Annotated in this window: 99 protein-coding genes, 2 tRNA genes and 2 pseudogenes (1 of these 103 running past the window's edge); 42 read left to right on the plus strand and 61 right to left on the minus strand. The window is 53.2% G+C overall.

The genetic code is table 11. The features are described from left to right. Positions 1–423 precede the first annotated feature (423 nt). Positions 424–582: a hypothetical protein gene (locus tag ACI43T_RS01970; RefSeq protein ID WP_405385392.1), complete on the plus strand. Its 159-nt coding sequence runs from the start codon at positions 424–426 to the stop codon at positions 580–582. Positions 583–1,037: 455 nt separating this feature from the next. Here ACI43T_RS01970 and ACI43T_RS01975 read toward each other — a convergent pair whose 3' ends face one another. The 4 genes from ACI43T_RS01975 to ACI43T_RS01990 form a co-directional block, all read right to left on the minus strand. Beyond that, positions 1,038–1,412: a hypothetical protein gene (locus ACI43T_RS01975; RefSeq protein ID WP_405385393.1), complete on the minus strand. Its 375-nt coding sequence runs from the start codon at positions 1,410–1,412 to the stop codon at positions 1,038–1,040. Positions 1,413–2,813: 1,401 nt separating this feature from the next. Further along, positions 2,814–4,799, minus strand: coding sequence for a slipin family protein (locus tag ACI43T_RS01980; RefSeq protein ID WP_405385394.1), 1,986 nt, complete (start codon positions 4,797–4,799; stop codon positions 2,814–2,816). Between the two features lie 468 nt (positions 4,800–5,267). Beyond that, positions 5,268–5,343, minus strand: a tRNA-Met gene (locus tag ACI43T_RS01985). A gap of 2 nt (positions 5,344–5,345) precedes the next feature. Then, positions 5,346–5,417: transfer RNA gene (locus ACI43T_RS01990), tRNA-Ile, on the minus strand. A 622-nt stretch (positions 5,418–6,039) separates the two neighbouring features. Here ACI43T_RS01990 and ACI43T_RS01995 point away from each other — a divergent pair. Next, positions 6,040–6,522 (plus strand): hypothetical protein, encoded by a 483-nt coding sequence (locus ACI43T_RS01995; protein WP_377080079.1) that lies wholly within the window; start codon positions 6,040–6,042, stop codon positions 6,520–6,522. A 244-nt stretch (positions 6,523–6,766) separates the two neighbouring features. On the opposite strand, the gene ACI43T_RS02000 is transcribed toward ACI43T_RS01995, so the two are convergent. The 16 genes from ACI43T_RS02000 to ACI43T_RS02075 all read right to left on the minus strand — a co-directional run bounded on the left by ACI43T_RS02000 (position 6,767) and on the right by ACI43T_RS02075 (position 24,610). Further along, a complete protein-coding gene (locus tag ACI43T_RS02000; protein WP_377080077.1) occupies positions 6,767–8,086 on the minus strand; it encodes an MFS transporter in 1,320 nt (439 codons plus the stop codon). A 203-nt stretch (positions 8,087–8,289) separates the two neighbouring features. Further along, on the minus strand, positions 8,290–9,147 hold the full coding sequence (locus tag ACI43T_RS02005; protein ID WP_405385395.1) for an ABC transporter ATP-binding protein: 858 nt from the start codon (positions 9,145–9,147) through the stop codon (positions 8,290–8,292). Positions 9,148–9,150: 3 nt separating this feature from the next. Beyond that, complete coding sequence (locus ACI43T_RS02010; RefSeq protein ID WP_405385396.1) at positions 9,151–10,125, minus strand: serine hydrolase domain-containing protein; 975 nt, start codon at positions 10,123–10,125, stop codon at positions 9,151–9,153. A gap of 114 nt (positions 10,126–10,239) precedes the next feature. Beyond that, a complete protein-coding gene (locus ACI43T_RS02015; RefSeq protein WP_405385397.1) occupies positions 10,240–11,115 on the minus strand; it encodes an SDR family oxidoreductase in 876 nt (291 codons plus the stop codon). A 96-nt stretch (positions 11,116–11,211) separates the two neighbouring features. Beyond that, positions 11,212–12,165 carry a zinc-binding alcohol dehydrogenase family protein gene (locus tag ACI43T_RS02020; RefSeq protein ID WP_405385398.1) on the minus strand — a complete coding sequence of 318 codons (954 nt, stop codon included), beginning with the start codon at positions 12,163–12,165 and terminating at the stop codon, positions 11,212–11,214. Positions 12,166–12,597: 432 nt separating this feature from the next. Further along, positions 12,598–14,010 (minus strand): Fic family protein, encoded by a 1,413-nt coding sequence (locus ACI43T_RS02025; RefSeq protein WP_377080067.1) that lies wholly within the window; start codon positions 14,008–14,010, stop codon positions 12,598–12,600. Positions 14,011–14,328: 318 nt separating this feature from the next. Beyond that, complete coding sequence (locus ACI43T_RS02030; protein ID WP_377080065.1) at positions 14,329–15,618, minus strand: ferredoxin reductase family protein; 1,290 nt, start codon at positions 15,616–15,618, stop codon at positions 14,329–14,331. Between the two features lie 154 nt (positions 15,619–15,772). Next, positions 15,773–16,852 (minus strand): hypothetical protein, encoded by a 1,080-nt coding sequence (locus tag ACI43T_RS02035; protein WP_377080063.1) that lies wholly within the window; start codon positions 16,850–16,852, stop codon positions 15,773–15,775. 21 nt (positions 16,853–16,873) lie between these two features. Beyond that, the gene (locus ACI43T_RS02040; protein WP_377080061.1) at positions 16,874–17,320 is read right to left on the minus strand and encodes a hypothetical protein; all 447 of its coding nucleotides are present in this window, start codon (positions 17,318–17,320) and stop codon (positions 16,874–16,876) included. A gap of 79 nt (positions 17,321–17,399) precedes the next feature. Beyond that, complete coding sequence (gene tehA, locus ACI43T_RS02045) at positions 17,400–18,341, minus strand: dicarboxylate transporter/tellurite-resistance protein TehA (RefSeq protein ID WP_405385399.1); 942 nt, start codon at positions 18,339–18,341, stop codon at positions 17,400–17,402. A gap of 185 nt (positions 18,342–18,526) precedes the next feature. Beyond that, positions 18,527–19,075, minus strand: a complete 549-nt coding sequence (locus ACI43T_RS02050; RefSeq protein ID WP_405385400.1) for a MepB family protein — start codon at positions 19,073–19,075, stop codon at positions 18,527–18,529. 36 nt (positions 19,076–19,111) lie between these two features. After that, positions 19,112–19,780: a DNA alkylation repair protein gene (locus ACI43T_RS02055; protein ID WP_405385401.1), complete on the minus strand. Its 669-nt coding sequence runs from the start codon at positions 19,778–19,780 to the stop codon at positions 19,112–19,114. A gap of 245 nt (positions 19,781–20,025) precedes the next feature. After that, positions 20,026–21,573, minus strand: a complete 1,548-nt coding sequence (locus ACI43T_RS02060) for an ABC transporter permease/substrate-binding protein (protein ID WP_405385402.1) — start codon at positions 21,571–21,573, stop codon at positions 20,026–20,028. A gap of 515 nt (positions 21,574–22,088) precedes the next feature. Further along, positions 22,089–23,339, minus strand: a complete 1,251-nt coding sequence (gene glyA / locus ACI43T_RS02065) for a serine hydroxymethyltransferase (protein WP_405385403.1) — start codon at positions 23,337–23,339, stop codon at positions 22,089–22,091. Positions 23,340–23,517: 178 nt separating this feature from the next. Then, on the minus strand, positions 23,518–23,874 hold the full coding sequence (locus ACI43T_RS02070) for a hypothetical protein (protein WP_405385404.1): 357 nt from the start codon (positions 23,872–23,874) through the stop codon (positions 23,518–23,520). Next, positions 23,861–24,610 (minus strand): NADPH-dependent oxidoreductase, encoded by a 750-nt coding sequence (locus ACI43T_RS02075; RefSeq protein ID WP_405385405.1) that lies wholly within the window; start codon positions 24,608–24,610, stop codon positions 23,861–23,863. Before ACI43T_RS02075 ends, ACI43T_RS02070 begins: the two co-directional genes overlap by 14 nt. Before the next feature lie 195 nt (positions 24,611–24,805). Here ACI43T_RS02075 and ACI43T_RS02080 point away from each other — a divergent pair, with 195 nt between their 5' ends. Then, positions 24,806–25,024 carry a YdcH family protein gene (locus ACI43T_RS02080; protein WP_009173620.1) on the plus strand — a complete coding sequence of 73 codons (219 nt, stop codon included), beginning with the start codon at positions 24,806–24,808 and terminating at the stop codon, positions 25,022–25,024. A gap of 127 nt (positions 25,025–25,151) precedes the next feature. Here ACI43T_RS02080 and ACI43T_RS02085 read toward each other — a convergent pair whose 3' ends face one another. The 4 genes from ACI43T_RS02085 to gshA form a co-directional block, all read right to left on the minus strand. After that, positions 25,152–26,597, minus strand: a complete 1,446-nt coding sequence (locus tag ACI43T_RS02085; protein WP_405385406.1) for a LutB/LldF family L-lactate oxidation iron-sulfur protein — start codon at positions 26,595–26,597, stop codon at positions 25,152–25,154. Continuing rightward, positions 26,594–27,295: a LutC/YkgG family protein gene (locus ACI43T_RS02090; protein ID WP_405385407.1), complete on the minus strand. Its 702-nt coding sequence runs from the start codon at positions 27,293–27,295 to the stop codon at positions 26,594–26,596. Before ACI43T_RS02090 ends, ACI43T_RS02085 begins: the two co-directional genes overlap by 4 nt. Next, positions 27,292–28,071: a (Fe-S)-binding protein gene (locus ACI43T_RS02095; protein ID WP_314105754.1), complete on the minus strand. Its 780-nt coding sequence runs from the start codon at positions 28,069–28,071 to the stop codon at positions 27,292–27,294. The genes ACI43T_RS02090 and ACI43T_RS02095 overlap by 4 nt, the downstream gene beginning before the upstream one ends. A 673-nt stretch (positions 28,072–28,744) precedes the next feature. Continuing rightward, on the minus strand, positions 28,745–30,100 hold the full coding sequence (gene gshA / locus ACI43T_RS02100; protein WP_405385408.1) for a glutamate--cysteine ligase: 1,356 nt from the start codon (positions 30,098–30,100) through the stop codon (positions 28,745–28,747). 267 nt (positions 30,101–30,367) lie between these two features. Between gshA and leuC the strand changes: the two genes are divergently transcribed. From leuC to ACI43T_RS02125, 5 genes are all read left to right on the plus strand, one after another. Beyond that, positions 30,368–31,777: a 3-isopropylmalate dehydratase large subunit gene (gene leuC, locus ACI43T_RS02105; protein ID WP_405385409.1), complete on the plus strand. Its 1,410-nt coding sequence runs from the start codon at positions 30,368–30,370 to the stop codon at positions 31,775–31,777. A gap of 101 nt (positions 31,778–31,878) precedes the next feature. Next, complete coding sequence (locus ACI43T_RS02110; RefSeq protein WP_293277865.1) at positions 31,879–32,100, plus strand: membrane lipoprotein lipid attachment site-containing protein; 222 nt, start codon at positions 31,879–31,881, stop codon at positions 32,098–32,100. Positions 32,101–32,179: 79 nt separating this feature from the next. Continuing rightward, complete coding sequence (leuD, locus tag ACI43T_RS02115; RefSeq protein WP_405385410.1) at positions 32,180–32,821, plus strand: 3-isopropylmalate dehydratase small subunit; 642 nt, start codon at positions 32,180–32,182, stop codon at positions 32,819–32,821. 376 nt (positions 32,822–33,197) lie between these two features. Further along, complete coding sequence (locus ACI43T_RS02120) at positions 33,198–34,163, plus strand: Acg family FMN-binding oxidoreductase (protein ID WP_405385411.1); 966 nt, start codon at positions 33,198–33,200, stop codon at positions 34,161–34,163. 124 nt (positions 34,164–34,287) lie between these two features. After that, positions 34,288–34,752, plus strand: a complete 465-nt coding sequence (locus ACI43T_RS02125; protein WP_377081951.1) for a YhcH/YjgK/YiaL family protein — start codon at positions 34,288–34,290, stop codon at positions 34,750–34,752. 90 nt (positions 34,753–34,842) lie between these two features. On the opposite strand, the gene ACI43T_RS02130 is transcribed toward ACI43T_RS02125, so the two are convergent. Further along, positions 34,843–35,016, minus strand: coding sequence for a hypothetical protein (locus ACI43T_RS02130; RefSeq protein ID WP_175271536.1), 174 nt, complete (start codon positions 35,014–35,016; stop codon positions 34,843–34,845). 335 nt (positions 35,017–35,351) lie between these two features. On the opposite strand from ACI43T_RS02130, the gene leuB reads away from it, so the two are divergent. Continuing rightward, positions 35,352–36,422, plus strand: coding sequence for a 3-isopropylmalate dehydrogenase (gene leuB, locus ACI43T_RS02135; protein ID WP_405385412.1), 1,071 nt, complete (start codon positions 35,352–35,354; stop codon positions 36,420–36,422). A 135-nt stretch (positions 36,423–36,557) separates the two neighbouring features. Here leuB and ACI43T_RS02140 read toward each other — a convergent pair whose 3' ends face one another. The 3 genes from ACI43T_RS02140 to gyrA all read right to left on the minus strand — a co-directional run bounded on the left by ACI43T_RS02140 (position 36,558) and on the right by gyrA (position 41,417). Beyond that, the gene (locus ACI43T_RS02140; protein ID WP_405385413.1) at positions 36,558–36,797 is read right to left on the minus strand and encodes an IS110 family transposase; all 240 of its coding nucleotides are present in this window, start codon (positions 36,795–36,797) and stop codon (positions 36,558–36,560) included. Between the two features lie 346 nt (positions 36,798–37,143). Next, the gene (gene mpl, locus ACI43T_RS02145; protein ID WP_405385414.1) at positions 37,144–38,520 is read right to left on the minus strand and encodes a UDP-N-acetylmuramate:L-alanyl-gamma-D-glutamyl-meso-diaminopimelate ligase; all 1,377 of its coding nucleotides are present in this window, start codon (positions 38,518–38,520) and stop codon (positions 37,144–37,146) included. Between the two features lie 134 nt (positions 38,521–38,654). After that, on the minus strand, positions 38,655–41,417 hold the full coding sequence (gyrA, locus tag ACI43T_RS02150; RefSeq protein ID WP_377081695.1) for a DNA gyrase subunit A: 2,763 nt from the start codon (positions 41,415–41,417) through the stop codon (positions 38,655–38,657). 238 nt (positions 41,418–41,655) lie between these two features. On the opposite strand from gyrA, the gene ACI43T_RS02155 reads away from it, so the two are divergent. Continuing rightward, on the plus strand, positions 41,656–42,153 hold the full coding sequence (locus tag ACI43T_RS02155; RefSeq protein ID WP_293277869.1) for a YbhB/YbcL family Raf kinase inhibitor-like protein: 498 nt from the start codon (positions 41,656–41,658) through the stop codon (positions 42,151–42,153). 133 nt (positions 42,154–42,286) lie between these two features. On the opposite strand, the gene xseA is transcribed toward ACI43T_RS02155, so the two are convergent. Beyond that, entirely contained in the window at positions 42,287–43,642 is a 1,356-nt protein-coding gene (gene xseA / locus ACI43T_RS02160; RefSeq protein ID WP_405385415.1) for an exodeoxyribonuclease VII large subunit, read from the minus strand. Between the two features lie 149 nt (positions 43,643–43,791). Here xseA and ACI43T_RS02165 point away from each other — a divergent pair, with 149 nt between their 5' ends. The 10 genes from ACI43T_RS02165 to rfaD all read left to right on the plus strand — a co-directional run bounded on the left by ACI43T_RS02165 (position 43,792) and on the right by rfaD (position 52,240). Then, entirely contained in the window at positions 43,792–44,991 is a 1,200-nt protein-coding gene (locus ACI43T_RS02165) for a PIN domain-containing protein (RefSeq protein ID WP_405385416.1), read from the plus strand. A 52-nt stretch (positions 44,992–45,043) separates the two neighbouring features. Next, positions 45,044–46,075 carry a tetraacyldisaccharide 4'-kinase gene (gene lpxK, locus ACI43T_RS02170; RefSeq protein WP_405385417.1) on the plus strand — a complete coding sequence of 344 codons (1,032 nt, stop codon included), beginning with the start codon at positions 45,044–45,046 and terminating at the stop codon, positions 46,073–46,075. Between the two features lie 97 nt (positions 46,076–46,172). After that, positions 46,173–46,748, plus strand: a complete 576-nt coding sequence (locus ACI43T_RS02175; RefSeq protein ID WP_377082325.1) for a DUF2059 domain-containing protein — start codon at positions 46,173–46,175, stop codon at positions 46,746–46,748. Positions 46,749–46,841: 93 nt separating this feature from the next. Beyond that, entirely contained in the window at positions 46,842–47,024 is a 183-nt protein-coding gene (locus ACI43T_RS02180) for a Trm112 family protein (RefSeq protein WP_002221286.1), read from the plus strand. Next, positions 47,021–47,782 carry a 3-deoxy-manno-octulosonate cytidylyltransferase gene (gene kdsB / locus ACI43T_RS02185; protein WP_405385418.1) on the plus strand — a complete coding sequence of 254 codons (762 nt, stop codon included), beginning with the start codon at positions 47,021–47,023 and terminating at the stop codon, positions 47,780–47,782. Before ACI43T_RS02180 ends, kdsB begins: the two co-directional genes overlap by 4 nt. Positions 47,783–47,792: 10 nt before the next feature. Then, on the plus strand, positions 47,793–48,311 hold the full coding sequence (locus ACI43T_RS02190) for a hypothetical protein (RefSeq protein WP_039407195.1): 519 nt from the start codon (positions 47,793–47,795) through the stop codon (positions 48,309–48,311). Positions 48,312–48,393: 82 nt separating this feature from the next. Then, positions 48,394–49,041, plus strand: coding sequence for an adenylate kinase (adk, locus tag ACI43T_RS02195; RefSeq protein WP_002232195.1), 648 nt, complete (start codon positions 48,394–48,396; stop codon positions 49,039–49,041). A 348-nt stretch (positions 49,042–49,389) separates the two neighbouring features. Further along, positions 49,390–50,130, plus strand: a complete 741-nt coding sequence (gene pyrF / locus ACI43T_RS02200; protein WP_405385537.1) for an orotidine-5'-phosphate decarboxylase — start codon at positions 49,390–49,392, stop codon at positions 50,128–50,130. A gap of 54 nt (positions 50,131–50,184) precedes the next feature. Then, positions 50,185–51,147: an ADP-heptose synthase gene (gene hldA / locus ACI43T_RS02205; protein WP_101809647.1), complete on the plus strand. Its 963-nt coding sequence runs from the start codon at positions 50,185–50,187 to the stop codon at positions 51,145–51,147. Between the two features lie 88 nt (positions 51,148–51,235). Continuing rightward, positions 51,236–52,240, plus strand: coding sequence for an ADP-glyceromanno-heptose 6-epimerase (gene rfaD / locus ACI43T_RS02210; protein WP_405385419.1), 1,005 nt, complete (start codon positions 51,236–51,238; stop codon positions 52,238–52,240). A 60-nt stretch (positions 52,241–52,300) separates the two neighbouring features. On the opposite strand, the gene ACI43T_RS02215 is transcribed toward rfaD, so the two are convergent. Both ACI43T_RS02215 and tkt read right to left on the minus strand, forming a co-directional pair. Then, positions 52,301–54,310, minus strand: a complete 2,010-nt coding sequence (locus ACI43T_RS02215; RefSeq protein WP_405385420.1) for an LTA synthase family protein — start codon at positions 54,308–54,310, stop codon at positions 52,301–52,303. A 671-nt stretch (positions 54,311–54,981) separates the two neighbouring features. Continuing rightward, positions 54,982–56,961 carry a transketolase gene (gene tkt / locus ACI43T_RS02220; RefSeq protein WP_405385421.1) on the minus strand — a complete coding sequence of 660 codons (1,980 nt, stop codon included), beginning with the start codon at positions 56,959–56,961 and terminating at the stop codon, positions 54,982–54,984. A 453-nt stretch (positions 56,962–57,414) separates the two neighbouring features. Here tkt and ccoG point away from each other — a divergent pair, with 453 nt between their 5' ends. Next, the gene (gene ccoG / locus ACI43T_RS02225) at positions 57,415–58,866 is read left to right on the plus strand and encodes a cytochrome c oxidase accessory protein CcoG (protein WP_405385422.1); all 1,452 of its coding nucleotides are present in this window, start codon (positions 57,415–57,417) and stop codon (positions 58,864–58,866) included. Positions 58,867–58,871: 5 nt separating this feature from the next. After that, complete coding sequence (locus ACI43T_RS02230) at positions 58,872–59,444, plus strand: FixH family protein (RefSeq protein ID WP_377080848.1); 573 nt, start codon at positions 58,872–58,874, stop codon at positions 59,442–59,444. A 360-nt stretch (positions 59,445–59,804) separates the two neighbouring features. Here the strand turns inward: ACI43T_RS02230 and uvrC are convergent, their stop codons facing one another. The 5 genes from uvrC to ACI43T_RS02255 form a co-directional block, all read right to left on the minus strand. Next, complete coding sequence (gene uvrC / locus ACI43T_RS02235) at positions 59,805–61,646, minus strand: excinuclease ABC subunit UvrC (RefSeq protein WP_377080850.1); 1,842 nt, start codon at positions 61,644–61,646, stop codon at positions 59,805–59,807. A 109-nt stretch (positions 61,647–61,755) separates the two neighbouring features. Beyond that, positions 61,756–62,718, minus strand: a complete 963-nt coding sequence (gene trxB, locus ACI43T_RS02240) for a thioredoxin-disulfide reductase (RefSeq protein ID WP_377080853.1) — start codon at positions 62,716–62,718, stop codon at positions 61,756–61,758. Positions 62,719–62,889: 171 nt separating this feature from the next. After that, on the minus strand, positions 62,890–63,459 hold the full coding sequence (locus tag ACI43T_RS02245; RefSeq protein ID WP_405385423.1) for a hypothetical protein: 570 nt from the start codon (positions 63,457–63,459) through the stop codon (positions 62,890–62,892). Between the two features lie 110 nt (positions 63,460–63,569). Beyond that, positions 63,570–64,073 carry a hypothetical protein gene (locus tag ACI43T_RS02250; RefSeq protein ID WP_314105876.1) on the minus strand — a complete coding sequence of 168 codons (504 nt, stop codon included), beginning with the start codon at positions 64,071–64,073 and terminating at the stop codon, positions 63,570–63,572. Positions 64,074–64,479: 406 nt separating this feature from the next. Next, entirely contained in the window at positions 64,480–66,267 is a 1,788-nt protein-coding gene (locus tag ACI43T_RS02255; protein WP_405385424.1) for an assimilatory sulfite reductase (NADPH) flavoprotein subunit, read from the minus strand. 314 nt (positions 66,268–66,581) lie between these two features. On the opposite strand from ACI43T_RS02255, the gene ACI43T_RS02260 reads away from it, so the two are divergent. Next, on the plus strand, positions 66,582–68,678 hold the full coding sequence (locus ACI43T_RS02260) for a TonB-dependent receptor domain-containing protein (protein WP_405385425.1): 2,097 nt from the start codon (positions 66,582–66,584) through the stop codon (positions 68,676–68,678). 87 nt (positions 68,679–68,765) lie between these two features. On the opposite strand, the gene ACI43T_RS02265 is transcribed toward ACI43T_RS02260, so the two are convergent. The 6 genes and pseudogenes from ACI43T_RS02265 to ACI43T_RS02290 all read right to left on the minus strand — a co-directional run bounded on the left by ACI43T_RS02265 (position 68,766) and on the right by ACI43T_RS02290 (position 75,347). Further along, positions 68,766–69,062, minus strand: a complete 297-nt coding sequence (locus tag ACI43T_RS02265) for a DUF3325 family protein (protein ID WP_405385426.1) — start codon at positions 69,060–69,062, stop codon at positions 68,766–68,768. A 2-nt stretch (positions 69,063–69,064) separates the two neighbouring features. Then, on the minus strand, positions 69,065–70,570 hold the full coding sequence (locus ACI43T_RS02270; protein ID WP_405385427.1) for a PepSY-associated TM helix domain-containing protein: 1,506 nt from the start codon (positions 70,568–70,570) through the stop codon (positions 69,065–69,067). Further along, positions 70,563–70,838, minus strand: coding sequence for a transporter (locus tag ACI43T_RS02275; protein WP_405385428.1), 276 nt, complete (start codon positions 70,836–70,838; stop codon positions 70,563–70,565). The genes ACI43T_RS02270 and ACI43T_RS02275 overlap by 8 nt, the downstream gene beginning before the upstream one ends. 219 nt (positions 70,839–71,057) lie before the next feature. Then, positions 71,058–71,177: pseudogene (locus ACI43T_RS02280) on the minus strand (IS5/IS1182 family transposase); the annotation flags it as partial. Positions 71,178–71,208: 31 nt separating this feature from the next. Beyond that, positions 71,209–73,389, minus strand: a complete 2,181-nt coding sequence (locus tag ACI43T_RS02285; RefSeq protein ID WP_405385429.1) for a TonB-dependent siderophore receptor — start codon at positions 73,387–73,389, stop codon at positions 71,209–71,211. A 650-nt stretch (positions 73,390–74,039) separates the two neighbouring features. Further along, positions 74,040–75,347, minus strand: a complete 1,308-nt coding sequence (locus ACI43T_RS02290) for a replication-associated recombination protein A (RefSeq protein ID WP_297955062.1) — start codon at positions 75,345–75,347, stop codon at positions 74,040–74,042. A gap of 192 nt (positions 75,348–75,539) precedes the next feature. Here ACI43T_RS02290 and thrC point away from each other — a divergent pair, with 192 nt between their 5' ends. From thrC to ACI43T_RS02310, 4 genes are all read left to right on the plus strand, one after another. Next, on the plus strand, positions 75,540–76,952 hold the full coding sequence (gene thrC / locus ACI43T_RS02295; RefSeq protein WP_377079936.1) for a threonine synthase: 1,413 nt from the start codon (positions 75,540–75,542) through the stop codon (positions 76,950–76,952). A 92-nt stretch (positions 76,953–77,044) separates the two neighbouring features. Continuing rightward, positions 77,045–77,848: a BUD32 family EKC/KEOPS complex subunit gene (locus ACI43T_RS02300; RefSeq protein ID WP_405385430.1), complete on the plus strand. Its 804-nt coding sequence runs from the start codon at positions 77,045–77,047 to the stop codon at positions 77,846–77,848. Between the two features lie 150 nt (positions 77,849–77,998). Continuing rightward, positions 77,999–79,762, plus strand: a complete 1,764-nt coding sequence (msbA, locus tag ACI43T_RS02305; protein ID WP_377079932.1) for a lipid A export permease/ATP-binding protein MsbA — start codon at positions 77,999–78,001, stop codon at positions 79,760–79,762. A 96-nt stretch (positions 79,763–79,858) separates the two neighbouring features. Next, on the plus strand, positions 79,859–80,635 hold the full coding sequence (locus ACI43T_RS02310) for a ferredoxin--NADP reductase (RefSeq protein WP_377079930.1): 777 nt from the start codon (positions 79,859–79,861) through the stop codon (positions 80,633–80,635). Positions 80,636–80,949: 314 nt separating this feature from the next. On the opposite strand, the gene ACI43T_RS02315 is transcribed toward ACI43T_RS02310, so the two are convergent. Together ACI43T_RS02315 and fdhD are read right to left on the minus strand one after the other, a co-directional pair. Beyond that, positions 80,950–81,897, minus strand: a complete 948-nt coding sequence (locus tag ACI43T_RS02315) for a formate dehydrogenase accessory protein FdhE (protein ID WP_377079928.1) — start codon at positions 81,895–81,897, stop codon at positions 80,950–80,952. 87 nt (positions 81,898–81,984) lie between these two features. After that, a complete protein-coding gene (gene fdhD / locus ACI43T_RS02320) occupies positions 81,985–82,857 on the minus strand; it encodes a formate dehydrogenase accessory sulfurtransferase FdhD (protein ID WP_377079926.1) in 873 nt (290 codons plus the stop codon). 140 nt (positions 82,858–82,997) lie between these two features. Here fdhD and ACI43T_RS02325 point away from each other — a divergent pair, with 140 nt between their 5' ends. The 5 genes and pseudogenes from ACI43T_RS02325 (at position 82,998) to hemE (ending at position 89,315) form a co-directional block, all read left to right on the plus strand. After that, positions 82,998–84,482: a subtype B tannase gene (locus ACI43T_RS02325; RefSeq protein WP_377079924.1), complete on the plus strand. Its 1,485-nt coding sequence runs from the start codon at positions 82,998–83,000 to the stop codon at positions 84,480–84,482. Positions 84,483–84,593: 111 nt separating this feature from the next. Then, positions 84,594–85,310 (plus strand): annotated as a pseudogene (locus ACI43T_RS02330) (uroporphyrinogen-III synthase); the annotation flags it as partial. Positions 85,311–85,526: 216 nt separating this feature from the next. Then, on the plus strand, positions 85,527–86,954 hold the full coding sequence (locus ACI43T_RS02335) for a uroporphyrinogen-III C-methyltransferase (protein ID WP_293278596.1): 1,428 nt from the start codon (positions 85,527–85,529) through the stop codon (positions 86,952–86,954). Further along, positions 86,951–88,171: a heme biosynthesis HemY N-terminal domain-containing protein gene (locus ACI43T_RS02340; RefSeq protein WP_377079922.1), complete on the plus strand. Its 1,221-nt coding sequence runs from the start codon at positions 86,951–86,953 to the stop codon at positions 88,169–88,171. Before ACI43T_RS02335 ends, ACI43T_RS02340 begins: the two co-directional genes overlap by 4 nt. 82 nt (positions 88,172–88,253) lie before the next feature. Further along, positions 88,254–89,315: a uroporphyrinogen decarboxylase gene (gene hemE, locus ACI43T_RS02345; RefSeq protein ID WP_405385431.1), complete on the plus strand. Its 1,062-nt coding sequence runs from the start codon at positions 88,254–88,256 to the stop codon at positions 89,313–89,315. A gap of 104 nt (positions 89,316–89,419) precedes the next feature. Here hemE and ACI43T_RS02350 read toward each other — a convergent pair whose 3' ends face one another. The 5 genes from ACI43T_RS02350 to ACI43T_RS02370 form a co-directional block, all read right to left on the minus strand. Further along, on the minus strand, positions 89,420–90,073 hold the full coding sequence (locus ACI43T_RS02350; protein WP_377079918.1) for a glutathione S-transferase family protein: 654 nt from the start codon (positions 90,071–90,073) through the stop codon (positions 89,420–89,422). A gap of 49 nt (positions 90,074–90,122) precedes the next feature. After that, positions 90,123–90,290, minus strand: coding sequence for a hypothetical protein (locus ACI43T_RS02355; RefSeq protein WP_405385432.1), 168 nt, complete (start codon positions 90,288–90,290; stop codon positions 90,123–90,125). Between the two features lie 132 nt (positions 90,291–90,422). Further along, the gene (locus ACI43T_RS02360; RefSeq protein WP_405385433.1) at positions 90,423–91,130 is read right to left on the minus strand and encodes a helix-turn-helix transcriptional regulator; all 708 of its coding nucleotides are present in this window, start codon (positions 91,128–91,130) and stop codon (positions 90,423–90,425) included. Between the two features lie 151 nt (positions 91,131–91,281). Then, on the minus strand, positions 91,282–91,692 hold the full coding sequence (locus tag ACI43T_RS02365; protein ID WP_009173567.1) for an META domain-containing protein: 411 nt from the start codon (positions 91,690–91,692) through the stop codon (positions 91,282–91,284). Between the two features lie 79 nt (positions 91,693–91,771). Further along, positions 91,772–94,855, minus strand: coding sequence for a DNA translocase FtsK (locus ACI43T_RS02370; RefSeq protein ID WP_405385434.1), 3,084 nt, complete (start codon positions 94,853–94,855; stop codon positions 91,772–91,774). Between the two features lie 178 nt (positions 94,856–95,033). On the opposite strand from ACI43T_RS02370, the gene ACI43T_RS02375 reads away from it, so the two are divergent. Both ACI43T_RS02375 and crcB read left to right on the plus strand, forming a co-directional pair. Then, positions 95,034–95,711: an energy-coupling factor ABC transporter permease gene (locus ACI43T_RS02375; protein WP_405385435.1), complete on the plus strand. Its 678-nt coding sequence runs from the start codon at positions 95,034–95,036 to the stop codon at positions 95,709–95,711. Positions 95,712–95,747: 36 nt separating this feature from the next. Next, positions 95,748–96,110: a fluoride efflux transporter CrcB gene (gene crcB, locus ACI43T_RS02380; RefSeq protein WP_405385436.1), complete on the plus strand. Its 363-nt coding sequence runs from the start codon at positions 95,748–95,750 to the stop codon at positions 96,108–96,110. A gap of 67 nt (positions 96,111–96,177) precedes the next feature. Here the strand turns inward: crcB and ACI43T_RS02385 are convergent, their stop codons facing one another. Next, on the minus strand, positions 96,178–97,065 hold the full coding sequence (locus ACI43T_RS02385; RefSeq protein ID WP_405385538.1) for an NAD(P)H-hydrate dehydratase: 888 nt from the start codon (positions 97,063–97,065) through the stop codon (positions 96,178–96,180). 102 nt (positions 97,066–97,167) lie between these two features. Here ACI43T_RS02385 and ACI43T_RS02390 point away from each other — a divergent pair, with 102 nt between their 5' ends. After that, a complete protein-coding gene (locus ACI43T_RS02390) occupies positions 97,168–97,830 on the plus strand; it encodes a cytochrome b/b6 domain-containing protein (protein WP_314105917.1) in 663 nt (220 codons plus the stop codon). 203 nt (positions 97,831–98,033) lie between these two features. On the opposite strand, the gene ACI43T_RS02395 is transcribed toward ACI43T_RS02390, so the two are convergent. The 6 genes from ACI43T_RS02395 to ACI43T_RS02420 all read right to left on the minus strand — a co-directional run bounded on the left by ACI43T_RS02395 (position 98,034) and on the right by ACI43T_RS02420 (position 102,219). Next, the gene (locus tag ACI43T_RS02395) at positions 98,034–98,765 is read right to left on the minus strand and encodes a phosphoadenylyl-sulfate reductase (RefSeq protein ID WP_405385437.1); all 732 of its coding nucleotides are present in this window, start codon (positions 98,763–98,765) and stop codon (positions 98,034–98,036) included. 151 nt (positions 98,766–98,916) lie between these two features. Beyond that, positions 98,917–99,975, minus strand: a complete 1,059-nt coding sequence (gene dinB / locus ACI43T_RS02400; protein ID WP_405385438.1) for a DNA polymerase IV — start codon at positions 99,973–99,975, stop codon at positions 98,917–98,919. 114 nt (positions 99,976–100,089) lie between these two features. After that, positions 100,090–100,575, minus strand: a complete 486-nt coding sequence (gene purE, locus ACI43T_RS02405) for a 5-(carboxyamino)imidazole ribonucleotide mutase (RefSeq protein WP_377082129.1) — start codon at positions 100,573–100,575, stop codon at positions 100,090–100,092. A gap of 75 nt (positions 100,576–100,650) precedes the next feature. After that, positions 100,651–101,328 (minus strand): tetratricopeptide repeat protein, encoded by a 678-nt coding sequence (locus tag ACI43T_RS02410; protein WP_405385439.1) that lies wholly within the window; start codon positions 101,326–101,328, stop codon positions 100,651–100,653. A gap of 15 nt (positions 101,329–101,343) precedes the next feature. Further along, positions 101,344–102,012: an O-methyltransferase gene (locus tag ACI43T_RS02415; RefSeq protein ID WP_405385440.1), complete on the minus strand. Its 669-nt coding sequence runs from the start codon at positions 102,010–102,012 to the stop codon at positions 101,344–101,346. 21 nt (positions 102,013–102,033) lie between these two features. Then, complete coding sequence (locus ACI43T_RS02420) at positions 102,034–102,219, minus strand: DUF3460 family protein (protein WP_009173556.1); 186 nt, start codon at positions 102,217–102,219, stop codon at positions 102,034–102,036. 258 nt (positions 102,220–102,477) lie between these two features. Here ACI43T_RS02420 and ACI43T_RS02425 point away from each other — a divergent pair, with 258 nt between their 5' ends. After that, positions 102,478–103,839: a polynucleotide adenylyltransferase PcnB gene (locus ACI43T_RS02425; RefSeq protein WP_405385441.1), complete on the plus strand. Its 1,362-nt coding sequence runs from the start codon at positions 102,478–102,480 to the stop codon at positions 103,837–103,839. An 80-nt stretch (positions 103,840–103,919) separates the two neighbouring features. Here the strand turns inward: ACI43T_RS02425 and radC are convergent, their stop codons facing one another. Further along, the gene (radC, locus tag ACI43T_RS02430) at positions 103,920–104,597 is read right to left on the minus strand and encodes a RadC family protein (protein ID WP_405385442.1); all 678 of its coding nucleotides are present in this window, start codon (positions 104,595–104,597) and stop codon (positions 103,920–103,922) included. Positions 104,598–104,968: 371 nt separating this feature from the next. On the opposite strand from radC, the gene ACI43T_RS02435 reads away from it, so the two are divergent. Genes ACI43T_RS02435 through ACI43T_RS02445 form a run of 3 tightly spaced genes read left to right on the plus strand, consistent with a single transcriptional unit; the run spans position 104,969 to position 107,971 of the window. Then, positions 104,969–106,093 carry an ABC transporter ATP-binding protein gene (locus ACI43T_RS02435; protein WP_009173553.1) on the plus strand — a complete coding sequence of 375 codons (1,125 nt, stop codon included), beginning with the start codon at positions 104,969–104,971 and terminating at the stop codon, positions 106,091–106,093. Positions 106,094–106,112: 19 nt separating this feature from the next. Then, entirely contained in the window at positions 106,113–107,090 is a 978-nt protein-coding gene (locus ACI43T_RS02440) for an ABC transporter permease subunit (RefSeq protein WP_405385443.1), read from the plus strand. Further along, on the plus strand, positions 107,090–107,971 hold the full coding sequence (locus tag ACI43T_RS02445) for an ABC transporter permease subunit (protein WP_009173551.1): 882 nt from the start codon (positions 107,090–107,092) through the stop codon (positions 107,969–107,971). Before ACI43T_RS02440 ends, ACI43T_RS02445 begins: the two co-directional genes overlap by 1 nt. A gap of 288 nt (positions 107,972–108,259) precedes the next feature. On the opposite strand, the gene dsbD is transcribed toward ACI43T_RS02445, so the two are convergent. After that, positions 108,260–110,071, minus strand: a complete 1,812-nt coding sequence (gene dsbD, locus ACI43T_RS02450; RefSeq protein ID WP_405385444.1) for a protein-disulfide reductase DsbD — start codon at positions 110,069–110,071, stop codon at positions 108,260–108,262. 272 nt (positions 110,072–110,343) lie between these two features. On the opposite strand from dsbD, the gene hpnC reads away from it, so the two are divergent. From hpnC to fabB, 3 genes are all read left to right on the plus strand, one after another. Further along, a complete protein-coding gene (hpnC, locus tag ACI43T_RS02455) occupies positions 110,344–111,159 on the plus strand; it encodes a squalene synthase HpnC (RefSeq protein WP_405385445.1) in 816 nt (271 codons plus the stop codon). Positions 111,160–111,405: 246 nt separating this feature from the next. Then, positions 111,406–111,933 (plus strand): 3-hydroxyacyl-[acyl-carrier-protein] dehydratase FabA, encoded by a 528-nt coding sequence (gene fabA / locus ACI43T_RS02460; RefSeq protein WP_009173548.1) that lies wholly within the window; start codon positions 111,406–111,408, stop codon positions 111,931–111,933. Between the two features lie 63 nt (positions 111,934–111,996). Further along, on the plus strand, positions 111,997–113,211 hold the full coding sequence (fabB, locus tag ACI43T_RS02465) for a beta-ketoacyl-ACP synthase I (protein WP_405385446.1): 1,215 nt from the start codon (positions 111,997–111,999) through the stop codon (positions 113,209–113,211). A 127-nt stretch (positions 113,212–113,338) separates the two neighbouring features. Here fabB and lipA read toward each other — a convergent pair whose 3' ends face one another. The 3 genes from lipA to ACI43T_RS02480 form a co-directional block, all read right to left on the minus strand. Further along, entirely contained in the window at positions 113,339–114,337 is a 999-nt protein-coding gene (gene lipA / locus ACI43T_RS02470) for a lipoyl synthase (RefSeq protein WP_314105940.1), read from the minus strand. Between the two features lie 113 nt (positions 114,338–114,450). Beyond that, positions 114,451–115,095: a lipoyl(octanoyl) transferase LipB gene (gene lipB, locus ACI43T_RS02475; protein WP_314105941.1), complete on the minus strand. Its 645-nt coding sequence runs from the start codon at positions 115,093–115,095 to the stop codon at positions 114,451–114,453. A 3-nt stretch (positions 115,096–115,098) separates the two neighbouring features. Then, a protein-coding gene (locus ACI43T_RS02480; RefSeq protein ID WP_293278577.1) for an HP0495 family protein crosses the window boundary here: on the minus strand, positions 115,099–115,343 show its 3' portion. Its footprint extends 25 nt past the window's final position; 245 of the gene's 270 nt are visible here — the last part of the coding sequence; the start codon falls outside the window, past its right edge; the stop codon is at positions 115,099–115,101.

Raw genomic sequence — 115,343 nt, forward strand, 5'->3', positions numbered from 1 at the left:
TAATCCGTCATTCCCGCGCAGGCGGGAATCTAGGCCTGTCGGCATGGGAATCTGCTGGGGAACAGGCGGGAATCTAGGCCTGTCGGCATGGGAATCTGCTGGGGAAAAGTTTCCCAAGTTTCACATTCTGGATTCCCGCCTGCGTGCGAATGATGCGGCAGGTGTAGATTGGTTTAACCCCCCGACAAAACCGCCGAACCTCTCGAAACATTGAATTTACCAACCCAACCTATGCGTTGCCTATGATAGGGACGTTAAAGTCGGCATTGGTTTTTAAAATTCATATGTATATGTTTTATTTTATAAAATTTTACTTTTTGCGTGCATCGTTTAAAAAAAAGATGGAAATTTTAATATGCGGCGGGATTCTATCAGTATGAGTCCGTTTGGTTCGGATTCGTTTTTTAATGTGTAAAGGAGTTTATGATGAAAGTATTGGATAATGCGAAATTGTCTTCTGTTGCGGGCGGGGGGTTGTTTCAACTTGGTCCCGGTAATATTCTGATGCCAATCAGATTTTGGTTTAAAACCGAAGAGGATTGGCAACGTTTTTTGAATTTGGGCAATACTATAAAACGGTAGGCTGCGTTTTTGAAAAGAGCAAGCTGTGTAGCTTGCATCTTTGCTAACCGCGTGCGTGGTTCGCCATACATCTACCTGCGAGCGGCACAAACCTTAAAATCAACGTGTAGTGTATGCGGTACGCACGCGGTATTTGATTTAACCGAAACAATCTGCACAGCTTTTCCAAACAACAAAAGCCCATAGGTATGGTTCACTGCCTCAGGAAGCGTTTTATCAAGTACCTTTTTTAATTTATTGACGCTTTTATTTTGAAAACTGAGCAAGAAAAAACAGTAAACCTTTGTGATTTACTGTTTCAAAAATTGTTCTATTCAATTAGACAAACTGTTATTTTTCATCGTCTTTTCTTCTCATATATTCGTCATGCCACAATAATCTCATTAACAATCATGTAGGAAATGTCATTCCCAAATTCCAATTTGACGCACTGTAGATTATCCTCATTTTACATACTACATCTGAAAAGCCGTTATCCAAAAACATATTCCGGCTATAAGTGAAAGCGGAGTCATAACATATTTTTCTTTCCTACTTTTTGAAATCATGTTCATAACAGTATTCAAAGATAGGTAAGCGGCAAAGAAGAAACAAATATATTTAGTAACTTTAAAAGACAACCACAAGGAGATAAAACCTCCGGCTTGCAAAATAATTATCATTGCAAAAATTTGGATAGCCACCGAAATGACTGCCACAACTCTAAGTTTTTTAGGTAAGATTTTATGTTGTCCACCCATTGTAAATTCGCCCAAAGGCAAACCGCAAGCAACAAGCACTGTCATAGTTGCTATAACTCCAAATAATACTGCCCCTAATATTGAAAACATAAATCAATATTCTCCCCTCGCAAAATACAAAAAATTTCAGCAACTGTAGGTCGGATACTTGTATCCGACAAAACCTCTAACACTCCTGTTATTGTAATCCATTGCCGCAATACCCAAAATGTCGGATTCAAGAATCCGACCCACGCCCTAAAACCGATTTTCAGTTTGACTTAACCGGTAATCTATATATACATAAACAAATCTGTACAGCCCACCAAAACAACAAAATCCCATAGGTACGGCTCACCGCCTCAAGCGGCGTAATCGTAGTATGCGTGTTAAAGGCCGTCTGAAAGCATAGCTTCAACGAAGCTAAACCGCTTTTCAGACGGCCTTGTTTCTTTCATTTTCTCAAATCTCCTCAATCCGTCATTTGCGCGCAGGCGGAAATCCGGGCCTGTCGGCATGGGAATCTGCTGGGGAAAAGTTTCCCAAGTTTCACATTCTGGATTCCCGCCTGCGTGGGAATGATGCGGCAGGTGTAGATTGGTTTAAACCCCGACAAAACCGCCTAACCTTCTGAAACATTGAATTTACCAACCCAACCTATGCGTTGCCTATGATAGGGACGTTAAAGTCGGCGTTGGTTTTCAAAATTCATATGTATATGTTTTATTTTATAAAATTTTACTTTTTGCGTGCGTCGTTTAAAAAAAAGATGGAAATTTTAATATGCGGCGGGATTCTATCAGTATGAGTCCGTTTGGTTCGGATTCGTTTTTTAATGTGTAAAGGAGTTTATGATGAAAGTATTGGATACTGCGAAATTGTCTTCTGTTTCGGGCGGGAGGTTTCTGGTTATGCCTAGAGTTTTTTATAAACCCGAATGGCAGAAATGGCTGGATATTTTGATAGGGTAGGCTGCATTTTTGAAAAGAGGCCGTCTGAAAGTGGGTTTTAACTTCGTTGAAACTGTGCTTTCAGACGGCCTTTGTTTGATTTCGGACGGGAAGGGTGGCGACTGTTTATGGGCTAATGTTTTTCAGCTTTCTGCCTTTTGTTTCTTTGCTTGGAAACCAAAAGCATCTGCACAATCGGCATTATCATACCTGCGACATCATGAAGATGTTGCTTGTCGCCAACCCATTTCGGCAACTACTATAGGCTAGGCATTCTGCCGATGCGTCCGCACAGCCGAAGGGAAAGCCAGCGTAGCCTGCGTGAGTAGGGGGTGTGCCTTTGGCAAGCGCGCGTTGTTTGAAATTTTGTACCCGTGTGCGTGGCTACGCGACACACTCTGCCTATGACTATACGAACTTTGAAACCGATGCGGAGGGGACTGCGGTATGCACGCGGCAGCTTGTCTATTTTCCCAAAACTCAAAAAAGCAGCCTGCACTTTCCAATCCCCAAAGTGCAGGCTGCTTTTGTACCGTGCGGCGTGTTCAGGCGGCCAAAAATCCTATTTCGGCTGCTGAATATTAATCAAGCCTTTCAACACGCCGTCCAATCCGCCGTATACTGAAATCTTGTCGATTTTTTCGGTAACTTTTTCCAATGTTTCCAATTCTTTCAGACGCAGGGCGGTCGGGTTTTCCTCCATCACGCGCGCGGTGTTCAGCAGCGAGCGTGTGGCGGCAGTTTCCTCGCGGCGGCGGATGTTGTTGGCTTGGGCGGATTTTTCAGCTTCCACTACGCGCGTTAAGATGCTGCGGATTTCGCCCGGCAGGATAATGTCTTTCACGCCTGCGCTGTCGATTTCCGCGCCCTGCGGTACTTTGGCGCGGATGAGCGCGGTCAGCTCCGTATCCAAGCCCTGTTTGTCCGCCAACAGCGTGTCCATACTTTTACTGCCGATGAGCGCGCGGATGGCAAACTGCAATTCGCGGTAGAGATATTCTTCGGGCGATTGATGCTGGGCAAACCATTTGGGCGCGTCCGTAATCCGGTAGTTGCACACCACATTGGCGCGCACGGTAACCTTGTCTTCAGTCAGCAGCTCCTGTCCCGATACTTCGCAAGTCTGCAAACGCAAATCCGCCACTTGGCTGCCGACCGTCTGGTTTACCAGCCAATAGTGGTAACGCCCCTGCGTCAGAGGCGGTTGCTGCACGTTGTCGATATAGACCAAGCCCTGATGGTGTTCGGGTACGTTTACCGTGTGCACTGCATTTTTAAACACAGGATGGCCGCCGAAATTGATGTTCTGCAACTGCTTCACTGTATCCGCATCGATTGCCAAACCTTGGGATAAATCAATACGTTGGATTTCATACGGCTGAGCCGCTTCGCGCCAGAACCACGCTGCTTCTTTGGGGCGGATCAGGTTTTGCAGCTTGCCGTTTTGCGACCACAGCAGCAATTCGTTTTCGCCGGCTTCCACGCGCTGCCAATGCGCCGCTGCGAGTTCGGGATTTTGCGCCGCCCATTGCGCCAGTTGCGCCGTATTTTCATACACGGGTATGCCTGTATCGGCAAACAGGGCTTTATGTTCCTCGCCCAACAGCAGCACATAATCGCCTTCACCCAGCACGCGCATCAGGCGGTTGCGCTCGGTAATCAGCAGGCTTTCGTTGGCTTTAACGGTATATTTTTGCAGGGGTTTGTCCAACGTGGCGTGTGCCAGCAAAGCAGCCTGCACATTTTCGGGCAGCCAGTATTCGGTTTTCGGCTGCATGTGCGTTTCGATTTCGCCATTTTCAGGCAGCCAAAACGCTGCGTGTTCGCCGCTTGCCACGACCTTTGCGCCGAAATCCTGATGCCACGCCAACGTGTTTTGCCCCACAGGGGTTTCCAGCACCAGCCATTGCGGATTTTCAGGCTGCTCTTTCGCCCATTTCTGCGCGTCTTCCCATTGATGATACATTGCGTTGGCAGTGTGTTGCCGTTCGATTTCGATTTCGTTATTTTTCGCTCTCGCCTTGCTTTGCAGCAGATACCGCCCTTCGCCCAGCACGCGCTGCAAACGCCCGTTGATGCGGATAAGCAGGCGTTCGTGTTGCTCCACGACAAATTTCTCGCAGTTTGACGGCACTTGATTACGCAACAGCAGCGTTTCCTGCACGTTTTCAGGCAGCCAGTATTCGTTGTGCGCCAGCGTGAGCGTGTTCAATTCGCCCTTTTCAGGACGGAAAAACGCCCAATAGTCCGTATTGTCGGTCATGGTGAATACGGGCATTTCATCGTGCCATACCAGTGTATTGTGTCCGGCAGGGTTATGGACAATTTGCAGGAATTTTTCCGCCTTTTTGCGTTCCGAAGCGATTTTCAACAAACTGCCGATACCGTTCCACTGCACATGCAGCACGGTCGCGTCCTGTTTGTGTGTTTCAATTTCCTTGCCCCAATGCCAAATAGTGTGTTTCCCCGCATTGAGAACGGTGTACAGGCTGCCATCCAGCAGAACGATAAGGCGTTCGGTGGGTTTGACGACGAAATTTTTGAACATGACGTTTCCTTTTTAAAATGGATTGGGCTTGGGCATTTCCGTTGCCCCAAACCCCGTTTCAGGCCGCCTGAAAACGGCAACCCGAAGAAATAGGGGCAACCTGCCGCTGCCGCTTGTGCAACAGCCAGAGGCGGCGGGCCCGTGTGTGCATCGGGGAGCATGAAAGCAGCGCAGGGCTTAAGTTTCACATCTTGCCTAAACCGTTTTGCCGTGCGCCGGTAACATGCCCGCCTTTGCGTCAGCCGGGCCGCAAGCCTTGCCCGTTGTCCTTGCGGTGTGGCGGCGGATAGGTTTCAGACGACCCTAATGGTGCAGGCTGCCTGAAACGCCGTCCGACACCGCGCCGCTCAGAAAGCGGCAGCAGCAGGTTGCGGTACTGCGTTTTTGGTTTTTGAGACCAATAAATGTCGGTTTTACAAACCATTTTCTATCGTGACAGGATAGTGTCGGATAAAGCCCCGACAGGCTTGGTTTTGAATACAGGAATCGAACCTGTTACACAAAGATTATGAGTCCTTTGCTCTACCCAATGAGCTAATTCAAATGCTTGTGTTGCGGGAATCGAACCCGCGTTTGCAGAACATCGTTCTGCCGCTTTAACCGCTTAGCTAAACACAATTCCATCAGCTTTGTGTTATGGGATTCGAACCCATGTTTGCGGACCCTATGCCCGCCGTCTTTTCCAGCTAGACGAAACACGCTTTTGCCTTTGGTTTTCTGCTTTCCGCCACTTTCGTAGCGCAGGATACGGAATCGGCACGCCGCCCGCACAGTTCTGCCTGCCGTTAAACATGCAGAGCCGCCGCTAATCGCTTTGAAAAGCATGGACGGATTGTATTAAAAAGGCAGCCTGAAAACAAATATTGATTTTGCAGCAAGTCGTAGCCTGTATCTCCATCAGCCGCGTGCGTGGCTACGCCACATAAGCTACCTGCGGGAGGCATAAATTTAAAACCAACGTGTAGGGTGTGTGCGGTACGCACGCACGCGTATTTGCCGTTCAAACCATTGTTTCAAACTTTCAGACGACCTCAAACATCGTCTGAAAACCTCTTAGCGTAAAGGTCGTTTGAAAACCGTGAATCTGTTTTCAGACGACCTTGTGTTTGAATAGCAACCGTAGCAAACTGTAGCCGGCATCTCCACCTGTGTGGAGGGATAGGGTACGGGGATTAAGGTGGGCTGCTGTTTGGGGCGGAGTGATGATTTTAATATTTGAAATTTTAGAAGGGATTATGCAATGGAAAATCTAGAAAAACGGACTCAAGAAGTTGTCTTTCAAACTTGTTTGTTATTGATTAAACATTTCCGAAACTTAATTGAATTCCAAAACGAAACCAATCAAAGCCGTCTTGGGTACAACTCAAGAATTTTTGAACATATGTTGCACAAAGAGGATTCTTTTGTGTTTTTAGGAAAGTCAGAAAAAGCTGCTACTGCTACATCTCGATGTCGTCTCGAGCATGTAGTTCCCTGCTCTTATATGATTGATGAGTTGGATAAATTGATTAAACGAAATGAGTATTCTGATGAAGAATTAGCTACAGCACTTCAAAAAAATTGGAAAGTGGCTCGTATTACTTTGGAAGAGGCCAAATATTTAGATGCTAAATTGGGAGCAGGATTGAAAAATAAAATGCCAGATGGTTGGGATTTTATGGTAGGACGGCCGGAGGAAAGATTGGAAGTAGCTGGTATTAAGTTGCTACCTGAGCAAGCGTAGCCTGCATCCACCCCAACCGCGTGCGTGGCTACGCCACACACCCTACCTGCGGGCAGCACAGACTTTAAAACCGACGTGCAGGGTGTGTGCGGTACGCACGCGTTCTTTGCCGTTTAAACCGTTGTTTCAAAATTTCAGACGATCTTAAACGTCGTCTGAAAATCTTTAGCATAAAGGCCGTCTGAAGACCAATTTTGAGTTTTCAGACGGCCTTTTGCTGATTTTGGGTAGCGGATACGGTTGTTTAAGAGCTGATTTCCTCCAGCGTCCTGCCTTTTGTTTCTTCGCCCAATGCCAAAATCACCAATACAATCAGCATCATTACGCCGGCGAACATCATGAATATATTGCCGAATCCGCCGCTGCCGCCGACCATTTTGGCGACCACCATAGGCGCAAGAATGCCGCCCGCGCGTCCGATTGCGCCCGCCCAGCCGGAAGCGAAGGCACGGAAGCGGAGGGGGTAGAGTTCGGGCGTGTAGGTGTATAAAACGCCCCATGCGCCGAGGTTGAAGAAAGACATCAGGCTGCCCCATGCCATGACTTCGGCGGCGCTGTTGCTTTGCCCGAAAAACCACGCGCAGACGGCACAGGCGGCGAGAAAACCCGCCAAAGTCGCTTTGCGCCCGATTTTTTCCACCAATGCCGCCGCCGCGATGTAGCCGGGCAGTTGCGCGACAATCATCACCAGCACATATTCAAAGGTTTTGACCACCGTATTGCCTTGTTCGACCAAGAGTTTCGGCAGCCAAGTAAAAATGCCGTAATAGGAAAAGACAATGCCGAACCAAACCAGCCACAGCATCAGCGTGCGCCGTGCGAAAGGCTGTTGCCATAGTTGCATAAAACGGATGCGCTGTTTTTCCTGTTGCGGCGGTGCTACGGCTGTTGCGGCGGGCGTAATTCCCGCTTCCTCTTCCAAGCGGCTGACCAGCCGATGTGCTTCGTCCGTTTTGCCTTGCGAGAGCAGGTAGGGTACGGATTCGGGTATGAATTTCAACACCAGCGGGATATACAAAATCGGCAGCGCGCCGATTAAAAACGCGCTGTGCCAGCCGAATTTTGGGATAAAGAAATAGGAAGCGAGTGCGGCGGCAAGCCAGCCTAAGCCCCAAAAACTTTCCAGCAACACGATAAAGCGTCCGCGTACTTTCGGCGGGGCGTATTCGCTGACCAATGACACCGCGACGGGAAGCTGTCCGCCCAGTCCTACGCCGACAAAGAAGCGGCAGGTAAGCAGTGTTGCGATGTCGGGGGCGAAGGCGCATAGGCCCGTCGCCGTGCTGTACACCGCCATGGTCGCGGCAAATACGGTTTTCCTTCCGAAGCGGTCTGCCAGCCAGCCGCTCGATACTGCCCCCAGTGCCATGCCGATAAAGGCAATGCTGACTATCCAACCCAGTTGCGCCGGCTGCAAACCCCATTCTTTGCCTAATTCGGGCAATATAAACGACACGATGCCGGTATCCATTGCGTCAAACAACCAGCCTATACCGACCAATACCAGTAATTTGTAGTGAAACCTGCCCGGCGGTAATGCTTGCAGGCGGGAAAGAATGTCCATCTTGATTCTCCTTTGGGGTTTTGAGGAAACATATATAGCAGATTCGCTTGGTTTTTGATACGGTACCTGACGGCATGGATGCTTTTGATTTGGACTTACAGTAGAGTTTTTGCGAAATTGGGTGTTACCGGAAAGCAGACCCGGTGCTTGAGCGTGTACTGAAAACGTTTGAGGCCGTCTGAAAATTTTCAGACGGCCTTTTTCTAAACATCCATCCCGTTTTGTGCACAATGTTCCCTTACCCGCGCTTTGCCGTCCGCATCCAAACGCTGGTAAAGGTCGATAACTTCGTCGGCGGAGGCGGTGTTTTCCGGCTGCGCCGTGCCGAACAGGGAGCGTACATAATCATCCGCCGGATGGTTTTGAATATCCTGAGGCGTATCGACCTGCACCAGCCTGCCTTGGTGCATCACGCCGATACGGCAGGCGAGCTTGGCGGCTTCGTTCATGTCGTGGGTAACGAAAACGATGGTAGTGCCGAGTTTTTTATGAATCAGCGACACGGTTTCCTGAAGGGAAGCGCGGGCGAGCGGGTCGAGGGCGGAAAAGGGTTCGTCCATCAACAAGATGTCGGGTTTGGCGGCGATGGCGCGCAGGATGCCGATGCGCTGCTGTTCGCCGCCGGAGAGTTCGTGCGGATAGCGGTTTAGGTAGGTTTCGGGCGGCATACCGACCAGCTCGAGCAGTTCGTTCACACGCGATGTGCGCTTCGGTTTGTCCCAGCCCAAAATGTCGGGCATCAGTTCGATGTTCTGCCGCACGGTCATGGTGGGGAACAGGGCGATTTGTTGCAGCACATAACCGATGCGGTGGCGCAGCCCGCGGATGTCGTAATCTTTGATACGTCTGCCGTTGAAATAAACATCGCCGTCGGTCGGCTCGGTCAGCGCGTTAATCATGCGTAGCGTGGTGGATTTGCCGCTGCCTGAACCGCCCACTAACACGAAAAACTCACCTTGATAAATGGTGAGGTTCAGTTCGTTCACAGCGGTGTGGTTGTCGTAGTGTTTGTTGACGTTTTTGAATTCGATCAGCGGGGTGGATGCGGATGGCGGAATCATTGGCTAAACCTTATTGATAACACGATAAATGGCGGCAAAGGGGCGGTGTTGAAGCTGATTAATGGTGCCCGTAATGAAGATGTCTTTCGACGGGCAATAAAAGGCGAAGCTGCCGCTGCTGCCGCTATGACCGATAATTTCCGGAGCCGGAAAAAATGGCGACAATATGCGCGGAATTTTGAGTTGCATCATACCGCTGCCGTATTTCAGCGGTATGAATTGTATGCGGCGAAAGTCTGGATGGGTAAGGTGATTTTTAGAAAACAGCTGCCCCCTCATGAACGCCTGCAAAAATCGCATCAATTCATAATTGGTCGCCACAATACCGCCTTGCGCCATTTGTGCCGATAGATATTTGAGCCAAAAGGCAGCGTGGGAACCGTTATAAATGGGCGTAATATTATTTTCGTCAGCTGTGCAGTAATGCGTGTTTTTAAGTCCGAGCGGTTGGCAAATGGTTTCTGTCAATAAGGCAGGCAAGGTTTTGCCGGTGAGGGTTTCGCAGATTTCGCCTAGTAACAACGCATTGATGTCGGCATAGTAAGCACGGCTGCCCGGTTTGCCTTTGGGCGGCAATGCAGCCACCAGCCGCAGCGACTCCGCAACGTCTACCGCGCGGTCGTGGCGCAGGACTTCCTCAAACAATACGGTACCGTCGGGCAATTTATCCAATTCGTGATTGGCAAAACCGGAAGTTTGATCAATCAAGTGTTGCACGGTGACTTCTTTGGCATTGGGTAAACAGCCGACTTTATCCGCCGGCAGTAAATCAACAAGCCGTGATGTATAGGCGAGCAGCTGTTTATCTATTAGCGCAAAGGTCATCGCATGGGTATAGAGCTTCGAGATGCTGGCAATGGCAAAAGGGGAATCGCAGCTCATCCCGCCCTTTGATAGCTCCGCAACTTTTTGTTTGCCGCGATAGGCCAGCACCGTCGCTTGGTGAATTTTTTTGTTGCTGAGAATGGTGTTTTCCATAAAACCCCCTTTGCTGGAGTGGCTGCAGCCGAGCGGATGTACCGATAGTTTTGAAAGTCATGTAACAGCCTGACACGACTAAAAGCTAAACATGGCAAACAAGCTCGCTACGCTTTAGTCGTTTGCATTTCCTTTAGTAAATATACTTTCAACCACTTCGACAAAGCGGCGCGGCTCATGTTCCAATAATTTCGGCAGGTCGTCTGAAACGGCGGCAAGTTCGCCTTTGGCAATGGCGGTGTAGGTGGAAACCCACGCTTCAATCTGCCAATCGGGCGTGTCAGGGTACGCGGCTTTGCGGCTGGCAAAGGCTTCTTCCACGGTTTCATTATGGTAGCGGTGCGGTTTGCCGGTGATTTCGGTTAAAACGGCGGCTATTTCAGCAAAACTCAATGATTGAGAGCCGGTCAGCGTGTAGGTCTGATTATCGTGGCGGTGGTTGCCGCATGCGATGTCGGCGATGACGTTTGCCGCCGCTTGGGCGACATCGCGCTGCGAAACGCAGGCAACGCGCCCGTCGTCGGCAGGGCCTGCGATGATGCCGTCTGCGTTGGCAATCGTTGCCATCATCTCACTGTAAAAATTGTCGCGCAGAAAGGTGTAGCGCATATTCGTTTGCAGGATTGCATTTTCAGTAACCGCATGGGTACGCGCCAGCGTGAAGGTGCTGTCCAACGCCGCCTGTGCAAAAGAGAGATAGACAATGTGTTTTACGCCCGCTTCCGAAGCAGTCTGCACCAAAGTCAAATGCTCCTGTTCGCGCGTCGGGCTTTCGGCGGCGGACACCATAAACAGCACGTCCACCCCGTTTAACGCCTGCTTGGCAAGCTCCAAATCGCCATAGGCAAACCGCCGCGCTTCGCAGTTCGGCAGGTCGGGCGCTTTGGCGGGGTTGCGCAGCGGCAGGATAAGCGGCAAGCCGCGTGTGTTTAGATGACGGGCGACCATGCCGCCGATGTTGCCGCTGGAACCGGTGATGGCGATGTTCATGTTGTTTTCCTTATGCGTTTTCAAAAGGGATAGCTTTGCCGTTTGCAGGATTTCTGTCAAACCATGTGCAGGCTGCTTTTTGGGTTTCAGGTAGCCTTATTCGTTCACCACCACCACTTTCCCAAATCCGTCCGCGCTTTGTAAAAAGCGGTGGGCTTCGGGAACTTGTTCCAATGCAAACACGCGTTCAATTAAGATTTTCACATCAAACTGCCGGATATAGTCAAACATCGCATCCAGCTTGGCTTGCGACACATTGCCCGAATAAAAGGCGGTGAGATAGCTGTTGTTTTTGAGTTCGATAATCGGATCAAAATCGTTCACGTACCATATGTTACCAAGCTGCCCTGTGTTGCAGACGATGCCGTGTTCGTTGATGTGGGAGAAAGAATCACGCAAAGTTGCCGGCCCGACCAATTCCAGAATTTTGTCGTAGCTTTGGTCGGTTTGTATTTTGCCATCGGCTTCAGTAATCACTTCGTCAAATCCGACCGCCTGCAAACGGGCAGCTTTGGCAGGATTACGCGTTGAACCGTGCAGTACGATATGCGGAAACTGCGCTTTGAGCAACTGTGCAAAGGCTACGCCCACGCCGCTGCCTGCACCACGCACCAGCACACGATCTTGCGGCGCGATACGAAGCTGCTGCAATGAGCCGAATGCGGTGTAGTAGGTTTCGGGAATTGCGGCAAGGGTTGTCCAATCCAAATCGGTATGAACAGGGTAGATTTGCTCGTTGGGCAGCAACACATATTCGGCGTAGCTGCCGTCAAAGGCGCGCCCCATTTCGCCCATAATAGAGACGACCTTTTGTCCGACCGCCAGCGCGGGCGTGGAACTTTGCGCCACTTCGCCTACACATTCAATGCCCAAAATGCGCGGAAATTGGACAGACGGCGATTTGCCTTCACGCGTGAAAATCTCGGAATGGTTGATGCCGAAGCCTTTGATTTTTACCAGTGACCAATCCTCTTTGATATCAGGTGTTGGCACGTCTTGATAAATCAGTTGTTCCGGACCGCCGGCTTGGTAGATTTTTACGGCTTTCATCTTATCTCTTTCCTTTCTCCAAATAATCCTAGGCCACGTTTTCCGTGCTTTCGCCTCGCACTTTCACGCGGTAGTTTATTTCATTTCGCTCATTCGAAAAGCAGGGCGGTAGCGGCAAGCGCGGATAGTTTGGATTTCATGGACGTTTTTTAAAGTGAGGGAAAGGGGTATTTTAGGAATATCATGCGGTTGCGGCAAGCGGAGGGGTGTGGCAAGCGTAGGTTGAGTCGAGACCCAACAAACCGTTTAATCTATCTAAAACGTTGGATTTATCAACCTAATCTACCTACTTAGACAATAAAATTACCCAAGTCGTCAGGTTGATTGTAAGGGTCGTCTGAAAAATAAAAAGCAGTCCGCAACTTCATTTTGAAGATGCGGACTGCTTTTGTTTGGACTCGGCTAAGGCCGCCCCTTTAGGCGGCTGCCAAACTATTTTCTCTCCAATCTTTCCAATAAGTCCTGCGGGGCAACATATTCTAAAGCATTCCCTGATTTGAATGGTACTAGGAATCTATATTCTCCAAGTTTGCTTAAATCGCTGCGGGCAGTATTTAAAGAAATACCGTATTGGTTTGCAATTTCTTGTGCAGTAAAGATTTTTCCGCTTTCTTCCACCGCTTTTTGCAGGATGCCGATTTGCCGCTGGTTCAACTTTCCTATCTTTTCGGTATACTGGGCAATCGCTGCTTTGAATTCCTGCTGGTGTTTTTGTTTGTCGGAAATATAGTTTTCCAAATCGGTAACTGCCCGCTTGATAATGTCGCATTGGTAATAGATGAAATAGGTTAAATCCAAATCGTCGGTTTCTGCATGCAGATAGGATTTGGCGTATTGGGCAGGGGCGTTTTTCAGCAGACGGCTGATGGATATGTATTCAAACAGCCAGTAGCCGTTTTTGAGCATAAACCAATAGAACAAAGCCCGCGCCGTCCGCCCATTGCCGTCGCCGAACGGGTGGATATAGCCGATGAGGAAATGCAGAATAATTGCTTGGACAACCGGATGAATAAACGGATTTTCTGAGCCGTCATAAGTGTTGTTGGCAAACGTGCATACCGCTTCCATCAGCGTATGAACCTGCCCGTGCGGCGGCGGTTGGTACAGGCTATTGCCGTCGTTATCGGCGATAAAGATTTCGTTGTCCCGCCTGAATTGCCCGGGCTCGGCCTTGTTTTCAATGGCGTTACTGGTGGCAATGCGGTGTAAATCCAAAATCATTTCAACGCTCAACGACGTATTTTTCAATTCCACCGCTTTTTTCATCAGGTGATAGTTGTTCACTATCATGATTTCGTCTTTGGTTTTGGGCTTGCGCTGCGATTTGAGCATATCCTTGGCCACTTTGCGCGTGGTGGCCGCGCCTTCCAGTTGGGCGGATGTAATCGCTTCTTCCATAATCAGGGATTTGAGCAGAAACCTATTTTGCTCGCTTCTGCCGAAGCCGCCCAGACTGGACGTGCCGATAGTGCTGCCGCAGCTTTTGTCAATCAAATGAAGCCGTGCCTGCAAGGAGTCGGGAATGCAGAACCAAAACCGATGCCTGAACGGAAAATCAATCGGTTTTTGGATTTTCATGCGGCTCTCCTTGACGGCGCGCCATTTCATTCGTGTGTCCTCCGTATGAATTCGGCGGAATTTGTCCCAATGCAGGTAGGTTCCGTTTTCATCGGTTACGGAGAATTCAGAATAATCTTTGATTTCAGTAAGAAAATTTGAAATATCCATGTCGGGATTGTCAGTGGCGGAGTGAAACAGCTCGGCGGTTTGCACCATCTTTTCGGTAAGATGCTGTACATATTCCTGCTGCAACAGGGCAAATTCCGGAGGCCTGGAGATTTTCATGATAAATACCAAAATCGCGCAATTTTTTATAATTGAGTTATTTTAGTCAAATTTTAGAGAGGTGAAAAGTATTAAAATGAAAATTGGTAAGTAAGCATAGTCTTCATAAATAGAGGAGGGTGGTATCTACCATCTTGAAAAAAATAACTGGTTCAGGCAGTATTTATTGTTTTCAGACGGCCTTTTTTAGATTAGCTGTAAAGGTCGTCTGAAAAGCAAAAAAAGCAGTCCGCAACTTCATTTTGAAGGTGCGGACTGCTTTTGTTTGGACTCAGTTAAGGTTGTACTTTGAGGATACCTTGCACCACCTACAACCGTTTAGCGGAATTCAAAGAACTCTAAATGTTGCGACCGCGTTTTCAGGCTGCCTGAGATGCTGCGTGTGAAACTGCGGCTGCCGCAGAGCCATAGGCTGCGGTTTGTGCTGTCGCGGACGGTTTGGCCGATATGTTCGGCGGTGAGCCTTTGGGTTTCGGAGGGGATATAGTGGAAATTGACATTGGCTTGCTGCGCTAAATTTTGCCAGTGGGCGAGCGTTTCGGCAGGCAGGTTTCTATCGGCATGAAACCAGTCTATTGGCTGGGTGGCGGGCTGTTTGGCGAGTTCGTTGAGTCGTGCGAGAAAAGGGGTAAAGCCGATGCCGTTGCTGACCCAGATTTGCGCTTGCTTGTCGGAAAAGTCGAAACGTCCGTATGCGCCGTCGATTTGAACGGTGTCGCCGATGTTCAGGCGTTGCGGCAGGCGGTGGGTGTAGTCGCCCAAGTCTTTGATCACGAGCGTGAGTTGTTGGTTATCAGGCTGCCAGTCGGAGGCGATGGTGAAGGGGTGGCTTTCTCCGTGTGCGCGTAAAAAGAGGAATTGACCTGCGCGGTGTCCCTGCCATTTCGGGGCGTTCAGGGTCAGGGAGAGCAGATTGCCGTTTTGATTTAGGGAGGATACGGTGGCGTTTTGCGGTTTGCCGATGCGTTTGAATAGGGCAATCAGCGAGCAGGCGATGCCTGCAAGCAAGGCGGCGATGAGCAGCCAGCCCAGCGGTTGCGACCAGTAGGCAAAATTTGCCAGTACGATGGTGTGCCACACGAGCGCGAGATAAACGGGGACGATAAGTATGTGGAGTTTGGCAAACCAGCGGTAGGGTATGCGTTTGATGAGGGCGGCGACAAGCAGGACGAGGGCAACATAAAAAGCGATTTCGCCAACTTCTTCGGCAAAGTGGCGTTGGGTAGCCAGCCAATCTTTTAATGTCAATATTTCCTGCATCGGCGGACGCGGCGGCTTTTTGCCGTCAAACAGACCGAGCTTTACCAGCCATTTGGGGAATTGCTTACTGGTCCAGTGCAGGATGCTGCCTGAAAGGGCAATGATGCCGAACCATTTGTGCAGGCGGTACATTTTGTCCAGCCCGCCGAGCGGGGTCTCCAGTATTTTGGGGCGCACGGCAAGTATCAGGCAGGCACTCATGGCCAGTATGCTGATGGTGCCTGTGAGTTGCAGCAATAGGTTGCGTACGGGAAATACGCCCCACTGATCTGGAAATGATGTAGCAAGCAGCCATAAAGCGAAGATGCCGCCAAAGAATATGGCTAAGGTAAATTTAATGTTTTTCATGGTAGTGGTCCTTACGGATAGGAATATGAAGCGGTCTGCGCCGTTTGTGGGGATTGTATGTGGGGAAAATTAGGTGGAAATTATTGGTGTGGGTCAGGGTGGGAAGGGTTTACCTGTTGAGGTCGTCTGAAAAGTTTAAAACAACCTGACCTTTTCAGACGACCTGAAAAGCAGCAACCCGTTTCATCGGCCATGATTCCGTTGTCCAAACGCGTTCAAATTCTTCGGCGAAACCGTGTTGTGCGGCGTAGGTTTGCAATTGTTGCAGCCAGGTTTTCGGGGCGATGTCGGCGGCGGCGCGGGTGGTGTGCAGCAGGTAGGGGCGGGTATCGTAGGCGCGGATGATGTGTTGGCTGACGGCGTTTAGGGCTTGGGGATTGTGGTCGGTTTGTCGGGCGATTTTTTCGTATTGCGACAGGGCGGCGGTTTTTGCGGTTTCGTGTTCGGCGGCGGTTTGCGGGCTGTTTCGGGCGGTGGTGGCCTGGATGGTAATCAGGGGCGGCAGTTGCCCTTCGGTAAGCGCGGCGGCGAGGCGCAGGTGTCCGTCTAAAATCAGCCAGCGGTCAGACTGGGCGGAGAGTTCGTACACCAAGACGGGCGGCAGTTGGTTTTGCTGTGCGCGTTTGCGCCAATATTTCAGACGACCGTCTTCGGCGTAGTGGGTTTTCAGGGCGATGAAGCGTTCGGTCTGGGTATAAAAATTGTTGTCCAGCGCGTCGAAACGGCTGCCTGAAAACAGCCATTTATGGTAGTTTTCGTCGGTTTCAGGCTGCCCTACGGCGGTGTCGTGCCAGCATTCACCCCATTGCGGGGGCAGGGTTTGGGCGGGGCGGTAGTCGAAGTGCCATTCGCCGATGCCAAACAGTCCTGCGTTGTGGGTGGCGAGTTGTTCGATGAAATATTTGTTCCAAAACAGGCCTTGCTTTGCGGCGGGTTGGCGGGCGATATGTTCGTTTACGCGGCTGCCGATGTGCCCGACGGGTTGGTATGTCTGCCAGCTTTCGGCGTAGCTGCGGACGAGGTAAACGTCGTATAAATCGTGGCTGTGGAACGACCAGAGCACGGGTTCATCTTGGCAAGTCAGGCTGAGGCTGATGCCGTCGGGTGTGTGGAGTTTCAGACGACCTTGCGTTTGACGGTCGATATGCAGGGCAAGGCTGTTTGGGGAGGCGGGATAGTGGGTAAGGCTGCCGCTGTATTGTTCCAGCGCGGCGGTTAGCGATTGGTAGTGCATGGGGTGTCCTTTGTAAGGCGTTCAGCGATAACTGATGACAATCATCGTACTGCCGTCTTTATTGTGGTAATACGCGCCCGCATTGCCCCAGGCGAATTGACGGCATTTGCCGGATGACGATGCTTTAATGGAACAAGGGGCATCACCCAGTTGTTTATCTAGCCATCGATCAAACTGTTTTCTACGTTGCAATTCGCGCTCCTCCGACCATGCTGCCCAGCTATTGTCTTCGCCTATCGGGCAGAAGAATATGGATAAGCGCTCTAGCCGCTGCTGCTCGAACTGGGCGGTAAGGGTGTATTGTTCGGACTGTTTGGTAAATGACAAACTGAAAAATGTTATTCCCGCTTGCAGATGATTCGGGCTGGATTTTGGGAAGGATGCAATCCAGTCATCAAGCGTGGTGTGTGCGCCAATAATGTTGCCGTCCGGCAGGATGATGCTGCCGTTTTCAGGGTTTATTTTCATCGGTTTGAATTTCCAAATGTAGTTTTCAGACGGCCTGAAACCATGTCCGTTTTATCACGCCTTTAAGCCGCACGATTTTTCATTTCACCAACAACCGTCCTTGTCTCGCCAAATTTAAAGTCGCCAGCAACAGCAGCATCACCAAGCCGGAGCCTGCGGTGGCGAGGAAATAGCCTAAAAACAGTAAACGCTGTTCGGCGATCAAATGGAAACCGCAGCCCGTCATTGCAGCCAAACCGAACGAGAAACCCCAAAAGCTGGGGCTGAATCCTTTCTCCAGCATCCAGGGCAGAAGGCGCAGCAGTAGCAGGAATTGCAGGCAGCCGTAGCCGATTAGAAGCAACGAGAAGGTATCGATGTGTCCGCCTGATGCAGCAAAATAGGCGCCGCAGCCGACAAAAGCGGGCGCAAGCTGAATGCCGACAATACCGCGCACAGGGGCATTGACGGGTGTGCCGGTGCGCAAACGGCTCAATATGGCGGCTTCCAAGCTAAGCCATGAAAACATCCCCGCGCCCAAAAACAGCCAGGCGTAATCGGACAAACCCAATGCTGCCATTGCGGTCGCGCTGACAAAATTGGTGGCAACGGTGGGCAGGTAAACAATCGGCGTGGTGGCGTCAAGGGTATGGACGCCGCGCCACAAGCCGCCTGCGCGGTACATGGCAAATGCCAACTGCCCCGCCGTTCCCAGCAAAATCAACCCTTTTGCCAGTAGCGTTTGGTAGGGCAGTGCCGCCAAACCTGCCAGCATAGCGGTAATCGGAATCGCGCTGATGAAACAGCATTGCACCAAATCCTGCAAATCCTGCAAAAATTCGGGGCGGAAAAAACGGATTTTGATGATGTAGGCAATGACCAGCATCAGCCAAAGCACAAAGGCGGCGGCTAACAGCGTTTCCGCAGCCCAAGTCAGCAAAAGCCCGATACGCGCGCCGTAACGCCAAGACAAACCGAGCGCGAAAAGCCCCAACGGCATGCTGAAATAGCTGAGGGGGATGGGAAATTTTTTGGTACTCATATTGTGATGTGTGTTTTAAGGAAAAATTTATAGTATAGCGGATTTGAATTGGTAAACGTAGATTCCGGCAGGTCCAACAAAACTGTTAAGTGATTAAGAATGTTGGGTTTGGTCAGTCTAGCTTGCCTATTGAGGCCGTCTGAAAAGTGTAAGGCTGCTTTGGGGCGTTCAAACGGCCTTTCGGCTTAAAGCACCTTGGCTAATTGCACCAGCCCTTGGGTCGTATCCGTAAGTTCCACAAAGTGATCGCATTGCCAAATTTTAGCTAGCTTGGCCTGTGCCGCCGACGGCATCACCCAAGGCGCGTAAACCCGAAACGCACGTTTTCCTCCTATTGATTTTTCAGAAAAAATATCTTTTTCGACCAGCAGCCGACATGGGAAAACGAACACTCCGAAACGCGGATGTTCCTCTGCCAAGATAATCACCTTATCAATGCCGTCGTCGTAGTCAAACGGCGCGATTTCGCCGGACATTGCCGGGCGTTTCCAAAGCGCGACAAATTGGCCGACTTTTTTTGGCGTATGTTTGGCCTGACGATACAAACAGGTTTGTCCGTCCATTTCAAAACGAACCGCGCCGTATTCGGCACTTTCTTTTTCCCGTTCGATGTTCACAGCGGTTTTGCCCAAAGGCTTTAAGAATTGTTCCTGAAAAAGGTTAAACGAATCGGGTATGCTGCCCTGCGATGGGTCCGCATACCAAGATGCACCCGTTTGGTTGTTCGGTGTCATCCCAATCTCCTTAAATTTAAAGACTTAGGCAGCTTTTCAGACGGCCTTCGGCGGCAGGTATTTACCTGCTTCGCGCAGGCTCAGTTTGGCCATTTCATGCCGGTGGTGGTCGATAAAGCCTTGTACCCATTCGGGGTTGGTTTTGCTGTAATCGCGCAATGCCCAGCCGATGGCTTTATTGATGAAAAATTCTTTTTGCCCCAGATTGTTGCAGATGATTTTTTCCAGCAGCGCGGTGTCGGTGTGTTGTTTGCGGAGCAGTTGGTGGTCGATGGCGACGCGGCGCAGCCAGATGTTGTCGTCCGTGCTCCATGCCAATAGGACGGTGTTGACTTCGGGGTGGCGCAGGGCAATGTCGCCGACAATGCGATCGAGGACGTCCGAACTGTCCCACCATGATTTTTCGGTAATCAGCGTTTGCAAACGCGGGATGTCCTGCGGGGTCAGGTGCAGCTGCATTTTTTTCAGGTATTCGAGCGCGGCGTATTGTAATTCGCGGTGCGGGTCGTCCCAGCAGCGGCGCACGAAATCCCAATCGACCGGCTGTTTGGCGGCCTCTTTGAAAAACGGGCGGCACAGGCGGGCAAGCTCCGGTTTGCCGATGCCCAAATAGGCAAAGCGGTGTTTCATGTATGCCTGCATTGGCATGGCGCGTTCAGGGTTGGCGTGTTGTTGCAGGACGGCGAGCAGGGCGGGGTAGTCCATATGGTTTTCCTTGTCTTGGGAACGGGCGGGGTTCAGGCCGTCTGAAAGGGTTTTGAATTAAGGTGCAGGCTGCTTTTTCAGGCAGCATTTAAGTGGCGCAAGGCAGCTGAAAATGTCGGGGCTAGGTATCCGGCCTACGACTGCTGAAATTCCTTGCGGAATTCCAACGGTGTTTTTTCCATTTCTTTGTCGTCTGAAAACTTGCTTTGATAGCGTGAAAACCACTTTTCAGACGACCTCAAACGTTATTTCCCCGCTCCGTTTATCAAACCGTTTTTCTGCAAATAATCCCGCGCCACGTCCGCTGGTTTTTCTCCGCCCACCTTCACGCGGTAGTTCATTTCGGTCATTTCGGCTTCGCTGATTTTACCTGCCAGTTTGTTCAATGCGTTCACGATGTCGGGATGCTGTTCGGCAAACTCGGTTTTCATCAGCGGCGCGCCTTGGTAGGAGGGGAAAAGGGCGATGTCGTCTGAAAGGACGGCGAGGCGGTATTGTTTGAGGTCGCTGTCGGTGGAATAGGCTTCGACAAGGTCGATTTTGCCGTTTAGGAGGGCGGTGTAGCGCAGGGCGGGTTCGAGCGTCGAGAGGTGTCTAAACTGTATGCCGTGTTGTTGCAGACCCTTGTAGCCGTCGGCGCGGTCGGTAAATTCGAGGGTAAAGCCGGCACGGATTTGGTTTTGCACGCGTTTGAGGTCGGATATTTTGTGCAGATTGTGCGAAGCGGCGTAGTCTTGGCTGACGGCGAGGGCGTAGGTGTTTTGGTATGCCATCGGCGGCAAAAAGGTCAGCCGGTGCTGTCGGGCGAGCAGGTCTTTGGCAGTTTGATAGGTTTGTTCGGGGGAAAGGCGGCGGTTTTGCTGTTCGGCAGGGACTTTGACCAGACTTTCGAGGACGGTACCGGTAAATTCGGGATAAATATCAATTTCGCCGCTGTTTAAGGCATTAAACAGAAATGAAGTTTTGCCGAAATTGGGTTTGAGCATCACTTGCGCGCGCGGATTATTTTCTTCAATCAACTGTTTGTACATATTGATGAGGATGTCGGGTTCGCTGCCGAGTTTGCCTGCGATGGTGATTTTGCTTTGGGAGACCGTACCGCGGGCAGGTTCCGTATTCTGAAAAACGTGTGAGAAGCTGATTGTGCTGAGTACGATAAGCAGAGCGGCGGTAATCGACAGTTTGTGTTTGGACTTTTGTAGTAGAACGATGCCGCCGCTGACCAATACGGCGAGCAGGGCGGACAGCAACGCGCCGGTAAACGTCATCGCCATGTTGTTGCGGTCGATGCCGAGCAAAATCAGGTTGCCCAAACCGCCCGCACCGATGAGCGCGGCGAGTGTCGCCGTGCCGATAATCAATACGGACGCGGTGCGGATGCCGGAAATCATGGCGGGCAGCGCCATCGGCAATTCGATGCGCCACAACGCCTGCCAACGGGACAAACCAAACGCGGTGTGCGCTTCTTTGATGGCGGGATCGATTTGGCTCAAACCGAGATAGGTATTCTGAAAAATCGGCAACAGGGCGTAGAGCGTCAGCGCAATCAAAACCGGCGGCGAACCGATGCCGACAAAGGGAATCAGCAAACCAAGCAACGCGAGGGACGGAATGGTTTGCAGGATATTGGTTACTTGCAAAACACCTTCCGCCCAACGCCGTTTGTCCGCCAGCCACACGGCCAGCGGTACGGCAAGTGCGACTGCGCAAAGTAGGGCAATCAGGGAGAGGCGGAGGTGTTCAAGCGTCGCCTGCCACAGTTCGGCTGGCGGGACGGGAAGGAAATCGGACATAAGGGATTGTCATAATTGAAAATATTGTCGACAGTATAACGTAAGCGGCCGAGTGTGGACAGTTTGCGGACTGGGGTTAGGACTATATGGCGTGATGAAGAAAGGCCGTCTGAAAATCCATTGCGACAGGATTTCAGACGGCCTTTCTGCCTTTCACTCATGCGTCCGAAACACCAGGCTTCCCCGTTCTTCCATAATTCTGCTGCTTTTTATCACGGTGTGCTGACAATGGATCCATAAGGTTTAGGATGTATTTAACGCTGTTTGAGGGAGAATTTGTGGAAAAAAAGAAATAAATATTTTATCCCAAAGTGGGACGCATGTTGGTGTAGTACATTGGGGTTGTCATGCTGACATGGTATTTGTTGCCTGTGATGCGTTGTCGAAACTGGGGGGGGATTGAACCGTAGCCAGCTGGCGGGTTCGAACGGAATCGGCTTTGCGGCTTCGGACAGACTGGAAGGCCGTCTGAAAAATCGTTTCAGACGGCCTTTGCGTATGATTGCCGGTTTGGCTTATGCGCCGTAAACGGGGTGTCTGTCGCACAAGGCGGTAACGGCTGCGCGAACTTTAGCCAGGTTGGCTTCGTCATCGGGATTGGCCAATACGTCGGCCACCAGGTTGGCCAGTTCGCGCGCGTCGGCTTCTGTAAAGCCGCGGGTGGTCATAGCAGCGGAACCGATGCGGATGCCGGAAGTAACGAACGGTTTTTCCGGATCGTTGGGAATGGCGTTTTTGTTGACGGTGATATGCGCTTTGCCCAATGCGGCCTCGGCGGCTTTGCCGGTGATTTTCATCGGTTGGAGGTCAACGAGGAAAACATGGCTTTCGGTGCGGCCGGAGACGATGCGCAGGCCGCGTTTGATGAGTTCTTCCGCCATTGCCGCGGCATTGGTTTTGACCTGTTTGGCGTATTCTTTAAACTCGGGTTGCAGAGCTTCTTTAAAGGCTACGGCTTTGGCGGCGATAACGTGCATCAGCGGGCCGCCTTGCAGGCTGGGGAAGATGGCGGAGTTGAGGGCTTTTTCATGAGTGGTGTCGCGGCACAGAATCACGCCGCCGCGCGGGCCGCGCAGGGTTTTGTGGGTGGTGGTGGTTACGAAATCGGCAAAGGGGACGGGGTTGGGATATTCTCCGGCGGCAATCAGGCCGGCATAGTGCGCCATATCGACAAAGAGATACGCGCCGACTTTGTCGGCAATCTCGCGCAGGCGCGCCCAGTTGATAACCAAAGCGTAGGCCGATGCGCCGGCGACAATCATTTTCGGTTTGTGTTCCAAGGCCAGGCGTTCGACTTCGGCGTAGTCCAATACTTCGTTTTCGTCCAAACCGTAAGTAACGGCATTGTAGAGTTTGCCGGAAATATTGACGCTGGCACCGTGGGTCAGGTGGCCGCCGTGGGCGAGGCTCATGCCCAAAATGGTGTCGCCGGGCTGCAATACGGAAGTGTAAACCGCTTGATTGGCCTGCGAGCCGGAATGCGGCTGAACATTGGCGTATTCGGCACCGAACAGTTTTTTCACGCGGTCGATGGCAAGCTGTTCTGCAATATCGACGTATTCGCAGCCGCCGTAGTAGCGTTTGCCGGGGTAGCCTTCAGCGTATTTGTTGGTCAGTTGCGATCCTTGTGCTTCCATAACGGCGCAACTGACATAGTTTTCAGAAGCAATCAGCTCGACGTGGTCTTGCTGGCGTTGGTTTTCGGCGGAGATCGCAGCCGCCAGTTCGGGATCGTATTGTTGGATGGTTACGCTTTTAGAAAACATTTTTTGAGTCCTTTGGGGATGGATAACTAACGGAATCGGCTTGCAGAATCAGGCTGTCAATGTATCAAAATAAGAAGAATTGTCAACAAAATTTATCGGCAAGGCCGTCTGAAAACCGCTGTTTCAGACGGCCTCGTTGTGTTTTAACGTATGCGGCGGTAAAAAGCGGCGGCGGATTTTATTGAAATATATCATCTTGTTTTAAATGGAAATCTATTTTTTCAATCAGTTTTTCCAAATCATATTCCGCCTGCGCCGCTTTCAGATTTTTTGCCAGCTCCATTAAAGCGAGCGCTTCCAGCCGCTTGCGGTCCAACGTGCGCGCTTCTTCGCTGAAGACCTTGATGTTGTCGGGCAATTCCAGCTGTGGCATTTGTGCATCGGGCGAGTAAACCGGTTCGGTGTTCAGGAAAAAATCTTCGTCCAATATCGGTGTATTGTCCCAGTCCGCATCGTTTACCGGCATCCAGTAGGAACTGTCCTCAAGCAGGACGAATTGTCCGTTCAGTCCGTAGACATGTTTAAATTTTTTCATCTCGATGCGGCACCAGCCAGCCTTGGCGGTAAATCAGCGGCTCGTTTTTGGGTTCGGCGCTGCTGTAATAACGGGCGAATTTTTCGCGGTACGGCAGTGTTTCGCGTGCTTCGCCGAATTCGGTCATGGTTTGCTCGTATTGCTTCAGGCCGTCTGAAAGTATGGCGTCGTCGGGATAACGGTTTTCCGCATAAACCGTGTTTTCAGGCAGACGCGGTTTGACGCGCATCTCTATGTCGGGTACGCCGATGCAGAGGCCGAACAGGGGAAAAGTATGTTCGGGCAGTTGCAACAAGCCGATAATGTCGTCGGCAATAAAACGGATGCCGCCGATAAAGCATGTACCGTATCCCAAACTTTCCGCCGCAACCACGGCATTTTGCGCGGCCAGCGAAGCATCGGTAACGGCGGTAATCAGGCTGTCGGAATGTCCTGCCGCGGCGAATGTTCCGTCGTATGCTTCCGAACACAGCTTCGCGCGGTGCAGGTCGGCGATAAAAATCAGAAATGTGCTGCAAGACGCAATCTGCGGATTGGCCGGTTGCAGCGCGGCAATTCTTGCGCGCAGTTCGGGCGATGTGATATTGATGATGGTGTAATGCTGCCCGTTCATCCAAGAAGGCGCCTGACGGGCGCAGTCTATAATGGTTTGTATTTCTTCGACGGCAAGCGGCCGGTCGGATTTGAAATGGCGGAATGCACGATGATTTTTGATGGTTTCGACGGCGGGTTTCATAGCGGCGGTGTCTAATGTTGCGTTCTTTGATTTTATGCCCGTCCGTCCGCTCCGTCCAGCCGGTGTGAGGCCGTCTGAAACTCCCTGTAATTATTCGTGTCAAACACTGGATAAAAACGCTGCCTTTGTTATAATGAAAAAAGGAAACAGAATGTTCTGTTTGACTGTTAATCCATCATAAAGAGAGGAAGCGAAATGTTCCCGGAATACCGCGATTTAATTGCCAAATTGAAACAAGAAGACGCTCACTTTGCACGCTTGTTCGACGAACACAACGAACTGGACGATAAAATCACAGGTTTGGTCAACAACCCTGTTACCGGCGGGTTGGACGAAATTGAAGAATTGAAAAAACAGAAATTGCAGTTGAAAGACCGTTTATACGAAATTCTGAGAAAGGCTGACGGTAAATAAACCGTCGGTCGGACAATGAGGCCGTCTGAAATTCAGACGGCCTTTTGTTATGGCTTACGGTAAAAGACAATCGCGGCATGGTTTCAAACATCTAACCATGCCGCGATTGAGCATTATACGGATTGTTTTATTTGTTCCTCATTTTTTCCGCCATCATTTCATGCAGCGTTTTCTTGGCAGGTTTCATCGGAACGCGGTTGTCCGTCCAGCCCAGTTGCTTGCTCGGTGTCAATGCACGGAATTTGGTGGCCGCCCAACCGAAGGCGCGGTAGGCTTTGCTGCCGCTGAAAATGCCGTTGAATGTGCGCCATGCCATTTGTTCGCCGAAGGTATGCGATGCGCCTTGTCCGCGGATAGGATGTGGCACAACTTCGGAAGGTGAACGTTGTGCTTCGACACGCAAACGCTGCATTTGCTCGGTAATCGGGATACGCACCGGACAAACTTCCACACACGCGCCGCACATGGTACAGGCGGTCGGCAGGTCGCGGGTAGCATCCAGACCCAACAGGTGTGGGGAAATAATCTCGCCGATAGGGCCGGGATAGGTTGTGCCGTATGCCGCGCCACCGATACGGGTATAAACCGGACAATGGTTCATACACGCGCCACAACGGATGCATTGCAAGGTGCGGCGCATTTGGTCTTCGGCATAGGCTTGGCTGCGGCCGTTGTCGAGCAGAACCAAGTGCATTTCCTGCGGACCATCTAATTCTTCACTACGGCGCGGGCCGGTAATCATGTTGAAATAGGTGGTAATGTTCTGACCAATGGCGGAACGCGGCAGCAGGCTGTACAAAGGCGGAACATCAGACAGCTTGGCGACAACTTTTTCAATACCGGTAATGGCGATATGCACGGGCGGAACGGTGGTGCTCAAGCGACCGTTGCCTTCGTTTTCAACCAGACACAACGTACCTGTTTCTGCAACAGCAAAGTTTACGCCGCTCAAGCCGACATCGGCAGTGCTGTAAATATCGCGCAAGGCTTTACGGGCGAAGCCGGTCAGTTGGTCTACGTCGTCCGTTAAGGGAGTTCCAAGATTTTGGTGGAAAAGTTCGCTAACCTGTTCTTTGGTTTTGTGAATGGCGGGCATCACGATATGGGTCGGTTTTTCGCCTGCCATTTGGACGATAAACTCACCCAAGTCGCTTTCCACCGCTTTAATGCCTTTTGCTTCAAGATAATGGTTCAGCTCGATTTCCTCGCTGACCATGGATTTGCCTTTGACCATCAGCTTGCCGTTTTTGGCAGTAATGATGTCATGGATGATTTGGCAGGCTTCGGCCGGAGTTTCCGCCCAGTGTACTTTTACGCCCAGCTTAGTCAGGTTTTCTTCCAACTGCTCCAGCAGGGCAGGCAATTTGGACAGAGAACGTTGACGGACGTGTTCGCACAAATCACGCAGGCTTTGCAACTCTTCTTCGTCGGTCAAAACGGCTTTGCGCTTAGTCATCAGCATATCCATAGCGGTACGCAGGCTTTTACGCAAAGGTTTGTCTTGAAGGGAAATTGCAGCGTTTTGTTTGAAAGTTTCCGGCTTCATGTGGAACTTGATGGTTTGCGTAGTCATGCGTTTTCCTCCAAATCGGCAGGGGAAATGTGTTCAGGCAAAATGGCGAGAATGACTAAATCACGCGGACCGTGCGCGCCGTAAGCAAGCGTCAGTTGGATGTCTGCGGTTTTGGACGGGCCGGAAATCAGGAAAACATTGGTCGGCATACCGTTTTCTACCAGTTTTTCGCCTTCGACGGCGTTGTGAAATTCGTTATACATTTTCGCCGTATCAAACAGGCAGAAATGCACGGGCGGAACAAGGCTTAAAGTACGCGGTTCTTCGGGGCTGGAAAACAGCATCAGTGTGCCGGTGCGGGCGATGCCGCATTGCGAGCCGCTAAAGCCTGCATCGATGTTTGTGAAGAACTTGGTTTTCCAAGTATCGATTTCGCGCTCGAAAGCAATCGGTTCGATATTGCTGTCCACCAGCGCGGCACGGGCGATTTGTCCGTGTTCAGTCGCCAACGGCAGCAGGATGTTTTTCAAACCTTTGCCTTCGGCAGCTTGACGGAATACTTGCGGCCAGCCGGTTTTGGTCACCCAATAAATTTCAGTTTTGACGGCGCGCATAGCGGCAGCCCAATGTTTCAGACGCTCAACTTCGCTGTCCCAAGAAACACCCATTTCACGGTAATAATCAAAAACCGCAGGCTCTTCCATCGGCAATGCGTCGGCTTTTTTCAGTTTTGCCAAAATATTTTCGCGCGCGCTCATGCTTTGCCTCCGGTACGTTCCAACAAGAAGGATGCGATGTGTTTCGGACGCGGCATATTCGGCTCGTCTTTAGCGATTTTGCCGCCGATGTTCATCATGCAGCCACAGTCCGCGCTGATGATTTCGGTCGCACCGGTTTCTTTCAGCGCGGCAACTTTGTCTGTTACCATCGCGCCGGAAATATCGGCCTGTTTGACAGAGAATGTACCGCCAAAGCCGCAGCATTCGCTTTCATGGTCGTGAACGATACGTTCAACGTTTTCCATGCCGTCAATCAACTGCCAGCCTGAAATATGGACGTTCATTTCGCGGCGGGCGGCGCAGGAAGTGTGGACGGCGACTTTGACCGGTTCGCCTTTGTCTTCAGGTTTGTAGCCGATGGCAAGCAAGAAATGAGTAAACTCAATGATGCGGTTGGCACAATCCACCGCTTTGGATTCGTATTCTGTATTTTTAAACAGGGTAGGCCAGTGATGTTTCATCATGCCGCCGCACGAGCCGGACGGTACGACGATTGGCCAGTTTTCAGGGAAAAGGTCGAGTTGCGCTTTGGCGACATCAAACGCTTCAGTCGGATGACCGGAAGAGTAGGCGGGTTGGCCGCAGCAGCTTTGCGCCATCGGGTAATGAACCCGTATGCCTTGCTGCTCGATTAAAGTAATGGCATCCATGCCCGCTTCAGGCATGAAAATATCGAGGACGCAGGTGCCGAAGAAATAAACATCGGTCGGCTTGTTGTCGAATGTGGTGATTTGGGGCGGGGTGATTGTGCTCATTTTTTGTATCAGGCCAATCGGCCGTTTTATTGGAAAAAAATTTCCCGACACTTTAAGTAATCGTTTGTAGTCGGTCAAGTTAAATTTAAGAAAACAATATTTCGTATGAGTAGATGTATACCGAAATACTTATTAAATAAAGAATTAGATAATAATGATAATAGGTATTATTAGTATTTATTACTTTTTAATAATAAATTAATAGTTTGCAGAACGTGAGGATAATGTATCCGGTTTTGAGTTTTAACCGTGGTACATTACATAGATGCAGATATGTTTATATCTGAACAGGCCGTCTGATAAAGGACACTGACATTATTATATACATCAATATTTTAAAGGCTAATGAAGATAGGGTGGTATTGACATGCCCAAGTTCAAAAAAAAAAAAAAAAAATCAACTTATTTTAAGGGCTGTGTTTGGATTCGGCGTTCATCTTCGCTGCCATTCCCGCCTACGTGAGAATAACACTTGTGTGAAGCATCAATCCGTTACCCAAACACAGCCCTTGAAAAAGATTAGAGTGGATTATCTTATTGAATGTCGCAGCAATCCTCCTTGATTATTGACTTGAAAAGGAGAAAGCATTTGATTTTTAATGAATAAAATTTAATAAAAACCTTTTTGCATAATAAATCTTTGGACGGACTCAATAACTTAATATCAAAATAATCAAATAGGCGCAGTCTGTTCCAACTCAAGCGCGGCGGCAAGCAGCGACAGGCGAGCCATTACGCCGTAAACGTAGAGGCGGTTGTGTTCGTTGTCCACGTCGCAGTCTTTTTCAGAACGCGGCATACCGAGCGAATCCCATTGTTCGAATACGCGTTTGCAGGCTTCGGGGGCTTCTTGGGAGTTGTCGCCGCTGCCGGTGGGAATGCTGTTGGACAGCGGGACGAACACCATGCCGCCGGCGTTGAGGTTTTCGTCCGCGCCGCGCCCTTCGTGTACACGGAAGAAGCCGCCGATAACGAAACGGTCCATCATATAAACGACGGGTTCGCTCACCGCGCCGTTCATGGTTTCATAGGTATAAATGCCTTCTTGGACAATCACTTCGCTGACTTCCAAGCCTTCTTTCACCTTCGCCATTTTGTTGCGGTTTTTGCGGTTCAACCCGCGCACTTCGTCGGCGGATTTGACGCTCATCACGCCCATGCCGTAAGTACCCGCGTCGGCTTTGACGATCACGAAAGGCTGGTCGGTAATGCCCAATTCGTCGTATTTGGCTTGAATTTTCGCCAGCACGCGTTCTACCGCTTCCGCCAACGCATCTTCGCCTTCGCGTTCTTGGAAGTCCAAACCGCCGATTTTTTCGAAATACGGGTTAATCTGCCATTCGTCGATGTCAATCAGCTTGGCAAATTCGGCGGCGACTTGGTTGTATGCGCTGAAATGTTCTGTTTTGCGGCGCGTCGTCCAACCGCCGTGCAGCGGAGGCAATACGGTTTGGCTGATGTCTTTGAGAATATCGGGAACGCCCGCGGACAAGTCGTTGTTCAACAAGACGACGCAAGGCGAGAAGCCGTCGGCAAGATGGACGCGCTCGCGGGTACGCAATAAAGGTTCCAGCAGGATTTTGTCGCCTAACGCGGTTTCAAACTCGGTCGGTTCGGTAACTTCCGGATTCAGGCTGCCCAAACGGACTTCATACCCTGCCGAGCGCAAAATCTCGCTGAGTGCGTAAACGTTTTGCAGGTAGAACGTGTTGCGGGTATGGTTTTCGGGAATAATCAATACGGATTTTGCCGTTTCGCAGGCGCGTTGCACTGCATCTTGCGCTGCGACTGCCGCCAGCGGGATGAAATTCGGATTCAGATTGTTGAAACCGCCGGGAAACAGGTTCATATCAATAGACGAAATTTTGTAACCGGCATTGCGGATGTCGACCGAACCGTAAAACGGCGGGCGGTGTGCATTCCATTGCGAACGGAACCATGCTTCGATTTTGGCGTGGTTGCACAGGATTTTCGCTTCAAACGCCTGAAGTTGCGACAGATGTTCGGCAGCCATAACCGGTAATTTCATTCTCTATACCTCTGATGTCGGATGTGGAATACGGATGGAAATGATAGTGCTTTTTTAGGCGGTACGACAAGCATTGTTTCAAATAAAATACCTCTTTTTGTCAACAATTCTACAATTTGTCTAATTTTTGAAAGTTATTTTTAGATTTTTATGTGAAAATGTAGAAATTAGACAAGTTTCTATTGCACTACCCCTGCAAAAAGCCTAAAATCCGCCCATCAAAACAAACCATCTACTCCTATTATTAATAAGCAAAGATAACCCATCATGAGCGCACAAACCCTCTACGACAAACTCTGGAACAGCCACGTCGTCCGCGAAGAAGAAGACGGCACTGTCTTGCTCTACATCGACCGCCATTTAGTGCACGAAGTCACCAGCCCGCAGGCATTTGAAGGCCTGAAAATGGCGGGACGCAAGCTGTGGCGTATCGACAGCGTCGTCTCCACCGCCGACCACAACACCCCGACCGGCGATTGGGACAAAGGTATCCAAGATCCGATTTCCAAGCTGCAAGTCGATACTTTGGACAAAAATATCAAAGAGTTCGGCGCACTTGCCTACTTCCCGTTCATGGATAAAGGTCAGGGCATCGTTCATGTTATGGGACCGGAACAAGGCGCGACCCTGCCCGGCATGACCGTCGTCTGCGGCGACTCGCACACCTCTACCCACGGCGCATTCGGCGCACTGGCACACGGTATCGGCACTTCCGAAGTCGAACACACCATGGCGACCCAGTGTATTACCGCGAAAAAATCCAAATCCATGCTAATTACCGTTGAAGGTCGTCTGAAACCGGGCGTTACCGCTAAAGACGTCGCCCTCTACATCATCGGACAAATCGGCACGGCAGGCGGTACGGGCTACGCCATCGAGTTCGGCGGCGAAGCTATCCGCAGCCTTTCGATGGAAGGCCGCATGACCCTGTGCAACATGGCGATTGAAGCAGGGGCACGTTCCGGCATGGTTGCCGTCGATCAAACCACCATCGACTATGTTAAGGGCAAACCCTTCGCACCCAAAGGCGAAGCGTGGGACAAAGCCGTCGAATACTGGCGCACGCTGGTTTCCGACGAAGGCGCGGTATTCGACAAAGAATACCGTTTCAAAGCCGAAGACATCGAACCGCAAGTAACATGGGGCACATCGCCCGAAATGGTTTTGGACATCAGCGGCAAAGTACCGAATCCTGCCGAAGAAACCGATCCCGTCAAACGCAGCGGCATGGAACGCGCCCTCGAATACATGGGTTTGGAAGCCGGTACGCCGCTGAACGAAATCCCCGTCGACATCGTATTCATCGGCTCCTGCACCAACAGCCGCATCGAAGATTTGCGCGAAGCCGCCGCCATCGCCAAAGGCCGTAAAAAAGCCAACAACGTACAGCGCGTGTTAATCGTTCCCGGTTCCGGCTTGGTCAAACGGCAGGCGGAACAAGAAGGCTTGGACAAAATCTTCATCGACGCCGGTTTCGAATGGCGCGAACCGGGCTGCTCGATGTGCCTCGCCATGAACGCTGACCGCCTCACTCCGGGCCAACGCTGCGCCTCCACTTCCAACCGCAACTTCGAAGGCCGCCAAGGCAACGGCGGGCGCACGCACCTTGTCAGCCCCGCTATGGCGGCGGCGGCGGCCGTAACCGGACACTTTACCGATATCCGCACCATGGCATAACAGTTTTCAGAGAAGCTTCGACAGCCAGACAGAAGGCCGTCTGAAATTTTCCCTCCGACCGAGGGAAACACTTTCAACCCGCAAACCAAAGGAGTTTAACTATGAACAAATTTTTGATTACCGCCCTCGCCACCCTCGTCCTGTCCGCCTGTTCCAGCACATGGCACGGCACGAAAGAAGATGCGGGACGCAACTGGGACAAAACAGAAAATGCCGCCGAACGGGGTTGGGACAACACCAAAGAAGCCGTGAAGAAGGGCGGTAACGCTGTCGGACGCGGTATCTCCCACGTCGGCGAAAAACTCGAAAACGCTACCGAATAATCGCAGAAAGGCCGTTTGAAAACGAATTTCGCCAACCCCGAACACTGTTTTCAGACGGCCTCAAAAAGACGAAGAAGACATGAAAGCATTTACCAAAATCACCGCCATCGTCGCTCCGCTCGACCGCAGCAACGTCGATACCGACGCCATCATCCCCAAACAATTTTTAAAATCCATCAAACGAAGCGGCTTCGGTCCCAATGCCTTTGACGAATGGCGTTATCTCGACCACGGCGAACCGGGCATGGACAACAGCAAACGTCCGCTGAACCCCGATTTCTCGCTGAACCAGCCGCGTTACCAAGGCGCGCAAATCCTGTTGACGCGCAAAAACTTCGGCTGCGGCTCCTCACGCGAACACGCCCCTTGGGCATTGGACGACTACGGCTTCCGCGCCGTTATCGCCCCCAGCTTCGCCGACATCTTCTTCAACAACTGCTACAAAAACGGCCTCCTGCCCATCGTGTTGACCGAAGAACAAGTCGACCAACTTTTCAAAGAAGTCGAAGTCAACGAAGGCTATCAGCTCTCCATCGACCTTGCCGAGCAAACCCTGACCACGCCTAGCGGAGAAACGTTCAAATTCGACATTACCGAGCACCGCAAACACTGCCTCTTAAACGGTTTGGACGAAATCGGCCTGACCCTGCAACATGCCGACGAAATCCGCGATTTCGAAGAAAAACGCCGCCGAAGCCAGCCTTGGCTGTTTAACAGCTAAAACAGCAGGCAGCCGCAATGATTGTACAGGCTGCCTGTTTTGTTATGCATCGGTCCGAATACAGGAGTCATATCAGACTGGTGAAAAAAAAATCACTTCACAAGACATTACCGCTACCGCGCTAGAGCAGCCACACCAGTTAAGCCAAACCCGTCTACACTGAAAATAATATCGTGTACGATGTTGCAATGCAGCAGCACGATTACCAACCCGACCAGGGAGGTACGGCAAAAGCTATCGTGACAATATTTACTCGCTTTCCGATTTGACCGAACAATCCATCGGCAGTACGGTCTATACTGAACACAATGATGGTTATCTCTCCAAATACTTAGAGAAGCTGCGCAGTAAAGCTATTGAAATACAAGGATGAACAATGAACAGCGACCAACTCAGTTCCCTCGTCTCCGCCGCTACCCGCGCGCCCTCCGGCCACAACACCCAGCCTTGGCATTTCACAGCAACAGGCAACGAAATCGTCATCTCCCCTGATTATTCCCGCGAACTACCCGCCGTGGACGGCAACCGGCGCGAACTCTTTATCAGCCTCGGCTGCGCCGCCGAAAACCTGTGTTTGCAGGCATCTGTTTTGGGTTATACCACCGAAACCCTCCTCGATGGGGACAATATCCGTCTCCGCCTGCAAGCGTCCGAACAAACTGCTGCTGACCCGCTTGCCGCCTATATTAACCAACGCCAAACCAACCGTTCGATGTATAACGGCAGTCTCATTCCCGAAAGCAGCCTGCAAACCATTCCACTCCAACCGTCTGCCGACGGCATCAAAATCCACCTGTTTAGCCGCCAAAGTGAGACTTTCAATCTGCTTACTGAAGCCGTAATACAGGGTAACGCTGCGCAAATGGCCGACCCTGCCTTCAAAACCGAACTGCTATCGTGGATACGTTTCAATAAAAAACACGCAGAACATAGCAACGATGGCGTCAGCTACGCTGCCCTCGGCGCCCCCAATCTGCCACGCTGGATCAGCGAGCCGATTGTCAAACTCATGCTCAATGCCGACACACAAAACAAAGCCGACCGCAAAAAAATCGCCGCATCGTCCCATCTGGCATTGATTACCAGCCCCGCAGACCATATTGACGACTGGGTGGCAACAGGTCGCAGCCTGCAACGTTTCCTGCTGCACCTCACGCAACAGGGCATTGCCCACGCCTATCTCAACCAGCCCTGCGAAGTTCCCACCTTGCGCCAGCAGTTGCAAAGCGAACTTTTCCCTAACGGAGGCGAACAGCCGCAACTGCTGCTGCGCCTCGGCTATGCCGCTCCACTGCCGTTTGCCCGCAGAAGGCCGCTGCACGAAGTGATACAACAGCCATGAACCCTACCACCCATTAATACCGCTGCCCCCGCATGGCCGCTGATTCAAGAGTGGCTTGCCGAAGCCGCAAACATTCTGTAAGGAACGCTTTTCAGACGACTTTTTTCATTTCTTCCTTCAAAACATGATTACCGACACCATCACCAACGCCGCCCGCTACGCCGCGCTGCACCCCGACTTCGCCGAAGCCATCCACCTGCTGCAAACGCTGGATTTCGCCGCCTTGCCCGACGGACAAGTACCGTGCAAAAACCCCAATATCCGCCTCTTCGTTGGCAGCGAACCAATGAGGAGCAAAGCGGAAGCCAAGCCGGAAGCACATCTGAAACACATCGACATTCAAGTCCCCATCAGCGGAGAGGAAACCTACGGCTGGATAGACAGAGGCCGTCTGAAAAACGGTTTGGGCTACAACGAAGAGCGCGACATCGAATTTTTCGATTGTACTCCCGAAACTTGGTTGACCCTGCAACCCGGCGAGTTCGCCTTGTTTTTCCCCAACGACGCACATGCACCGTTAATCGGCATGCAGGAAACCATCCGTAAGGCCGTATTTAAAATCCGCACGGTAGACACAAGAATCCCTTAACCGCAAACGACAGACAAAAAAAACTGCCGGATTTCCGGCAGTTTCCATTCGGCAGTACGAGTATCAACCCAATCTGCCACGTTTAATATCTTACATAGCAGTGGTAGAAGACGGAGCTACCGGAGCAACGGCGGTACCGCTGTTTTGTTCTACTTGTCCGGCATTAGCGGTATCTGCAGAAGGAGTATCGGTAGAAGAGTTAGAGCATGCAGCCAAACCCAAAGCGATTACAGAAGCCAGTACCAGTTGATTAACGATTTTCATAAATATCTCCAAAATGATAATAAAAAATACAGCAGTCAGGTGTAGCTTAGTGGACCTCTACGCAATTAAAGTTCACACAACAAAGCATTTTTAATATTCCATAACAAAATAGAGTTTTCGATAAGTTTTCGACTTAAAAAGAATTTTAAAGATTTTACCCATATATCTTTTACAATCCGTTTACATAAAACCGGCCATTCCGCCTTTAAAAACACAAGGTTTTCATGATGGATGCATTCAATCACTTGTTTCCCGCATCTGTCGAACGATTTGGAAAGGCAGTAAAATAGCCCGTATTTCCTTTTACCCAACTCCAGAGAAGGATTCTCTAAATTATGACCAAACATATCGCCATCCTCCGAGGCGACGGCATCGGCCCCGAAATCGTCGCCGAAACCGTCCGCGTACTCGACAAACTCATCGCCCAAGGCTTGGACGCCAGCTACGAATACGCCCCATTGGGCGGCGAAGCCTACGACGAATACGGCCATCCCTATCCCGAATTCACACAAAACCTCTGCCGCAAAGCCGATGCCGTCCTGCTCGGCGCAGTCGGCAGCCCGCAATACGACAACCTCGACCGCCCGCTGCGCCCCGAACGCGGCCTATTGGCCATCCGCAAAGACCTGAACCTGTTTGCCAACCTGCGCCCCGCCATCCTCTATCCCGAGCTTGCCAACGCCTCCACGCTCAAACCCGAAATCGTCGCAGGCCTCAACATCCTCATCGTGCGCGAACTCACCGGCGACATCTACTTCGGCGAACCGCGCGGCATCCGTGTTCTGGAAAACGGCGAACGCGAAGGCTACAACACCATGAAATACAGCGAAAGCGAAATCCGCCGCATCGCCCACGTCGCCTTCCAATCCGCCCAAAAACGCAGCAAAAAAGTCTGTTCCGTCGGCAAAGCCAACGTCTTGGAAACCACCGAACTGTGGCGCGAAATCTTTGAAGAAATCGGCAAACAATACCCCGACGTCGAACTCTCCCACATGTATGTGGACAACGCCGCCATGCAGCTTGTGCGCGCGCCCAAACAATTCGACGTCATCGCCACCGGCAACATCTTCGGCGACATCCTCTCCGACGAAGCCTCCATGCTGACCGGCTCCATCGGCATGCTGCCCTCCGCCTCGCTGGACGAAAACGGCAAAGGCCTGTACGAACCGTCACACGGCTCCGCACCCGACATCGCCGGACAAAACAAAGCCAACCCGCTGGCCACCATACTCTCGCTTGCCATGCTGCTGCGTTACAGCCTGAACGACGAAGCCCGCGCGCAACAAGTCGAAAACGCCGTCCAAAAAGTGCTACAACAGGGCTTGCGCACCGGCGATATTTACGAAGAAGGCACAAAACTCGTTTCCTGCTCCGAAATGGGCGACGCGGTACTTGCCGCCTTGTAAAAGGCTGTCTGAAAAAAAGTTTTGTCAAAACAAAATGCGTGGGATTAAATTCCACGCATTTACATTTATGTTAGAAACTGGCTTAGATTAACATACATGTTAAGTATGCAAAAATATAAATATTCCACTGAAAATTCATATTGTTTCGAGGGTAAAACGTACAAAACTCCCTTTTGCAGCATGCACGTAATTGGTGATAGGCTTTGAATCTGCTTTGTCGGTTTTGGTTTGGTCGAACCGACTTTTTGTATAATCTCTGATTTTCAGAGGATTGATAATGAAAACTGTATAAAGCATACTTACACTTAAGCATTTTGCTGCCTGTTCATAGTAAATTCCAGTTGTTTCCATGCCGATACTGATTTTCTGATACATTTGTATCTTATCCGGTCAATGAGTTTTTCAAAGCCTCTGTGATTGTTGCGATTTTAATGTAGTTAGTTTTTCTGTAGGAGTGGTTAGGCTGTTCGGCATCTCTTTTCTTTTAGCTTTGACATTTTATTGCGTCTGATTTTATTAATTTCATGGATTTTGAATTTTTAGTCTTTGCTAAAAGTCATAATATTGTTCATAAAATCTATTGGCTTAAATGCAAAAAAGGTGGGAGTTTTCGCACTCCTGTGCATGCTTATTTAATAAATAACTAATTATGCGACTCTGATGGAACGAAAATAAGGCCGTCTGAAAAGTTTTTCAGACGGCCCCAATCATTCAAGGAATCTTATTTCAACGCTTCCAGCAGCTTCCCGTGTATCCCGCCGAAACCGCCGTTGCTCATCACCAAAATATGGTCGCCTGCTTCGGCATTTTTCACGATTTCGGCGACGAAGGCATCGAAGTCTTGTCCGACGTGCAGCTTGCTGCCCAAAGGTTCGAGGGCTTCGGCGACGTTCCAGTCCACGCCGCCGGCGTAGCAGAACACTTGGTCGGCACCTTTGAGGCTTTCGGGCAGGGCGGCTTTCATGGTGCCGAGCTTCATGGTATTGGAACGCGGCTCAAGGACGGCGAGAATGCGTGCGTTTCCGACACGCTGGCGCAGACCTTCGATGGTGGTTTCGATGGCGGTCGGATGGTGGGCGAAGTCGTCGTAAACGGTGATGCCGTTTACCGTGCCTTTGATTTCCATGCGGCGTTTGACGTTTTTAAATGCGCTCAAGGCTTCGCAGGCGGTTTGAATATCGACGCCGGCATGACGTGCGGCAGCGATGACGGCGAGCGCGTTCATGCGGTTGTGTCCGCCCATCAAATCCCATGCGACGTGTCCGGCTTTTTTGCCGTCAAGCAACACGTCGAACGAGCCGTCGGTATTGACTTCGCCGACCTGCCAGCCGTGTTCGGTGCCGAATTTTTCCACCGGCGTCCAGCAGCCTTTGTCCAAAGTGTCTTGCAGACTTTGCTGCTGTCCGTTGCAGACGATGAGGCCTTCAGATGGCACGGTGCGCACGAGGTGGTGGAACTGGGTCTGTATCGCACCCAAGTCGGCAAAGATGTCGGCGTGGTCGAATTCCAGATTGTTCAACACGGCGGTACGCGGACGGTAATGCACGAATTTGGAGCGTTTGTCGAAAAAGGCGGTGTCGTATTCGTCGGCTTCGATGACGAAAAACGGCGATTTGCTGTTCGGGTCTTGGCGCGGCGTTTGCGGCAGGCGGGCGGAAACGCTGAAGTTTTCCGGTACGCCGCCGATGAGGAAGCCCGGCGCGAGTCCGGCATATTCCAAAACCCATGCGAGCATGGATGCTGTGGTGGTTTTGCCGTGCGTCCCCGCCACACCGAGTACCCAATGATGGTGCAGTACGTTTTCCGAGAGCCATTGCGGGCCGGAAATATAAGGCAGGCCGCGGTTCAAAATCGCTTCAACCACATCCATCCCGCGCTTGGCGACATTGCCGATAACGTAAACGTCGGCTTTAAATTCGTCCAACTGCGCGGCATCGAAGCCTTCGTGTACGTCTATGCCCAAGGCTTCGAGCTGGGTGCTCATCGGCGGATACATCTTCGCGTCGCAACCGCTGACTTTGAACCCCGCTTCTTTGGCAATGGCGGCCACCCCGCCCATAAACGTGCCGCCGATACCGATAATGTGGATGTGTTTCATGATAAGACCGTCTTTTGAATGAAATAATTGGAAAGCCGCCATTATAACGGAGTTTGGTTTTCCGGTTTGGAGGCTTTGTAAAATTTATTGAGGCCGTCTGAAAACAGCTTTCAGACGGCCTTTGTCAGCATTTGTCAGTCGTCGGATGATATTTCCTGATCGGCTTCCGTTCCCGTGTCTTGCAAACCTTCACTGCTTTCGTCTTCAGGCTCTTCGGCAACACGTTCCAACGATACCAAAGTTTCGCCTTCGTCCAGATTTATCAGGCGCACGCCTGCTGCGGCGCGGCCGGTTTCGCGGATTTGTTGGACTTTGGTGCGGATGAGGACGCCGCCGCTGGTAATCAGCATCAGGTCGTCGGTTTCTCCGACCAAGGTTGCGGCGACCAAATCGCCGTTGCGCTCGCCGGTGTTGATGGCGATATTGCCTTGTCCGCCTTTGTTTTTACGGCTGTAATCGGCAATCGGGGTACGTTTGCCGTAGCCATTGGCGGTGGCGGTCAGCACTTGCAAATCGCTTTGAGCGGCTTCAGGGGCAAAGGTTATCAGGCTGACGATTTTGCCGTCGGCAGGCAGGCGCATACCGCGTAAGCCGCCGCTGCCGCGACCGGACGGACGCACGCCGTGTTTGCCGCTTGGCAGGGCGTTTTCGTTGTCGGCGGTTTCGTCTTCGAGGTCGTCTGAAATTTCGGTTTCGATGTCGGCATCTTCCGCTTCGTCGTTGCCGGATTTTTCCCAGTATTCGTTGAAGCGGATGGCTTTGCCCAAGTTGGAGAACAGCATGATGTCGTCCGAGCCGCTGGTTTGCGCGGCGCCGACGAGGTAGTCGCCTTCTTTGAGCGCGATGGCTTTGATGCCTTGGCTGCGGACGTTTTTAAAGGCTGAAAGCTGGACTTTTTTCACCATACCTTGTGCAGTGGCGAAGAAAACATATTGGTCTTCGGGAAATTCGCGCACGGCGAGGATAGCGCTGACTTTTTCGCCTTCTTCCAACTGGATGACGTTGTTAATCGGACGGCCGCGGCTGTTGCGTCCGCCTTCGGGCAGTTTGTAAACCTTAATCCAGTGGCACTTGCCGAGATTGGTGAAACACATCAAATAGTCATGCGTGTTCGCGACGAACAGGGTTTCGATGAAGTCTTCGTCTTTGGTGGCCGCCGCCTGTTTGCCGCGTCCGCCGCGACGCTGCGCCTGATAGTCGGTGGTCGGCTGGGTTTTGATATAGCCGCCGTGGGTCAGGGTAACGACCATTTCGCGTTGCGGAATCAGGTCTTCATCGGCAATGTCGCCGCCGAACGGGTTGATTTCGCTGCGGCGTTCGTCGCCGAAATTGGTTTTGGTTTCTTCCAATTCTTCGCGGATGATTTGGGTGATGCGTTCCGGTTTCGCCAAAATGTCCAAATAGTCGATGATTTTTGCCATAATGTTTTTGTAATCGCCGACGATTTCTTCTTGGTCGAGGCCGGTCAGGTTGCGCAAGCTCATGCGCAGGATGGCGTCGGCTTGGATTTCGCTCAGATAATAGCCTTGTTCCTGCAAGCCTAGGTTGGCGGGCAGACCTTCGGGGCGCGCCATGCGCAGGTCGAGGTCGGTACGGCTCAACATATCTTCCACCAAACCGCTGCGCCATGCGCGGGACAACAGTTTTTCTTTGGCTTCGGGCGCGTCGGCGGATTCTTTAATCAATCGAATCATCTCGTCGATATTGGACAGGGCGACGGCTTTACCTTCGGCGATATGGCCTTCATGACGCGCTTTTTTCAGGCGGAACAGGGTGCGGCGGGTAACGACTTCGCGACGGTGGCGCAGGAATTCCGCCAAAATCTGCTTCAGATTCAACAGGCGCGGCTGACCGTCAACCAAAGCAACCATGTTGATACCGAAGCTGTCTTGAAGCTGGGTGAGTTTGTAGAGTTGGTTTAAAACGACTTCGGCGTTTTCGTTGCGTTTCAATTCGATAACGACGCGCATGCCGGATTTGTCGGATTCGTCGCGCAGGTCGGATACGCCTTCCAACGTTTTTTCGCGCACCAGTTCGCCGATTTTTTCCACCAGCTTGGCTTTGTTCACCTGATACGGAATTTCGTCGATGATGATGGCTTCGCGTTCGCCGTTTTTGCCTATGGGTTCGATATGGGTTTTACCGCGCATGACGACGCGGCCGCGGCCGGTTTTATAGCCTTCGCGCACGCCGCTCAAGCCGTAGATGGTTGCGCCGGTCGGGAAATCGGGCGCTTGGAGAATATTGATTAATTCGTCGATTTCGGTTTCGGGTTCGTCCAAAAGACGAAGACAGGCATTGATGGTGTCAGTGAGATTGTGCGGCGGGATGTTGGTCGCCATACCGACGGCGATACCGGACGAGCCGTTGACCAACAGCGCGGGGAAGCGGGTCGGCAACACCAGCGGCTCGTGTTCGCTGCCGTCGTAGTTCGGGCCGAAATTGACGGTTTCTTCTTCGATGTCTGCCAGCATTTCGTGGGCGATTTTCGCCATGCGGATTTCGGTATAACGCATGGCCGCGGCGCCGTCGCCGTCAACCGAGCCGAAGTTGCCCTGACCGTCGATTAAGACGTAGCGCATCGAAAAATCCTGCGCCATGCGCACGATGGTGTCGTAAACCGCGGAATCGCCGTGCGGATGGTATTTACCGATGACGTCGCCGACGATACGCGCCGATTTTTTGTAGGCGGCGTTCCAGTTGTTTTTCAGCTCGTGCATGGCGTAAAGCACGCGGCGGTGCACCGGCTTCAAACCGTCGCGCACATCGGGCAGAGCGCGGCCGACAATCACGCTCATGGCGTAATCGAGATAGCTTTTGCGCATTTCGTCTTCAAGGCTGACGGGCAGGGTTTCGAGTGCGAATTTATGGTCGTTGCGGATAGTTGCGTCGGTCATGGTTTTCTTTATTTCGTATGGCAAAAATAGATGGGAATTTTAGCATAAAACCGTGCTTTTCGGGCTTTGTGTAAGGTAGAGATTCGAAAACGGTTTCCTTCTCGTTTTTTGTGTATTGGTAAAGATAGATTATATTCGTGTGTAGGCTAATCTTTGAATTTAAACGTCTTCCAACCTATGACGGCACGCCTTGGGTTAGAATAGGGTCGTTTCGTTTGTAACCGGACAGGAGAAAACCATGAGAGTAACGAGTGCGGCCATTGTTAATGGCGAGTTTGAAGATAAATACGGCAAGCGGGGCGGGCAGTTTAGTCCGAACGGGATGCCGACTTATTCGGTGCCGTTTGAAATCAGCGGTGCGCCGGAGGGGACGAAATCGTTTGCGGTGGTGCTGGAGGACAAGGATGCGGTTACGGCGAGCGGTTTTGTGTGGATACATTGGCTGATAGCGGATTTGGAGCGTACTTCGGTGGCGGAAAACGAGAGTGTGTCGGCCAAGGATTATGTGCAGGGGGCAAACAGTTGGGCGAGTGTGTTGGGCAAATTTGAGATTGAAGAGGCCTCATGCTATGGCGGGATGGCGCCGCCGAACTGCCGCCATCGCTATGAGCTGATTGTGTATGCGTTGGATACGAAGCTGAACCTGCCGCGAGGTTTCCGTTTCAACGACCTGCATTTTGCGATGCAAGGGCATGTGTTGGCTTCGGCCTCGGTGATGGGGACTTATGATGTGTGAGGCCGTCTGAAAACAGGAAGCGCCTGTATCGGGGCATTCTTTGTAGTTCTTTAAGGGAATGCCGATGTTATGGCGGAGGCCGTCTGAAACTGAGTTTTCAGACGGCCTTTGTTGTTGATGGCGGTTTTCGATGCTACGAGAAATCAAACAATTCCCGCTGCGCCTGCTCTTTGGTCACGCGCACGTCGGTTTCGCCGTCGGCAAAAGTGATGTGCAGTTTCTGCCCTTGCTTTAAAACATCAGCGTTGCGGATGACTTGTCCGCGTGTGTTTTTGACGACGGAGAAGCCGCGCTCCAGAATCTGCTGCGGCGATACGGCTTCGAGCAGGGCGGTTTGGGCGGTCAGGCTTTGGCGGCGGTGGGCGAGCAGTTGGCGGAAGGCGTGCGACAAGGTAGTCTGAAAACGGCTGATGTCTTGCCGGTAAACGGAAATATCGGGGCGGCAATGTTTCAGGGCTTGGGTTTGGCGTTCGAAACGGGCGGTGTGGGCGCGGACGTTTTGCGTCATCGAGTAGGATAGGGTTTGCGCCAGTTTGTGGATGTAGGTGCGCTGTTCGTCGAGTTTTTGGCGCGGGTGGCGGATTTGCCGCGCGAGCCAGTCGAGTTTTTGGCTGGCATCGAAATAGCGTTGTTCCAAAACGGTTTTCAGACGACCTTGGGCTTGGGCGAGGCGGTGCAGCGATTCTTGGCGGTTGGGGCTGACCAGTTCCGCCGCGCCGGTCGGCGTGGGCGCACGCACATCGGCGACGAAATCGGCAAGCGTGAAATCGGTTTCGTGTCCTACGCCGCTGACGACCGGAATCGCGCAGGCTTCGATGGCGCGCACGACCGATTCTTCGTTAAACGCCCACAAGTCTTCAATGCCGCCGCCGCCGCGACAGACAATCAACACATCGCATTCGGCGCGTTGCGATGCGGTTTTAATCGCTTGGGCAATCTGAAACTCGCTGCTCGCGCCTTGAACGGCGGTCGGATAAACGATGACGGGAATTTCGGGCGCACGGCGTTTCAAGGTGGTAACGACATCGCGCAAAGCCGCCGCCGCTAGACTGGTTACGATGCCGATACATTGCGGTCGGGCGGGCAAAGGTTTCTTGCGTTCCGCCGCAAACGCGCCTTCCGCCTGCAACTGCGCCTTCAGCCGCTCGTAGGCTTCGTAAAGCTGCCCCAAGCCTTTGAGCCGCACCTCGTTCACCGTAATCTGAAATTCGCCCCGCGCTTCGTAAATACTGATTTTGCCCGCCACTTCGATATGGTCGCCTTCTTTCAAAGGTTTCGCCAAACGCGCCGCCGCACCCTTGAACATCGCGCAACGCACCTGCGCGCGGCTGTCTTTGAGCGAGAAATAATAATGCCCGCTGGCGGCACGGGTCAGATTGGACACTTCGCCCGCAATCCACAAGCCGGCAAGATGGTCTTCCAGCAAGGCTTTGGCGAGGGCGTTGAGTTCGGATACGGAAATGGAGGAGGGCGCGAAGAGTTCGGACATCGGGAGCGGGAATAAATGGGGAAAGGTTGGATTATAAGGGGTTTCGGGCGGCATTTGTGCGGAAAGGGCCGTCTGAAAGAAGTCTTTGCCTGATATTATTTTAATAGTATATTGTCAACCTCTAAACGAAAACATTACGGGATACTGTTATGAAACATATTTTGATTGATTTTGAAAACGTCCAACCGGAAGCATCGCAATTGAGCGGAGTGGATGACGAAAACTGCCATATCTGGCTTTTTCTGGGAAAGCTGCAACAAAAAACTTTGTCGGTAGAGCTTTGCGAAGCCTTATGCAGGTTTGGGAAAAATGTTCATTTCGTACGGGTTGCAAAGACAGGCAAAAATGCTCTGGATTTTTATCTTGCCTATTATTTAGGCAAGATTACGGAACAGGACAAGGAAGCATTGATATGCATTCTTTCGAGGGACGGGGGATTTGATGTTTTAGTCGAACATTTGGAAGATACGCATTTGTGTAAGGGTATTGTCAGATTGGGAAGTTTGGAGGATGCAGGGAAGAATGAGGAATTGTTGTTGGAAATGAAAAAACAACAGATAGGACAAGAACCTAATCTTTCATCAGAGGATAAGCACTCCGTCAAAGAAACGGAAATTGTGCATTCTGAACCTGTTGCTTTACATCAATCTCCTACATTTATTAATTCATGTGTACGAAAGGTAATTGCAGCATTAATTTCGCCCAGTGCTTTCAGACCGACTGTTTTTCACAATTTGGAATCGCGCTTGCATTCTGTTTTGTATCAAGAATTAATCCCCTTTAATCAAGAACAACAAAATGAAATAGTTGGGAAAATTATCCAAAGTATGCTTAATAAAAAACTGATTTCGTTCAATCCTGATACTAATTTTGTGAATTATCACATTAGCAGTAATGATATTTTAGAGAAGTTGACGTGCAAGCTGATTGAATCAAAAAGTAAAACGGTACAGGGCGCTAGAAATGTTCTGCGTTCGCAATCTAAAATATTTTGTTTGGAAGTGGAAGAAAATACATTAGATGATATTTTAAAATACTGCGAATCCCAGCAATTGATACGTATCAAAGGCGACAAGATAGAATATGCCCCTTTCCCTTTGGAGATTCAAATTCCGAAACGGATTGATATTATCAGCAAAGAAGAAGATATTAAGATACTGAATGCAGTACAGAAATTTTTTAATAAGTCAGCTAAAAATAAACCCAAAACCAAAAAAGCAATAATCAATTCTTTCAAATCCATTCTGAAATTATCGGATAACCATATTGAAAAATTAATTAATGTGCTTGTCAGTCAGAAAAAATTTTCTATTGATAATTTAGGGAAAGTGAACTATCCAAAAAAATAAGGTTTGCCTGTTTTGGATATTTCCCTTATCCCATACACAAAAAGATGCCCGAATGCCCAAACTCCATCAAATCATCGAACGCCATTGGCAACGCCCCAATCCGTTTTTATCTTTCCTGCTCAAACCTTTATCCCAGCTGTTTGCCAAAATTACGGCAAAACGGCGCGATGATTTCGTTTCAGGCCGTCTGAAAAGCGAAAAGCTGCCTGTGCCTGTGCCTGTGGTCGTGGTCGGCAATATCCACGCGGGCGGAACAGGGAAAACGCCGATTGTCGCCGCGCTGGTGTCGGGTTTGCAGGAAAAAGGCGTCAAGGTCGGCATCATCAGCCGGGGCTACGGGCGCAAGCGCAAGGCGGTTCATGTATTGAATGCCGAGAGCCGTGCGGAAGATGCGGGCGACGAGCCTTTGCTGCTGTTCCGTAAAACCGGCGCGCCGACGGCGGTGGGCAGCAGCCGTGCACAGGCAGGCAGGGCGTTGCTGGCGGCGCATCCCGACATCGGGCTGATTGTGGCGGACGACGGCTTGCAGCATTACGCCCTGCGGCGGGATGTGGAAATCGCGGTGTTTCCGGCGGCGGATACGGGGCGGTCAGATTTGGATTTGCTGCCCAACGGCAGTTTGCGCGAACCTTTGTCGCGTCTGGATTCGGTGGATGCGGTCGTCGTCAGCGGCGGTCAGGCGGATGCGTCGTTTGCGCCGTCTGAAAATATGTTTCACAGCCGTATCGAAACGGGACAAATTTACCGTTTGAACCAGCCGTCTGAAATACTGGACACAGGCCGTCTGAAAAAACAAACCGTCGCTGCTGTGGCGGGTATCGCCAAACCGGAGCGCTTTTTTGATTCGCTGCGGAATATGGGCATAACGTTGAACCAAACCGTCGCACTGCCCGATCATGCCGGCATCGCAGCGGCAGATTTGCCCAATGCGGACGCGGTCATTATTACGGAAAAGGATGCGGTCAAGTTTTCAGACGGCCTCAATCTGAATCATGTATGGGTGTTGCCCGTTTGTGCGATAATCGAACCTGATTTGGCGGAATTTGTGTCGGAGCAGTTAGGTCTTGCCGAAGAGGCCGTCTGAAAATATTCTGTAGGTCGGGCATTCATGCCCGACAAGCCGTCTTATTTGGGAAACATCGTCTGAACATTTGTATTTTTGTTTTTAGAAGGAAAGAAAGATGAAATTGAAAACCCTGTTGCTGCCCCTTACTGCCTTTGCATTGTGTGCCAACGTATTTGCCGCAACACCCAGCGATGCGTCGTTGGAGCGCCTGTTTGAAGTGCAGAAGATGGATGCCCTGTTGGACCAGTCTTTCCAAAGCATGGAAGGCATTGTGCTTTCCGATCCGAATGTACAGAAATTTTTGAAAGATGCGCCGGAAGACAAGCGTCCGCAGTTGGAGGCGGTATTGAAAAAGTATGCAAACCAATCGATTGCCGAAATCAACACGCCGCAAGTGCGCGCACAGTTGCGTAAAGCCGCTTTAGACGGCATGAAGACGGTTTATACGCAGGAAGAAGTCAACGCATTAATTGGCTTTTACAGCACGGCGGTAGGTCAATCGATAATGGACAAAACGCCGCGCTATCTTGAGGCAACGATGAAACCGATGATGAACATCCTTGCCGGTAAATACACCCAATCCAAGGAAAGCGCAAACTTGAGGCGCGAAATCCGCCAAATCATGTGCAGCGGCAAAAATCCTGCCCAAGCCTGCGCCAAACAGCCGAACAAACCGGCACGGAAAAAATAATGCCGCTTGAGGTCGTCTGAAAACGAGCGAAGCAAGTTTCGCCAAAACAAGCGAAGCGAGTTTCGCTCAAACCATCAAACCCGAAAGAAACCCATGGAAAAAAAATTCTTAGACATCCTCGTCTGCCCCGTTACCAAAGGCAGGTTGGAATATCATCAGGACAAACAGGAATTGTGGAGCCGTCAGGCGAAGCTGGCTTATCCGATTAAAGACGGCATTCCCTATATGCTGGAAAACGAAGCACGAGCGTTGAGCGAAGAGGAACTTAAAGCATGACCGAATTCGTCGTATTGATTCCAGCGCGGCTGGATTCATCGCGCCTGCCCGGAAAAGCCTTGGCGGACATTCACGGCAAACCGATGGTCGTGCGCGTTGCCGAACAGGCGGCAAAAAGCAAGGCGGCGCGCGTCGTCGTTGCCACCGACCATCCCGATATTCAGACGGCCTGTCAGGCGCACGGCGTCGAAGTTGTCATGACTTCAAACCGGCACGAAAGCGGCACGACCCGCCTTGCCGAAGCCGCCGCCGCGCTGAAGCTGCCGCAACATCTGGTGGTCGTCAACGTACAGGGCGACGAGCCGCTGATTGCCCCCGAACTCATCGACCGCACCGCCGAAGTCTTGGTGGAAAACAACGTACAGATGGCAACCGCGGCACACGAATTGCACGATTTCGACGAATTTATGAATCCCAACGTCGTCAAAGTCGTCCTCGACAAAAACCGCAACGCCATCTACTTCAGCCGCGCCCCGATTCCCTATCCGCGCGATGCCATGCGCGCCGAAAAACGCGAATTGCCCGCAGAAACCGCCGTCCTGCGCCATATCGGCATCTACGCCTACCGCGCCGGCTTCCTGCAACGCTACGCCGAAATGAGCGTCTCACCGCTGGAAACCATCGAATCACTGGAACAACTGCGCGTCCTGTGGCACGGCTACCCGATTGCCGTCGAAACCGCCAAAGAAGCGCCCGCAGCCGGTGTGGATACGCGGGAAGATTTGGACAGGGTCCGAGCCGTCTTTGAGGCCGTCTGAAAGGAAAAACATGACCGATTTACGCCATTTGAGCCGCGAGGAGCAAAAACTGCTTGCCGATGTTGCCCTGCTGGTTCAAAACGACGACCAAGAGTTTAACTATGAAATGTTGAAAGCCGCCGCGCCGGATGAAGCCAGCGGCGAGTTTTGGTTCCGTATGGCGGAAACGCTCAGTACGCTGCCGCCCAACCGTTCGCTGGATTTGCGCTTGAACGGCGGCAGGCTGACGGTTGCCGTGTCGATTTTGTCGGTATTGCTGCAAGACAGCCCTGAGATTCCGCAGCTTTGGGCGCAAAAGGTGATTGCGCTCAACTATCTGGCACACGGGCATCAGACCCGCGCGCGCGGTTTGGCGCAGCAGGCGGACAAAGCGGCGGAGGCCAACGAGGAAGAGTATTTGGCGAAGACTTTATCGCAAAACCTGCTTTCCACTTTGAAAGACGCATTGGAGCGGTTTCCCGAAGACACATGGTTTGCCGAAATGCGCGATGACGCATGGAAACATTTCGGCGCGGAACAGGCCGTCTGAAGTTTTGAACGATAAACGCAAGCCGTGTAAAATCATTTGAATTACGTTTCAAATCCATATCACTTAACAAGAAGGAACACCCATGAAAGTATTATTGTTAGGCGCGCCGGGCGCGGGTAAAGGCACTCAGGCACAATTCATCACCGCTGCGTTCGGCATTCCGCAAATTTCCACCGGCGATATGCTCCGCGCTGCGATTAAAGCAGGCACGCCGCTGGGTTTGGAAGCGAAAAAAATCATTGATGAAGGCGGCTTGGTGCGCGACGACATCATCATCGGCATGGTGAAAGAACGCATCGCGCAAGACGACTGCAAAAACGGTTTCCTGTTCGACGGCTTCCCGCGCACGCTGGCACAAGCCGAAGCGATGGTTGAAGCGGGCGTGGATTTGGACGCGGTCGTTGAAATCGACGTACCCGACAGCGTGATTGTCGACCGCATGAGCGGCCGCCGCGTCCACTTGGCTTCCGGCCGCACCTACCACGTTACCTACAATCCGCCCAAAGTCGAAGGCAAAGACGACGTAACCGGCGAAGATTTGATTCAGCGCGACGACGACAAAGAAGAAACCGTCAAAAAACGCCTTGCCGTGTACCACGAGCAAACCGAAGTGTTGGTTGATTTTTACAGCAAACTGGAAGGCGAACACGCGCCGAAATACATCAAGGTTGACGGCACTCAGCCGGTAGAAGCCGTAAAAGCCGAAGTATTGGGCGCATTGGGCAAATAAATCGAAAAGGTCGTCTGAAAACAGGAAATCAGGTTTTCAGACGACCTGTTTTTGATAAACAGCGTGTTGCAACCGAAAAATAATCATTCGGCGTCATTCCCGCGCAGGCGGGAATCCATTTCTGAATTTGGGCAATCGCTGTTTAAATCTAATGAACTGAGTTTTATCAATGGATTCCCGCCTGCGCGGGAATGACGGCTGATGTACCGGTTCAAATTTATCCGAAACAGTTTGTCGGGGGCTTGAGTCCGCGTAGGTCGGACATCAATGCCCGACCTACGGTTTGAATTTACGTTGTACTGCGAAAAAGACGATAAAGGTCGTCTGAAAACCCGAAACGAAAACACCATGAATCCTTTAATCACCGACTTCCAAACTCCGCAACAACGCACCCCTGTCATCGTTGCCCTTGATTTTGCCAACGAAAAAGACACGCTCGGATTCGTCCGCAACCTTGATCCGACCTTGTGCCAAATCAAAATCGGCAAAGAGCTGTTTACCGCTACGGGGCGCAGTTTGGCGGAAAGCCTGATTCATCAGGGTTTCAAACTCTTTCTCGATTTGAAATACCACGACATTCCCCACACCGTCGCGCAAGCCTGCAAAGTCGCCGCCGACATGGGCGTGTGGATGGTCGATATGCACGCATCGGGCGGCCGCCGCATGATGGAAGCCGCCGCCGAAGCCGTTGCCGGATACGGCACGAAGCCGCTCTTAATCGGCGTAACCGTACTGACCAGCATGGAACAAAGCGAATTGGCGGAAATCGGTTTGAACATCGCCCCTGAAGAACAAGTCATCCGCTTGGCGAAACTGGCGCAAAGTTCAGGCTTGGACGGCGTGGTCTGCTCCGCCCAAGAAGCCGCGCCGCTGCGCCGCGAATTGGGACAGGATTTTGTCTTGGTAACACCCGGCATCCGCTTGGACGTTGCCGGTAACAACGACGATCAACGCCGCATCATGACGCCCGTCGAGGCATTAGCGGCAGGCTCGACTTATTTGGTAATGGGCCGCCCCGTTACCCAAGCCGCCGATCCGGTCGCCGTATTGCGCGAAGTGAACCGCGTGGCGAACCTTGAAGCAAACTGATTTTCAGACGACCTTACAGGTTGAGGCCGTCTGAAAAAACACAACGGAGGCAATATGCCCACCAAGTTCCAACAAGAAACCCTCAAATCCCGTTTCGCGCAAGCCAAAGTACTTGTTGTCGGCGACGTGATGCTCGACCGCTATTGGTTTGGCGACGTGTCCCGTATTTCGCCCGAAGCCCCCGTGCCGGTAGCGAAAATCGGTCGTATCGACCAACGGGCGGGCGGAGCGGCGAACGTTGCGCGCAACATCGCTTCGTTGGGCGGCAAAGCAGGGCTGTTGTCGGTAACCGGCGACGACGAAGCCGCCAATGCGCTCGACGCGCTGATGGCGCAAGACGGCGTCGCTTCCTATCTGATGCGCGACAAACAAATCGCCACCACCGTCAAACTGCGCGTCGTCGCCCGCAACCAGCAGCTTATCCGCCTTGATTTTGAAGAGCATCCTAACCGCGAAGTGTTGGAGCAAATCAAGCAGAAATACCGTGAAATCTTGCCCGAATACGACGCAATCATTTTTTCAGACTACGGCAAAGGCGGCCTGTCGCACATCTCCGATATGATAGATTGGGCGAAACATGCCGGTAAAACCGTATTAATCGACCCTAAAGGCGACGATTACGAAAAATACGCCGGCGCCACGTTGATTACACCCAACCGCGCCGAATTGAAAGAAGTGGTCGGCAGTTGGAAAAACGAAAGCGAGCTGACCGAAAAAGCGCAAAACCTGCGTCGCCACCTCGACCTGACCGCCGTTTTACTGACCCGAAGCGAAGAGGGCATGACCCTGTTCAGCGAAGGCGAACCCATTTACCAGCCTACCCGCGCCCAAGAAGTTTACGACGTATCCGGCGCAGGCGACACTGTCATTGCCGGAGTGGGCTTGGGGCTGGCGGCAGGCTACACCATGCCCGAAGCCATGCACCTCGCCAATACCGCCGCCGGCGTCGTCGTCGCCAAACTCGGCACAGCGGTTTGCTCGTTTGCAGAGTTGAACAAGGCATTGGAAGAGCAGTAATTTCTTTTCAGACGACCCCATCTTTCCAAGGTCGTCTGAAACGAGTGCAACGAGTTTCGCTAAAACCAAAAATCAAAGGAAACCCAATATGACCATCATCGTAACAGGCGCGGCCGGCTTCATCGGCAGCAACATCGTCAAAGCCCTCAACCAAAGCGGCATTACCGACATCGTCGCCGTCGACAACCTGACCCGTGGCGAAAAATTCAAAAACCTTGCCGAGTGCGAAATCGCCCACTACCTCGACAAACACGAATTCATCCGCCAAGTGCGCGGCCATCTTCTGCCTTACGAAAACATCGAAGCCGTCTTCCACCAAGGCGCGTGTTCCGACACCATGAACCACGACGGCCTCTACATGATGGACAACAACTACCAGTACACGCTCGACCTTTTGGACTGGTGTCAGGACGAACGCATCCCCTTCCTCTACGCTTCCAGCGCAGCCGTGTACGGCAAAGGCGAAATCTTCCGCGAAGAGCGTGAACTTGAAAAACCGCTCAACGTGTACGGCTACTCCAAATTCCTGTTCGACCAAGTATTGCGCCGCCGCATGGAAGAAGGCCTGACCGCCCAAGTCGTCGGCTTCCGCTACTTCAACGTTTACGGACAACACGAACAACACAAAGGCCGCATGGCATCCGTCGCCTTCCACCATTTCAACCAATACCGCGAACACGGTTATGTCAACCTGTTCGGTGCCAACGACGGCTACGGCAACGGCGAACAAACCCGCGACTTCGTCAGCGTCGAAGACGTCGCCAAAGTCAACCTCTACTTCTTCGACCACCCCGAACTCTCCGGCATCTACAACCTCGGCACCGGCCGCAGCCGTCAATTCAACGAACTTGCCGCCGCCACCGTCAACGCCTGCCGCGCCGCCGAAGGCAAGGAGGAAATGACGCTGGAAGAATTGGTCAGGGAAGAGCTGATCCGCTATATCCCGTTCCCCGATGCCCTTAAAGGCAAATACCAGAGCTTCACCCAGGCCGACATCGGCAAACTGCGCGAAGCAGGGTATCAGGAAGAATTTTTGGATGTAAAAGAGGGTGTGGGAAACTATGTGAAGTGGATGTTGGAGAATTTGATTTAGAAACGGGTGCTAGATAAAAAAGGCCGTCTGAAAGTTTTTCAGACGGCCTTTCCATATGATTTATTGCATTGTTACTATCCTATTAATCTGCCAATCAAGGAATGATGTATAAGCGCTGCCGCGGTCGATATGCGGTCTGTCTTCGGCAGGCGGTTTGCTCGGCATGGCTTCGGCGGTTTGGACACCTCGGTTGTTCCAGCGGCGGAATTCTTTGTTGGACAGATTATAAAAACCGTGCTCGGTAATCAGAACCTCCGGATTATAACCGTAGCCGCACCACGGGGAGTCGGGTTGCGGGGCGGTGAGATTGCAGCCGGTTTGGTAGTAGCGTGCTTTTGACAGGCTCAGATTGTAGAGCGTCGGCAAAATGTCTTTGTGCGAACCGGCACGTTCGGGGTGATACGCCGCGTGGGTGCGGTAGGCCGGCGGAATGTAAAGGTAGAATGGCACGCTGTGGCCGAGTGCGGTTTCGTTGGGTTCGGGATAGCCGATGGCGCGCATATTATGGTCGCCGGTGGCGGCGATAATGGTGTCGGGTGCGATGGTTTTTGCTTTGCCGATAAAGCGGCCGAGTTGGTCGTTGCTGTATCGGAAGGTGTTGAAAATTTCGTTTAATTCTTTGCCGGATGCGAGCGCGGTAAGGCGTTGCTTTTCTTGCTTGGTCAGACGGAAGTTTTTGGCTTGGTGGGGGGCGGGCAGACGGTAGGGCGGATGGTTGGTCACGGACATCATCATGATGAATACCGGTTTGCCGCTTTTTTCCGCTTGTGCCAGTTCTTTTTCCGCATAACGGAACATGAATTCGTCGGGCACGCCCCATGTGCCGGATTCTGCTTCGGGGTAGTGTGATTTGAGGGTGTTTTCGTCGATGATTTCGTTTACGCCCAAATGCCGCAGGAAATTGTCGAAATCTCGCCAGCCGCCGTTGCCTGCGGTGATATAGACAACGCGGTAGCCGGCATCGAGATAGGGTTTGAACATGTTGCCGGGAAAGGTTTTGTTTTTGGCGGCGGATTGGCTGAGGTTGAGGCGCGGGCTGCGGATGAAGAAGCGGTGCAGGGTATCGCTGGTGCCGTCGCCTTCGGAGACGAAGCGTTGATAAATCCAGTCTTGTTTCCAATGTTCGGCCAATTCGCCGAGCAGGTCGCGTTCGGGCGTATTCATGGTTAGAAGGTGTGTGCTCATGCTTTCCATGACCGCCAGCACGACATTGGGTTTGTGTTGTTCTACCACCGAATTTTTATTGGTCAAACTGTATAGACGGTTTAAATCGGCACCGGCTTTTTGGTTGAGCAGGCGGTTGATTAATGCAATGCCGTCTGAATCGGAAACAGGTGTGAAATTGCTGCTGTTGCGGTGTTCCAAAAATGCCCAATTTAAAGAGATGAGGGCATTGGGAACGAGTTTGTTCAGTTGCGGGGCGGCGGAAATTTGCATGGAGGTTTGCCGCAAGGGAAATTTGCCGAATGAGCCGCGGATACCCGCGCTTAGGGCGAGTATGGGCAGGATGACGGCGGCAATCCAAGCCGCTTTACCGGCGGGAGCCGGTTCGGAAAACGGATATGTGCGGATTCGGGCAAACCATTTCCCAAATAGGACCGCCGCCGCAACTGCTCCGACAAGTCCCCAAATTACCGGAAAATCCGACCAGATGGTTTTTAATACGGCTGCCGTATCTTCTTCGGAAATACCGAAAATGAAAACGTCAAACTGGCGGCCGTAAACGCCGTAGTAAAACCAGTTGCCGATGGCTGCGGCGGAAACGGCTAATAAGAGTAATACTGATAATACAACCTGAATATGCCCATATGCTTCTGCTGTTTTGGATTTGACGAGGCTGAAAAGCCCCAGCAGGAACGGTAGTGCAGTCAATACGGAAGCGGCTTTTATGTCGAACAACAACCCTTTAACAAACAAATGAACGGTATCGGCAGCATATTGCGTGCGGATGGTATCGGGAAGATAATGTTGAAACATCATGCAGCGTTCGGCGGAGAGAATCAGAACGGTGCAGAACCATAATAAAAAACAACTGTATAAAATTCTTTTATAAGCAAGCAGGCGTGTCATGGTTGAAGTATTTGATGATTCGTTTGGTTTCGAATGACAACGAAAACGCTATTTTATTATCTTATCTTTACAATTTCAATTGAAATGTAATAAGGCATGCTTGGTTACGCTGTATGCCCGTTTAAAATTTTAAAAAGGCCGTCTGAAAACTTTTCAGACGGCCTTTTATATAAGGGCAAGTATTCTTTAGCCCTTATACTCTTGGTTGCCAAGGATAAAACGAATAGAAAAAACGCATGATTTGTTCTTCAAAAAAGTTGCCTCCGGCCACTTTTTCCAGCTCTTTCATATGGAGTTCTTGCATAATATCCTCCTTAAAATCAGTCAATAAATTAAAAAATATCAAAAATACTTATAATCTGCAGTATTTACGATATTTAATCTGACCCATTGTGTTATATAAAGTTTGCATGGTTGTGTATTGTTATTCTAAAAGTAAGATTAATTACATCTATTATCACATCATCTGACGTCATAAGAACATTCGATAAAAACCGGATATTCGCTAAAAAATAAGATTTATGTACTCCAAAGACAAAAACATAATGATATGGAATATAAAGATAACCTTACAATCGCGAATGATGTGCCATCGGTCTATTTATTCATAAGAAAAGGCCGTCTGAAAAGTTTTCAGACGACCTTTTTCGCGGTTTATCCGCGGTATTCCGTTACAGGACGGATTTCACTACTTTCACGACATTTTCGACGGTAAAGCCGAATTCCTTGAACAATACTTCGGCAGGTGCGGATTCGCCGAAACGGTCGATGCCCACAGTTGCACCGTTCAGTCCGACGTATTTGTACCAACCTTGGCTCAGGCCGGCTTCCACGGCAACGCGCGGCAGGGCGGCGGGCAATACGCTGTTGCGGTAGGCGGCGTCTTGCAGGTCGAAGATATTGGTGGACGGCATGGAGACGACGCGTACGGAGATACCTTCTTTAGCCAGTGCGGCCTGTGCATCCAATGCAAGTTCGACTTCGGAACCGGTGGCGATGATAACGGCTTTGGCATCGCCCTGAGCTTCGCTGATGACGTAGCCGCCGCGGCGGATGTCGTTAAGTTGCTGTTCGCTGCGTTGGAGGAATTTCAGATTTTGACGGCTGAAAATCAGGGTGGACGGATGATCCGGGGCTTTGATGGCTTCTGCCCAGGCAACCAGTGATTCTACGGAGTCGCACGGACGCCATACCGCCATGTTCGGAATCATGCGCAGGGTGGCGGTTTGCTCGATAGGCTGGTGGGTCGGACCATCTTCGCCGAGGCCGATGGAGTCGTGGGTGAAGACGAAGACGGAGTTGATTTTCATCAGTGCCGCCATACGCATGGCGTTGCGCTCGTATTCGCTGAACATCAGGAAAGTCGCGCCGAACGGACGCACACCGCCATGCAGGGCAAGGCCGTTCATCACTGCACCCATGCCGAACTCGCGCACACCGTAGTGAATGTAGTTGCCGCCACCGTTACGGGTAATAGATTGGCTGTTTGACCAGCTTGTGAGGTTGGACGGGGTCAGGTCGGCAGAACCTCCCACCAGTTCGGGCAGCTCTTTAGCGAGGATTTCGATGCTGTTTTGGCTGGCTTTGCGGGTGGCGATGGTTTCGGCTTTGGCACACACTTCTTTCAATGCGGCTTGAACGTATGCATCGAAATTGTCCGGCAGTTTTTTATCCATGCGGCGCACGAATTCTGCGGCCTCGGCAGGATATTTTGCTTGGTATTGCGCAAACAGCTCGTTCCATTCTGCTTCCAGTTTCGCGCCTTTTTCTTTTGCATCCCATGCAGCATAGATTTCTTGCGGGATTTCAAATGCAGGGTAAGCCCAGCCCAAATGTTTGCGCGTGGCTTCGATTTCATCCGCACCCAAAGGTGCGCCATGGGTTTTGTGGCTGCCTTCTTTGTTGGCGCTGCCTTTGCCGATTAAGGTTTTGCAGCAGATGAGGGACGGTTTGCCGGTTTCGGCACGGGCGGCTTCAATGGCCGTCTGAATGGCGGCGGTGTCGTGGCCGTTTACATTGGGAACGACATGCCAGCCGTAGCTTTCAAAGCGTTGCGGGATGTTTTCGGTAAACCAGCCGTCCACTTTGCCGTCGATGGAAATATTGTTGTCATCATACAAAACAATCAGTTTGCCCAAGCCCAAGGTGCCAGCGAGCGAACAAGCTTCGTGCGATACGCCTTCCATCATGCAACCGTCGCCCATGAAGACATAGGTGTAATGATCGACGATGTTCAAACCATCTTTATTAAATTCGGCGGCAAGGATTTTTTCGGCCAATGCCATACCTACTGCGTTGGCAATGCCTTGTCCCAACGGGCCGGTAGTGGTTTCCACGCCATCGGTGTAGCCGTATTCGGGGTGGCCGGGGGTTTTGCTATGCAGTTGGCGGAAGTTTTTCAAGTCTTCAATGCTCAGGTTGTAGCCGGTCAGGTGCAGCAGGCTGTACAACAGCATGGACGCATGGCCGTTGGAGAGGATGAAGCGGTCGCGGTTGTAGAATTTGGGGTTGGCGGGGTTGTGGTGCAGGAATTTCGTCCACAATACTTCCGCCATTTCCGCCATACCCATGGGCGCACCAGGGTGGCCGGAGTTGGCTTTTTGAACAGCATCGACTGAGAGGAAGCGTATTGCATTTGCCAGTTGAGACATGTTGAGTACCTTTCTTTAAAGTAGGTATGGAAAACTGCGGGAGAAATATTTTACCTGTCGATTATCGTCCTATTTTTCTGATGTTTCAAGGAAAAACCGGATTCATGTAACAATATTTCAAGATATTTGCCTGTTATTTTAGAGTAGTTCGGGTGCGGGTAGGGGCCGTCTGAAAATGACCAGATAATGGGAATTTTTATTATTTTGTTTCGAAACAGTTGGTTATTAATTTAAATCGGGAAAATAGCGGTTTGCTATAAGTGAAGTGTACATTGCCGGAGTGCTTTGGTGGAATACCTTTTATATTCAGTCAGTAAGGGCAGCCGGTATGATAAAACATATATATGCTAAATAGGTAGATGGTTTTGCTTTGATATAGCTCAAATGATATGATTTCAGAACGAATAAAGGCCGTCTGAAAAGATAAAAAGTGCAAAACGAGGAACACATGCCATGTCGACTGAAACCCGATCGCCGCAATCCGAAACAAGTAAAGTGAAACCGAAATCCAGTGTCATTCAAATCCATCCCGAGGGCGAGCGCATTCATCCGAAAAAGGCGGAAGGGCGGTTCGCCAAATTGCGTATTGCCGTCGTATTGGCGACCCAGTTTGTGTTTTATGTGATTCCGTGGTTTAACTGGAACGGCCGTCAGGCGGTCATTTTCAACATTCCTGACCGACATTTCTTCATTTTCGGGCTGTCGCTGGGCATGGGCGACTTGATTTACCTTGCCCTGCTGCTGATGATTTGCGCTTTCGGGCTGTTTTGGTGGACGACGATTGCCGGACGTTTGTGGTGCGGCTATTCCTGCCCGCAGACAGTTTACACCGAAATCATGCTGTGGATTGACAACTTGGTCGAAGGGGACCGCAACAAACGGCTGAAGCTGGAAAAATCGCCGTGGAATTTCACTAAAATCCGCATTAAAGCCACCAAAGCTCTGCTGATTTTCCTCTTTTGCGCGTGGACGGGTATTACATTTGCCGGTTGGTTCGTTCCAATTCGCCAGTTCGTTCCTGACTTATTTACTGGAATGGCGGGCGGCGGCGCAATGTTTGCCGCAGCGTTCTACGGTTTTATGACTTTCTTCTTTGCCCACGTCATGCGAGAAAAAGTGTGCCTGCATATGTGTCCGTATGCACGCTTCCAAAGCGCGATGTTCGACAAAGACACGCTGATTATTTCTTATGATACCGAACGCGGCGAACCGCGCGGCGCACGCAAGAAAACTGCTAATAAGGAAGACAGCGGATTGGGCGATTGCATCAACTGTACCATGTGCGTACAAGTCTGCCCCGTCGGTATCGACATCCGCAACGGTTTGCAATACCAATGTATCGGCTGTGCTGCCTGCATTGATGCCTGCGACGAAATCATGGATAAAATGGGCTATCCACGCGGCTTGATACGCTATACGACCGAAGGCGCATTGGAGCATGAATATCCCGAAAGCGATATCAAAAAACGCCTGAAACGACCGCGTGTGGCGGGATACGGCGCAGTTTTGTTGGTTGTGATCGCCGCATTTTTAGTCGGTATTTCCACCCGCAAAATGGTGGCAGTTGATATTTTGAAAGACCGCGGCGTGATGGTACGTGAAAATAGCAAAGGTTGGCTCGAAAACGCTTACAACCTGCGTATTATCAACAATAGTGAACGCGAACAAATCATGACGGCTACCGTAAAGGGATTTGATGACATTTCCTTAACCGGACTGCCGCCGGAAGGGCTGAAACTGCCACCGCGTGAAACCATTACCATTCCGGTTCAGGTGTCTACTATTCCCGAATATGCTGACAAAGGCAGCCATCCGATAGAATTTACTTTTACTTATCATGAGTCAGGCAGTAAACAGGGCAATGAAACGGTATTGAAGGAAGAATCGGCGTTTATTGGAGAGTAAGTCATATGTCCGAACAAAATAAAGTGAAGCCGTGGTATAAACAGGCATGGCCTTGGATTTTAATGGCTGGGCCGATTTTTGTAGTAATCGCCAGTGTGTCGATGTTCTTTGTAGCTAAAGACAATATGACTGATTTGGTAACGGATGATTATTATAAGGACGGCAAACATATAGAAATTCAGCTTCATCGTGATGAAGAAGCTGTTAAACGGAAAATTCGTGCAAGATTACTGGTCAGCCCCGATTACAGTGCGGCCAAAGTTTTTGTTAGCGGTGATTTCGATGCCAAACAGCCGCTGAACTTGTTACTGATGCATCCTGTGAAGAAAACGCAAGATCAGACTGTGCGCTTGCAACTGGTTTCAGATGGTCAAGGAAAGCAAACCGAATATAACGCTGTTTTTAAACCGCTGCCGCCGACCAACCATTGGTATATTCGTATTGAAGATGTTGCTGGTGTGTGGAGAGTGGAAAGTAAATGGATTGTCAGTCAGGGTAATTCCATAGATTTGACACCGATGGATAAATTGCTCGGTAATTCTAGAAACGCGGAAGCGGAAAACGATGCGGTTAAGTAATATGATAATATAATTAAAATAATTTATTAAAACAATTCATATAGTTATGAATATGGTTATGAGGGCTAAAAATGTTTATTAGTCGCAATTATTTAGATGATTAGTATGAACAATGCTGTTCAGCACAATTTTCTTTCTTGTAAGAATAAGGTAAGAGAATTTCAGATTTATCTTTGATTAACGAATATTGCAATGATTTTTATACTCATTATAGGTATTTCAAATATTCTATCCGTCGGTATCATTCTCTTATAACCGTCAAAACAACCTTATCTAACTAAATAATATCATTACAAACTTTATCTGCAGCTAAAACTGGGTAATGCAAAGTGTTATAGCGGAGTCGAAACGAATGTCATGTTAATGCAGATACTCGTAAATCTTTTCCGCCAATGCCTTGCTGATGCCTTCGACTTGTTCCAAATCTTCTTTGCTGGCGGCAACGACGCCGCGCAGGCCACCGAAGCGGGTGAGCAGGGCCTGGCGGCGTTTGCTGCCTACGCCGGGGATGTCGCTGAGGGAAGAGGTAACGCGGGCTTTGTCGCGTTTTTTGCGGTGGCCGGTGATGGCGAAGCGGTGTGATTCGTCGCGCACGGTTTGCAGGAGGTGCAGGGCGGGGCTGTTGGGCGGCAGGCGGAAGGTTTCGCCGGTGAACGGGAGGATGAGTTCTTCCATGCCGGCTTTGCGTTCGGGGCCTTTGGCGATGCCGACCAAGGGGATGTGCAGCCCGAGTTCTTCCCATACGGATACGGCGACGCCGATTTGTCCTTTGCCGCCGTCAATCAATACGACATCCGGCCATTTGACGGCCTCGCCGTTGGCTTCGGCTTCCTGCATTTTGCCGTAGCGGCGGGTGAGGACTTCGCGCATGGCGGCGTAGTCGTTGCCGGGTTTGGCGGTGGTGATGTTGTAGCGGCGGTATTGCGAGGGTTGGATGTTTTGTTCGTCGTACACGACGCAGGAGGCGATGGTGGCTTCGCCTTGGGTGTGGCTGATGTCGAAGCATTCGAGGCGGTTGAGGTCGTCTGAATTCATGTTCAGGATTTTTGCCAACTCGTCGATGCGGTGTTGCTGGCTGCTTTGTTGCAGGCGGCGTTGGGCAATCGCCATTTGTGCGTTTTGTTCCGCCATTTTCAGCCAGACTTTGCGTTCGCCTATGGTTTTGGTTACGAACTGCATTTGTTTGCCGTGTTCGCCCTCTAGGGCTTCTTTCAATGCGTCGGGGACGGGGAAGTTGCTGATGATGATGTCGGGTTTGCTTTTGCCCAGATAGTGTTGGGCGACGAAGGCTTCGGCGTAGTCTTGTCCGTTTGGTTCGGGATCGTTTTTAGTGTCGGGGAAGAAGCTTTTGTCGCCGACGTGCCGCCCGCCGCGTATGCTGACCCAGTGTACGCAGACGAGGCCGTCTGAAACGGCAAGTGCGAGCAGGTCGATATCGTTAGGATTGTTCGGGTTTTTGCTGTCGATGAACTGGTTGCTCTGCATGATGCCGAGTGCTTGGATTTGGTCGCGGTAGCGGGCGGCTTCTTCAAATTGCAGGTTGGCGGCGGCGGTCTGCATTTTGTGTTGCAGGGTGCGGGTCAGTTCGTCGGTTTTGCCGTTGAGGAAGGTGGCGGCTTGGCGCACGCTGTCTCGGTAGTCTTCTTCGCTGATGTGTCCGACGCAGGGCGCGGTGCAGCGTTTGATTTGGTACAGCAGGCAAGGGCGGTCGCGGTGTTCGAACACGCTGTCTTCGCAGGTGCGCAGCATGAAGACTTTTTGCAGGACTTGGATGCTGTCGCGCACGGCGTTGCTGTTGGGATAGGGGCCGAAGTATTGGTTCGGCTTTTTCAGCGTGCCGCGGTAATACGCCATCTGCGGATATTGATGTCCGCTCAGCATTAAATATGGATAGCTTTTGTCGTCGCGGAAAAGGATATTGTATTTCGGCGACAGGGCTTTGATGAAGTTGTTTTCGAGAATCAGGGCTTCGGCTTCGGAACGGGTGATGGTGGTTTCGATATGATGAACCTGTTTCACCATCAATGCAATGCGCGGGGAATGGTCGTTTTTCTGGAAATAGCCGGACACGCGCCGCTTAAGATTGACCGCTTTGCCGACGTATAAAACGTTGCCGCCTTCGTCGAAAAAACGGTATACGCCGGGCAGGTTGGGCAGGTTTTTTAAAAACAATTCCAGATTGAAATCTTGCGGCTGCGACACGGGATTCTCTTGTTATATAAGTTCTTCATGGTCTTAATACGATATCTAAAGAACTGAAGGAGTTTGTTTCTTTAGTTTATGTCTATGGCTAGGACACATGAACACATTATTAGGAAATATCGCACAACCCTTGTCTGTCCAGCCAGCGTTCAGCGTCCAGTGCGGCTTGGCAGCCTGAAGCCGCGCTGGTGATGGCTTGGCGGTAGGTGTGGTCTTTGACGTCACCCGCCGCCCATACGCCTTCGATGTTGGTTGCGCCGACGTTGTCGCCCGTACCGCCTTTGGTTTTCAGGTAGCCGGTTTCGTCCATATTGAGCTGGCCTTTGAAAATGTCGGTGTTGGGCTTATGGCCGATGGCGATGAAAACGCCTTTGACGGCGATTTCTTCAGTAGTGCCGTCGTTGCGTTTCAGGCGTGCGCCGGTTACGCCGCCTTCGTCGCCCAAGACTTCATCCAGATTGCTGTTGAGTTTGAGGATGATTTTGCCTTCTTCAACGCGCTGCATGAGTTTGTTTACCATGATTTTTTCGGCACGGAAACTGTCGCGGCGGTGAATCAGGGTAACGGTGTTGGCGATGTTGGCAAGGTAAAGGGCTTCTTCTACGGCGGTGTTGCCGCCCCCGATCACGGCTACATCTTGTTTCTTATAGAAAAATCCGTCGCAGGTGGCGCAGGCGGATACGCCTTTGCCGGCGAAGGCTTCTTCGCTGGGCAGCCCCAGATATTTGGCGGATGCGCCGGTAGCGACGATAAGGGCGTCGCAGGTGTATTCGCCCATGTCGCCTTTGAGGGTGAAGGGGCGGTTTTGCAAATCGACGGTGTGGATTTGGTCGAAAATCATTTCGGTGCCGAAGCGTTCGGCGTGGGCAAGGAAGCGCGCCATCAGTTCAGGGCCTTGTACGCCTTCGGCGTCGGCAGGCCAGTTGTCGACTTCGGTGGTAGTCATCAGTTGTCCGCCCTGTTCGACACCGGTAATGATGACGGGCTTGAGGTTGGCGCGGGCGGCATAGATGGCGGCGGTGTAGCCGGCGGGGCCTGAACCGAGGATGATGAGTTTGTGATGGTTGCTCATGATGTTTTCCTTGCTTTGAAATGTTTTCAGACGGCCTGGATTTTACTTGAAACTCAGGCCGTCTGAAATATCGGGCGTGGGCCGGCAGGCCTTGTTTCTGCCGTGTTGTTGTCTGTGAGGCCGTCTGAAAAGAGGCGGGCGAGCTTTTTCAGACGGCCTTTAAGTTTTTTATCAGCGGCGGCGGCCGAAACCTCCGCGCATGGCGGGACGGCGGTAGTTCGGCTGCATTCTGGTGGTTTGGCGGTAGTTGGGTGTGGCGGCGGCACGGTTTTGCGCGGGCAGGCTGCGGGTGTTCAACTGCTGCGTGGTTCTGCGGTTCGGACGGGCAGACTGATAATAGCTGGTGCGCGCGCGTTGTGCGATGGGGCTGTTTTGGTTGCGTGCCTGAGTGAATTTGTGGGCCAAGGCGTTGCCGATGAAGGCACCTGCCGCCGTGCCGATAAGGCTTTGCAGCAGCCAGCTTCCGCTGGATTGGTCGTAGATATATTGCTGGCCGTCGGTACCTGTTACCGGCTGGCCGTTGTTGCCGTTGGCCTGGGCTTCGGCCGGAATGGTGTCTTTGACGCCTTCGGGGGTGAGTTGGTAAACGGTATTGTCCTGCTGGCCGCCGTTTTGTTGTGCCAACTGCTGTTGTAGGGCTTCGATTTGTTTTTGCTGCTGCTCGAGTTGGGCTTGCGTGTTGTCTTTACATGCGGCTAAGGCGAGGGCGGAAAGTGCGGCAAGGGCGACGGTTTTTTTCATCTTTAATCCTGTGTGAAGTGTTTTTAAGGCCGTCTGAAACGGCGGAGCAAGCGGCTTTTCCGGCTCTTGCGCCTTTATATGGTGTGTTTTTTCCGTTTATCAAGTTTGTGTTACAGCGGCAGTGCGGGCAGTTTGGCGGCAAGGGCGAGGCTGTTGGCAATCATGCTGCCTCGTTCTTCCGCTTCGTATTCGGTCTCGACTATCAGCAGGTCGGCCGGTCTGTTCGCATGGAGGCTCATGTGCATTTCTGCGGGGGTAAACGGCAGCTTGTGCGCCCGTGCGAACGCTTGCGCGCGGCGGTTGGCGGTCTTCAGCATCGGCAGCAGGGTGATGTCGAGATGGAAGCGGCGCGCGCGCAGGACGATGATGCGGGCGGCAAACCAGTCTGCGTCGTCGGTGAAGGCGACGGGGCTGTGCGGACCGAAATCGTGGCGCATGGCGGCAATCATGACGGCGACGGCGCGGATTTGCGGCAACAGCGCTTCGCTGACGAGGTTGTCGGACCGCTCCGGCAGTGCACGGTCGTGGTTGGCACGGCTGACATTACCGTCGGTAATCATCATGCAGCGGTGGAGGCGGGCTTCTTGGGGGAGGGTTTTGCGTACGGTATTCATTTTGTCTGTTGCTTTCGTCATCATTTCAAATCTTTTCTTTTGAGTTTGATTCCGGCGGCAATCTTCAAAGTATCAAAAAAGCCGCCTGAAAATCGGGCGGCTCTTATTCGCATCTGCTTGTTTTTAGGTTTCAGACAAGCGCAAAAAAGTACCGCACGGTTGTGTGGTACCAATAAAAATAAGCAAATGGGCGAATGTTTGTCGGATTCATGATATGAAATCTAATGTGTACTTTGGTGTAGTGAGACGTAGTGTAAAACAAAAAACGGGCCGGTTTCAATGTTTTGCTCTAAAAAAACGGATTAATATTTTTCAACTTATTGAAATTGATAGAATTTATTTTAAGGTTGGAACGGTGTTTCCGGTTATGGAGGCCGTCTGAAACGTTTTCAGACGGCCTTGGCCGTTAATAGACGTCGCGCTGGTAGCGTTTATCTTCACGCATGTCATTGAGGTAGTCTTCGGCTTCGTCGCGGCTGAGTTTGCCTTGTCCGATGATGACTTCGAGCAGGGCTTCCTCAACGTCGCGCGCCATGCGGGTTGCGTCGCCGCAGACGTAAACGTGCGCGCCCTGTTGCAGCCAGTTCCAAACTTCGGCGGCGTGTTCGGCGATTTTGTGTTGGACGTACACTTTGTGTTCGCCCTGGCGGCTCCACGCCAAGTCGGCACGGGTGAGCAGGCCGTCTTTGCGGAAATCTACCCATTCGAGCTGGTAGAGGAAATCGTCGGCAAGGCGCTGGTTGCCGAAGAAAAGCCAGTTTTTGCCGCCGTCGCCGTTGGCGCTGCGTTGCTGCATGAAGGCGCGGAAAGGCGCGATACCTGTACCCGCGCCTATCATAATGACGGGGGTGTCGCCGTTTTCGGGGAGGCGGAAATGCGGGTTGGGTTCGATGAAGACACGCACTTCGCCGCCTTCTTCCAAACGTGCGCCGATATAGCCGGAGGCTGCGCCGGTGTAGGTGTTGCCGTGGTGGTCGAAGCGGACGACGCCGACGGTGAGGTGTACTTCTTCGCCGACTTCGTCCTGCGCCGAGGCAATGGAGTACAGGCGCGGGGTTTGGGCGCGGAACAGGCCGAGCAAGGTTTGCGCATCAAGCGGATGCGGATTGGCGGCCAGTACGCCCACGGGCGGGGTGGCGGCGAGATAGGCGTCCAGTTTGGCGTTGTCGACGGCAATTTTCTTGAGTTCGGCGTTGTCTGACAATTCGGCGTATTGCCGCACGAATGCGGGTGTGTTCTGCGTGATGTCGGCGGCTTCGCTCAAGGCCGTCTGAATATCGGTTTCGCCGCCGTCGGCGAGTTTGACGGCTTCGCTGCCGGACAGGTTGTTTAAATCCAGAATTTCTTTGACCAGTTCGGGGGCGTTGACGGGCCATATGCCCAACGCGTCGCCGGCTTTGTAACGGATGCCGGAACCGCTCAGGTCGATTTCGATGTGTTCGACGTCTTTTTCGGCGGTGCGCGAAGTGATTTTCTGGCGGACGGACAGGGCGGCGGTGTAGGGGCGTTCTTTGGTGTAGGACTGAACCGGCTCTCCGCCGCCGGAAACGGCGGCCGTTTGCGTCGTCGGGGCGGGAGCGGCGGATTGGGCGCACAACTCGGCCACTTTCGGTACAACGGCCGCCACCCACGCATCGGCGGCGGCTTGAAATTCTAAATCGCACAATGCCAAATCGGCCAGACGGCCGGCTCCCAGGCCGGACAGTTTGGCATCGAAATCTTTACCTGCCTGACAGAATTTCGGATAGGAGGAATCACCCAGCCCTAAAACGGCGAAAGTCAGTTTGCCCAAATCGGGGGCTTTTTTGCCGGATAGGAATTTGTACAGCGGCAGTGCTTCTTCCGGCGGCTCGCCTTCGCCCTGTGTGGACGTAACCAGTAAAACGATGTCTTCATCCGGCAGCGTTTTGCTTTTGAAATCGCCCGCTCCAGTCAGGCGGGCCTCTACGCCCGCGGCTTTCAATCCGGCATGAAGCTGTTCTGCCACGCGGCGGGCGTTGCCTGTTTGCGACGCGGATAAAACGGTAACGCGGCGGGCGGCAGGTGCGGGCCGGACGGCGGAAACTTCGGGCAGGGGCGCGGCGGCCCCTTGGCTTTGCGCCCAGCAATAGCCAGACAGCCATGCAAGCTGGGTGGGGGAGAGGGCGGACAGTTGTGCTGAAAGCTCGGCGGGAAGCGGATTGGCTTGGTTCATGTTGTTCCTTTGCGGGCGGCTTTGGCGGGCCGGTTTTATTTCGTGCGGCAATCGGCCGGCGATTCGTAATGGGCGTTACTTTATAGAGGCCGTCTGAAAAAAGGAAAGAATGGTTTGTTTTAATTTAATGCGATTTCGTTATATTACGGGGCTTGAAGGGGGAGAGGCCGTCTGAAAAGCGGCGGCGCGGCCGTACAAAATTTACTGAAACGGTTTTTGTAATTAAATTTGATAATAATGATTAGTTTCATTACAATTCGCGTTTGTTTGTGTAATTGTTCTATTAATTAACCGCCACACAGAGGAAATAAACGATGAATACCCGTCAACCGACAAAATTCCATTACAGCGCGCTGGTACTGGCGCTGGCGGCCGTTTTCGCCCATGCCGAAAACAAACAGCCGGCTGCTTTGACCGAACTGGACGAAGTAAAAGTAACTGCCACCGCCGTGCCGACCCGCGTTACCCGCAACCAGCTTGACCGCGAGACTTCGACCGATTTGAAACAAGTCATGAAAGACCAAATCGGTATGGATGTCGGCGGCGGCAACGGCGTGGCGCAGTTTTACAGCATCCGCGGCGTCGGCGAAGACAAGATTAATCTGGAAGTCGATGGCACCAGCCAATCCACCAAAATCTTCCACCACCAAAGCCGCTTCCAGCTTGACCCCGCTTTGGTGAAAAGCATCAACGTCGAAAAAGGCACGGGCGCGGCGAGCGCGGGCTTGGGCGCGGTCGGCGGTACCATCCGCGTAACGACGGTTGACGCGAAAGACCTGCTGACGGACGGCAAACCTTTCGGTTTCAAACTTGGCGCGGGTTTGAGCAGCAATAAAGGCTCAACCGGCAACGCGGCGGTTTACGGCTATCAAAACGGCTTCGATGCCCTGTTTGCAGGCAACTTCCTCAACAACCGCGACTACAAAGACGGCAACGGCAATGTCAACCGCGGCAGTCGTCTGAAACAGCACAGCTACCTCGCCAAAATCGGCTACGACTTCAACGACGACCACGGCATCCGCCTGACCTACCGTCAGGAATACCAAAAAGGCAACCGCACCGACAAAGCCGAGTTCCAAAACGTTGACAGCTACGTCGGCGTGGACGGTACTTATCAAAAAGAGCAATCCTACAATCTGGAATACCGTGGCCGCAACGTCGGCTTCCTCGACAAAATCGACGCCAACGTCTTCCAAATCAACACTGACGACACCAAGCCGCCTAAAGGCGCGCCTTCCCCGAAAGCCCAAGCTTCCGGCACGGCGCAAGGCGGCGTTCCCATCGGTCAGCTTGAGTTAAGCAAAATCAAAGCGACCGGCGCGAATCTCAACCTCGCCAGCTCTTTCGGCGACGGACACATGGTGAAATACGGCGTCAACTACCGCCACGAAACCTCCGAGCCGTCCGACAAAGGCGCATGGCTGAAGATTCTCGGCCTGTATGACCGCGACAAAGAGAAGAAAGCCGAATACGGCGTGTACGCGGAAGGCATCTGGAACCTGCACCCCGTTACCCTGACCACCGGCCTGCGTTACGACCATTTCAAATACAACGCCGCCAGCAAACAAAGCGCGTCGCACGGCCAGCTCAACCCCAGCATCGGCGCGATTTGGGACATCAACGACAACTTCTCGCTCTTGGCAAACCTCAATCAAGCAAGCCGTGCGCCCCGCCTGAACGAAGCCCTGTTGGCTAACGAACGCGCAGGCGCCGCCGCCGATTTGGACAGCAACCTCAAAGCCGAAACCGCCCGCCGCGCCGAACTGGGCTTCAAATGGCGCAACGATAACTTCAACGTCAGCGGCAGCGTGTTCCACCAACGCATCAAAGACCTCATCGTCTACCGTTGGGCAAAAATCAACAACAACACTGCCTCCATCACCGAACGCGGCAAGATTTACAACGGCGGCACGCTCAAAACCTACGGCTACGAACTTGACGCATCCTACCGCTGGGGCGGCCTGACCGCGCGCGCCGGCGTGTCCTACGTCAAACCCCGTCTGAACGGCGAAATGTACTACGGCGAAAGCCCGATTCAAGCAGAAGACCACGAAAGCTCGTTCACCTTCTGGAACACCGGCCGCCAATGGCTGACCGGCCTGTCTTATCAGTTTGAAAATCCCAAACTCGAAATCGGCTGGCGCGGCCGCTACGCCCAAAGCGTGAAATACACCGACGTCGCCCGCGGACAAGGCACGATACACGGCAAGAAAGCCGGTTACGGCGTACACGACATCTACGCCAACTGGCAGCCGCTGAAAAAAGACAACCTGAACGTCAACTTTGCCGTCAACAACATCGGCAACAAGCAATACCGTTCACACAGCCAACGCTTCCCCGACGGCAACGGACGCACTCCCTTCTACGAACGCGGCCGCGAGTTTGCCTTGGGCGTGAATTACCGCTTCTGACGTTAAACACGTTGTAGGAAAAATCAACAGGCCGTCTGAAACTTGGTTTTTAGACGGCCTGTTCCTATGATTATTAAGACAAACGCGTCAATCAGACGACCTTTTATCTTTCTTCCCGGCTCCCTTTCCCCGAAAATAAACCGCAACCGTGCACAAGGCTGCGCCTGCGCTCAGGCAGCCGAACCAGCTTGTGCTGGCGGCGGCGGGATGGGGCGAAGCGAGTGCGGAGACAAGGGCGGCGGCGAGGAGGGTTGCGCCGGCAAGGCGCAGGCGGGCGGGGTGTTGGACGGGGCGTCCGAGCATGGTTTTGGCGTGGGGCGTTTGCGAGAGCATGAGGCAGAAAAAGCCGCCGAAGCAGAGGGAAAACATCAGGAAATACAGCATGGTTATTGCGCCTTTTCGATGCGGCGGGCGATGAGGAAGAATATTGCCGCAAATGTCAGGAAACACAGTTCCACCGTCCAATAGAGCGTGTCCCCCGACCGAATCGACAGCCAGAGAGGCCGTCCGACATAAATATCCAAGAGAGGGATCAGGGTGCACAGTGCGGCGGCGGCGTAAAACAGGCCGCGCCATTTGATATACGCGGGGTAGGGGAAGAAGGCGGCAACCGCAGCGGCGGCCCAGACGGTAAAGAGGCTTTGCGCTTCCCAAATTTCACGCCCGTCCCAGTCTGCGGGCAGCAGGCGGTTGGTGCAGAAAAAGGCGGCGCAGGCGAGTGGGAAGCCGGCGAACACGGTGATATTGATGCGCTCCGCCCACGCAATCCCGCACAGGGGCGGCTGTTTGCGATTGCGCCGTTTCATCGGCCACATTACCGCACCTGTCGCAATCATGCCGCAACCCGCCATGCCGCTGAAGAAATAAAGCCAGAGCGTCGGATAGTCGGCAAAGCCCGCCGTATGTAGGCTGTAGAGCGAAGAGTAGACCTGTTCGAAGCCACCGTAGGCATCTTTGCGGTACACCTGCGCCCCGTCACTCAAACGTACCGCCACCGACAAATCAGGGTTCGAGCCGACGCTTCTTTTGTCGAAATAATCCGCCGACAACACCGCTTCTTTGCGGTCGGGGTCGGTGATGGTCAAGTTGATTTCCGCGTCCGTCCCATTTGGGCGCAACTTTTGCACCGTCGGATACCAATCCGCCATCTTCCGCTGCTCTCCCGCGTTTTCAGACGACCTCGGCACATAGGCGGAGCGCGCCTCGAATTCTTCATCCGACAATTCCGCCGCCGTTTGACTGTAGGTCATTACCGTATGCGAAGTCAGCAAGAGGCCGCTGTAAACAATCATCACATGAAACGGCAGCGGCAGCACGCCCAGCAGGTTGTGCGCGTCCAGCCAGCTTCTGAGCTTTTTGCCTGCGCGGAAAGTGAAAAACTCCGCCAAAATCTTTTTATGCACAATCACGCCGCTGATTACCGCCGCCAGCGCGACCACCGCGGCCGCAGCCGTCAGCCAGTAACCGCCGTATTCCGCCGCCGCGAGGTTGCTGTGGATGGAAACCAGATAACCCGCCCCCGCCGTTTCGCGCGGTTTGGACTGCGGCGCGTTAGGATAAGGGCTGATTGTGGTATAGGACGCCTCTTCGGCCCCGCGCTCCGTCCAGCCCAAATCTAGGTACGGCGAACGTTCGGTCGGCAGTGAAACCGACCATTCTGCCGCATTCGGCGCATGGCGGCGCAGATAGTCCAGGGCGGTCGCCAGCGAAACCCGTTCGTTCGGCAGGCCGTCTGAAAACGGCAGCTCCGGCTGCATCCATACATCCAGTTCGGCACGGAAAAACGCAATGCTTCCCGCAAGGAATATCACGAACAAAATCCACGAACAGACCAGCCCCGTCCATGTGTGGATTTCCGCCATTACCTTGCGCAGCCCTGCCTCCTTAGCCATGCGCCAGCCCCCCTGCCGCCGAAAGCAGCAACACCGACAGCGACAGCACGCAAAACACCGTTCGCAGCCGCCGCGCCGCCAACGCCCACAGAAATACCAGCGGCAGCAGCGTGATACCTAGGAAGGTGCCGCCGTAAACGGCATTGTTCGACCCGCCCGCATAAAGCGGAACCGTACCCGCCGCCAGCGCGGATACCCAGTAGCTTCCGGCCGAAGCCAGCACAATCCGCGCCGCGATGTGCAGCGGACGTGGCAGGATGGGACTCATATGGTTTTCCTTGGGATATTTGTTACTTTTATTCGATTGGGTGTTTTTCAGACGACCTTTAGAAATGACAGGTTTCAGACAGCCTTTGCAGAGTACGGCAACCTCACGACCGTCATTCCCGTGAAAACGGGAATCCAGTCCTCTGGAGTTTCAGGAATCTCTAAAAATCGCCGAATCCCAAAGATTCCTAGATTTCCGCCTGCGCGGGAATGACGGATTATATAGTGGATTAACTTTAAACCAGTACGGCGTTGCCTCGCCTTGCCGTACTATCTGTACTGTCTGCGGCTTCGTCGCCTTGTCCTGATTTAAATTTAATCCACTATAGGTTTCAGACGACCTTCAAGAATTACAGCAACCCCAAACCCCGTCAAAACTTATACCTAAGCGTCCCCGACAAACTCCTCGGCTGGCCGTAGTCGTGGTACGCCGTGTCCGTGCGGTAGCGTTTGTCGAACACGTTGTCGAAGTTTAGTGTCAGGTTGGCGTTTTTGGAAATGTCGTACTGCGCGGTCAGGTCGACCACGGCGAAGGATTTTTGGCGGGAGAGGACGCGGGCGCGTTCTTTGGCTTCATCGTCGTCAAACTCGATATTGCTGAGGTCACTGTATTTGTCCACAAAGGTCTTGCCCTGCCAGCGCACGCCGCCGCCGAGGGTCCAACGGGTTTTGGGCAGGCGGTAGGTGGTGAAGAGTTTGAAGCTGTGGCGCGGGTCGTATTGGCTGTTGGGCCGGTTGCCGTTTTCTTCGCGGGTCAGGTGCGACTGCACGCCCGCGCTGATGTCCCAGCCTTCGGCGGGCGAGCCGCTGATTTCGGCTTCCCAGCCGTGGGCTTTGGTATTCGCTGCGCGGTAGTAGGTGTCGTCGTTGTCAAATTTGCCCGCTTCGACGGCGACGTTGCGCCGTTTGGATTGGAACACCGACAACGAGGCGTTCAGACGGCCTTCGAGCCATTCGCCTTTCAGTCCAGCCTCGACGGTGCGGCCGGTAATCGGATCGATGGGGTGGCGGTTGATGTCTGTTTCGCTGTTTTCGTGCGGCATAAACAGGCGGCTATAGGAGGCGTAGGCGGAGAGGTTGTCGGTGAGGTCGTAGGTGATGCCGGCGTAGGGGGCGAAGCGGCCTTCTTTGGCTTCCGTATTCGGGCTGCCGCCAACCGGTATGGCTTGGTAATGGTAGCGGGCGTAGTTGGCGCCCAAAAGCAGCGAGAGTTTGTCGGTGGCGTGCAGGCGGGTGGCGGCATAGCCGCTGATTTGGCGTGTTGCGATGGTGTCTCCCTCCCATTTCCAGTCGTTGACGGAAGCGATGGAGGGATAATCGCGGCGGCGTATGAAATCGTAGATGTCGTCTATGGAATAGTTGCCTTCAGGGTTTGCCCAGGCGCGTTTGTTCCGCGTGCGATAGCCGCCGATGCCGAATACGGCTTCGTGTTTGCGCCCCCATAAATCGTATTGCCCGTTGAGCTTGAAGCTGAAGGCATGGCTGACGATATTGTCGGCCATTTTATAAAAATTGGCTCTGGCCGAGCTGTCGTCGTGCCTGAGATAGCTGTATGGGGCGTCACCCATGCCGGGATTGAAGGTTTTCTCACGGTTGTAGCGGTATTCCAGCTTGGCTTTCCAGTTGTTTTCAAAGCGGTGTTCCAGTCCGGTAAAGAGTTCCGTCGCGCGTTCCCTATAGCTGCTGCCTTTGATTTTGTTGTTGTCACGGATGCCGAAGCGGGTGGGGTAGCCTGCGCTGTCGTAAACGGGCAGGTCCCCGCCGTAAAATTCTTTTTCGCGCGCGCGCTGGTGGTTGATGCCGGCGTAGGCGGTGGTTTGCGGCGAGAAATCGTATTCGGCAATGCCGTAAACCATGTCGGAGCGGTCGCGTGAACCCTCGGTCCAATGCCGCCCGCCCTCGGCGTTGACCACGGCGCGACCGCGCAGGCTGCCGCTTGGGTTGAGCGGCCCGGACACATCGGCCTCGGCATTCCAACGCCGCCATCTGCCGATGCCGACGGAAATTTCAGCCTGCCGCTCTTTGGTCGGACGCTTGCGTACCAGGTTCACCGTCGCGCTCGGGTCGCCCACGCTGCCCTGCAAGGCGGAAGTGCCGCGCACGACTTCCACCCGCTCGTACGCGCCCGAGTTCAGCAGTTGGTTGCCGTCGATTTCGGTGGTCATGCCGTCTATCTGGTAATCGTTGACCGCCTCGCCGCGCGCATACATGTTGGTTACCGCATAGCGCGAACTTGCCGGATTGCCGCTGATACCGTTGACCCATGAGAGCGCGTCGTAAACGCTGCGCTTGCCTTGGTCCTTCATCTGTTTGTCGGTTACCACGCTCACGCTCTGCGGCACCTCGCGCAGCGTCAGCGGCATCCCCGTCGCGGCGTAAGTGCCCGAAGTGGTATAGCCCTTGTTCAACGACTTCTGCCGCTTACCGCGCACGGTAACAGTGGAAAGGGTGACTGCTGCCGGTTCGGCATCGGCGGGAACGTATGCGTCCGCCGCCTGCGTGCAGACAGGCAGGATAAGTAACAGCGGCGCGCTCAAATGGTAAAACTTCATTGCTACAAATTCTCCTTTTCAAGTTCAAACAATAGATTGATAGGATTGATAATAATTTTTGTATAAAATTTGGTAATTTTGTTTCATTTTGTCCTTTGTAAAAGACAGAATGAAGAAATGCCGTTCGGGCAAAATGCCATGATACGGGGAGCGAAGGCGGAAGCGCGGAATGAAAAGGAGTTTGTAAAAGTTTGGAAAGTGCAGATTTGCAGGATAACGGCGGAGTGCGAAGGGGGAGGCAACAGGTTTTGGACGACCTTTTGGAAATTGCGGCAACTTTACATTCCGTCATTCCCGTGAAAACGGGAATCCAGACCTTTTATTTTCAGGAATTTTTGGAAAATTGCCGCAGCCCAAAGGTTTCCTGGATTCCCGCCGCAGCCTGTCTTCGCGTAGGCGGGGGCGGGAATGACGAATCATAAGTTTCAGACGGCCTCTCAAGGAACAACGATAAAAAACAGCCTGCAATATTAAGCAATGTGGGCTCGGGATAAAGCAGTTGATAAAAAGACAGATTCCGCCGAGGTATCGGCTATCCTGCTCCCTCCCCTGCGGGGGAGGGTCGGGGAGAGGGGAAAACGGTGAGGATAAAAAACGGTTCCAACTGCCAAACCAAGCCCTCTACCACGGGAAAGGGAATGATGCGCCGTTCAGCGTTCGGATGCTTCTTCGTCCAGCGATTTGAGCCACGCCAGCTTCTCGCCGATTTTAATTTCCAGCCCGCGCGGGACGGGTTGGTAGAAATCAGGTTCGTCCAAGCCGTCGGGCATATAGCTTTCGCCGGCGGCGTAGGCGTTTGGTTCGTCGTGAGCGTAGCGGTATTCGCGTCCGTAGCCTAATTCCTTCATCAATTTGGTCGGGGCGTTGCGCAGGTGGACGGGTACTTCGTCGCTGGCGTTTTCTTTGACGAAGCGGCGCATTTGGTTGTATGCCTTGTAGCCCGCGTTGGATTTGGCGGCGGCGGCAAGGTACAGCACGGCTTGCGCCAGCGCGAGTTCGCCTTCGGGCGAGCCTAAGCGTTCGAAGGTGGCGGCAGCGTCGTTGGCGATTTGGAAAGCACGCGGGTCGGCAAGCCCGATGTCCTCCCACGCCATGCGCACGATGCGGCGGGCGAGGTAGCGCGGGTCGGTGCCGCCGTCGAGCATACGGCAGAACCAATACAGCGCGGCATTCGGATGCGAGCCACGCACGGATTTGTGCAGGGCGGAGATTTGGTTGTAGAAACTCTCGCCGCCTTTGTCGAAACGGCGGATTTGCGCCCCGAGACTGTCGGCGAGAAATTCGGCGGTTAAGGTTTTCAGACGACGTGTGTCGGCGGCGCGTAAAAGTTGTTCCAACAGATTCAACAATCTGCGCGCATCGCCGTCGGCGGTATTGACGAGCAGCTCTTGCGCATCGGCTTCAATCGTGAAATCCCGGTATTCGGGCAAGGCCAATACTTTGGCAATCAGCTTTTTGAGGTCGTCTGAAGACAAAGATTGCAAAACATACACCTGCGCGCGGCTCAACAGCGCGGGATTGACTTCAAACGACGGATTTTCCGTAGTCGCACCGATAAAGGTCAGCAAACCGCTTTCGACATGGGGCAAAAACGCGTCCTGCTGCGCCTTGTTGAAGCGGTGGACTTCATCGACAAACAAAATTGTCGCGCGTCCCTGTTGCAAGGCGATTTCGGCTTTATCGATTGCCTCGCGTATGTCCTTCACGCCGGAAAATACGGCGGAAACAGGCAAAAACTGGGCGTTGAAACTCTGCGCCAAAATCCGCGCCAACGTCGTCTTGCCTACTCCAGGCGGCCCCCACAGCAACATAGAATGCGGCTTTCCGCCTTCCACCGCCACACGCAGCGGCTTGCCTTCGCCGATTAAATGCTGCTGCCCGATAACGTCATCAAGCGTATGCGGGCGCAGGCGTTCGGCAAGCGGTGCATCGGGTTGGCGGGTGAAGAGGTCGGACATGGCAGTTTCCGTGGGATGGGTTTTCAGACGGCCTCATTATACCGCAAGCGTTCGCACGACCTAAGGCTTTGCGGTATAATCGTCCGGACTGCAAGCGTTTCAGACGGCCTTTCTCCGAATCGGGCGGTGAGGCCGTCTGAAAACTTTTATTCTTTTAAAACTTGAAACTGAACCCAACGGAAGAACGGTAAAATGAACTACATCAGCACCCGCGGCAAAACCGCGCCCAAACCTTTCAGCGAAGTTTTATTGATGGGTCTTGCACCCGACGGCGGCCTGATGTTGCCGGAATCTTATCCGCAAATCAGCCGCGAAACTTTGGACGAATGGCGCAATCTTAGTTATCCCGAACTGGCGTTTGAAATCATGAGCCTGTTCGTTACCGACATTCCGGCGGACGATTTGCGCGGCATCGTTGAGCGTACTTATACCGAGGCCGTGTTCAACAGCAAAGAAATCACGCCCGTGCGTACGCTTTCAGACGGCCTCAAAATCCAAGCCCTGTCCAACGGCCCGACGCTGGCGTTTAAAGATATGGCGATGCAGTTTTTGGGCAACGCGTTCGAATATGTGCTGGACAAGGAAGGCCGGCAGCTCAATATCTTGGGCGCGACCAGCGGCGACACCGGCTCCGCCGCAGAATACGCATTGCGCGGCAAAAAAGGCGTCAACGTCTTCATGCTCTCGCCCGAAGGCAAAATGAGCGCGTTCCAGCGGGCGCAAATGTACAGCCTGCAAGATGCCAATATCCACAACATCGCCGTAAAAGGCATGTTTGACGATTGTCAGGATATTGTAAAAGCCGTACAAAACGATGCCGGATTTAAAGCAACTTATCATATCGGCACGGTAAACTCTATCAACTGGGGACGCATCGTCGCCCAAGTGGTTTACTACTTCGCCGGCTATTTCAAAGCCACGCAGAGCAACGGCGAAAAAGTCAGCTTCTGCGTACCCAGCGGCAATTTCGGCAATATCTGCGCCGGACACATCGCCAAGCAAATGGGATTGCCGATAGGACGCCTGATTGCCGCCACCAACGAAAACGACGTATTGGACGAGTTTTTCAAAACGGGCCGCTACCTGCCGCGCAGCGCCGCGCAGACGCACGTTACTTCCAGCCCGTCGATGGACATTTCGAAAGCATCGAATTTTGAACGTTTTGTTTTTGATCTGGTCGAACGCGATACGGACAAAGTAAACGCCCTGTGGTCCGATGTTGCTTCGGGCAAAGGCTTCGACTTGTCCGACTTGCTCGGCACCGTGCGCGGCAAATACGGTTTCGTTTCCGGCAAAAGCCTGCACAGCGACCGTTTGGCTACCATCAAACGGGTTTACGAACAGGACGGCCAGTTAATCGACCCCCACACTGCCGACGGCGTGAAAGTTGCCCGCGAGTTGCGCGAAACGGGTGAAACCGTGGTTTGTTTGGAAACCGCGTTGGCTGTTAAGTTCGAAGCAACGATACACGAAGCCGTGGGTGATGTGGCCGTGCCGCGTCCGGCGGGTTTGGACGGTTTGGAAAGTCTGCCGCAGCGTGTGGAAGTGGTGGCGAACGATGCCGAACTCGTGAAAAACATTATCGAAAAAGCTGTTAGCGTTTGATATTACGGTAGTATTCCGGATAAAAATACCCGCCTGCGCCGTTTCCCCGCTTGCAGGCGGGTTTTCTTTTTTAACAAGACAATGAACATAATATGAATACGACAAACCAAGCACTGGGAGTACCGGATTTCTCCGGTTGTTTGGCTGCATTCGCAGCAAAACAAAAGGCCAATATTGCCTGCTACGAACTTTCAGACGGCCTCGTAGTATGGATACGCAAGGCCGGCGCGCGCAATCCGGCATGGCGTTACGCATTATTGGGGATGATAACCAAACCGCTGCGGTTGGGTGTGTTGAAGCCGGTACCGAATCTGGGCGGCGAAAAAGCCATCGCTGTTGAGGAAAAACGCTTGCGCGAGCTGAAGGCTGCCGGAATCTCCGTTCCCGAGGTTTTGGCACATCAGGCAGATGCACTGATGCTCAGTCATTTAGACGGCAAGCAGCTTGATACGCAAATCGAACAGGAAGCCAGAGGGAAACACCTCACCACTTGGAATGCCGGATTGAACGCCATCGGCGAAGTACACAGAAAAGGCCAGTTCCTCAGTCAGGCGTTTGCGCGCAACATCATGATTTCGGGGAAAGATATCAGTTTTTTGGACTTTGAAGACGATCCGTCGGAAGTATTGACCCTTGCCGAATGCCAGAGCCGCGACTGGCTCTGTTACCTGCATTCGACCGCGCTGATGCTGAAGAAGTACGGCCTGCTCGAACAGGCGGCAGCCTTGTGGCACGACAAACTGCTGATACAGCCGGATGAAATACAGTATCTGGTTACGCAGACCGCCAAACCGATACGCTGGATGCACAGCCTGAGCCATTCACGCTGGGGACGCGACATGCTGCGGCTGGCGGCGGTGGCGGGATTGTTTTATCTGGCGGATTTGTATTTCTAGATTGCGCCGCAGTCTTTGAGGCCGTCTGAAAACCGGAGTTTATGGTTTCAGACGGCCTTTGGTTTTTGATTGGGCACATTCGTGCCGAAAACATTGTGATGAGAAAAATTTTCGTTTAAAATCCCACGTTTGCTCTGATTTTGGATTGCTATGGCGACGACACGGACGATTTCGAACCGGCAGCTTTACATACGCCTGCTGGGCTATCTGAAAGACTACTGGAAGATTTTTGCCGCTTCAGTCGCCTCCATGCTCGTGGTCGCAGCAACCATGCCGGCTTTCGGTTATCTGCTCAAGCCTTTGATTAACGAAGGCTTTGTCGATAAAAACATGCAAAAGATGGCATGGCTGCCGTTGGCAGTTGTCGGGCTGTTCCTAGTGCGGGGCGTCTTTAATTTCTTTAATGACTATTGCACCACCTATCTTTCCGGCAGCTTGGTAGACCGCATCCGCCGCGAAATGTTTGCCAAGATGATGCGCCTGCCGTCGTCGTATTACAGCGGTAATGCCGGCGGACGGTTGGTGTCGCGGGTGCTGAACGACGCGGGGCAGATTACCGAAGCGGGATTCAACGTCATCACCGTGATTGCCAAAGACGGCGTCAGCGTCGTCGGACTGCTCGGTCTGCTGATGTACCTCAACTGGCAGTTGACGTTGATTACCTTTGCCGTGTTGCCGGTCGTTGCGGTCAGCGTGCGTACCGTCAGCAAACGGCTGCGCCGATTGTCGCAAAGCAACCAGCAGTATCTGGGACAGATGACGCAGGTGTTAAACGAAAGTATCGACGGCGCGCGTGTTATCAAAGTTTACGGCGGGCAGCCGTATGAGACCGACCGTTTCGGCAGGATTTCCACCGATGTGCGGCGCAATCTGGTCAAACAGGTAGCCGCAAGCTCGGTCGGCACGAGTTTTACGCAACTGATGGCGTCGGTGGCTTTGGCCGTCATTATTTATACCGCTGCTAGGCAGGCGGGCAGCTCCGATTTCAGCGCCGGGGATTTCATGTCCTTCCTGTCGAGCATGATTATGATGTTCGACCCGGTCAAACGTATGACCGGCGTGATGCAGTCTTTGCAGCGCGGCTTGGCGGCGGCCGACAGCGTCTTTACCTTTTTGGACGAACCGGAGGAAGACGACGGCGGTAAGGCGGTGTTGGACGCAGGTACGGGCGACATTGAATTTTCCGGCGTTTATTACCGCTATCCCGAAGCAGAACACAACAGCCTGAACGGTATCGATTTGACTGTGCCGCAGGGTAAAGTAGTCGCGCTGGTGGGCGCGTCGGGCTGCGGCAAGACCACATTGGCCAATATGTTGCCGCGTTTTTTCGATCCGTCCGAGGGAGCGGTGCGCATCGGCGGTGAAAACATCCGCAACTACACCTTGGAAAGTCTGCGCGGCCGTATCGCGCTGGTCAGTCAGGATGTGGTGCTGTTCAGCGGCACGATAGCGCAGAATATCGCCTACGGGCGGTCGGGGGATGCGTCCGAAGACGAAATCATCCGCGCTGCCCAAGCCGCGAATGCGTGGAATTTCATTCAAGCCATGCCGCAGGGCTTGCAGACCGAAATCGGCGAAAACGGCCTGAAACTTTCCGGCGGGCAGCGGCAGCGTATCGCCATTGCCCGCGCGCTGCTGAGAAACGCGCCGATTCTGATTCTGGATGAGGCCACCAGCGCGCTGGACAACGAATCCGAGCGGCTGGTTCAGGCGGCATTGGAAAACCTGATGCAGAACCGCACCACCATCGTCATTGCCCACCGGCTCTCCACCATCGAAAAAGCCGACAATATCGTGGTCATGCACGAAGGCCGCATCGTAGAGCAGGGCACGCACGGCGAACTGTTGGCCAAAGGAGGGCGCTACGCCGATTTGCACAGCCTGCAATCCGGCGGAAGCCAAGAACCTGCATAGCGAGGCGGGTACACGGTCAAGTTCAAGTTATAGACACGATTTTCAACAACGGCCGCCGTTTTCAGACGGCCTCATCGATTAAACAGGAAACTTCAAATGGCAGCATTCAATACCGAAAAAGTATTGTCCGTACATCACTGGACAGACGCCTACTTCACTTTCACCTGCACCCGCGACGAATCGTTGCGCTTTGAAAACGGCCAGTTCGTTATGGTCGGACTGATGGTGGACGGCAAACCGCTGATGCGCGCATACAGCGTCGCCTCGGCCAATTGGGAAGAGCATCTGGAATTTTTCAGTATCAAAGTGCAGGACGGCCCGCTGACCAGCCGCCTCCAGCATCTAAAAGTCGGCGATGAAGTGTTAATCAGCAAAAAACCGACCGGTACGCTGGTGGCAGGCGACCTGAATCCCGGCAAACACCTTTATTTGTTGAGCACCGGTACCGGCATCGCCCCTTTCCTGAGCGTAACCAAAGACCCGGAGATTTACGAGCAGTTTGAAAAAATCATCTTGGTACACGGCGTACGTTATAAAAAAGATTTGGCGTACTACGACCGCTTCACCAAAGAATTGCCGGAGCACGAATACCTCGGCGATTTGGTTAAGGATAAACTGATTTACTATCCGATTGTTTCCCGCGAAGAATACGAACATCACGGCCGCCTGACCGACCTGATGGTAAGCGGCAAACTGTTCGAAGACATCGGCTTGCCCAAAATCAACCCGCAGGACGACCGCGCCATGCTGTGCGGCAGCCCGGCCATGTTGAAAGATACCCGTCAAGTGCTGAACAACTTCGGTCTGGTGGAATCACCCAAAGTCGGCGTGCGCGGCGACTTTCTGATTGAACGTGCGTTTGTCGACCAATAAGGTAACCAGTATTCGGATTAAAATCATGATGCCGTCTGAAACTTTGATTTTCAGACGGCATTGCTTTTGGATGTTTGTATATTTTATTTCAAACAGGAGGCACGGATTCGTATGAGAAGCTAAGACTATGCAAATTTCATTACTGACATTCTATGTGGCGAATAATATTTGGTAATTACCGTATAGCCGTATACGGAAATACTGGGATGAATAGGGCCATACCCAAAAACATTTGGTTATGAAACGCCAAACGCCAAACGCCTTATTCCTAAACTTGTTTCAAATCTTATTGTCTTAGTGTGCTACCTTTTATTTCAAATCTGAACACAAGAGCCGTCATCAATCAATAAAAACGGATTTGCACCGCCGCGTTCGTAACCCGCTTCGCCGACGGCGATATCTAAGCCCAGTGTGGCAAGGTCGTCGGCGACGGGGTCGGCGTACTGTTGTTTGTCTTGCCGGTAGAGCTTGCGGTAGGTATGGCAGGATTCGCAACTTTCGGCATGGGCGGCGGAATAGGCCGGAGCGAGGTGTGGAACGCTTTTTTCTTCGACCTGTTGGAGGCGCATTCCGCCGGCGTCGCCGCAGGTCGGGCATTTGGCGCGCAGGGCGTTCCAGCGGCTGTTGCACAGCGGGCAATGCATGTAGCGGAAGCCGGTCAGGTCGCTGCGGATAAGGATGACACTGCCGACGGCTTCCGTGCCGCAGCAGGGACAGAAGATGCGGTCGCTGTTTTCGGCAGTCGGAACGTCGTCTTCGGACAACTGCGCGGCCCATGCCGTCCAGACGACCTGCAAGGCGGCCTGTACCCAAATTTCGGCAGCGCGGTCGGATGGTTCCGTTTGTTGTGTCAATATGCGTCGTGCAAGGACGGCGGCCTCGGCTGCGGTTAAGGCTTTAAGTTTAGCGGTTTCGGCGGCGACCGCGGCATTGGTTTGACCGTCGGTTGCATTCAGCAAGTCGGTAAAAACGGTCAAAAATCCGTCTGATACCTCGCCTTGGGCCGCTGCGGGCAGTACGGTTTGTCCGCGGTAAAGCGGCGGCAGCGGAAAGGTATGGCGGTTAAACGCGGCCTGTTGTGCTTCGCAGATGACGGACAGCAGGGACAGATAGCCGCTCCAGCCACTACCGTCTTCCTGCGCCAATTCTTTGAAACGGACGGCGCGGATGGCGAAGATGTCTTTTTCGGGTGCAAGCCAAAACGGGGTATGGAACAGGCCTTTCTGGATTTTTCCGTCGGGACGGGCGGAGCGGGTGTTCATGGTGTTTCCTTATTTGGATGTTCAGATTTCAGACGGCCTTTTTGTTGGCGCGTCGGTTGGGGCCGTCTGAAAAACGGTATCGGCTTTTCAGACGGCCTCGATAAATTCCGCATGGGTATAAATGGTGAATTTTTCAGGGCCGGCGAAACCGATCAAGGTCATTCCGGCCTGTTCTGCCAGTCGGACGGCCAGAGCGGTGGGGGCTGAAACGGCAACGATGCAGCCTATGCGGGACACGGCGGCTTTGGCGACCATTTCGTAACTGGCGCGGCTGGAGATGATGGCAAACCCTTGCTGCCAGTCGAACGCGTTGAGCGTGCCGTGACCGATGAGTTTGTCGAGGGCGTTGTGGCGACCGACGTCTTCGAATGCGGCGGCAATACCGTGTTCGTCCGCCCATGCCGCGCCGTGCAGCGAACCGACCGTCTGTCGGAGCGGCTGGTAACGGTTTAAAGCCGATAAGGCCGTCTGAATTTCGCCGACGCTAAAACGGCGGCTCCGGATTATCTGCGGCAGCACGGGTTTTACCGCCGACAGGCTGTCGATGCCGCACAAACCGCAACCGGTGCGTCCGTTTAAGCTGCGGCGGCGTTCTTTCAGGGCTTGGAAACGGGAAGAGGCGATGTCGAGCCGCACTTCGATGCCGTCGCAAGAACTGCGGATGTCGGTGTCGTAAAGTTCGCTGCGGTTTTGCAGGATGCCTTCGCTCAGGCTGAAACCGAGGGCGAGCTCTTCCAGGTTTTGCGGAGTGGCCATCAATACGGCGTGGCTGATGCCGTTATAAACCAAAGCGACGGCCGATTCTTCGGCCAGCGAGTCAGTGTCTTGAATCATGCCGTTTGAGCTGACTCGGCAAACGGTGGCGGCTGTGTAGGGCTGGCTGCTCATGGCGGGTGCGTGGGAGAGGTGTTCCGTTTGTTGTTGTGTGCGGCGGTTCGCCCGACGCGTATCGTTCGTCATTTTAACATATCGGGCTTTTTCGTGAAGAAAAGGCCGTCTGAAAATTGAAAGCAACCGTTCAGACGGCCTTAACCTGATTAAACACAGCTGTCATCTATAATAAAAAACTATTTTGACAGTTTGAAATACGGAGCAAGGATATGGGAGCATTTTCCCGTACGCTACTGGCAGGTTCGCTGGCCGCAGGCTTGGTCGCTTGTTCGACGGTGAAAGACGGAGCGGCAGGCTACGACTTGGATTTTTCCAAACAGAAATACACTGAGCAAAGCCTTGAAGTCAACGGCCGAAGTGTGAAATTCCGCGCGTATGAAGGTATTGTTTACGTCAGGAATCCCGTTGATACAAAATATGAAATTATCAATATTTATGTACCGGAAGCTTATTACAGCGGCGGCTCGGTTGGTGGTTTTACTGCGGAAACTGCACCGATTTTTTTCCCAAACCAAATTGGCGGTTATATGCCTGCCGAGCCGGGCAAACCGGGGTTCGGCAGGGGCGGTGAAGCGTCCCAGACCCCGAATGCCGCTTTGACGGCCCTGTCGAAAGGTTATGTGGTCGCTTCTCCCGGCGCGCGCGGACGGACAGCCGCCAACGGCAAGGCACCAGCCGCCATCGTAGATTTGAAGGCTGCGGTCCGTTACCTGAAATTCAACGACAAAGCCATGCCGGGAGATGCGGGCAAAATCATTTCCAACGGAACCAGTGCGGGCGGAGCACTTTCCGCCCTGCTGGGTGCGACCGGCAACAGTCGCGATTATGAAGCCCATCTTAAAGCATTGGGTGCAGCGGAAGGCGGCGACGACATTTTTGCCGTGTCCGCATATTGTCCGATTACCGATTTGGACCATGCCGATATGGCTTACGAATGGCAGTTTAACGGTGTAAACGACTATCAAAAAATGAATATTTCCATGCTCGACTACAATGTCAAGCGCGAACTGGTACCTGGCACGTTAACCAAAGAAGAAATCTCCCTCTCCAACCAGCTCAAACCTCTTTATCCCGCTTATATCAACAGCCTGAAACTGAAAGATGCCGGCGGTCGCGCGCTGACGCTGGATAAAAACGGCAACGGCAGCTTTAAGGATTACGTCGCCGGTTATCTGGCGAAATCGGCACAGTTGCAGCTGGATGCAGGCAAAAAACTGGGTAATCGGAATTGGCTTACGGTAAAAAACGGTAAAGTAACCGCCGTTGATTTTAGTAAATACGCCAAAGCCGCCGGCCGCCAGAAAATACCGCCGGCGTTTGACGGCGTGGATTTAAGTACCGGAGAAAACCAGCTTTTCGGCGATGCCCAAACCGACAAACGGCATTTCACCGAATTTTCGATGCGGCACAATACGGCTGAAAATGCGGCGATGGCTGACGCCGAAACCGTCAAAATTATGAACCCGCTCAACTACATCGGTACATCCGGGGTGAAAATACCGCAAAACTGGCGTATCCGCGTCGGTACCGCTGACCGCGACACCTCGCTGGCCGTGTCCGCCGTATTGGCCGCCAAGCTGCAAAACAACGGATACGCCGTCGATTACTTCCTGCCATGGGATGTGCCGCACAGCGGCGATTACGATTTGGAAGAACTGTTCGTCTGGATGAAGCAGGTCAGCACGCAAAAATAGTTCGTTTCCCTAATACCTGTTTGCAGTTTTCCGCAAGTTCTGCCGATTAAAACGGCCTTTGCGGTGGCTTCAAACAGGTTTCCGATTTTTTATGAAAAGGCCGTCTGAAATATGCCTAGAATACTTATCATCCGACCTAAATTCCGAGCAAAAGCAGATATGCAGACCTGTACCGACGCCGGCTGGCTGGCAGTACCTTTCAGTCCGATAGAAATCGAAGTCGACGAAGGGGCGCTGCGGCGGCTGCCCGAACGTTTCAAGCAGGCGGATGCGGTGTTTTGGGTCAGTCCGACCGCCATTGAAACGGCGGCGCCGCACCTTGATTTTTCAGACGGCCTCAAAAAACAGATTACGGTCGGGCAGGCCAGCCGCAAAATCTTGGCGGCCTTCTGTCATCACGAGATTTACAGCCCGTCTTCAGGCAACGACAGCGAAGCCGTTTTGCGTCTGCCGCTATGGAAGGAAATGCCGAAAGGTTCGAGCGTTTTAATCGTCCGCGGACACGGCGGGCGCGATTTGCTTGCGAGCGAATTGCGGCGGAAAGGTTTTAAGGTCAGTTTTGCCGAAATCTATTTCAGACGGCCTAACTCCTTGAATTGGCATGATTTTAATCCGCATTCCATCAAGGCCGCATATGTTGCTTCGGGCGAACTGGCGCAGGCTTTGTTCCGCCAAGTACCGTCTCAATTCTCCCTGTTCTTCAAATCCTTGCTATACTTCACCCACCATCCGCGCATAGCCGACACATTGAGGCTTGCCGGAGCGGAAAACGTCCGGGTCATCCAGCAGTTTGACGCAGCGGTATTGAATGAAGCGGCAAATGAGCCGGATACCGCCGATATTGTCGCTTCCCGAAACCCTCCGCCTGAAAAAAACGGTGAACAATCAAACAAGGTGGCGGCCGAACGGCCGGATTCCGATAAAGAAAATACTGCCGCTTCGGATAAGCGGGATACAGTCCCGACGTCCGAAACCTTTGCGGCAACGTCTGAAAATGATGCTAGGCCGTCTGAAAAGCAGGCCGGCGAAATTACAGGAAATACTATGTCAGAACCGAAACAGATTCCCCAAACTTCCGCCAATCCGGTCGTCATCCGGCAGTCTTCCGGCAAAGGGCTGGCCGCAGGCGCGCTGGTCTTGGCACTGCTGGGGCTGGGTGCAAGCGGATTTCTGTTTGTAGAAGGGCAGAATGTTTTGAAAAACCAGCAGCTTGAGTTTTCACAAAAGCTCGACAAAGCTGCTTTGGGCGAGTCGGAAAACGCTGCCTTGCTGAAAGAAAACATCAACCGCCAGACCGTTATCCAGTCCGAACTGGAGCGCTTGGGCAGCGGACAGAAAGCAAACGCCGAACAGATTGTCCTGACGCAGAAAGCTTATCAGGAACTGGCTAAAGGCCGCGCCAACTGGCTGGCGGACGAAGCCGAAACTCTGCTGAACCAAGCCTCGCAGCAGTTGGTGCTGTCGGGTAACGTGCAGGGCGCAATCAGCGTGCTGGAGCATGTCCACAACCGCCTGAGCCGTTTCGACCAACCCGAACTGCTCGCCATCAAACAGGCCGTAAGCAGCGATTTGGCTTCGTTGAAAAACCATCCCTATGTCGATATTTCGGGTACCGCTTTGCGTATCGATCGTTTGGAGACTGCCGTTGCCGGTCTGCCGCTGCTGATTGACGGCACATTGAAGCCGAGCAAAAACGAAAACAGCCGGTCGCCGAATCCGAATCTTTCATGGTGGGAAAATGCTTGGGAAAAATCGCTGGATGCGCTCAAAGGTCTGGTAGAAGTACGCCGGCTGGACAACAACGACGCCATGCTGATTGCGCCCGACCAAGTGTATTTTGTGCGTGAAAACCTGCGGTTGCGCCTGCTTGATGCACGCACCGCCCTGATGCAGCACAACAGCGAAGTTTATCAAAGCGATTTAAATAACGCCGAAGCCGCGGTAAGGCAATATTTCGACAGCAACTCTCCCGCTACCCGCTCTTGGCTGAAAGAATTGGCCGATTTGAAATCGCTGGACATCCGTCCGGTAGCGGAAGACGCTTTGCAGTCGAGCAGGGCGGCAGTTTACGCATATCAGGAGGGCATCCGCGGACAAGCTCCGGAAATGCCGCTGATTGCCGCACCTTCCATCATTACGCCTGCTCCGGCGCAATCGGCAGCACCTGTCGCCACGCCGGCCGTTCCTGCGCTGCCGTCTGAAAACAGGGCTGCCAGCGCAGCCGGACAGCAAGCCGTTCCGGAAGCAAACGGGTCTGCTTCGGCAGCCCAGCCCAAGCCGCAGATTCCGAAAGCACCTGCGGCAATCAAACGCCCTCAGGTTCCCGTCGTACCGGCCAAACCCGCACCAGCAACACCTAAAGCCCCTGCCGCCGATCAGCCGCCGATGAGGGACTTTATCAATAGGAATCCGCCGGCACAGACCGACCCGACGCCTTCGGCCGACACTTCCTCAAGAGGAGATCAGGCATGAGAAGCGTCGTTTGGATAGTGATTTTGTTTGCCGTGGCCGTCGGGTTGGCTCTTGCTTCGGGCGTCTATACCGGTAATGTGTATGTGGTGGCGGGACAAACCATGTTGCGTATGAACCTGCACGCGTTCGTACTGGGCTTGATAATTGCCGTCGTGATTCTGTATTTCCTTGTCCGCCTGATAGCCGGTTTGCTGAACATACCCGGCAGAATGCAGCGTTTCGGTACCGCCCGTAAAGGCCGTCAGGCTGCCGCTGCGCTTAATAATGCGGGACAGGCTTTCTTTGAAGGCAAATTCGAGCAGGCGGAAAACGAGGCGGCTAAAGTTTTGGCAAACAAAGAAGCAGGCGGCAACCGTGCGCTGGCATTGATGCTGGGCGCCCATGCGGCCGACCAGATGGACAATATCGAACTGCGCGACCGCTACCTGAAAGACATCGAAGCATTGCCGAAAAAACAGCAGCTTTCGCGTTACCTGTTGCTGGCCGAGTCAGCCTTGACCAATCGCGATTATCCGGCTGCCAAACAAAACCTGGATGCCGCCGCGCAAATCAATCCCAATCTGACCAGACTGGTTCGCTTGCAGTTGCGTTATGCCTTTGATGACGGTAATGCCGCCGAAGTGCTGGAAAAATCCGAAAAACTGGAAAAAGCCGGCGCAATCAGCGATTACGAGGCTGAACAGTATCAATCTTGGGCATACCGCCGCCTGCTGGCATCCGCTTCCGATGCAGACGGCCTGAAATCCTGTCTGAAACGCATCCCCGAAAATCTCAAGTCGGGGGGCTTGTGTGTGGAAATCGCCGAAAAATACGAACGCTTGGGCTTATACGGGCAGGCGGTCAAATGGGTTGACCGCTATTATCCGCAAACCCAACAGATAGAATTGCTGGAACCGTTTGTCGGCAGCGTGCGTTATCTGAGCGACAGGGAACAGCAACAGGCCATCGATACGGCCGACAGTTGGCTGCAAACCCGGCCGGACAACGCCAAACTTTTGATGTATCTGGGGCAGCTTGCCTACGGTAAGCGGCTGTGGGGCAAGGCTCAGGGCTATCTTGAAGCCAGCATCGCCATCAAGCCGACCGTATCGGCGCGTCTGGCGCTGGCCAAAGTGTTCGACGAAACCGAGCAGTTGCAGAAAGCCGAGGCGCAACGCAAGTTGGTTTTGGAGAGCGTAAGCGACGAAGAAGAACCTCTAGCCTTGGAAAACAAATAATCGGCCATCAGATGAATAAAGGCCGTCTGCAGATTCGCCGCGCAAGCGGGACAGCAGGCGGCCTTGTTATGAAAGAACAACCATGATTCCCTTAAAAAACGATACTTTCTTGCGCGCATTGCTCAAACAGCCCGTCGAATACACGCCCGTTTGGATGATGCGGCAGGCGGGACGCTATCTGCCGGAATACAAAGCCACGCGTACGAAAGCGGGCAGTTTTTTGGATTTGTGCAAAAATACCGAGTTGGCGACCGAAGTAACCGTCCAACCCTTGGAGCGTTTCGAGTTGGACGCCGCAATTCTGTTTTCAGATATTCTGACCGTGCCCGATGCAATGGGATTGGGATTGTACTTCGCAGAAGGCGAAGGGCCTAAGTTTACCCGACCGCTGCAACACGAGCGGGATATCGCCGCATTGCAGGTGCCGGATATGGATCGGCTGCAATATGTGTTTGACGCCGTGGCTTCCATCCGTAAGGCTTTGAACGGGCGCGTGCCGCTCATCGGCTTTTCCGGCAGCCCGTTCACGCTGGCCTGCTATATGGTTGAAGGCGGTGGCAGCAAAGAATTCCGCACCGTCAAAACCATGATGTATTCACGCCCCGATTTGCTGCACAAAATCCTTGATGTCAATACCCAAGCCGTTACGGCCTACCTCAATGCCCAAATCGATGCCGGCGCTCAGGCGGTACAGATTTTCGATACGTGGGGCGGCGTATTGAGCGATGCGGCATTCCAAGAGTTCAGCCTGCGCTATATGCGGCAGATTGTCGGCGGTTTGAAGCGGGAGAACGAAGGGCGCAGGGTGCCGGTTATCGTATTTGCCAAGGGCGGCGGCTTGTGGCTGGAACAAATGGCAGACATCGGCGCCGATGCGCTCGGACTGGACTGGACCTGCAATATCGGCGAAGCCCGCCGCCGCGTGGGGGATAAAGTCGCGCTGCAAGGCAATTTTGACCCGTTCGCACTGTTCGGTACCCCTGACAGTATAAAAACCGAAGTCGCGCGTATTCTGGCCGGTTTCGGCAACGGCAGCGGCCATGTGTTCAATCTGGGCCACGGCATCAGCCAACATACCAACCCCGAACATGCCGGGATTCTGGTAGACAGCGTGCACGAACTGTCGCGTCAATATCACCGTTGACGCCGGAATACGGCCCGATACAGATAAAAGAAAAATACCCAGTAGAGATGCCGGGTATTTTTTCGGACTGTACGAAAATACAGAAACGCCGTTTTCAGACGGCCTCAAGCCTGTTTTTCCAATTCCGCCGCGGCCTGTTGCGCCCAAGCCATCGTTTCGGCAAAGGCGGGGCGGGCGGTGTGGCGGTCGATATAGGCGGAGAAGACCGGTTCGTCCGCAGTGAAAACAGAAGGCGCGCCGCGCATCGGCATGACGCGGATAAAGTGGTTCAGCAGGGCGGTGAAATATACGTCTAGTGCGGAAAAGCGGTCGCCAACGATAAAGTCGTGTTTGGCCAGATGGTCGCGCAGGGTGGCGAAGGCAGTGTCGAAATCGCCGTAGCCTATGGCTTTGCGCCGCTCGCTGCTGTCCGGCACGCGGTTGATTTTGTCGAATCCGGCGTATTCGAGGTGAATGGAGAAACACAACCAGCGGTAGAACTCGCCGCGTGCCAACGAATCGGCGGCCGGAATCAGGTGTTTGTCGGGAAACTGCTCGGCTAGAAAGGTGATGATGGCGGCGGTTTCGGTCAGCACGGTGCCGTCTGCTTTGAGTGCGGGAACTTTGCCCATCGGATTGACTGCCAGATAGTCAGCGGATTTCATGGCTTCGCCGAACGGAATCAGTTTGACGTCGTATTGCGCGCCGCATTCTTTCAGCATCCAGACTACGTTGGTGCCGCGGGAATAAGGGTGGGTGTAGAGCGTGAAACGGTGCATGGTGTTTCTCCTGCGGGGTTGAAAAGACCTATGATACAGGCAGGGCGCGTCAATTTTTGTCAGCAGGCTTTTTCAGACGGCCTGTTTTGATGTTTCGTTTTTCGCCATTTCCGCGCAGGCGGGAATTGAGGCCTGCCCGTACGGAAACTTGCCGAGAAAAAGGTTTCCCAAATTCCACATCCTGGATTCCCGCCTGCGCGGGAATGACGGGATTCAATCAATAGCCGCATCAAAGATGAAGCAAGCCGGCTATGACGGAACCACGGCGGTCGAAAATCAATACAGGCTACGGTTTTTCAGATTTTCAGACGGCCTGTTACGGCTTTGAGGCCGTCTGAAAAATAGGTTTCTAAATTTCAAACACCGACAAATCCAAATCTTCCTGCCGCTGCCATTCGCGCAGCAGCACCATGCGCGGAACGGGGAAGGTGGCACCGATGTTCAGGTTTGACATGCGGTCGGTGCGGAAGTGGCGGAAATCCCGCCGCTTTTCGCACCATGCCGCCAGCAGGCAGGCGTCGGGAAAATAGCCGACCGCCAGCGGTCTGACGCTGCGGCGGGTAGGGCGGCCTTGGGCATCGGTATAGTCGAACGAAAGGACGCGGTTGCCGCGCAGGGCGGTGCGGATGGCGGACAGCGTTTCGCTTTCCTGCGGCGTAAACGGACGGGTTTGGCACGGGCGGGGATAAAGTGCCTGCGTGTTGAGGTGTTCCCTTAAATGGCCGGGCAGCACGGCATCGATTTTCGCCAGCACAGATTTGGCATCGGCGGCCAAGCCGTCGTCTCCGTTTGCGGCCACCCAGCGCATTCCGAATACCAGCGCTTCGATTTCCGGTTTGTCGAACATCAGCGGCGGCAGCCCCAAATCGGTATGCAATACGAAGCCCAGCCCGGCCTCGCCGCGTATGTCGGCGCCTTGCGCGCATAATTGGGCAATGTCGCGGTACACCGTGCGCGTGCTCACCGATAACTGCTGCGCCAGCGTTTCGGCGGTAACGGGACCGTGCCGGCGGCGGAGCAGGTCGAGCAGAGTGAGGAGTCGTCGGCTGCGGGGCATAGCGGGAATGGGGAGTTGTCGAAGCGGAGGTAAAGAAGGACGGAATGCGGCGTAAGGGAAGAGGCCGTCTGAAATACGGTTTCGGCGGAAACGGTTTTTCAGACGGCCTCAAGAGGTTTCCGCTCCGCCGAATCGCAGGGCTAAACGGGGTTTAATCCTGATTCTGCGCCCGTTCCGCTTTCAGCAGCACCCTGCCCCTGCGGTCGGTCAGCAGCAGCGTATCGCCTTTGATGCGGTAGGATTTGCTGTTTGAGAATGCGCGGGAAACGGTTTCTTCCTGCTTCATGATCTCTTCGTCGCAGGCCATCAGCGTACTGGCCGCATCGTCGATTTTCAGACGGCCTTTGGCCGCGTGGAAACTGCCGGTCAGGGTATTGCAGCCGGCACCGGCGCTGAAACGGTGTTCGGCACCGTTGAATTCAAGATAGGCTTCGGCTGCGGTTACGGGCCGTCGTGCCACTTCGGTAATGTTCCAGCGTCCGTCAAGCGGCGCACCGACGGCGGGGGCGGCGAAAAGGCAAAACAGCAGGGAGGCGGGGAGGAGGGCGGTTTTTTTCATCATTTTTCCTTTCGTTCAAAATGCGGCATTCTGTTTTCAGACGGCCTCATAAACACAGGCCGTCTGAAAGAGAGACAACCAATCAGTGCGAATGTTCGCTGTTTTGTGCCAAAACAGTGCGGTTGCCGTTTGTTTCCGGTGCGGAGACGATGCCGTCGGCCTCCATCTGGTCGATGAGGCGCGCGGCGCGGTTGTAGCCGATGCGCAGGGCGCGCTGTATGCCGGAAATACTGGCTTTGCGCGACTTGACGATATAGGCGACGGCCTCGTCGTACATCGGGTCTATTTCGCCGTCGCTGCTGCGGTTGAGGCCGGGCAGGTCGTCGGTCGAGCCGCCACTCAGGATTTCGTCGATATAGTCGGGTTCGCCGAATTGTTTCAAATATTCGACCACACGGTGGACTTCGCCGTCGGATGCGAATGCGCCGTGTACGCGCTGCGGATAACCCGTACCCGGCGGCAGGAACAGCATGTCGCCTTGGCCGAGCAGGTTTTCCGCACCCATCTGGTCGAGGATGGTGCGGCTGTCTACCTTGCTGGACACTTGGAAGGCGATACGGGTCGGGATGTTGGCTTTAATCAGGCCGGTAATCACGTCCACACTCGGACGCTGCGTAGCCAAAATCAGATGGATGCCGGCGGCGCGGGCTTTTTGGGCGAGGCGGGCAATCAGTTCTTCGATTTTCTTGCCTGCGGTCATCATCAGGTCGGCGAACTCGTCGACCACCACCACGATAAACGGCAGTTTTTCCAAAGGTTCGGGATCGTCGGGGGTGAAGCTGAACGGATTGGCGATTTTGCGGCCGTGTGCGGCGGCTTCGGCAACGGCCTGGTTGAAACCGGCCAGGTTGCGTACACCCAGATGGCTCATCAGGCGGTAGCGTTTTTCCATTTCGTTGACGCACCAGTTGAGCGCGTTCGCCGCCAGCTTCATATCGGTAACGACCGGCGCGAGCAGGTGCGGGATGCCCTCGTAAATGCTCAGTTCCAGCATTTTCGGGTCAATCATAATCATGCGCACGTCTTCGGGCGGCGCTTTAAACAGCATCGACAGGATCATGGCGTTGACGCCCACTGATTTGCCCGAACCGGTCGTACCGGCCACCAGCAGGTGCGGCGCCTTGGCCAAGTCGGTAACGACGGGTTCGCCGGTGATGTCCTGCCCCAGCGCCAGCGTCAGTTTGGATTTTGATTCGGTAAACGCAGGCGAATTGAAGATTTCGCTCAGGCGTATCATCTGGCGTTTCGGGTTTGGCAGTTCCAAGCCCATACAGGTTTTGCCGGGTATGGTTTCCACCACGCGGATGGAGGCGACGCCGAGCGAGCGGGCGAGGTCTTTTTCGAGGTTCAGCACTGCATTGCCGCGCACGCCGACATCGGGCTCGATTTCATAACGGGTAATCACCGGTCCGGCGTAGGCGTCCATCACTTTGACCTTGACCTTGAACTCGGCCAGTTTTTCCTCGATGGTAATGCTGTTTTCCAGCAGGGTTTCTTCGGTTTGGGTCGCGCTGGGGTCGAACTGCGGCGGCAGCAGCAAATCCACCGTCGGCAGATGTGCGGACGCCGAAGCCGGCGGCGCTTCCGCCTGATGGCGGCTTACCGGCCGGATAACGGTTTCAGACGGCCTTGCAACGGTTTGCGGGGTGTGTACAGTGCGGTGCAGCGGTACGGACACGGGTTCGGAGGCCGTCTGAAACTGCTGCGGCGTTGCTTCGACCGCCAGACGTTCGGCCTCCGTCGGAATGACCGATTGCGTCGGTGCCGGAATCGGGATGATGGCGGGCGGTTCGGCAATGATGACGTTGGATGCCTCGCTAATCAGGCGGTCGGCAATCGACCAACTCGGTTTGTTGCTGATGTGGGCGTTTATCGGCGCGTGGTTGAGGGTCGGATTGACCGGTTGCGCCGCGAACACAGGCGGTTTGTGCGCTTCGGGCTGAGGTTTGACGGATGCCGCCGGAGCCGTTGCGGCGGGCGCTGTTGCGGATGCAGGGTTCGGACGGGCCGTTTTCGGCGGGAACAAAGGCTTCTTCGGTTGAACTTTGGCCGCACTTTGTTCCACACGCGCCGTTTCCGGAAGCACGCTCTCGCGTCGGGACGTATCGATGCGGCGTATCGGGTTGGCGGCACGGCGGCCTAGCGGAGAAGAACTGTGCGACAGATTGGCCAGTATTTCTTCGTTGCGGATGGTTTGCGGGCGGTAATCGTCGGCCAAAATCTGCGCGGCCGAGAAGCGGCGCGCGGCCGAATGCCGGCTCAGGTTGGCGCGGATGTCGTCGGCCCGGATTTCATCAGGGTGTTCGGGTTTCTGAAACGGCGCGAGCGACTCAAGCTCGACCGCGCGCATGGCGGCCTGCGTGTATTCGTGCCGCAGGCTTTGCGCGGCAGGGATTTGACGGGAGATTTCGCTGACGCTGGCCAGCACGCGTTCGCGGGTACGGCGCACGGCGGGATCGTCCAAGTCAATGGTTTTCAGGTTTTCAGACGGCCTGTGGCTGGGGACTGCGGGCTGCGGATCGAAGAAGGCAGCTTTCTGCACGGCTTCTTCCGCCGCCTCATGCAGCGAGCGGGTGGCTTCTTCCAGTGTGATGACTTCCAAATCAGAATTTACCAACTTGGCGGGCGCGTATTCGGGCGGTTCGCTGTCGACAAACGGCTCGATATAGGGGTCGGGAACGGTGGATTTGCGCGGCGGCAGGGCGGGAGCGGCGGTATGATGTTCTTGATGCTCTTCTATCGCGCTTTCTACGGCAGATTCGCGGAAAACGGCTTGCTCGGACGGTTCCTGTGTTTCCGTTTTGGCATCAACCACCGCATGGCCGCCGAACTGGTTGATGAGGGAAGTGAGGGTAGCTGCCGTTTTGCTGAAGATGTCTTCTTCGTCTTCGCTTTCCTCGTCCTCATTGCCGGATTCTTCTCCATCTTGACAAGGCTCTTGTTCAGGCGTTTCCGCCGTTTCGGTTTCTTCCGCTTCCTGAGCAGTTTCCTGCCGCCATCCGGCGGGAATGACGGTTTCAAGGAGGTCTTCTTCCTCATCCTGCTCCGTGTGCGTACCCTCCAACATGGCCAGTTCGTCTTGCCATGACCGCTGCTGACTGTAATGCAGCCACAATAGGCCGCCAATCGCACACAATAAAACCAAAATCAAAATCGTCCAAAACATAAGCAGCAGTCCAAATCAGTCCGAAATTCGGTAAAGGCATATATTCTATCGTGTTTCGGCATCGCGGACTATCGGCAATCACGCTTTGCGCCGAAATCCGCGACGGACGGAAGGGCGGCGTTTCGGCATATCGTTTCGGCGTATAATGAGGTCGTCTGAAATCTTTATTTGAGAAAACATGCTGTTCCACGCTTCATGGTTTGCCCGTGTTCCCGCATCTGCAGCTTGGCTGCTGCTGGCCGTCCTGCTGGCTGCGACCGCACTGCCGGCGCTGAGGGCGGCGCACCGATACCGTTCCGCCGCCGCTGTCGCCGTCGTGCTGCTGGCAGCCGCATGGAGCCTGAACGCCGCGCCCGACAACGGCCTGCTTGCGGGCATGAGCTATCACCTGCTCGGTATGAATCTGGCGGCGCTGATGGTGGGCGCGCCCGCAGCCCTCTGGCTCGGCGCGCTGCTGCTGTTTCCTTCGTTGCTGATTTCGGACGCAGGCTGGCAGGCTTATCCGTTTAACGCGCTGGCGCTGCTTTTGCCGCCGCTTGCGGTGAATCTTTCGTTCCGCGCGCTGGTCGACAGGCTGCCGGCCAATATTTTCGTGTTTATTTTTCTGAACGGCTTTATCGGTTCCGCTGCGGCTATGCTGTTGACCGGCGCGGTTTTGACCGGTGTGCTGGATCGGACGGGGGCTTTTTCAGACGGCGTGATGTGGGGTAGCGCGTTTCCCGTTTTTTTCCTGCTCTCTTGGGCCGAAGCGTTTATCAGCGGCGCGGCGACGGCGATTTTCGTTGCGCTGAAACCGCATTGGATTAATACGTTTGATGACGGGCGTTATCTGAAGAGCACCAATAAAATCTGGTAGTTTCAGACGGCCTGTCATTCTGCAAATGGAATGCTTATGCTTTACGACATAACCGCCGTTGCCCTCGGCGCGGTATTCGGCGCGCTTTTGCGCTGGCTGCTCGGCCTGATGCTGGCGGACACCGTTTCGTGGTTCGCGCTGGGAACGCTGGCGGCGAATTGGTTCGGCGGATTCCTTATCGGCATCGCTGCCGAACTGGTCGGCAACCCGCACTGGCGCCTGCTGCTGATAACGGGCTTTCTCGGCAGTCTGACCACGTTTTCCGGCTTTTCGCTGGAAATCGTCGGTATGTTGCAGGCGCAGCGGTGGGCCGCCGCCGTGGCTACGGCGTTGCTGCACTTGTTCGGTTCCCTGCTGTTTACTGTGTTGGGAATTTACCTTGCGCAGTGTTTTAAATAAGCCGCGGATAAACATTGAGGCCGTCTGAAAATGGTTTTTCAGACGGCCTCAATGCTGTTGTTTTCCTTTACTTCCCGCGTACCAGATAATTGCGCAGCCATCTTACCGCAGGCGCGATTTCACCGGCCAGCATCCCGATTTCGCCGGTTTCCGAGTCGCGCAGGATGTCTGCCGCCGCCCCGTGCAGCCATACGCCCGCCGCCGCTGCCTGAAACGCATCGATACCCTGTGCCAGCAGGCTGCCGATGACGCCGCTCAACACGTCGCCGCTGCCTGCGGTGGCCAGGCCGGCGTTGCCGCTGGGGTTGGCGGTCGTGCCACGGTCCGGCGCGGCAATCAGCGAGCGGTGGCCTTTTAACACCGTTACCGCGTTGAATCTGCGGCTGAGGGTTTCTACCGATTGGATTCGCGCCTTTTGGATTTCTGCCGTGTCCGTTTTGAGCAGGCGCGCGGCTTCGGCGGGGTGGGGCGTGAGTATCAGGTTGCCGTGCCGCACGGCGAGCCGTTGCAGTTCGGACGAGCGCGACAGCAGCGTCAGCGCGTCAGCGTCCAGCAGCAGGGGTTTGCCGTCGGCTTCGGAAAGCGCGGCGGCAACAATGCCGGAAGCAGTGTCGCCCAACCCCAAACCGCAGCCGATTGCGCGTGCGTCGGCGTCGTTGCGCAACAAAAGGTTCTGCGCCGTCGCCAGCATGATTTCGGGTCGTCCGTCGATAACGGCGAAAGGCAGCTGCCGCTGGTTGAACCCCGCCCACACTTTGCCGCAGCCGGCGTAGGCGGCCGCCGTCGCCGCCAGCACGACCGCGCCGCTCATTCCTTCGGTGCCCCCGATTACGGCCAGCGTGCCGTAAGTCCCTTTGTGGCTTTCAGCCGGACGCGGCTTGAACACGTCGGGATACATCGAGGCCGTCTGAAACAAGGATTCGGAATCGGAAAGGCGGTAGCGGGAAGTAAACATAAAGGCTCCGTTTGCGGCGTTGCGGTAAAATAACGCGCCCGCCGCGTCGAAAACACCGGGCGGACAAATCATCTTACCTCATTCACTCGAAAGCAGAAAACAATGAAACAAAAAATCAAAGTATGGGACCTGCCCACGCGCCTGTTCCACTGGACGCTGGTCTTGGCCTTCGCCTTTATGTGGTACAGCGCGGACAAGGGCGGCACGATGCTGGCCTGGCACTTGCGCTGCGGCCTGTTGGTATTGGCGTTGCTGGTTTTCCGCGTCTGTTGGGGTTTTTGGGGCAGCGACACCGCGCGGTTCGGCAGTTTCGTTCGCGGCCCGTCGCACATCAAACGTTACCTGCAAGGGAAAATCGGGGAAAACGAGCAGCCCGGCCACAATCCGCTCGGCGCACTGATGGTGTTGGCGCTGCTGGCGGCGGTATCAGTACAGGTCGCCACCGGCCTGTTTGCCGCCGATGCCGACACCTTTAGTTACAGCGGTTATCTGAACGGCCGGGTCAGTGAGGAAACAGGCAACGCGCTGCGCAAAATCCACCTGCGCTTTTTCAATCTGCTGGCACTGCTGGCGGCGGTGCACGTCGTGAGCATCTTATTTTATAAATTCTTGAAAAAACATGATTTGATTAAACCGATGATAACCGGCTATAAAGAATTGGAAGGCAGGCTGCCGGTATTGCGTTTCGCGGGTTTCGGAAAACTGGCCGCAGCCGCGGCGGCGGCTTTGCTGGCGGTCGCCTGCGTACTAGCGGCGGCAGGTTGAAATAGCGGTTTGTTTCGGTTTCAGGCGGCAGGCCGTCTGAAAACCGGTTTACCGTCTTCCCGCGGCAACGGGAGTTCAAACTTTCAAACGTTTAAAATCTTCAAAGTGTTGCAGCCTCGAAGTTCTCCGGATTCCCGCCCGCGCGGGAATTAAGGGGCGGGGTACGCGGCTGCATATTTTCTGTGTTGCCTTAACTATTCGTTTTATTTGTGCAGGCCGCATTCTTTGCTGTCTTTGCTTTCCCACCACCAGCGTCCCGCGCGGATGTTCTCGCCTTCCTTTACCGGACGGGTGCACGGTTCGCAGCCTATGCTCGGATAGCCTTGGTGATACAGCTCGTTCAGCGGTACGCCGTAGGCTTCGGCATAGGCCCATACGTTGTTTTCCTCCCAATCGAAAATCGGGTTGAATTTGGCGATGTTGCGGCTGCGGTCGAGTTCCTCGAAATTCAGTTCGCTGCGGGTGTCCGACTGGCTGCGCCTCTGGCCGGTCAGCCACGCAGGGGCGTTTTTCAGGGCGCGGTTGAGTGGCTCGATTTTGCGGATGTGGCAGCAGCGCCGCCTCAGTTCCACGCTGTCGTACATCGCGGTAACGCCGAATTCGCGTTCGAACGCGGCGGCGGCTTCTTTGTCGGGCGCAAACACTTCCAACCGCGTTTGATAACGCGCCTCGGTGGCGGCAATCAAGGCTTCGGTTTCGGGATTGAGCTTGCCCGTGTTGAGCGTGATAATCCGCAGCGGCAGTTTCAGACGGTATATTGCGTCGGTAATCACCATATCTTCGACGGCAAGGCTGGAAGCGAACGCGGCCTGCGGAAAGCGGGCGGCCACGGTTTGCAGCCGCTGCTCCAGTTCGGCCGCCAAAGCAGGCAGCCGCTGCCTTTCGGCTTCGGTAATTTCGGGGATTTTCCAGAATTTCGGGCGGAATAGGGACATGGGGTGGGTGTTCCTTACTTTTGTTGTTTTTCAGACGGCCTGTCGAGAAAAGCCGCCGTTTTTCAGGACACCATTGTCCGCCCCGGCTGCGCGGAATGGAAAGAATGGTTTTCTATTTGGATATAACGAAACCGCCGAATCGGCGCGGAATTCAGAGCCAGAGCGACTGCTGCTGGTCTTTCGGTACGAGGTGCGCCACGCCCAGCCCGATGAGGCGGAAGGCGTCTTCGCGCTGCGGCGGGATGCGTCCGGCCAGCGTTTGCGCAGCGCGCAGCAGGGCGTTACTGTCGGGCAGCACCGAAGAATAAGTCAGCGAACGGGTGATGATGCGGAAATCGTGGGTTTTGAGTTTCAGGGTTACGCTTTTGGCTTCGACGTTTTTACGCTGTATCTGCCGCCACAAATCTTCGGCCAGATGCGGCAGGTGTCCGGCGGCCTGCGCGAGCGACAAGTCTTCGGGCAGGGTGATTTCGGTGGAAATTTGAAGCCGCTCGCGGTCGGGCTTGACGGGACGCTCGTCCACGCCGCGCGCCAAGTCGTAGAGGCGGTAGCCGTATCTGCCGAAAAGGTTGAGCAGCTCGCCGCGCTCGAAACGGCGCAAATCGCCTGCGGTCCGCATACCGAGCGATTGCATCTTTTTCAACGTAACCTTGCCTACGCCGGGAATTTTGCCCAGCGGCAATGTTTCCAAGAAGGCAGCGGCCTTTTGCGGCGGCAGGACGAACTGGCCGTTCGGCTTGCGCCAGTCGGAAGCGATTTTGGCCAGAAACTTGTTGGGAGCGATGCCTGCGGACGCAGTCAGCCCCGTTTCGGCCAGAATTTCCGCCCGGATTTTTTCCGCCACGTCGCTGGCATAGGGAATCTGCTGCAAATTGTCGGTAACGTCCAGATAGGCTTCGTCCAGCGAAAGCGGTTCGATAAGCGTGGTGTAGCAGCGGAAAATGCCGTGAATCTGCGCCGAAATACTGCGGTAGAGGTCGAAATGCGGCGGCACATAAACCGCTTGCGGGCAGAGCCGTTTTGCGGTCGCCACCGACATCGCCGAATGCAGGCCGAACTGCCGCGCTTCGTAGGACGCGGCGCAGATTACCGAACGCGAACCTTCCCACGCCACGACCACAGGTTTGCCTTTGAGGTGCGGCTGTTCGCGCAACTCGACCGAGGCGTAGAAAGCGTCCATATCGATATGGATGATTTTGCGTTGTCGCATGGATTCGGCGTGGAAATGGCAACGGGGTTGAAACGTGGAAACAGGGCGGTTTTATATCGGTGAGGCCGTCTGAAACCGGCAAGTTGCGGTTTCAGACGGCCTCACTTCTTTAAATCATTCCGCCGGCAGCTCCATTGCCAAAACAGACTGTTCCTGCCTGCTGCGGAATCCGGCCAGTTTGCGGGCGAGTTCCGCATCTTCGTTGGCCAGCATCGACACGGCAAACAGCGCGGCATTGGCGGCGCCGGCTTCGCCGATGGCGAAAGTGGCTACGGGCACGCCTTTGGGCATCTGCACGATGGAAAGCAGAGAGTCCTCGCCGCGCAGATATTTGCTGGGGACGGGCACGCCCAAAACGGGAACGGTGGTTTTGGCCGCCACCATGCCCGGCAGGTGCGCCGCGCCGCCCGCGCCCGCGATGATGGCTTTGATGCCTCGGCTGCGTGCGGTTTCGGCGTATTCGAACATTAAATCGGGTGTGCGGTGCGCCGAAACGACGCGGGCTTCGTAGCCGACGCCGAACTCTTCTAAAAAATTCGCCGCCTGCCGCATAACCGGCCAGTCGCTGTCGCTGCCCATGATGATGCCGACTTGAATCATGTGTTTTTCCTTATGGAACTGTAATACATAATGTTTCAGACGGCCTGCCGTTGCGGGGAGGCCGTCTGAACGGGGTTAACGCTGCTTGATGGAAACGGCCGCCCGCTTGGCCGCTTCGCTGTCGGGGTAGGTATGTATCAGCTTGCGCCATGTGTCGCGGGCGATGTCTTTCTGTTGCAGTTTATATTGGCACTGGCCGATGCTGTACATCGCGTCGGGCGCCTGCGCCGTGTTGCGGAAGCGGTTGGCGTAGCGGCCGCCGATGTTGATGACGGATTCGCAGTTACCCAGCCGCTGCTGGCTTTGCAGCAGCAAGTACATGTTTTTGCGCGAAATCTCGCTGCCGTTGCCGCCGTCCGCACCTTTCAAGACGGCGGCGGCGGCGGTGTAGTTGCCGCTGCGGTAATATTTAAACGCCTGATCGTAAAGGCGGGTCTCGTTGGCGTCGGTATCGGCTACAGTCTGCGCCGCATCGTTTTTAGCCAGGTAATTGTTTTTCAGTTTGCTGTCGGAAATACGCTGCCCCGATCCTCTGCCTTGCCGTTCAAGCTGGCGGATGCGGGTTTGCAGCAGGTTGACGCTGCGTTCGAGGCGGGCAACCTGGATGCCGAGTTGGTCGATTTGGGTCTGTTCGTTCAAAACGGGGTAGGGGACGCCTTTGCGGGACGAAGATTCGTCCCCGTTTGAAACGGCGGCACATGCGCTCAAGACGAAAACGGGAAAAAGCAATGCAATATTTGTTTTGATATTCATATGGACGATATCCGTCTATTTTTTTAATAAAAGGGTCAGCCCGTCGCCGACGGGCAGGGTGATGGGGACAATCCGCCCGTCTAGCGGCAAACGGCGGTTGAAATCCTGTAAGACGGCGATGCTTGGCGGCCGGCCGAGGCCGCCTTCTTCCATGACGCGGCCGCCTAAAAGGACGTTGTCGATGGCGATAATGCCGCCGCTGCGCACCAGTTGCAGGCAGCGTTCGTAATACTGCGGCGTGGGCGGTTTGTCGGCGTCGATCAGGGCCATATCGTAAGTGTTTTCCAGCCCTTGCGCGATGAGGCCGTCGAGTGTGAGCAGGGCGGGTTGCAGGTGCAGTTCGATTTTGTGTTCCACTCCGGCCTGCCGCCATGTTTCGCGGGCGATGTCGGTAAAGGTAACGCTGATGTCGCAGGCGGTGATGCGGGCGCGTTCGGGCAGGGCCAAGGCCATGGCGGTGCTGCTATAGCCGGTAAACACGCCCACTTCCAAATAACGCTCCGCCCGAATCAGCCGTGCCAGCCAAGTCAGCAGGGCGGCCTGTTCGCGCGCCAATGCCATTTTGCCCAAACGGTGGTTTTGCGTGCGCCCGCGCAGGGCCTGCAATACGGGATGTTCCGGCTCGCCGATGCGGTTCAGGTAGGCTTGCAGCCCGGGCGGCGTGTTCTGCGTGTCAACCGTCATGGTTCAGGCCGTCTGAAAATATCATTCGGCTTCGTAGGTATAGGGTTTTTTGGCGACTTTGGCCGCCTCGAAACCTGCCTGCTCTTCGGGGTTGAGTTCGACGTCCCACAAGAGTTTGCGGTTTGCCAGACGCTGCTGCTCCAGCTCGGGATGGTCGGCCATCAGTTTGTCGAGGAATTGGGTGGCGTCGGATTTGTAGTGGTACATGGTTTTGCTCCGTAAAACACGGCGATAGCGTTTGATTCGGCATTATAGCCGATATTTTCAGCGCCAACATTGTTTCAGGTATAATACGCGGCTGACTATTGCGGAACGGACCGACAACGGGTTTACACCGTTGCGCATCCGGTAATGATAATGAAAAAGGCCGCCTGAAACTTTTGCAGAACATGTCTGTTCCCGGATGATTCAGGCTGTTGTGCAAAAGTTTCTCGTTTCGGGCGGCCTGCTTGGAAGAATAAGAATATGTTGAAAAAATGGCTGCACAAAGTTTTGCCCGGCAAACGCGGCAAAACGGCAGTGCACAAAGAAATTATCCCTTTTGCGGCACACCGCATCAGTGAGGACATGCTCAGTTTTGCGGCGGAAAAAGTCGTCCGCCGCCTGCACAACGAAGGATTTGAGGCTTATGTGGTCGGCGGGGCGGTACGCGATTTGCTGCTCGGTATCGAGCCTAAAGACTTCGATGTCGCCACCAATGCCACTCCGGAAGAAGTAAGAAAGATTTTCCGCCGCAGCCGCATCATCGGCCGGCGTTTCCAAATCGTGCACGTTATGGTGGGGCCGGAAACCATCGAAGTAACGACTTTCCGCGGCGGCGGTAAAGTGGTGCAGAACCAGCACGGTCGTATCATGAAAGACAACAATTACGGCAGTATGGAAGAAGATGCGATGCGCCGCGACTTTACCTGCAACGCGCTTTATTACGATCCGATACGGCGGCTCATCGTCGATTTCCACCACGGCGCCGCCGACGTACAGGCCAAAAAACTGGTGATGATAGGCAATCCGGCCGAACGCTATCAGGAAGACCCCGTGCGCATCCTCCGCGCCGTCCGCCTGTCGGGCAAACTCGGTTTCGAGGTCGAAGAACATACCGCCGCGCCGATACCCGAATATGCAGGCCGTCTGAAACAAGAACCGGTTTCGCGCCTGTTTGACGAAATCCTGAAACTGCTGTTTTCCGGCCATGCGCGCGATTGTCTGCAACAGCTCAACAAACTCGGTATAGGCAGCGACATCCATCCGCTGCTGACGGCTATGAAAAGTGCCGACAAACCCGAAAACCGGATTATCTCGCTGGCGCTGAAAAATACCGACGAGCGGCTGCGCGCAGACAAATCGGTTTCTACGGGTTTTGTTTTGGCCGCCGTGCTGTGGCCCCAGCTCAACCGCTATTGGCAGCGCAACATCAGCCAAGGGCAGAGACCATCGCCCGCGCTTACCGATGCGATAAACAAGTTCCGCGACGACATTGAAAAAGGCTGGGGCGTACCGCAACGTTTCGCCGCCACTATGCGCGAGATTTGGCAGTTCCAGCCACAGTTCGACAATACGCGCGGCGCCCGCCCGCACCGTCTGCTGGCACAACAACGTTTCCGCGCCGCCTATGATTTCCTCGTGCTCCGCGCACAGGTCGGCGAAGCAGACGAAGGATTGGTGCAATGGTGGACGGCATTCCAACACGCCGACAACGACGAACGCGCAAAGCTGACGGCGTCGGGTTGGCAGGGGCAGGAATCGAGACAGGGCGGCGGCCAGTCCAAACGCAAGCGCCGCCGCAAACCGCGCCGGAAAAAGGCCGAAGGAAGCGGCGGCGAAGGTTGAGGCCGTCTGAAAACGTTAATAAACATCTAAACAGCCGGTTTATCGCAGGCGGAATCCGCGCCCGATAAACCGGCTGTTTTTTAATCCATATAGCCCGTTTCCCGCAGGGAGCAAACTTCTTTGGCAGTAACGATAAAATGATCGAGCAACGAAACATCCACCAAATCCAAAGCCTGCGCCAATCTTTTCGTGAACCCGATGTCCGCTTCAGACGGCCTTGCCGAACCGCCGGGGTGGTTGTGGGCGATAATCAGGCTGTCGGCGTATTCGTCCAGTGCAAGTTTGACGATTTCGCGGATGTAAACGGTATTCTCGGCCACCGTGCCGCGTGAAAGTTCACGCATGGCGATAAGCTGGTTCTGCCGGTTCAGGAGCAGGGCATAGCTGACTTCCACGCGCTCATGGCCGAGGTTGAGGCGGAGATAGTCGGCAACGGCCTGCGGATTGCTGAAAATGATATTCTCTCGCAATTCCTCGCTTAAAATCCGCCGGCCGATTTCCCTGACCACCGCAAACTGGGTAAAACTCGCCGTTCCCATACCTTTGTACGATGACAGGGATTTTATGTCTGCATTCATCAATTTTCCCAAGCTGCCGAACTCGTTGAGCAGGTAACGCGCCAAATCGACAGCGCTCATGCCGCGTGTGCCGACCCTCAATAAAATAGCCAGCAATTCGGCATCGCTCAATGCACCTGCGCCTCGCTCCAACAGCTTTTCGCGGGGGCGCTCGCCCTCCGGCCAGTGTTTGATACTCATGTTTTTCCCGTATTTTATTGGTAAATTAATTGATAGTTTTGTATAAACAAAATGACATTTTAATTTAATTACCTGTTTGGGATGAAATGAAAAATCTGCTTTGTTCTGAAAGCGTTGTATCAGATATCACAAATCCTTGCCGAACCGGTCTGCAAAGTAAATTTGATGTTGCCCCTTGTATGGATAGGCTAATATAATGACGAATTTTCGCAGAGTTTCATCTGTACGTGCTGCCCGTGCGCTCACAGGATTTTCAGACGGCCTGTTTTGCCGATGCCGTCTGAAAAATCCGCTGCAATCAAACAGCTTTTTTATCACCCGTCGAAAATCCGTTTTGCCGGTACTCGTATCCGAATTGGAGTATTGCCATTATGACCGCAACCATTGCGTCTTCAGCCAAACCTTATCTGCAAATTCAGGGCTTGGTGAAAAAGTTTGGTGACAATTACGCTGTCGACCATATCGACTTAGACATTGAAAAACATGAAATCTTTGCCCTTCTAGGCAGCTCGGGCAGCGGCAAATCCACACTGCTGCGCATGCTGGCGGGTATGGAAATCCCGAATCAGGGCAAAATCATCTTAGACGGGCAGGACATTACCAAACTTGCGCCGTACGACCGCCCCATCAATATGATGTTTCAGAGCTATGCGCTGTTCCCGCACATGACGGTGGAACAAAATATCGCCTTCGGCCTGAAACAAGACAAAATGCCGAAAGACGAAATCGCTGCGCGCGTGGAGGAGATGCTGCGTCTGGTGCAAATGACCAAATACGCCAAACGTAAGCCGCACCAGCTTTCCGGCGGCCAGCAACAGCGTATCGCGCTGGCGCGCAGTTTGGCCAAACGTCCGAAAATCCTGCTGCTTGACGAACCCTTGGGCGCATTGGACAAAAAACTGCGCCAGCAAACCCAGCTCGAACTGGTCAATACCTTGGAACAAGTCGGCGTAACCTGCATCATGGTGACACATGACCAAGAAGAAGCAATGACGATGGCGACCCGCATTGCGATTATGTCGGAAGGGCAGTTGCAGCAGGTCGGCACGCCCAGCGACGTTTACGATTTCCCCAACAGCCGCTTTACCGCCGAATTTATCGGTGAAACCAATATTTTTGACGGCGTGGTGGTGGAAGACCATGCTGATTACGCCGTTATTGCTTGCGACGGCCTAGAAAACCACGTCCGCATCGACCACGGCCTCGGCGGGCCGGCGGAGCAGAACCTTTGGGTCAGCATCCGTCCCGAAGACATTGACTTGTACAAAGAAAAGCCTTCCCACTTAGGTGATTTCAACTGGGCGCAAGGCACAGTAAAAGACATCGCCTATCTGGGTAGTTTTGCCATTTACCATGTCAAACTGGGCAACGGACGCGTAATTAAAAGCCAAGTGCCTGCGCCGTATTGGTATGTGCGCAATATTACGCCGCCGACTTGGGACGAAACCGTCTACATAAGCTGGCCGGAAAACCAGCCGACGCCGCTGTTGCGCTAATCCGCGAGGGAATGCCGAGATGAATTTGAAAACGCTTAAACGCAAACTGCTGCGCCGTCCCGGACAGAGGGCAGTCATTGCCGTCCCGTATGTCTGGCTGCTGGTTCTGTTTCTGGTTCCGTTCACGATTGTCTTGAAAATCAGTTTTGCCGAGCAGGAAATCGCTATTCCGCCGTTTACACCGCTGACTACCGTAGACGAGGATTTAGGCCGTCTGAACATCGCCGTCAGTTATCAAAACTATGCCGATATTTTTCAGAATTTCTGGAATACCTTGGGCCAACTGTTCAATCCGTTTAGCAAAAGCAGCGGCGATAATATTTATCTGCTGACCTATTGGTCTTCGATTAAAACGGCTTTGACAACCACCGCCATCTGCCTGCTAATCGGGTACCCGACTGCTTATGCCATTTCGCGTGCGCGTCCGTCCATCCGCAACGGCCTGCTGCTGGCGATTATGCTGCCTTTCTGGACATCCTTCCTATTACGCGTTTACGCATGGATGGGGCTGCTCGGACACAACGGCATCATTAATAATTTCCTGTTGAAATACGGTATTATCAGCGAACCATTGGATTTGTTTTATAACGCATTTTCGCTGAATCTGGTCATGGTCTACGCTTATCTGCCGTTCATGATTCTGCCGCTGTACACCCAACTTGTGAAATTGGACGGACGCCTGTTGGAAGCCGCTTCGGATTTGGGGGCGAGGCCGATCAAATCGTTTTTTACCATTACACTGCCCCTGTCTAAAACTGGCATTATCGCGGGTTCCATGCTGGTATTCGTTCCCGCAGTCGGCGAATTTGTGATTCCCGAATTGGTCGGCGGTTCGGAAAACCTGATGATTGGTAAAGTGTTGTGGCAGGCCTTCTTCGACCAAAACAACTGGCCGCTGGCTTCTGCCGTAGCCGTAGTGATGGTGGCGTTGCTGGTCGTGCCGATTGCCTTGTTCCAACATTATGAAAACCGTGAATTAGAAGAAGGGACCAAGTGATGCAGAAAAACAAATTATCCTGGTTTCTCAAGCTGATGCTGGCTCTGGCTTTGGCATTCCTTTATATCCCGCTGTTTGTGCTGGTCATTTATTCGTTTAACGAATCCAAACTGGTTACGGTGTGGGGCGGTTTTTCGACCAAATGGTACGGAGTGTTGCTGCAAAACAGCACCATCTTAGAAGCGGCCTGGTTGTCGTTGCGGATAGCGCTTGTCTCTTCGCTGGCTGCCGTAGTGTTGGGCACGCTGGCGGGTTATGCGATGGCGCGTATCAAACGTTTCCGCGGCAGTACGCTGTTTGCGGGTATGATTTCCGCCCCGATGGTGATGCCGGACGTGATTACCGGTTTATCGATGCTGTTGCTGATTATCCAAGTGCAGATGTTCCTGCAAAACAGCGAATGGTTGCAGGCACTTTATTTTGACCGTGGTTTCTTTACTATTTTCTTGGGACACACCACTTTGTGCATGGCCTATATTACCGTGGTCATCCGTTCGCGCCTGATTGAGCTTGACCAGTCGTTGGAAGAAGCCGCCATGGATTTGGGCGCGCGTCCGCTGAAAATCTTTTTCGTGATTACATTGCCGCTGATTGCGCCGGCTATCGCATCGGGTTTTCTGCTCGGCATTACCCTGTCGTTGGACGATTTGGTCATTACCTCATTCTTGTCCGGTCCCGGGTCTTCGACGCTGCCGCAGGTGATTTTCTCCAAAATCAAATTGGGGCTTGACCCGCAAATGAATGTGCTGGCGACCATCCTTATCGGTATCATCGGTACGCTGGTTATCGTCATCAACTATTGGATGATGCGGCAGGCTACCAAACGTGAAAGGGAAGCAGCCGAAGCTTACCGACAAGAAAAATTGGCTGCCGGTTCCTGAGTATATGAAATAGAGGCCGTCTGAAATCCTAACCAGTTAGGATTTCAGACGGCCTTTTTGTGAGGGTAGAAGATAAAAGTAAAAGAAGCAGAGGAGGGTAGTGGTATATGCAGAAAGTCCGAATAGTACGGACAACAGCTAGGAGACGGAACGGTCGACAGCTATAAACCGCTACTGGAAAAATTGCGGCTATTTAGCGATTGTTATATTTCAATTTCTCTTTTCGTCACAATCAAAAGGCCGTCTGAAACCAGTGTTTTCCGTTTTCAGACGGCCTCTCTTCAAATTTTATTTTTCGTTTTCTCTATACCATGCGATAAATTCTTTCGGTTTGGCAAAACCCTGCAATGGTTCGCTGCGTCTGCCGTCGGCATGTATCACAAAGATTCCGGGTGGGCCGAAGAGTCCGTATTCCTTCATCAAAGCCTGATGGTCGGGCGTATTGGCGGTCACGTTGATTTGGAAAAAACGCTCCATATCCACGGCTTCATGTACCTGCGGCTGGTTGAACGTGTAGGCTTCCATTTCTCTGCACGAGATGCACCAGTCGGCATAGAAATCCAGTAGGACGGGTTTGTCGGGGTTGGCCTGCAAAGCGGCAGTCATTGCGGCTTTCAATTCGGCGGTATCGGTAAATGTTTTACCGTGTTTTGTCGAATGTCCCGATGCGGACGGCGGATTCAGTGTCAGAAAGTGATGCAGGGCGGTAGAGTTGCCGTTGGCGCTTTGATAACCGAACCACACGCCGCCGATTAGTAGCAAGGAACCGAACAACATGGAAAACGATTTCAAACGGTCTCCCAATTTATTTGCTTTTGCCAGCAACATGCCCGCAGGCACAATCAGCAACAGGGTGTAAAGGGCAGTTACGACTGCATACGGCAGATACGGTGTCGCCAGATAAACGGCGACGGCCAGCAGGATAAAGCCGAACGCGTATTTGACGCCGTTCATCCAATCGCCGGCGCGCGGCAGGATACTGCCGAAGGTACCGACGATAATGAGCGGTACGCCCGTTCCCAAGGCCATGACATACAGGGCCAATCCGCCCAATAAGGCATCACCTGTCTGACCGATGTAACCCAGCGCAAATGCCAGCGGTGGTGCGACACACGGACCGACAATCAGTGCCGAGAGCATTCCCATAATAAAAACGGATACGATATGGCCGCCTGAAAGTTTGTTGCTTTGGCTTTGAAAATACGCTTGAACGGATGCAGGAAGCTGAATGTTGAACAAGCCGAACATCGACAATGCCAATATCACCATCAGTGCGGAAGCGGGCAATACTACCCACGGCTGTTGCAGCCATACCGACAACAGTGATCCTGTCAGGCCTGCAATAACGCCGACCAGCATATAGGTCAGTGCCAAACCCTGCACATAAACCATGGAGAGTTCAAAAGCACGGGTTCTACCGCCGCTGTTTTTATCGCCGATGACGATGCTGGACACAATCGGTAACAGCGGATACATGCAGGCCGTAAAGCTCAATCCCAGTCCGGCGAGAAAAAACGCCAATAAATTGGCGCCTAATGTATCTCTTGATAATTTGAAACGGCTACCGTCCTGCCGGTTATCACCCGACGGAGACGGTAGGCCGTCTGAAGATACGGGTTGCGCAGGATTGCTTAAAAAACGGTCCTTTCCGGAAATCGGCATATCGGTTTGCGGGGAATAAAAGCCGTTACCGTCGATGTCGAATACGGTATCTACCGGCGGATAGCAGACACCGACTTCCGCACAGCCTTGATAACTCAAGGTCAGTTTGTATTTCGGTTGTGTTTTTTTGTAAGGCCAGTCGACTTGTGCTGCGCGATGGTAGACGGTCTGTTTGCCGAAAAATTCGTCTTCTTTCTGTTCGCCTTTGCCGAATCGGGGCGCTTCGAGTACATTGTTTGGTTCGGTTGCCGCCATTATTTTCGACTGGTACATATAATAACCGTCGGCAATTTTGAACTGTACGCTGACGCCGCTTGCGGTCACATGCACCTGCGGAACGAACGCCTGTTCGGGGGGCAGCAGTTTGGAAGCGTCTACTGCGAAAGCATTGCTGCAAAAGGCGAACAATACGGTAAGGAAATAAAGTATTTTTTTCATAAAACGAATCTTCAGAAAGGTGTGTCCGGCGAGTCCGCCGTTGGTAAAATATAGTGCGATTATACAGAATAATCCGTCGGTTAAGATACGGCTACCGGCAAAAACCGCCAATATACTAATTCCATATAACTATTTCATTATAATTCTTTTTAATAAAATAACTTGTCTGTTTCTCTCATAGAATAGTGCAATAGACGCATGAAGTACGATTGCCGCAATCAAAACAGCACATTAAAATAACAAAGCCATAACCGAATAAAGAACGCACTACTATGTCTGTCGAACATTACGAAAATTTCCCCGTCGGTTCCATTCTTTTACCGCGCCGCCTGCGCAAACCGATTCATGCCGTTTATGCCTTTGCCCGTACTGCGGACGATATTGCCGACGAGGGCGGGACGGCAGATGCCGAACGCCTGCGCGGTTTGGATGATTTGCAAAAAGAACTGGATAGGATTTATACGGGAGAAATACCGCAAACCGCATTGATGAAGCGTTTGCAGAACGAAGCTATTAAACCGTTTGCCATGCCTTCGGAACCGTTTTACGACCTATTGTCCGCTTTCCGCCAAGACGTAGTTAAAAAACGCTATCAGAATTTCGGCGAACTGGTGGATTACTGTCGCCGTTCGGCCAATCCGGTCGGCCGGATGATGCTCCATCTTTACGGTGAAAACGATCCGGTCAGTATTGCCCGCAGCGACGGCATCTGCACGGCATTGCAGTTGATTAACTTTTGGCAGGATGTGGCGTTGGACTGGCAAAAAGGGCGGGTGTACATTCCGCAGGAAGACTTGGCAAAATATAAGGTCTCGGAAGAGCAAATTGCCGAAGGGCGGGCGGATTTCGCGTTTCAAAGGTTGATGGCCCATGAATGCGAACGCACGTTTCAAATACTCAAGGCCGGTTCGCCTTTGGGCAAAAGACTGAGGGGCCGCATCGGCTTCGAACTGAGGATGATTATTGTCGGCGGGCAGATAATTTTACAAAAACTCGACGGCTGCAAATACGATATGTTCGGCCGACGCCCGGTATTGGATAAAAAGGATTGGCTGATTATCCTGAAGCGCGCCTTTTTGAAAAAATAAGGGCGGGAGGCCGTCTGAAACGGATTTTCAGACGGCCTCGTTTTGTTTTTTGGCATCTAAACCGCCCCCAAAAGACAGACGACAGGGTAAAATACCGTCTGCTTCGGCGGGCCGGTATGTAAATTCTACCAAAAACCCATAAGCCAAGTTGACTGGGGGGCGGGTAATGAATAAAATCCGCTTTTCATAGAGTTTAAGTTCTAAACTTTAATCTGACTGCGGTTCCCACCGCAGGGAAAGACAGACATGACCACACAATTCGTTCCACAAAACAGCTATACCAAAGAAGAACTGCTCTCATGCGGGCGCGGCGAGCTTTTCGGCGCGGGCAACGCGCAACTGCCGCTGCCCAATATGCTGATGATAGACCGCATCGTCAATATAAACAGCACCGGAGGAAAATACGGCAAGGGCGAAATTATCGCCGAATTGGACATCAATCCCGATTTATGGTTTTTCGGCTGCCATTTCGAAGGCGACCCCGTCATGCCCGGCTGTTTGGGTTTGGACGCCATGTGGCAACTGGTCGGCTTCTATCTGGGATGGACGGGTGCGCCGGGACGCGGTCGCGCTCTGGGTTGCGCCGAAGTGAAATTCAGCGGCCAAGTTCTGCCGAAGCATAAAAAAATCACCTACCACATTCACATCAAACGGGTAATGAACAGTAAATTGGTGTTGGGCATCGCCGACGCCGAAATGAGTGTGGACGGCCGCAAAATCTACGAAGGCAACGGCCTGCGCGTCGGCCTGTTTACCACCACCGACGACTTCTGATCCAGTAATCAAAGGCCGTCTGAAACGGCAACTTTCAGACGGCCTGCATCATCGGAGAATACAATGAAACGCGTAGTCGTAACCGGTATCGGCATCGTATCCAGCCTGGGCAACAACTGCCGCGAAGTGCTCGAATCGCTGAAAAATCTGAAATCCGGCATTTCCTTTGACGAGAGCTACCGCGAAATAGGGCTGCGTTCAAACGTGGCGGGCAACATCAAAATCGACACCAAAGAACACATCGACCGCAAAATCCTGCGCTTTATGGGCGACGCGGCGGCCTATGCCTACATCGCCATGCAAGAAGCCATCGCCAACGCAGGACTGACCGAGGAGCAGGTTTCCAACATCCGCACCGGCATCGTAACCGGCAGCGGCGGCGCGTCTTCAGCCTCGCAAGTGGAAGCCGCCGACACCCTGCGTGCCAGCGGCGTGAAGCGCATCGGCCCCTACGGCGTAACCAAAACCATGGCCTCCACCGTAGCCGCCTGCTTGGCTACCCCGTTTAAAATCAAAGGCGTAAACTACTCCATCAGTTCCGCCTGCTCCACTTCCGCCCACTGCATCGGCCACGCCGCCGAACTGATCCAGCTTGGCAAACAAGACATCGTGTTTGCCGGCGGCGGCGAAGAAGTATCTTGGCAGATGAGTTCCCTGTTTGACGCGATGGGCGCGTTATCGAGCAAATACAACGACACGCCCGACCGGGCCAGCCGCGCCTACGATGCCGACCGCGACGGCTTCGTTATTTCCGGCGGCGGCAGCATTCTGGTGATGGAAGAATATGAACACGCCAAAGCGCGCGGCGCGAACATCCTGTGCGAACTGACCGGCTACGGTGCGACTTCCGACGGCTACGACATGGTGCAGCCTTCCGGCGAAGGCGCGGTGCGCTGTATGCAGATGGCACTGGCGCAGCACGGCGGCAAAGTCGATTACATCAACGCCCACGGCACTTCCACGCCGGTCGGCGACACCAAAGAACTGGGTGCCATCCGCGAAGTGTTCGCCGAACAAGAAATCCCGCTCATCAGCTCCACCAAATCGCTTTCCGGCCACGCCCTCGGCGCGGCAGGTTCGAACGAAGCGATTTACTCGATTCTGATGATGCAGAACGATTTTGTCTGCGCCAGCGCGAACATCCGAAACTTGGACGAACAAGCAGAAGGCCTGCCGATTCTGCGCGAAAACCGCGAGATGAAACTCAATGCAGTGATGTCCAACAGCTTCGGCTTCGGCGGCACCAATGCCACGCTGATTTTCAGCCGTGTCGATTGATTGGTTTGAGTGAAAGAAAGCCTGCATAGAGCGACGAATGCAGGCTTTTTGTTTGGCTAAGGCCGTCTGAAAACAGTTGACTGATGTTTTCAGACGGCCTCATCACAGAATGTGAAAGATATTTTTGTCAGTGATGACCGCAACCGCCGCCATGACTTTCGCGCAATGCTTCGGCAGCCTGCTCGTCGGCATGGTAGCTTGAGCGGACCATGGCGCCGATGGCGGCGTTGGTGAAGCCCAGTTCGTATGCTTCTTTTTCGAAGATTTTGAACTGGTCGGGCGTTACATAGCGCAAGACGGGCAGGTGTCCGTCTGAAGGCTGGAGGTACTGGCCGATGGTAATCATCTCGATATTGTGCGCCCGCATATCGCGCATGATTTCGCGCACGTCTTCGTCTGTTTCGCCCAAGCCGACCATGATGCCGGATTTGGTCGGGATGTGCGGCATCATTTCTTTGTAGCGGCGCAGCAGGTCGAGGGAGTGCTGATAGTTGGCCCCCGGACGGGCTTTTTTGTACAGGCTCGGATGGGTTTCCAAGTTGTGGTTCATCACGTCAGGCGGGGTTTCAGCAAGGATTTTCAGTGCGATGTCCAAGCGGCCGCGGAAGTCGGGAACGAGAATTTCGATTTTGGTGTTCGGACTGGTTTCGCGGATGGCTTTGATGCAGTCGGCAAAATGCTGTGCGCCGCCGTCGCGCAGGTCGTCGCGGTCAACTGAAGTAATGACGACGTAACGCAGGTTCATGGCTTTGACGGATTCTGCGAGGTGTTTCGGTTCGTCGGGGTCAAGCATATTCGGACGGCCGTGTCCTACGTCGCAGAACGGGCAGCGTCGGGTGCAGATGTCGCCCATAATCATGAAGGTCGCCGTGCCTTTGCTGAAACATTCGCCGATGTTTGGGCAGGAGGCTTCTTCGCAAACGGTGTGCATTTTTTGTTCGCGCAAAATGTCTTTGATTTCAAAGAATTTGCGTGACGGCAGCTTGGCGCGTATCCATTCGGGCTTTTTCAGTTTTTCCTGAAGGGGGACGACTTTGATGGGGATGCGTGCGGTTTTGTCCGCGCCTTTGAGTTTGACGCCGCGTTTCGGGTCGGACTTATTGGCTGATGTTGTGTCGGTCGTCATGAGACTGTCTTTCTTTTTTAAATTAACTATTTGATTTCTTATTGTGTTTGAGGGCAAGCAGGTTATTGAGGCCGTCTGAAAAAAGAAGCCGCAGAAGCGGAATATGTCGTGTTTCAGACGGCCTTTCCGTTCTTTTCGTCTCCCGCCATAGCTTGGAAGTTTAATTCTCTTTGCAAGTGGCCGGTCAGTTTTCCGGCTACTTCGGCCAGCGACGGGCAGGGGCGGACAAAGTCGGCTATCTGTACCATTTCCATTCCTGCATAGCCACATGGATTGATATGGGTAAACGGACTTAAGTCCATATTTACGTTCAACGCCAAACCGTGATAGACCGAACCGTTTTTAATGCGTAGTCCCAAAGAGGCGATTTTCCGTCCGTCGACATATACGCCCGGGCGGCCGGGATCTGCTGCTGCTTTTATGCCGTATTCGGACAAGGTGGAGATAATGCTGTTTTCCAATGCAGATACGATGCGGCGCACACTGGTTTTGCGCCGTTTGAAATCAATCATGGTATACACTACCAACTGTCCCGGACCGTGGTAGGTAATCTGGCCGCCGCGATCAATCTGTACTACGGGAATATCGTCGCGTATCAACAGGTGTTCGGGCTTGCCGGCCAAGCCTTGTGTGAACACGGGAGGGTGCTCGACCACCCACAATTCGTCTTCCGTTTCAGCCGTGCGTGCGGCGTTGAACGCTTTCATGGCTTCGAAAGTCGGCAAGTATTCGACCAAACCTTTTTGTATGACTTTCATGCCTTAAAGCACCACTTTGACCATTTCGTGCGAAGTCAGCGCCCGGTAGATATCGTCAAGTTGTGCCTGGCTGGTAACGTACACGTTTACGCTCGCCCCTAAATAATTGCCTTTGCTGCTGGGACGAGTGCTGATATGATGGGACTGGGTCTCCGGTGCATGGATGCGTACGGTTTCCAAAACCGCCGTTTCAAATTCCGGATGCTGCGCACCCATTACTTTAATTTGAAAAGTGCAGGGAAATTCGA

Source organism: Neisseria oralis (assembly GCF_045062685.1).
Lineage (GTDB): Bacteria > Pseudomonadota > Gammaproteobacteria > Burkholderiales > Neisseriaceae > Neisseria > Neisseria oralis.

What these genes read in the sequence shown, in the direction of transcription:
- ACI43T_RS01980 (WP_405385394.1), bottom strand. Translation starts at nt 4,799, where the DNA reads ATGTTCAAAAATTTCGTCGTCAAACCCACCGAACGCCTTATCGTTCTG.
- ACI43T_RS02335 (WP_293278596.1), top strand. Translation starts at nt 85,527, where the DNA reads ATGTCAGAACCGAAACAGATTCCCCAAACTTCCGCCAATCCGGTCGTC.
- hldA (WP_101809647.1), top strand. Translation starts at nt 50,185, where the DNA reads ATGCCCACCAAGTTCCAACAAGAAACCCTCAAATCCCGTTTCGCGCAA.
- ACI43T_RS02310 (WP_377079930.1), top strand. Translation starts at nt 79,859, where the DNA reads ATGGCAGCATTCAATACCGAAAAAGTATTGTCCGTACATCACTGGACA.
- ACI43T_RS02080 (WP_009173620.1), top strand. Translation starts at nt 24,806, where the DNA reads ATGTTCCCGGAATACCGCGATTTAATTGCCAAATTGAAACAAGAAGAC.
- ACI43T_RS02410 (WP_405385439.1), bottom strand. Translation starts at nt 101,328, where the DNA reads ATGAATATCAAAACAAATATTGCATTGCTTTTTCCCGTTTTCGTCTTG.
- ACI43T_RS02425 (WP_405385441.1), top strand. Translation starts at nt 102,478, where the DNA reads ATGTTGAAAAAATGGCTGCACAAAGTTTTGCCCGGCAAACGCGGCAAA.
- ACI43T_RS02120 (WP_405385411.1), top strand. Translation starts at nt 33,198, where the DNA reads ATGAACAGCGACCAACTCAGTTCCCTCGTCTCCGCCGCTACCCGCGCG.
- ACI43T_RS02130 (WP_175271536.1), bottom strand. Translation starts at nt 35,016, where the DNA reads ATGAAAATCGTTAATCAACTGGTACTGGCTTCTGTAATCGCTTTGGGT.
- ACI43T_RS02020 (WP_405385398.1), bottom strand. Translation starts at nt 12,165, where the DNA reads ATGAAAGCCGTAAAAATCTACCAAGCCGGCGGTCCGGAACAACTGATT.
- ACI43T_RS02050 (WP_405385400.1), bottom strand. Translation starts at nt 19,075, where the DNA reads ATGACACCGAACAACCAAACGGGTGCATCTTGGTATGCGGACCCATCG.
- tkt (WP_405385421.1), bottom strand. Translation starts at nt 56,961, where the DNA reads ATGTCTCAACTGGCAAATGCAATACGCTTCCTCTCAGTCGATGCTGTT.
- ACI43T_RS02180 (WP_002221286.1), top strand. Translation starts at nt 46,842, where the DNA reads ATGGAAAAAAAATTCTTAGACATCCTCGTCTGCCCCGTTACCAAAGGC.
- ACI43T_RS02365 (WP_009173567.1), bottom strand. Translation starts at nt 91,692, where the DNA reads ATGATGAAAAAAACCGCCCTCCTCCCCGCCTCCCTGCTGTTTTGCCTT.
- ACI43T_RS02095 (WP_314105754.1), bottom strand. Translation starts at nt 28,071, where the DNA reads ATGAGCACAATCACCCCGCCCCAAATCACCACATTCGACAACAAGCCG.
- ACI43T_RS02300 (WP_405385430.1), top strand. Translation starts at nt 77,045, where the DNA reads ATGAATACGACAAACCAAGCACTGGGAGTACCGGATTTCTCCGGTTGT.
- ACI43T_RS02270 (WP_405385427.1), bottom strand. Translation starts at nt 70,570, where the DNA reads ATGGCTAAGGAGGCAGGGCTGCGCAAGGTAATGGCGGAAATCCACACA.
- ACI43T_RS01970 (WP_405385392.1), top strand. Translation starts at nt 424, where the DNA reads ATGATGAAAGTATTGGATAATGCGAAATTGTCTTCTGTTGCGGGCGGG.
- ACI43T_RS02055 (WP_405385401.1), bottom strand. Translation starts at nt 19,780, where the DNA reads ATGGACTACCCCGCCCTGCTCGCCGTCCTGCAACAACACGCCAACCCT.
- ACI43T_RS02370 (WP_405385434.1), bottom strand. Translation starts at nt 94,855, where the DNA reads ATGTTTTGGACGATTTTGATTTTGGTTTTATTGTGTGCGATTGGCGGC.
- ACI43T_RS02010 (WP_405385396.1), bottom strand. Translation starts at nt 10,125, where the DNA reads ATGGAAAACACCATTCTCAGCAACAAAAAAATTCACCAAGCGACGGTG.
- trxB (WP_377080853.1), bottom strand. Translation starts at nt 62,718, where the DNA reads ATGAGCAACCATCACAAACTCATCATCCTCGGTTCAGGCCCCGCCGGC.
- ACI43T_RS02440 (WP_405385443.1), top strand. Translation starts at nt 106,113, where the DNA reads ATGAATTTGAAAACGCTTAAACGCAAACTGCTGCGCCGTCCCGGACAG.
- ACI43T_RS02125 (WP_377081951.1), top strand. Translation starts at nt 34,288, where the DNA reads ATGATTACCGACACCATCACCAACGCCGCCCGCTACGCCGCGCTGCAC.
- ACI43T_RS02285 (WP_405385429.1), bottom strand. Translation starts at nt 73,389, where the DNA reads ATGAAGTTTTACCATTTGAGCGCGCCGCTGTTACTTATCCTGCCTGTC.
- leuD (WP_405385410.1), top strand. Translation starts at nt 32,180, where the DNA reads ATGAAAGCATTTACCAAAATCACCGCCATCGTCGCTCCGCTCGACCGC.
- ACI43T_RS02140 (WP_405385413.1), bottom strand. Translation starts at nt 36,797, where the DNA reads ATGTATCAGAAAATCAGTATCGGCATGGAAACAACTGGAATTTACTAT.
- ACI43T_RS02245 (WP_405385423.1), bottom strand. Translation starts at nt 63,459, where the DNA reads ATGAAAAAAACCGTCGCCCTTGCCGCACTTTCCGCCCTCGCCTTAGCC.
- ACI43T_RS02340 (WP_377079922.1), top strand. Translation starts at nt 86,951, where the DNA reads ATGAGAAGCGTCGTTTGGATAGTGATTTTGTTTGCCGTGGCCGTCGGG.
- pyrF (WP_405385537.1), top strand. Translation starts at nt 49,390, where the DNA reads ATGAATCCTTTAATCACCGACTTCCAAACTCCGCAACAACGCACCCCT.
- lipB (WP_314105941.1), bottom strand. Translation starts at nt 115,095, where the DNA reads ATGAAAGTCATACAAAAAGGTTTGGTCGAATACTTGCCGACTTTCGAA.
- ACI43T_RS02000 (WP_377080077.1), bottom strand. Translation starts at nt 8,086, where the DNA reads ATGGACATTCTTTCCCGCCTGCAAGCATTACCGCCGGGCAGGTTTCAC.
- ACI43T_RS02420 (WP_009173556.1), bottom strand. Translation starts at nt 102,219, where the DNA reads ATGTACCACTACAAATCCGACGCCACCCAATTCCTCGACAAACTGATG.
- ACI43T_RS02255 (WP_405385424.1), bottom strand. Translation starts at nt 66,267, where the DNA reads ATGAACCAAGCCAATCCGCTTCCCGCCGAGCTTTCAGCACAACTGTCC.
- dinB (WP_405385438.1), bottom strand. Translation starts at nt 99,975, where the DNA reads ATGCGACAACGCAAAATCATCCATATCGATATGGACGCTTTCTACGCC.
- thrC (WP_377079936.1), top strand. Translation starts at nt 75,540, where the DNA reads ATGAACTACATCAGCACCCGCGGCAAAACCGCGCCCAAACCTTTCAGC.
- ccoG (WP_405385422.1), top strand. Translation starts at nt 57,415, where the DNA reads ATGTCGACTGAAACCCGATCGCCGCAATCCGAAACAAGTAAAGTGAAA.
- gshA (WP_405385408.1), bottom strand. Translation starts at nt 30,100, where the DNA reads ATGAAATTACCGGTTATGGCTGCCGAACATCTGTCGCAACTTCAGGCG.
- ACI43T_RS02415 (WP_405385440.1), bottom strand. Translation starts at nt 102,012, where the DNA reads ATGACGGTTGACACGCAGAACACGCCGCCCGGGCTGCAAGCCTACCTG.
- glyA (WP_405385403.1), bottom strand. Translation starts at nt 23,339, where the DNA reads ATGTTTTCTAAAAGCGTAACCATCCAACAATACGATCCCGAACTGGCG.
- ACI43T_RS02395 (WP_405385437.1), bottom strand. Translation starts at nt 98,765, where the DNA reads ATGTCCCTATTCCGCCCGAAATTCTGGAAAATCCCCGAAATTACCGAA.
- mpl (WP_405385414.1), bottom strand. Translation starts at nt 38,520, where the DNA reads ATGAAACACATCCACATTATCGGTATCGGCGGCACGTTTATGGGCGGG.
- ACI43T_RS02385 (WP_405385538.1), bottom strand. Translation starts at nt 97,065, where the DNA reads ATGTTTACTTCCCGCTACCGCCTTTCCGATTCCGAATCCTTGTTTCAG.
- ACI43T_RS02230 (WP_377080848.1), top strand. Translation starts at nt 58,872, where the DNA reads ATGTCCGAACAAAATAAAGTGAAGCCGTGGTATAAACAGGCATGGCCT.
- rfaD (WP_405385419.1), top strand. Translation starts at nt 51,236, where the DNA reads ATGACCATCATCGTAACAGGCGCGGCCGGCTTCATCGGCAGCAACATC.
- ACI43T_RS02445 (WP_009173551.1), top strand. Translation starts at nt 107,090, where the DNA reads ATGCAGAAAAACAAATTATCCTGGTTTCTCAAGCTGATGCTGGCTCTG.
- ACI43T_RS02085 (WP_405385406.1), bottom strand. Translation starts at nt 26,597, where the DNA reads ATGACTACGCAAACCATCAAGTTCCACATGAAGCCGGAAACTTTCAAA.
- ACI43T_RS02215 (WP_405385420.1), bottom strand. Translation starts at nt 54,310, where the DNA reads ATGACACGCCTGCTTGCTTATAAAAGAATTTTATACAGTTGTTTTTTA.
- ACI43T_RS02165 (WP_405385416.1), top strand. Translation starts at nt 43,792, where the DNA reads ATGAAACATATTTTGATTGATTTTGAAAACGTCCAACCGGAAGCATCG.
- ACI43T_RS02025 (WP_377080067.1), bottom strand. Translation starts at nt 14,010, where the DNA reads ATGAAAATCTCCAGGCCTCCGGAATTTGCCCTGTTGCAGCAGGAATAT.
- ACI43T_RS02375 (WP_405385435.1), top strand. Translation starts at nt 95,034, where the DNA reads ATGCTGTTCCACGCTTCATGGTTTGCCCGTGTTCCCGCATCTGCAGCT.
- radC (WP_405385442.1), bottom strand. Translation starts at nt 104,597, where the DNA reads ATGAGTATCAAACACTGGCCGGAGGGCGAGCGCCCCCGCGAAAAGCTG.
- ACI43T_RS02060 (WP_405385402.1), bottom strand. Translation starts at nt 21,573, where the DNA reads ATGTCCGATTTCCTTCCCGTCCCGCCAGCCGAACTGTGGCAGGCGACG.
- ACI43T_RS02390 (WP_314105917.1), top strand. Translation starts at nt 97,168, where the DNA reads ATGAAACAAAAAATCAAAGTATGGGACCTGCCCACGCGCCTGTTCCAC.
- ACI43T_RS01995 (WP_377080079.1), top strand. Translation starts at nt 6,040, where the DNA reads ATGGAAAATCTAGAAAAACGGACTCAAGAAGTTGTCTTTCAAACTTGT.
- purE (WP_377082129.1), bottom strand. Translation starts at nt 100,575, where the DNA reads ATGATTCAAGTCGGCATCATCATGGGCAGCGACAGCGACTGGCCGGTT.
- ACI43T_RS02155 (WP_293277869.1), top strand. Translation starts at nt 41,656, where the DNA reads ATGAGAGTAACGAGTGCGGCCATTGTTAATGGCGAGTTTGAAGATAAA.
- dsbD (WP_405385444.1), bottom strand. Translation starts at nt 110,071, where the DNA reads ATGAAAAAAATACTTTATTTCCTTACCGTATTGTTCGCCTTTTGCAGC.
- msbA (WP_377079932.1), top strand. Translation starts at nt 77,999, where the DNA reads ATGGCGACGACACGGACGATTTCGAACCGGCAGCTTTACATACGCCTG.
- lpxK (WP_405385417.1), top strand. Translation starts at nt 45,044, where the DNA reads ATGCCCAAACTCCATCAAATCATCGAACGCCATTGGCAACGCCCCAAT.
- leuC (WP_405385409.1), top strand. Translation starts at nt 30,368, where the DNA reads ATGAGCGCACAAACCCTCTACGACAAACTCTGGAACAGCCACGTCGTC.
- ACI43T_RS02435 (WP_009173553.1), top strand. Translation starts at nt 104,969, where the DNA reads ATGACCGCAACCATTGCGTCTTCAGCCAAACCTTATCTGCAAATTCAG.
- fdhD (WP_377079926.1), bottom strand. Translation starts at nt 82,857, where the DNA reads ATGACGAACGATACGCGTCGGGCGAACCGCCGCACACAACAACAAACG.
- ACI43T_RS02315 (WP_377079928.1), bottom strand. Translation starts at nt 81,897, where the DNA reads ATGAACACCCGCTCCGCCCGTCCCGACGGAAAAATCCAGAAAGGCCTG.
- ACI43T_RS02350 (WP_377079918.1), bottom strand. Translation starts at nt 90,073, where the DNA reads ATGCACCGTTTCACGCTCTACACCCACCCTTATTCCCGCGGCACCAAC.
- hpnC (WP_405385445.1), top strand. Translation starts at nt 110,344, where the DNA reads ATGTCTGTCGAACATTACGAAAATTTCCCCGTCGGTTCCATTCTTTTA.
- ACI43T_RS02265 (WP_405385426.1), bottom strand. Translation starts at nt 69,062, where the DNA reads ATGCTGTATTTCCTGATGTTTTCCCTCTGCTTCGGCGGCTTTTTCTGC.
- ACI43T_RS01975 (WP_405385393.1), bottom strand. Translation starts at nt 1,412, where the DNA reads ATGTTTTCAATATTAGGGGCAGTATTATTTGGAGTTATAGCAACTATG.
- ACI43T_RS02110 (WP_293277865.1), top strand. Translation starts at nt 31,879, where the DNA reads ATGAACAAATTTTTGATTACCGCCCTCGCCACCCTCGTCCTGTCCGCC.
- hemE (WP_405385431.1), top strand. Translation starts at nt 88,254, where the DNA reads ATGATTCCCTTAAAAAACGATACTTTCTTGCGCGCATTGCTCAAACAG.
- xseA (WP_405385415.1), bottom strand. Translation starts at nt 43,642, where the DNA reads ATGTCCGAACTCTTCGCGCCCTCCTCCATTTCCGTATCCGAACTCAAC.
- ACI43T_RS02260 (WP_405385425.1), top strand. Translation starts at nt 66,582, where the DNA reads ATGAATACCCGTCAACCGACAAAATTCCATTACAGCGCGCTGGTACTG.
- tehA (WP_405385399.1), bottom strand. Translation starts at nt 18,341, where the DNA reads ATGAGTACCAAAAAATTTCCCATCCCCCTCAGCTATTTCAGCATGCCG.
- ACI43T_RS02005 (WP_405385395.1), bottom strand. Translation starts at nt 9,147, where the DNA reads ATGATTCCGCCATCCGCATCCACCCCGCTGATCGAATTCAAAAACGTC.
- adk (WP_002232195.1), top strand. Translation starts at nt 48,394, where the DNA reads ATGAAAGTATTATTGTTAGGCGCGCCGGGCGCGGGTAAAGGCACTCAG.
- ACI43T_RS02090 (WP_405385407.1), bottom strand. Translation starts at nt 27,295, where the DNA reads ATGAGCGCGCGCGAAAATATTTTGGCAAAACTGAAAAAAGCCGACGCA.
- ACI43T_RS02190 (WP_039407195.1), top strand. Translation starts at nt 47,793, where the DNA reads ATGACCGATTTACGCCATTTGAGCCGCGAGGAGCAAAAACTGCTTGCC.
- ACI43T_RS02290 (WP_297955062.1), bottom strand. Translation starts at nt 75,347, where the DNA reads ATGTCCGACCTCTTCACCCGCCAACCCGATGCACCGCTTGCCGAACGC.
- ACI43T_RS02325 (WP_377079924.1), top strand. Translation starts at nt 82,998, where the DNA reads ATGGGAGCATTTTCCCGTACGCTACTGGCAGGTTCGCTGGCCGCAGGC.
- kdsB (WP_405385418.1), top strand. Translation starts at nt 47,021, where the DNA reads ATGACCGAATTCGTCGTATTGATTCCAGCGCGGCTGGATTCATCGCGC.
- ACI43T_RS02040 (WP_377080061.1), bottom strand. Translation starts at nt 17,320, where the DNA reads ATGAAAATAAACCCTGAAAACGGCAGCATCATCCTGCCGGACGGCAAC.
- gyrA (WP_377081695.1), bottom strand. Translation starts at nt 41,417, where the DNA reads ATGACCGACGCAACTATCCGCAACGACCATAAATTCGCACTCGAAACC.
- ACI43T_RS02015 (WP_405385397.1), bottom strand. Translation starts at nt 11,115, where the DNA reads ATGAACATCGCCATCACCGGTTCCAGCGGCAACATCGGCGGCATGGTC.
- crcB (WP_405385436.1), top strand. Translation starts at nt 95,748, where the DNA reads ATGCTTTACGACATAACCGCCGTTGCCCTCGGCGCGGTATTCGGCGCG.
- fabA (WP_009173548.1), top strand. Translation starts at nt 111,406, where the DNA reads ATGACCACACAATTCGTTCCACAAAACAGCTATACCAAAGAAGAACTG.
- ACI43T_RS02175 (WP_377082325.1), top strand. Translation starts at nt 46,173, where the DNA reads ATGAAATTGAAAACCCTGTTGCTGCCCCTTACTGCCTTTGCATTGTGT.
- ACI43T_RS02250 (WP_314105876.1), bottom strand. Translation starts at nt 64,073, where the DNA reads ATGAATACCGTACGCAAAACCCTCCCCCAAGAAGCCCGCCTCCACCGC.
- ACI43T_RS02075 (WP_405385405.1), bottom strand. Translation starts at nt 24,610, where the DNA reads ATGAAACCCGCCGTCGAAACCATCAAAAATCATCGTGCATTCCGCCAT.
- ACI43T_RS02360 (WP_405385433.1), bottom strand. Translation starts at nt 91,130, where the DNA reads ATGCCCCGCAGCCGACGACTCCTCACTCTGCTCGACCTGCTCCGCCGC.
- ACI43T_RS02035 (WP_377080063.1), bottom strand. Translation starts at nt 16,852, where the DNA reads ATGCACTACCAATCGCTAACCGCCGCGCTGGAACAATACAGCGGCAGC.
- ACI43T_RS02070 (WP_405385404.1), bottom strand. Translation starts at nt 23,874, where the DNA reads ATGAAAAAATTTAAACATGTCTACGGACTGAACGGACAATTCGTCCTG.
- lipA (WP_314105940.1), bottom strand. Translation starts at nt 114,337, where the DNA reads ATGACGACCGACACAACATCAGCCAATAAGTCCGACCCGAAACGCGGC.
- ACI43T_RS02275 (WP_405385428.1), bottom strand. Translation starts at nt 70,838, where the DNA reads ATGAGTCCCATCCTGCCACGTCCGCTGCACATCGCGGCGCGGATTGTG.
- fabB (WP_405385446.1), top strand. Translation starts at nt 111,997, where the DNA reads ATGAAACGCGTAGTCGTAACCGGTATCGGCATCGTATCCAGCCTGGGC.
- leuB (WP_405385412.1), top strand. Translation starts at nt 35,352, where the DNA reads ATGACCAAACATATCGCCATCCTCCGAGGCGACGGCATCGGCCCCGAA.
- ACI43T_RS02030 (WP_377080065.1), bottom strand. Translation starts at nt 15,618, where the DNA reads ATGAAAAACATTAAATTTACCTTAGCCATATTCTTTGGCGGCATCTTC.